Annotated in this window: 94 protein-coding genes and 5 pseudogenes; 52 read left to right on the top strand and 47 right to left on the bottom strand. The window is 68.1% G+C overall.

Going from position 1 to position 92,088, the window contains the following annotated elements:
• Positions 1-148: 148 nt before the first annotated feature.
• Entirely contained in the window at positions 149-1,147 is a 999-nt protein-coding gene (locus tag ACFYP5_RS36835; protein ID WP_389044051.1) for a glycoside hydrolase family 11 protein, read from the bottom strand.
• 580 nt (positions 1,148-1,727) lie between these two features.
• Between ACFYP5_RS36835 and ACFYP5_RS36830 the strand changes: the two are divergent.
• Together ACFYP5_RS36830 and ACFYP5_RS36825 are read left to right on the top strand one after the other, a co-directional pair.
• Positions 1,728-1,931 (top strand): annotated as a pseudogene (locus ACFYP5_RS36830) (class I SAM-dependent methyltransferase); the annotation flags it as partial.
• Between the two features lie 379 nt (positions 1,932-2,310).
• Positions 2,311-3,636 carry an MFS transporter gene (locus ACFYP5_RS36825; RefSeq protein WP_389044049.1) on the top strand — a complete coding sequence of 442 codons (1,326 nt, stop codon included), beginning with the start codon at positions 2,311-2,313 and terminating at the stop codon, positions 3,634-3,636.
• Positions 3,637-3,639: 3 nt separating this feature from the next.
• On the opposite strand, the gene ACFYP5_RS36820 is transcribed toward ACFYP5_RS36825, so the two are convergent.
• From ACFYP5_RS36820 to ACFYP5_RS36810, 3 genes and pseudogenes are all read right to left on the bottom strand, one after another.
• Positions 3,640-4,524, bottom strand: coding sequence for an LLM class F420-dependent oxidoreductase (locus ACFYP5_RS36820; RefSeq protein ID WP_389044046.1), 885 nt, complete (start codon positions 4,522-4,524; stop codon positions 3,640-3,642).
• 506 nt (positions 4,525-5,030) lie between these two features.
• Positions 5,031-6,672: pseudogene (locus tag ACFYP5_RS36815) on the bottom strand (FtsK/SpoIIIE domain-containing protein); the annotation flags it as partial.
• A 440-nt stretch (positions 6,673-7,112) separates the two neighbouring features.
• Positions 7,113-8,651, bottom strand: coding sequence for a glycoside hydrolase family 43 protein (locus tag ACFYP5_RS36810; protein ID WP_389044043.1), 1,539 nt, complete (start codon positions 8,649-8,651; stop codon positions 7,113-7,115).
• Between the two features lie 1,387 nt (positions 8,652-10,038).
• Between ACFYP5_RS36810 and ACFYP5_RS36805 the strand changes: the two genes are divergently transcribed.
• The 3 genes from ACFYP5_RS36805 (at position 10,039) to ACFYP5_RS36795 (ending at position 12,136) form a co-directional block, all read left to right on the top strand.
• Positions 10,039-10,617: a GNAT family N-acetyltransferase gene (locus tag ACFYP5_RS36805; protein WP_389044041.1), complete on the top strand. Its 579-nt coding sequence runs from the start codon at positions 10,039-10,041 to the stop codon at positions 10,615-10,617.
• 335 nt (positions 10,618-10,952) lie between these two features.
• Complete coding sequence (locus tag ACFYP5_RS36800) at positions 10,953-11,561, top strand: DJ-1/PfpI family protein (protein ID WP_389044039.1); 609 nt, start codon at positions 10,953-10,955, stop codon at positions 11,559-11,561.
• Between the two features lie 152 nt (positions 11,562-11,713).
• Positions 11,714-12,136 (top strand): hypothetical protein, encoded by a 423-nt coding sequence (locus tag ACFYP5_RS36795; protein WP_389044038.1) that lies wholly within the window; start codon positions 11,714-11,716, stop codon positions 12,134-12,136.
• A gap of 168 nt (positions 12,137-12,304) precedes the next feature.
• Here ACFYP5_RS36795 and ACFYP5_RS36790 read toward each other — a convergent pair whose 3' ends face one another.
• Positions 12,305-12,724: an arsenate reductase ArsC gene (locus ACFYP5_RS36790; RefSeq protein WP_389044035.1), complete on the bottom strand. Its 420-nt coding sequence runs from the start codon at positions 12,722-12,724 to the stop codon at positions 12,305-12,307.
• 431 nt (positions 12,725-13,155) lie between these two features.
• On the opposite strand from ACFYP5_RS36790, the gene ACFYP5_RS36785 reads away from it, so the two are divergent.
• Together ACFYP5_RS36785 and ACFYP5_RS36780 are read left to right on the top strand one after the other, a co-directional pair.
• Positions 13,156-13,470: an ArsR/SmtB family transcription factor gene (locus ACFYP5_RS36785; protein WP_389044034.1), complete on the top strand. Its 315-nt coding sequence runs from the start codon at positions 13,156-13,158 to the stop codon at positions 13,468-13,470.
• Between the two features lie 38 nt (positions 13,471-13,508).
• Positions 13,509-14,288: an aquaporin gene (locus tag ACFYP5_RS36780; protein ID WP_389044033.1), complete on the top strand. Its 780-nt coding sequence runs from the start codon at positions 13,509-13,511 to the stop codon at positions 14,286-14,288.
• 143 nt (positions 14,289-14,431) lie between these two features.
• Here ACFYP5_RS36780 and ACFYP5_RS36775 read toward each other — a convergent pair whose 3' ends face one another.
• Positions 14,432-14,797 (bottom strand): DUF4440 domain-containing protein, encoded by a 366-nt coding sequence (locus tag ACFYP5_RS36775; RefSeq protein WP_389044030.1) that lies wholly within the window; start codon positions 14,795-14,797, stop codon positions 14,432-14,434.
• Positions 14,798-14,953: 156 nt separating this feature from the next.
• Positions 14,954-15,813 (bottom strand): IS5 family transposase gene (locus ACFYP5_RS36770; protein ID WP_389044028.1). Its coding sequence is split into 2 segments (ribosomal slippage): positions 14,954-15,462 and positions 15,462-15,813, totalling 861 coding nucleotides; the frame shifts between segments, so codons are not numbered across the junction.
• A 54-nt stretch (positions 15,814-15,867) separates the two neighbouring features.
• On the opposite strand from ACFYP5_RS36770, the gene ACFYP5_RS36765 reads away from it, so the two are divergent.
• The gene (locus tag ACFYP5_RS36765) at positions 15,868-16,470 is read left to right on the top strand and encodes a GNAT family N-acetyltransferase (RefSeq protein WP_389044026.1); all 603 of its coding nucleotides are present in this window, start codon (positions 15,868-15,870) and stop codon (positions 16,468-16,470) included.
• A gap of 141 nt (positions 16,471-16,611) precedes the next feature.
• Here the strand turns inward: ACFYP5_RS36765 and ACFYP5_RS36760 are convergent, their stop codons facing one another.
• A complete protein-coding gene (locus ACFYP5_RS36760) occupies positions 16,612-16,959 on the bottom strand; it encodes a hypothetical protein (protein ID WP_389044025.1) in 348 nt (115 codons plus the stop codon).
• Between the two features lie 251 nt (positions 16,960-17,210).
• Between ACFYP5_RS36760 and ACFYP5_RS36755 the strand changes: the two are divergent.
• Positions 17,211-18,085, top strand: a pseudogene (locus ACFYP5_RS36755) (IS5 family transposase).
• 21 nt (positions 18,086-18,106) lie between these two features.
• Here the strand turns inward: ACFYP5_RS36755 and ACFYP5_RS36750 are convergent.
• Entirely contained in the window at positions 18,107-19,204 is a 1,098-nt protein-coding gene (locus ACFYP5_RS36750) for a VOC family protein (RefSeq protein WP_389044023.1), read from the bottom strand.
• Between the two features lie 22 nt (positions 19,205-19,226).
• Positions 19,227-19,684: pseudogene (locus ACFYP5_RS36745) on the bottom strand (aminoglycoside phosphotransferase family protein); the annotation flags it as partial.
• Between the two features lie 319 nt (positions 19,685-20,003).
• Between ACFYP5_RS36745 and ACFYP5_RS36740 the strand changes: the two are divergent.
• Positions 20,004-20,435 carry a DUF6083 domain-containing protein gene (locus ACFYP5_RS36740; RefSeq protein ID WP_389044020.1) on the top strand — a complete coding sequence of 144 codons (432 nt, stop codon included), beginning with the start codon at positions 20,004-20,006 and terminating at the stop codon, positions 20,433-20,435.
• A gap of 193 nt (positions 20,436-20,628) precedes the next feature.
• On the opposite strand, the gene ACFYP5_RS36735 is transcribed toward ACFYP5_RS36740, so the two are convergent.
• On the bottom strand, positions 20,629-21,762 hold the full coding sequence (locus tag ACFYP5_RS36735) for a PP2C family protein-serine/threonine phosphatase (protein WP_389044017.1): 1,134 nt from the start codon (positions 21,760-21,762) through the stop codon (positions 20,629-20,631).
• A 206-nt stretch (positions 21,763-21,968) separates the two neighbouring features.
• On the opposite strand from ACFYP5_RS36735, the gene ACFYP5_RS36730 reads away from it, so the two are divergent.
• Complete coding sequence (locus ACFYP5_RS36730) at positions 21,969-22,583, top strand: GNAT family N-acetyltransferase (protein WP_389044014.1); 615 nt, start codon at positions 21,969-21,971, stop codon at positions 22,581-22,583.
• Positions 22,584-22,797: 214 nt separating this feature from the next.
• On the opposite strand, the gene ACFYP5_RS36725 is transcribed toward ACFYP5_RS36730, so the two are convergent.
• The 5 genes from ACFYP5_RS36725 to ACFYP5_RS36705 form a co-directional block, all read right to left on the bottom strand.
• Entirely contained in the window at positions 22,798-24,003 is a 1,206-nt protein-coding gene (locus ACFYP5_RS36725) for a cytochrome P450 (RefSeq protein WP_389044012.1), read from the bottom strand.
• A gap of 31 nt (positions 24,004-24,034) precedes the next feature.
• Positions 24,035-25,408 carry an NAD(P)/FAD-dependent oxidoreductase gene (locus ACFYP5_RS36720; protein WP_389044010.1) on the bottom strand — a complete coding sequence of 458 codons (1,374 nt, stop codon included), beginning with the start codon at positions 25,406-25,408 and terminating at the stop codon, positions 24,035-24,037.
• Positions 25,398-25,607, bottom strand: coding sequence for a ferredoxin (locus ACFYP5_RS36715; RefSeq protein WP_389044007.1), 210 nt, complete (start codon positions 25,605-25,607; stop codon positions 25,398-25,400). Before ACFYP5_RS36715 ends, ACFYP5_RS36720 begins: the two co-directional genes overlap by 11 nt.
• A gap of 290 nt (positions 25,608-25,897) precedes the next feature.
• Positions 25,898-26,563, bottom strand: a complete 666-nt coding sequence (locus ACFYP5_RS36710; RefSeq protein ID WP_389044005.1) for an SDR family NAD(P)-dependent oxidoreductase — start codon at positions 26,561-26,563, stop codon at positions 25,898-25,900.
• 56 nt (positions 26,564-26,619) lie between these two features.
• Positions 26,620-26,994, bottom strand: a complete 375-nt coding sequence (locus ACFYP5_RS36705; protein ID WP_389044004.1) for a DUF2255 family protein — start codon at positions 26,992-26,994, stop codon at positions 26,620-26,622.
• Positions 26,995-27,928: 934 nt separating this feature from the next.
• On the opposite strand from ACFYP5_RS36705, the gene ACFYP5_RS36700 reads away from it, so the two are divergent.
• Entirely contained in the window at positions 27,929-28,498 is a 570-nt protein-coding gene (locus ACFYP5_RS36700) for a type 1 glutamine amidotransferase domain-containing protein (protein WP_389044001.1), read from the top strand.
• Positions 28,499-28,527: 29 nt separating this feature from the next.
• On the opposite strand, the gene ACFYP5_RS36695 is transcribed toward ACFYP5_RS36700, so the two are convergent.
• Positions 28,528-28,683 (bottom strand): DUF6131 family protein, encoded by a 156-nt coding sequence (locus ACFYP5_RS36695; RefSeq protein ID WP_389044060.1) that lies wholly within the window; start codon positions 28,681-28,683, stop codon positions 28,528-28,530.
• Between the two features lie 449 nt (positions 28,684-29,132).
• Here ACFYP5_RS36695 and ACFYP5_RS36690 point away from each other — a divergent pair, with 449 nt between their 5' ends.
• The 9 genes from ACFYP5_RS36690 (at position 29,133) to ACFYP5_RS36650 (ending at position 33,209) form a co-directional block, all read left to right on the top strand.
• Complete coding sequence (locus tag ACFYP5_RS36690; RefSeq protein WP_389043998.1) at positions 29,133-29,534, top strand: gas vesicle protein; 402 nt, start codon at positions 29,133-29,135, stop codon at positions 29,532-29,534.
• Positions 29,535-29,602: 68 nt separating this feature from the next.
• Entirely contained in the window at positions 29,603-30,058 is a 456-nt protein-coding gene (locus tag ACFYP5_RS36685) for a gas vesicle structural protein GvpA (protein ID WP_389043996.1), read from the top strand.
• 3 nt (positions 30,059-30,061) lie between these two features.
• Positions 30,062-30,775, top strand: coding sequence for a GvpL/GvpF family gas vesicle protein (locus ACFYP5_RS36680; RefSeq protein ID WP_389043995.1), 714 nt, complete (start codon positions 30,062-30,064; stop codon positions 30,773-30,775).
• Positions 30,776-30,784: 9 nt separating this feature from the next.
• Complete coding sequence (locus ACFYP5_RS36675; protein WP_389043992.1) at positions 30,785-31,036, top strand: gas vesicle protein GvpG; 252 nt, start codon at positions 30,785-30,787, stop codon at positions 31,034-31,036.
• Positions 31,037-31,141: 105 nt separating this feature from the next.
• On the top strand, positions 31,142-31,567 hold the full coding sequence (locus ACFYP5_RS36670) for a gas vesicle protein (RefSeq protein ID WP_389044058.1): 426 nt from the start codon (positions 31,142-31,144) through the stop codon (positions 31,565-31,567).
• Positions 31,564-32,379, top strand: a complete 816-nt coding sequence (locus ACFYP5_RS36665) for a GvpL/GvpF family gas vesicle protein (protein WP_389043990.1) — start codon at positions 31,564-31,566, stop codon at positions 32,377-32,379. Before ACFYP5_RS36670 ends, ACFYP5_RS36665 begins: the two co-directional genes overlap by 4 nt.
• Complete coding sequence (locus tag ACFYP5_RS36660; RefSeq protein ID WP_389043987.1) at positions 32,376-32,624, top strand: gas vesicle protein; 249 nt, start codon at positions 32,376-32,378, stop codon at positions 32,622-32,624. The genes ACFYP5_RS36665 and ACFYP5_RS36660 overlap by 4 nt, the downstream gene beginning before the upstream one ends.
• Positions 32,614-33,018 (top strand): gas vesicle protein K, encoded by a 405-nt coding sequence (locus ACFYP5_RS36655; RefSeq protein WP_389043984.1) that lies wholly within the window; start codon positions 32,614-32,616, stop codon positions 33,016-33,018. The genes ACFYP5_RS36660 and ACFYP5_RS36655 overlap by 11 nt, the downstream gene beginning before the upstream one ends.
• Before the next feature lie 17 nt (positions 33,019-33,035).
• A complete protein-coding gene (locus ACFYP5_RS36650; RefSeq protein WP_389043981.1) occupies positions 33,036-33,209 on the top strand; it encodes a CsbD family protein in 174 nt (57 codons plus the stop codon).
• Between the two features lie 413 nt (positions 33,210-33,622).
• Here the strand turns inward: ACFYP5_RS36650 and ACFYP5_RS36645 are convergent, their stop codons facing one another.
• Together ACFYP5_RS36645 and ACFYP5_RS36640 are read right to left on the bottom strand one after the other, a co-directional pair.
• Positions 33,623-34,720, bottom strand: coding sequence for an SRPBCC family protein (locus ACFYP5_RS36645; RefSeq protein WP_389043979.1), 1,098 nt, complete (start codon positions 34,718-34,720; stop codon positions 33,623-33,625).
• Positions 34,721-34,726: 6 nt separating this feature from the next.
• Positions 34,727-35,818: a histone protein gene (locus ACFYP5_RS36640; protein WP_389043976.1), complete on the bottom strand. Its 1,092-nt coding sequence runs from the start codon at positions 35,816-35,818 to the stop codon at positions 34,727-34,729.
• A 510-nt stretch (positions 35,819-36,328) separates the two neighbouring features.
• Between ACFYP5_RS36640 and ACFYP5_RS36635 the strand changes: the two genes are divergently transcribed.
• On the top strand, positions 36,329-37,324 hold the full coding sequence (locus tag ACFYP5_RS36635) for an iron-containing redox enzyme family protein (protein WP_389043973.1): 996 nt from the start codon (positions 36,329-36,331) through the stop codon (positions 37,322-37,324).
• Between the two features lie 45 nt (positions 37,325-37,369).
• Here ACFYP5_RS36635 and ACFYP5_RS36630 read toward each other — a convergent pair whose 3' ends face one another.
• The 3 genes from ACFYP5_RS36630 to ACFYP5_RS36620 form a co-directional block, all read right to left on the bottom strand.
• Positions 37,370-37,693, bottom strand: coding sequence for a hypothetical protein (locus ACFYP5_RS36630; protein WP_389043972.1), 324 nt, complete (start codon positions 37,691-37,693; stop codon positions 37,370-37,372).
• Between the two features lie 486 nt (positions 37,694-38,179).
• The gene (locus tag ACFYP5_RS36625; RefSeq protein ID WP_389044057.1) at positions 38,180-39,325 is read right to left on the bottom strand and encodes an RNA polymerase sigma factor; all 1,146 of its coding nucleotides are present in this window, start codon (positions 39,323-39,325) and stop codon (positions 38,180-38,182) included.
• Between the two features lie 8 nt (positions 39,326-39,333).
• Entirely contained in the window at positions 39,334-39,741 is a 408-nt protein-coding gene (locus ACFYP5_RS36620) for a YciI family protein (RefSeq protein ID WP_389043970.1), read from the bottom strand.
• A gap of 585 nt (positions 39,742-40,326) precedes the next feature.
• Between ACFYP5_RS36620 and ACFYP5_RS36615 the strand changes: the two genes are divergently transcribed.
• Complete coding sequence (locus ACFYP5_RS36615) at positions 40,327-40,971, top strand: DNA alkylation repair protein (RefSeq protein WP_389044054.1); 645 nt, start codon at positions 40,327-40,329, stop codon at positions 40,969-40,971.
• Between the two features lie 163 nt (positions 40,972-41,134).
• Here the strand turns inward: ACFYP5_RS36615 and ACFYP5_RS36610 are convergent, their stop codons facing one another.
• Entirely contained in the window at positions 41,135-41,965 is an 831-nt protein-coding gene (locus ACFYP5_RS36610; protein WP_389043968.1) for a helix-turn-helix transcriptional regulator, read from the bottom strand.
• Between the two features lie 101 nt (positions 41,966-42,066).
• Between ACFYP5_RS36610 and ACFYP5_RS36605 the strand changes: the two genes are divergently transcribed.
• Positions 42,067-42,774 carry an SDR family NAD(P)-dependent oxidoreductase gene (locus ACFYP5_RS36605; RefSeq protein WP_389043965.1) on the top strand — a complete coding sequence of 236 codons (708 nt, stop codon included), beginning with the start codon at positions 42,067-42,069 and terminating at the stop codon, positions 42,772-42,774.
• A 121-nt stretch (positions 42,775-42,895) separates the two neighbouring features.
• Here the strand turns inward: ACFYP5_RS36605 and ACFYP5_RS36600 are convergent, their stop codons facing one another.
• From ACFYP5_RS36600 to map, 5 genes and pseudogenes are all read right to left on the bottom strand, one after another.
• The gene (locus ACFYP5_RS36600) at positions 42,896-43,363 is read right to left on the bottom strand and encodes a DUF5990 family protein (protein WP_389043963.1); all 468 of its coding nucleotides are present in this window, start codon (positions 43,361-43,363) and stop codon (positions 42,896-42,898) included.
• 279 nt (positions 43,364-43,642) lie between these two features.
• Positions 43,643-44,410 (bottom strand): D-Ala-D-Ala carboxypeptidase family metallohydrolase, encoded by a 768-nt coding sequence (locus ACFYP5_RS36595; protein WP_389043960.1) that lies wholly within the window; start codon positions 44,408-44,410, stop codon positions 43,643-43,645.
• A gap of 154 nt (positions 44,411-44,564) precedes the next feature.
• Positions 44,565-45,713 carry a PP2C family protein-serine/threonine phosphatase gene (locus tag ACFYP5_RS36590; protein WP_389043957.1) on the bottom strand — a complete coding sequence of 383 codons (1,149 nt, stop codon included), beginning with the start codon at positions 45,711-45,713 and terminating at the stop codon, positions 44,565-44,567.
• Between the two features lie 383 nt (positions 45,714-46,096).
• A complete protein-coding gene (locus ACFYP5_RS36585; RefSeq protein ID WP_389043954.1) occupies positions 46,097-46,906 on the bottom strand; it encodes a DUF1206 domain-containing protein in 810 nt (269 codons plus the stop codon).
• 153 nt (positions 46,907-47,059) lie between these two features.
• Positions 47,060-47,826, bottom strand: a pseudogene (gene map / locus ACFYP5_RS36580) (type I methionyl aminopeptidase).
• A 267-nt stretch (positions 47,827-48,093) separates the two neighbouring features.
• On the opposite strand from map, the gene ACFYP5_RS36575 reads away from it, so the two are divergent.
• The gene (locus tag ACFYP5_RS36575) at positions 48,094-48,645 is read left to right on the top strand and encodes an HD domain-containing protein (RefSeq protein WP_389043953.1); all 552 of its coding nucleotides are present in this window, start codon (positions 48,094-48,096) and stop codon (positions 48,643-48,645) included.
• Between the two features lie 404 nt (positions 48,646-49,049).
• On the opposite strand, the gene ACFYP5_RS36570 is transcribed toward ACFYP5_RS36575, so the two are convergent.
• The 3 genes from ACFYP5_RS36570 to ACFYP5_RS36560 all read right to left on the bottom strand — a co-directional run bounded on the left by ACFYP5_RS36570 (position 49,050) and on the right by ACFYP5_RS36560 (position 50,426).
• Positions 49,050-49,436: a nuclear transport factor 2 family protein gene (locus ACFYP5_RS36570; RefSeq protein ID WP_389043951.1), complete on the bottom strand. Its 387-nt coding sequence runs from the start codon at positions 49,434-49,436 to the stop codon at positions 49,050-49,052.
• A 217-nt stretch (positions 49,437-49,653) separates the two neighbouring features.
• Positions 49,654-50,103 (bottom strand): ester cyclase, encoded by a 450-nt coding sequence (locus ACFYP5_RS36565; RefSeq protein ID WP_389043948.1) that lies wholly within the window; start codon positions 50,101-50,103, stop codon positions 49,654-49,656.
• 113 nt (positions 50,104-50,216) lie between these two features.
• Complete coding sequence (locus ACFYP5_RS36560) at positions 50,217-50,426, bottom strand: hypothetical protein (protein ID WP_389043947.1); 210 nt, start codon at positions 50,424-50,426, stop codon at positions 50,217-50,219.
• 244 nt (positions 50,427-50,670) lie between these two features.
• On the opposite strand from ACFYP5_RS36560, the gene ACFYP5_RS36555 reads away from it, so the two are divergent.
• From ACFYP5_RS36555 to ACFYP5_RS36545, 3 genes are all read left to right on the top strand, one after another.
• Complete coding sequence (locus tag ACFYP5_RS36555) at positions 50,671-51,216, top strand: YciI family protein (RefSeq protein ID WP_389043944.1); 546 nt, start codon at positions 50,671-50,673, stop codon at positions 51,214-51,216.
• A gap of 293 nt (positions 51,217-51,509) precedes the next feature.
• Entirely contained in the window at positions 51,510-53,543 is a 2,034-nt protein-coding gene (locus tag ACFYP5_RS36550; RefSeq protein WP_389043942.1) for a prolyl oligopeptidase family protein, read from the top strand.
• A 453-nt stretch (positions 53,544-53,996) separates the two neighbouring features.
• Entirely contained in the window at positions 53,997-54,977 is a 981-nt protein-coding gene (locus ACFYP5_RS36545; RefSeq protein ID WP_389043940.1) for an aldo/keto reductase, read from the top strand.
• A 71-nt stretch (positions 54,978-55,048) separates the two neighbouring features.
• On the opposite strand, the gene ACFYP5_RS36540 is transcribed toward ACFYP5_RS36545, so the two are convergent.
• The 3 genes from ACFYP5_RS36540 to ACFYP5_RS36530 all read right to left on the bottom strand — a co-directional run bounded on the left by ACFYP5_RS36540 (position 55,049) and on the right by ACFYP5_RS36530 (position 58,375).
• Entirely contained in the window at positions 55,049-56,086 is a 1,038-nt protein-coding gene (locus ACFYP5_RS36540; protein WP_389043937.1) for a YihY/virulence factor BrkB family protein, read from the bottom strand.
• Positions 56,087-56,483: 397 nt separating this feature from the next.
• Positions 56,484-57,482 (bottom strand): NAD(P)H-dependent flavin oxidoreductase, encoded by a 999-nt coding sequence (locus ACFYP5_RS36535; RefSeq protein ID WP_389043934.1) that lies wholly within the window; start codon positions 57,480-57,482, stop codon positions 56,484-56,486.
• A gap of 509 nt (positions 57,483-57,991) precedes the next feature.
• A complete protein-coding gene (locus ACFYP5_RS36530; protein ID WP_389043931.1) occupies positions 57,992-58,375 on the bottom strand; it encodes an ArsR/SmtB family transcription factor in 384 nt (127 codons plus the stop codon).
• A 96-nt stretch (positions 58,376-58,471) separates the two neighbouring features.
• Here ACFYP5_RS36530 and ACFYP5_RS36525 point away from each other — a divergent pair, with 96 nt between their 5' ends.
• Complete coding sequence (locus tag ACFYP5_RS36525; protein WP_389043928.1) at positions 58,472-58,942, top strand: ArsI/CadI family heavy metal resistance metalloenzyme; 471 nt, start codon at positions 58,472-58,474, stop codon at positions 58,940-58,942.
• Positions 58,943-59,615: 673 nt separating this feature from the next.
• Here the strand turns inward: ACFYP5_RS36525 and ACFYP5_RS36520 are convergent.
• Entirely contained in the window at positions 59,616-60,770 is a 1,155-nt protein-coding gene (locus ACFYP5_RS36520; protein WP_389043925.1) for a magnesium and cobalt transport protein CorA, read from the bottom strand.
• 442 nt (positions 60,771-61,212) lie between these two features.
• Positions 61,213-61,773, bottom strand: coding sequence for a hemerythrin domain-containing protein (locus tag ACFYP5_RS36515; RefSeq protein ID WP_389043922.1), 561 nt, complete (start codon positions 61,771-61,773; stop codon positions 61,213-61,215).
• A gap of 497 nt (positions 61,774-62,270) precedes the next feature.
• Here ACFYP5_RS36515 and ACFYP5_RS36510 point away from each other — a divergent pair, with 497 nt between their 5' ends.
• The gene (locus tag ACFYP5_RS36510; protein WP_389043920.1) at positions 62,271-63,056 is read left to right on the top strand and encodes a VOC family protein; all 786 of its coding nucleotides are present in this window, start codon (positions 62,271-62,273) and stop codon (positions 63,054-63,056) included.
• Positions 63,057-63,177: 121 nt separating this feature from the next.
• On the opposite strand, the gene ACFYP5_RS36505 is transcribed toward ACFYP5_RS36510, so the two are convergent.
• Positions 63,178-63,630, bottom strand: a complete 453-nt coding sequence (locus tag ACFYP5_RS36505; protein WP_389043919.1) for an SRPBCC family protein — start codon at positions 63,628-63,630, stop codon at positions 63,178-63,180.
• Between the two features lie 144 nt (positions 63,631-63,774).
• A complete protein-coding gene (locus tag ACFYP5_RS36500; protein WP_389043916.1) occupies positions 63,775-64,164 on the bottom strand; it encodes a hypothetical protein in 390 nt (129 codons plus the stop codon).
• A 685-nt stretch (positions 64,165-64,849) separates the two neighbouring features.
• Here ACFYP5_RS36500 and ACFYP5_RS36495 point away from each other — a divergent pair.
• The 5 genes from ACFYP5_RS36495 (at position 64,850) to ACFYP5_RS36475 (ending at position 69,502) form a co-directional block, all read left to right on the top strand.
• Complete coding sequence (locus tag ACFYP5_RS36495) at positions 64,850-65,077, top strand: DUF5133 domain-containing protein (protein ID WP_389043913.1); 228 nt, start codon at positions 64,850-64,852, stop codon at positions 65,075-65,077.
• A gap of 490 nt (positions 65,078-65,567) precedes the next feature.
• Entirely contained in the window at positions 65,568-66,656 is a 1,089-nt protein-coding gene (locus ACFYP5_RS36490) for a glutamate--cysteine ligase (protein ID WP_389043910.1), read from the top strand.
• Between the two features lie 157 nt (positions 66,657-66,813).
• Complete coding sequence (locus ACFYP5_RS36485) at positions 66,814-67,335, top strand: HAD domain-containing protein (protein ID WP_389043908.1); 522 nt, start codon at positions 66,814-66,816, stop codon at positions 67,333-67,335.
• 535 nt (positions 67,336-67,870) lie between these two features.
• On the top strand, positions 67,871-68,542 hold the full coding sequence (locus ACFYP5_RS36480; RefSeq protein WP_389043905.1) for a histone protein: 672 nt from the start codon (positions 67,871-67,873) through the stop codon (positions 68,540-68,542).
• A 6-nt stretch (positions 68,543-68,548) separates the two neighbouring features.
• Positions 68,549-69,502 carry an SRPBCC family protein gene (locus ACFYP5_RS36475; protein WP_389043903.1) on the top strand — a complete coding sequence of 318 codons (954 nt, stop codon included), beginning with the start codon at positions 68,549-68,551 and terminating at the stop codon, positions 69,500-69,502.
• A gap of 534 nt (positions 69,503-70,036) precedes the next feature.
• Here ACFYP5_RS36475 and ACFYP5_RS36470 read toward each other — a convergent pair.
• Complete coding sequence (locus ACFYP5_RS36470; protein ID WP_095878373.1) at positions 70,037-70,258, bottom strand: helix-turn-helix transcriptional regulator; 222 nt, start codon at positions 70,256-70,258, stop codon at positions 70,037-70,039.
• Positions 70,258-70,749 (bottom strand): DUF2975 domain-containing protein, encoded by a 492-nt coding sequence (locus ACFYP5_RS36465; RefSeq protein ID WP_389043899.1) that lies wholly within the window; start codon positions 70,747-70,749, stop codon positions 70,258-70,260. Before ACFYP5_RS36465 ends, ACFYP5_RS36470 begins: the two co-directional genes overlap by 1 nt.
• A 413-nt stretch (positions 70,750-71,162) precedes the next feature.
• On the opposite strand from ACFYP5_RS36465, the gene ACFYP5_RS36460 reads away from it, so the two are divergent.
• Positions 71,163-71,519 carry a DoxX family protein gene (locus ACFYP5_RS36460; RefSeq protein ID WP_389043896.1) on the top strand — a complete coding sequence of 119 codons (357 nt, stop codon included), beginning with the start codon at positions 71,163-71,165 and terminating at the stop codon, positions 71,517-71,519.
• A gap of 128 nt (positions 71,520-71,647) precedes the next feature.
• Here the strand turns inward: ACFYP5_RS36460 and ACFYP5_RS36455 are convergent, their stop codons facing one another.
• Complete coding sequence (locus ACFYP5_RS36455; protein ID WP_389043895.1) at positions 71,648-71,887, bottom strand: hypothetical protein; 240 nt, start codon at positions 71,885-71,887, stop codon at positions 71,648-71,650.
• 166 nt (positions 71,888-72,053) lie between these two features.
• On the opposite strand from ACFYP5_RS36455, the gene ACFYP5_RS36450 reads away from it, so the two are divergent.
• Positions 72,054-72,257, top strand: coding sequence for a CsbD family protein (locus tag ACFYP5_RS36450; protein ID WP_389043892.1), 204 nt, complete (start codon positions 72,054-72,056; stop codon positions 72,255-72,257).
• Between the two features lie 950 nt (positions 72,258-73,207).
• On the opposite strand, the gene ACFYP5_RS36445 is transcribed toward ACFYP5_RS36450, so the two are convergent.
• Positions 73,208-73,639, bottom strand: a complete 432-nt coding sequence (locus ACFYP5_RS36445; protein WP_389043891.1) for a nuclear transport factor 2 family protein — start codon at positions 73,637-73,639, stop codon at positions 73,208-73,210.
• A gap of 86 nt (positions 73,640-73,725) precedes the next feature.
• Here ACFYP5_RS36445 and ACFYP5_RS36440 point away from each other — a divergent pair, with 86 nt between their 5' ends.
• Together ACFYP5_RS36440 and ACFYP5_RS36435 are read left to right on the top strand one after the other, a co-directional pair.
• Positions 73,726-74,295: a PadR family transcriptional regulator gene (locus tag ACFYP5_RS36440; RefSeq protein WP_389043888.1), complete on the top strand. Its 570-nt coding sequence runs from the start codon at positions 73,726-73,728 to the stop codon at positions 74,293-74,295.
• Positions 74,282-75,100 (top strand): SGNH/GDSL hydrolase family protein, encoded by an 819-nt coding sequence (locus ACFYP5_RS36435; RefSeq protein WP_389043886.1) that lies wholly within the window; start codon positions 74,282-74,284, stop codon positions 75,098-75,100. The genes ACFYP5_RS36440 and ACFYP5_RS36435 overlap by 14 nt, the downstream gene beginning before the upstream one ends.
• A 135-nt stretch (positions 75,101-75,235) precedes the next feature.
• Here ACFYP5_RS36435 and ACFYP5_RS36430 read toward each other — a convergent pair whose 3' ends face one another.
• Entirely contained in the window at positions 75,236-75,586 is a 351-nt protein-coding gene (locus ACFYP5_RS36430) for a VOC family protein (protein ID WP_389043884.1), read from the bottom strand.
• A 236-nt stretch (positions 75,587-75,822) separates the two neighbouring features.
• On the opposite strand from ACFYP5_RS36430, the gene ACFYP5_RS36425 reads away from it, so the two are divergent.
• The 5 genes from ACFYP5_RS36425 (at position 75,823) to ACFYP5_RS36405 (ending at position 79,281) form a co-directional block, all read left to right on the top strand.
• Positions 75,823-76,311: a TetR/AcrR family transcriptional regulator gene (locus ACFYP5_RS36425; protein WP_389043882.1), complete on the top strand. Its 489-nt coding sequence runs from the start codon at positions 75,823-75,825 to the stop codon at positions 76,309-76,311.
• Position 76,312: 1 nt separating this feature from the next.
• Positions 76,313-76,678, top strand: coding sequence for a hypothetical protein (locus ACFYP5_RS36420; protein WP_389043879.1), 366 nt, complete (start codon positions 76,313-76,315; stop codon positions 76,676-76,678).
• Positions 76,679-77,000: 322 nt separating this feature from the next.
• The gene (locus tag ACFYP5_RS36415) at positions 77,001-77,279 is read left to right on the top strand and encodes a hypothetical protein (RefSeq protein ID WP_389043877.1); all 279 of its coding nucleotides are present in this window, start codon (positions 77,001-77,003) and stop codon (positions 77,277-77,279) included.
• 564 nt (positions 77,280-77,843) lie between these two features.
• Entirely contained in the window at positions 77,844-78,554 is a 711-nt protein-coding gene (locus ACFYP5_RS36410) for a DUF6215 domain-containing protein (protein ID WP_389043874.1), read from the top strand.
• Between the two features lie 241 nt (positions 78,555-78,795).
• Complete coding sequence (locus ACFYP5_RS36405) at positions 78,796-79,281, top strand: MarR family winged helix-turn-helix transcriptional regulator (protein WP_389043872.1); 486 nt, start codon at positions 78,796-78,798, stop codon at positions 79,279-79,281.
• Positions 79,282-79,668: 387 nt separating this feature from the next.
• Here ACFYP5_RS36405 and ACFYP5_RS36400 read toward each other — a convergent pair whose 3' ends face one another.
• Positions 79,669-80,319 carry an FMN-dependent NADH-azoreductase gene (locus tag ACFYP5_RS36400; protein WP_389043869.1) on the bottom strand — a complete coding sequence of 217 codons (651 nt, stop codon included), beginning with the start codon at positions 80,317-80,319 and terminating at the stop codon, positions 79,669-79,671.
• A 161-nt stretch (positions 80,320-80,480) separates the two neighbouring features.
• On the opposite strand from ACFYP5_RS36400, the gene ACFYP5_RS36395 reads away from it, so the two are divergent.
• Entirely contained in the window at positions 80,481-81,149 is a 669-nt protein-coding gene (locus tag ACFYP5_RS36395) for a nitroreductase (protein WP_389043867.1), read from the top strand.
• Positions 81,150-81,268: 119 nt separating this feature from the next.
• On the opposite strand, the gene ACFYP5_RS36390 is transcribed toward ACFYP5_RS36395, so the two are convergent.
• On the bottom strand, positions 81,269-81,685 hold the full coding sequence (locus tag ACFYP5_RS36390; RefSeq protein WP_389043864.1) for a GNAT family N-acetyltransferase: 417 nt from the start codon (positions 81,683-81,685) through the stop codon (positions 81,269-81,271).
• A 170-nt stretch (positions 81,686-81,855) separates the two neighbouring features.
• Here ACFYP5_RS36390 and ACFYP5_RS36385 point away from each other — a divergent pair, with 170 nt between their 5' ends.
• A complete protein-coding gene (locus tag ACFYP5_RS36385; protein ID WP_389043863.1) occupies positions 81,856-82,239 on the top strand; it encodes a hypothetical protein in 384 nt (127 codons plus the stop codon).
• Between the two features lie 395 nt (positions 82,240-82,634).
• Here the strand turns inward: ACFYP5_RS36385 and ACFYP5_RS36380 are convergent, their stop codons facing one another.
• Positions 82,635-83,759 (bottom strand): phosphatidylinositol-specific phospholipase C1-like protein, encoded by a 1,125-nt coding sequence (locus tag ACFYP5_RS36380; RefSeq protein WP_389043861.1) that lies wholly within the window; start codon positions 83,757-83,759, stop codon positions 82,635-82,637.
• 473 nt (positions 83,760-84,232) lie between these two features.
• Here ACFYP5_RS36380 and ACFYP5_RS36375 point away from each other — a divergent pair, with 473 nt between their 5' ends.
• Positions 84,233-85,057, top strand: coding sequence for an endonuclease/exonuclease/phosphatase family protein (locus ACFYP5_RS36375; protein ID WP_389043858.1), 825 nt, complete (start codon positions 84,233-84,235; stop codon positions 85,055-85,057).
• Between the two features lie 385 nt (positions 85,058-85,442).
• A complete protein-coding gene (locus ACFYP5_RS36370) occupies positions 85,443-86,405 on the top strand; it encodes a nitronate monooxygenase (RefSeq protein WP_389043855.1) in 963 nt (320 codons plus the stop codon).
• Between the two features lie 170 nt (positions 86,406-86,575).
• On the opposite strand, the gene ACFYP5_RS36365 is transcribed toward ACFYP5_RS36370, so the two are convergent.
• A complete protein-coding gene (locus ACFYP5_RS36365; protein WP_389043852.1) occupies positions 86,576-87,376 on the bottom strand; it encodes an IclR family transcriptional regulator in 801 nt (266 codons plus the stop codon).
• Positions 87,377-87,486: 110 nt separating this feature from the next.
• On the opposite strand from ACFYP5_RS36365, the gene ACFYP5_RS36360 reads away from it, so the two are divergent.
• The 4 genes from ACFYP5_RS36360 to ACFYP5_RS36345 all read left to right on the top strand — a co-directional run.
• Positions 87,487-88,452, top strand: coding sequence for a 5-dehydro-4-deoxyglucarate dehydratase (locus ACFYP5_RS36360; RefSeq protein WP_389043849.1), 966 nt, complete (start codon positions 87,487-87,489; stop codon positions 88,450-88,452).
• The gene (locus ACFYP5_RS36355) at positions 88,449-89,744 is read left to right on the top strand and encodes a glucarate dehydratase family protein (RefSeq protein ID WP_389043847.1); all 1,296 of its coding nucleotides are present in this window, start codon (positions 88,449-88,451) and stop codon (positions 89,742-89,744) included. The genes ACFYP5_RS36360 and ACFYP5_RS36355 overlap by 4 nt, the downstream gene beginning before the upstream one ends.
• 82 nt (positions 89,745-89,826) lie before the next feature.
• Positions 89,827-91,257, top strand: coding sequence for an MFS transporter (locus ACFYP5_RS36350; protein ID WP_389043844.1), 1,431 nt, complete (start codon positions 89,827-89,829; stop codon positions 91,255-91,257).
• 484 nt (positions 91,258-91,741) lie between these two features.
• Positions 91,742-92,088 (top strand): carboxymuconolactone decarboxylase family protein (locus tag ACFYP5_RS36345; RefSeq protein WP_389043842.1); only part of this gene is annotated, 347 nt, incomplete at its 3' end.

Here is a 92,088-nt window from a genome sequence, read left to right as displayed (position 1 = left end):
GTCCGGCGGGGGGCGGGGGCCCCCCCCTTCCGGTCGCCCCCCCCCCCCCCCCCCCCCGGCGCCCGCCCCCCCCCCGGGCGGGGGGGGGGGGGGGGGGGGGGCGGCCCCCCCCCCCGCCACAGGTGGGGTGTTCTCGGGTGCTGGTGGGTCAGCTTGTGCTGCAGGTAACCGTTGGCCAGGTCCACGTCCCGTTGGTCTGGATGGTTGCGCCCCAGTTGTTGCCGCTGCCGTTCGGTTTGGCGACGAGTGTTTGGCTGTCGGGGTAGTTGGCGCTGATGTTCCAGGTCGAGAGGACCTTTTCGGGGGAGGGGACCTTCATGGTCACGGTCCAGTTGCTGGAACCGGTGACTGCGACGTTCAGGTTGTAGCGGTCGCCGTACTTGTCGCCTGCGGAGAGCGTCGCGGTGCAGCCGCCGCCGGAACCCCCGCCGGAACTCCCGCCGGAACCGCCGCCGGAGGAACCGCCCTCACCGACCGTGATGTTGGAGTTGCCGCTGCTCTGATAGCCCTCGGTGGCGAGGATCATGTAGTTGAAGCTGCCCAGGCTCATGCCCTTGCCGGCCCACGCGTCGAAGTGGTTGCCGGTCGTGATGGTTCCACCGGTCTTCTTCGACTGTCGGACACTCCAGTACTGCTTGAATGTCTTGGTGCCCTCGATCGAGGGGGCGTTGGTGCGCGTCGTCTCGTAGATGTCATACGTTCCGCCATCGCTGGTGACGGTTCCCTTGAAGGTGCCCTCGGGTCTGTAGGTGCCCCAGTTTTCGACGACGTAGTACTCCACGAGGGGGTTGGTCGTCCATCCGTAGAGGGCCAGGTAGGCGTTTCCGGACGGGTTGAAGCTGCCCGAGTAGTTCACTGCTCTGCGCCCGCCGGTGCTCCAGCCCTTGCCGGCGACGAAGTTTCCGCTGTTGCTCCACGAGGTGCTGTAGTTGCCGCCGGATCCCAGGTTCATGTTGACCGACCCGCCACCGTCGGTCCAGAACGAGTAGTAGTACCCGTTGTTGGTGCCGGTCTCGTTCGAGGAGATGGCGCTGGCGGAGCTGGGCATGGCCAGCGCGGCCACGAAAAGCAGGAAGGTGCTGAGGCTGCCGACGAGCAGTCTGATGCGGCCGCGTGTGCGGCTCTTCGGATGAGCGGGAGCATTCATGTAAGTGATTCCTCCTGGCGAGGGTGGGCGGGAACGCCGGGCAGCGTGATGCGACCCGGTGCTGTGAAGGTGGCTGCGGTGAGCGGGCCACAGCGGGGGAGCCGGCGTGACAGCGACCGCGTGTTCGGCGTCGTGCCACGCGGCAAGGGCTGGGTCGGTGACTCGGATCGGAGCTGCTTCAAGCCTGTCGATGCGACAGCACGCCGGCCACGCCGACGGCGCTGCAGGCGCGGATGTGCTCGGTTTTCACCACCACTGCAACCTCTGCTTTCCGGTCCTCGGGCATACCCGGCGGGACCGTAAGGACGTTGTCTGCGTTACGGGAAAGTTGCCGATCGCTGGAGAGTATGGGCGGGTGTCGGTGGACAGTCAATAACTCTTGTTTCCGAAAGTTGACCGAAACATACGAACAATGAGCTGGAGAGACAAGTCGAAACATTTCGAATCCCGTTTATGGAAGATCTGTGGGGCGACAGAGGGTGTCCCGCTTCGGCCGGAGCGGCTTCACGGCTTCGCAAGATTGTTCGGGCGATTATCGAAACTTTCGGAATCCTGTAATCCGTGAGCGCTTGAGCCCGCGCCGGGCCTGCGAATGATCGACCTCGGCGCCGGAACCGGCAAGCTCACCGCCACGCTGGTCGCGCTGGGTGCCGACGTCATCGCGGTCGAGCCAGACCCGGCGATGCTGACCGAGCTGCGCCGCTCGCTACGCTCGGGCGGATCCGCGCATTCCTTGCAAGCAGACCGGAGACCGCCGACGGCGAGTTCGCACTCCCGATGCTGACCGCCGTGCTGCGCGTGCGGCGGCTGCGACAGCCGTCGACCCGCCTGACAGGGATTGCGGGCGGAGGGGCCGTTCCCGCACGCGGTGCCTGTGCTGCGCTGGTTCCGCGAGCGCGGCCCGGACGTCTGCCACGGGCCTCAAATCGACTTTCGCGCGAGGCCGTCGAGGGCTAGTGTTCGGGCGGCGAGTGACCCCCACGAGGAGCTGAGACATGCCCGGTCGTCCGAGCGCGCGTTGACGTCGTAGGCCGTGATCGGCCAGTCATCGCGTGCTGCACTGGATGCGCGGCACGGCGAGCCATCCCCCGTCCGGACCTTCGGCGCACCTGCCGTGTGCCGCATGGCGGGGCCCCGTCTTCGGCAGCCCAAGGGGTGTCTCTGTGCCGGCCGCTTCCTCACGTGTATCCGATTCCGGCCGATCCGATCTGCCGAGCCTGTGGCGGGATGCCGACTTCCGCAGGCTCTGGGCGGGCCAAGCGGTCTCCCAACTCGGCGAGCACGGGAGCCTGGTGGTCCTTCCGCTGATCGCCGTGCTGACGCTCCACGCCGAAGCCGACCAGCTGGGCGCGCTCCGCGCAGCGGGGCAGGCGCCGATCCTGCTGCTCTCGCTCTTCGTCGGCGCGTGGGTGGACAGGTGGCGGACCCGCACGGTCATGGTGCTGGCGGACCTCGGCCGGGCCCTGGCACTGGGTGCGGCGGCGGTGGCCGGCCTGCTCGGTGGGATCGGCCTGCCGGCACTGCTCCTGGCAGCCTTCGCCGTCGGGGCCCTGTCCGTGTTCTTCGATGTGGCCTACCAGGCTTCTCTCGTACGGCTGGTGAGACGCGATCAGCTGGTGCAGGGCAACAGCGCGCTCGAGGGCAGCCGGTCAGCGGCCCAGATCGGCGGCCCCGCCCTCGGCGGCGCGTTGGTGTCCCTGCTGTCGGCGCCGATCGCGGCTGCCTCCAGCGCGCTGTTCTTCGCGCTGTCCTTCCTGTCGATCCGGCGGATCCGTCGCCGCGAATCGCTCCCGGAGCGCTCGGAACGTCACCCTCGGGTCTGGCGACGGATCCATGAGGGCCTCCGATTTGTCGTCGGCCATACCTTGCTGCGGACCGTGGGCCTCGCCTCGGCCGCCTTCCAGTTCTCCTTCGCGGCCATGATGACCGTCTATCTGCTCTTCCTGCCGCGGGAATTGCACCTGTCGGGCACCGCCGTCGGGCTGGCGCTCGCAGCGACGGGGCCGGGCGCACTCCTGGGCTCGCTGCTCGCTGCCCGTCTCCCCGGCCGGTTCGGTTACGGCGTGGTGCTCGTGTCCGCGGCGGCACTCGGCGACGGCGCGCTGCTCTGCGTACCGGTACTCCACGGCCCCACCGCGGTCACGATTCCCGCGCTCGTGGCCATCAACTTCTTGTTCGGTGCCTTCGGTCAGTTGGTGAACGTCACGGTCATGGCGGTCCGGCAGGCCGTCACGCCGGACGGGATGCAAGGCCGCGTGGCCGCGACGATCACTTTTGTCGGCATGGGCCTGACCCCGTTCGGCTCGCTGCTCGGAGGACTACTCGCGGGGGAGTGGGGGTTGCGTACCAGCTTCCTGGTGACGGCCTGCGGCATGATGCTGTCCCCGGTGCTGATGGCTTTGTCCCCGCTCGCACGCCTGGGGCGGGCGCTGCCGGATACCGGCCGGGCCCGGCCCGCTGTCCTCAACTGCCCTGTCGATGACGGCTGAGCTTCAGAGGTCCAGCGCCGCCGCCAGCCGCCGCCACTCCTCCCGGGGCAGACCCGCGCGGCCCTCAACCGTGGACAGCACCTGTACGGCGACGTGGTCGGCGCCTGCGTCGAGGAAGGCGTCGATCCGCTCGCGTACCCGTTGCTCGTCGCCCCAGCCGAACAACGCGTCGACCAGGCGGTTGCTGCCACCGTTGGCCAGGTCGTCCTCCGCGAAGCCGAGCCGGAGCCAGCTGTTGGTGTAGTTGGGGAGCTCCAGGTAGAAAGCCAGCAAGCCGCGGGCGGTCGCCCGCGCGCGGTCCGGGTCGGCTTCGAGGATCACGGTGAACTCCGGGGCCAGCAAGGGCCCGTCACCGAGCGTCTCTCGTGCCTGCGCCGTGTGCTCGGGGGTGACCAGGTAGGGGTGGGCGCCCGCGGCACGGTCGCGGGAGAGCTCCAGCATTCTCGGGCCGAGCGCGGCCAGCACCCGGCGGCCGGCCGGGACCCCTGCGGCGTCCAGCGCGTCGAGGTAGCCGGTCATGGCCGCGTAGGGGCGCTTGTACTGATCGGCGAGCTTCGCGTGGCTGACGCCCAGGCCCAGCAGGAAGCGGCCGGGGTGGGCGGCCTCGAGGGCAGCCCACTGTTCGGCCGTGTCCTGCGGCTCGTGCTGCCAGATGCTGAGGATCCCCGTCGCAACGGTGATCGACCGGGTTGCTGCGATCAGCGGGACCGCGTGTTCCACGCCGCTGCTGCCGCCGAGCCAGAGGGCGCCGTAGCCGAGCTCCTCCAATTCCGCTGCGGTGTCGGCACGTTCGGCTGCACCGGAGGGCTCAGGATCGCGCAGCCCGGTGTTCCACAGGCCGTAACGGCCGATTGCCTGCGCCTGCGTGCTGTTGTCGCTGGAGCCCATGGGCCCATCTCCCGCCATGAGGTCGACCGAAGCGTGACGCCCGTCGACTGAAGTGAAGTTTGACGTCCGTCGTACCAAACCATGCGGGGTGATCTCCGTATTCCGCCGGGCGGCGGCGTGTTCCTTCCCGTGAGGTCATGGATTCGGTCTGCCATCGACCACGGCCCGAAGCCGTACGTGCTGAAGGTGCTTCCCACCGTCGGGGTGGCGGGCGAGCCGAAACGGGGCACGGCTCATCGCCGGTTACGCCATGACGACGGTGTCCTGGTGAGCTCATAGGTGATCTGCGGCAACGGAGGAATGCATCCTGCACTCCTATCGGTCGGCGTGGGGAGGCTGGTAGGCCAGCTGGACCTGCAGCGGCTTGATACGCCGGCCTGTGAGCATCGCGCGGCCGGGCGGCTGGCGAGACGGAATCACCGAACCGATCATCGCTCCCTCGGACTTGTCGCCCGAGAGTGTGAGCCCGTGCGCGCCTTGCTCCCGCAGGTACTGCAGGACCGGTTCGTACCGCTGCCGACCCGCGGCACGGCGGCCAAGAAGTGGAACTTGTCGTGGGTCAGACCACGACCCGGGGCGCCGACCGGGACATCCGCTGCCGTCCTCCGTTCGAACTGCGAGTCCATCGGGTCGGTGAGACGTAGCTCCACCTGGGTGCCGAAGTAGTCGCGCAGCGCTGGGCGGACGTCGGCGTAGCGGTTGGCTGCGAGCACCAGATGGATGCCGTAAGCGAGGCCGCGTGCCCCGAGGTCGGCAATGGCCTCCACCAGTTGCTCGTACTCGTACTCGTGCTTGAAGCTCGACCAGCCGTCGATGACCAGGAAGACGTCGCCCCACTGCTGGTCCGGCCACTCTCCGGCCGCGCGCCCCTGCATGTTCCCGCCACCGAAGTCCAGGCAGTAGCACTGGACTTCGGACGGCGTGTGGGTGAGGGCAGACGACGGTACGCAACAGCGTCGACTTGCCCGTCTGGGGCGCGCCGACGACCAGGCCGTGCCCGGCCGCACCCGAGAAATCGAGGTACATCAGATCGCGGCGCTGCTGGTCGGGGCAGTCTACGAGACCGGCCGGCACCCGGAGCCCGCCGAGTCCCCCGTACGCCGGAGGATGCAGCCCGCGCTCCGGCGTGGTCGCCAGTTCCGGCAGCAGGTCGCCGAGGGTGGCCGGCACATCGAGCGGGGGCAGCCAGACCTGGTGCACGGGTGGCCCTTGGCCCGTGATTCGTCTGACCAGCACGTCCAGCAGACTGTCAGCGAGAACGTTGTCGTCCGCGGTGGACGAAGCATCCTCCGGCGCATAGGGGGCCGAGACGTATGCGGCCCGGAAGCGGGTCATCTCGTCGGTGCCGTAAGTGAGATAGCCGGAGCCCGGGACCGGGGGCAGGTGGTAGGCATCAGGTACGCCGATGGCCCTCCGGGACTCGCTGGCGGAAAAGGTCCGCAGGCCGATCCGGTAGGAGAGGTATGTGTCCAGGCCGCGGAGCTTGCCCTCCTCCAGGCGCTGTGAGGCCAGCAGCAGGTGCACGCCGAGTGAGCGGCCGATACGGCCGATCTGAACCAGGATCTCGATGAAATCCGGCCTGGCGGTCAGGAGCTCGGAGAACTCGTCGAGCACGATGAGCAGCGAGGGAAGGGGGTCGATAGGGGCGCCCGCCGTACGCGCCTTCTCGTACTGGGAGACGTTGGGGTAGTTGCCCGCCATGCGCAGCAGTCCCTGGCGGCGGAGGAGCTCGCCGCCGATCGCGTCCCTCATGCGGTCCAGGAGGGTCAGGTCGTCCTCGAGGTTGGTGATGACCGCCGATACGTGCGGCCGGTCCGACATGCCGGCGAAGGTGGCACCGCCCTTGAAGTCGGCCAGGACGAGATTGAGCGTTTCCGACGAGTGCGTGACGGCGAGGCCGAGGACCAGCGTGCGCAGTAGTTCCGACTTGCCGGAGCCGGTGGCGCCGATGCACAGGCCGTGTGGCCCCATCCCGCCATGAGCGGCCGCCTTGAGGTTGAGCACAATGGGTCGGCCGTCCTCGCCGACCCCGATCGGCGCCCGCAGCCGCTCCTGCGACGGGCGCTGCCGCCAGGTGCGGGCCACGTCGAGCTGCTCGGCGTCGCCGATGGCGAGCAGATCCGTGAACGGAATGTCGGTGCGGGGAGGGGGGCGTCGCGTCCGGCTGCACGCCGAGCCAGCGTTCCCACATCCGCTGGGTCGTCTCGGCCAGAGCCCGCCGAGCCTCCACGGAACTGTTGACCTCCTCCAGGTGAGGCACCGCCGCGCGGAAGCGCCGACTGCGCGACAGGGCCCAGCCGACCCCGAGCCTCGCGGAGAGAGTCGCGTCGATCTGGGACTCTGACGGGTCGTCCAGGGCGAGTTCGACACGGGTCCCGAGCAGGCCGAGCAGACTCGTGCCGAAGTCGCTCCACCGCCGGGCGGAGACGAGGAGGTGAACTCCGTAGTTCAGACCGGTGTTGGCGAGCCGGTGGACCTCTTTGGATCCGCGCACCATGCCGGGTTCGCACCCTCGGCAATCGTCCGGCTGTCCCCACTGCGACCCGGTCCGCCATGGAGGGGACCGGGCCGCGGCGGGGGAGCGCCCGTCAGGCCGGCCGCAACTCGAACCAGTCGAAGGCCGCACTGCCGTGTGTGGCGTACATGCCGATGACACGGCCGGTGAAGCCCCCGGCGACCTCGGTGCTGAGGTAACGGCCGTCGAGTTCGGCGAGGATCTCGAAATCACCGTCGGCCGTCTCGTACCCCAGACGGAGGGTGTCGGGGCCGCCGACGCGGAGGCCGGGCGGGACAGCGGCCTCCGGGTCCGTGCCGCGGACCGTGACGGTGGGTGGCAGTACATCGGTGGTGGTGACGTCGATCCGCAGGGTCACCGGACCGGACGGCGCGGGCTGTTCGGCGATGGTGTGGCACAGCGGGCCGATCCTGGCGACCGCGCGGACCGTGCCGTCACCCGTCTCCAGCTGGTAGTGGTGTGCCTCGTCCAGCCGTACCGCGAGCCCGCCCCGACCGCCTTCGGCGACGTCGACCAGCGTGCGCGCGCTGCAGTCGGGGTCCCGCTGGCGCCTCCCTACGAAGAGCGCGCCGGGCTTGTCGAGGCTGTCCGCGCGGGCGTGCAGCACCAGGTGGCCCGGCCGCTCGTCGAGGCGGACGGCGGTCGGGTCGTGCCGTCTGAGCGACACCCAGCAGGGTGCGAGCGTGGTGGAGTCGAAGTCGTCCCGATGTGGTTCGTGCGGCCAGGGATGCGGCGGCAGCGCCGGAGCCGGGGCGCGCAGCTCCAGTGGTCCGGGCAGCGGCCACTCGTCCTCCCACCGCACCGGGACGAGGAACGTCTCCCTGCCCAGACCGTGATACATGGGTGTGTCACCGCGGGGCCTGGTGCCCAGCAGCACCATCCACCATGTGCCGTCGTGCGCCTGGACCAGATCGCCGTGGCCGGTGTTCTGCACCGGGTGGCCGGTACTGCGGTGGGACAGCACGGGATTGGCCGGGTGTGGTTCGAACGGCCCCGGCAGTGTGCGGGCCCGGGCGACCGACAGGGCGTGCCCGCGTTCCGTTCCGCCTTCCGACAGCAGCAGGTACCACCAGTCGCCGACGCGGTACAGGTGCGGGCCCTCGGGATACTGCAGCCCGCTTCCCGACCACATCGCCACCGGCTCGCCCAGCAGTTCGCCGGTCTTCGGCTCGATCCGCACCCCGCGGATGCCGTCCGACGAGAACACGCACCAGCAGTTTCCCTCGTCGTCCCAGGCGAGGTCGGGGTCGATGCCCGGTACGTCGACCGGCACCGGGTCCGACCATGGCCCCGCGGGGTCTTCCGCGGTCACCAGGACGTTGCCGGCCCCGGCCACCACGGTCGTGATCAGCCAGAACCGGCCGTCGTGGTACCGCAGGGTGGGCGCGTACACCCCTGTGGAGGACGGGGCCGTGTCGGGCAGCTCCAGCTGCGAGGACCGGTCCAGGACGTGCCCGATCAACCGCCAGTGCACCAGGTCACGGCTGTGCCACAGCGGTACGCCGGGTACGTACTCGAAGCTGGACGTCGCCACGTAGTAGTCGTCACCGGCCCGGCAGATGCTCGGGTCCGGACTGAAGCCGGCTATCACGGGATTGTCGAAGAACGCCATGTCCGTCCCTGATGTGTGTGGTCGGGCCGCGCGGAACTTCCCGCGCGGGATGATGAAGTCCGATGGACGGCTGTCAGGCCGTGAAGCTGAGGGCTGCGGGCGGGAGTTCGCAGGCGAGCACCAGGTGCCGCTGGTGGACGCCTGCTCGGTGGGTCGCCGGCTTTCGAGTGGCCGTGGTCCAGGTGCAAGGGTGACCGGTGCGCGGGGCGGGCCGCGAGGTACAGCTGGACGCTCTCCGTACCGGGGCCGCTGCCGGCGTCTGCCACGGCGGTCGAGATCGTGACGGTGCCGTCCGGGGAGGTGCACCGGCTGCTTCGTTCGGCCAGGCCGTTGCGTGCAGGACCTCGGCGCCCGTGTGGCAGGCGCCGACGCCCAACCGGTGGACGGTTGCGGCCTCTTGGCGCAGCATCTCGATCCGCTCGGCCGGCACCGGCCGGGACAGGAGGACCTTGAGGCGGTCCGTGAGGGGTCGGCCGGGGTCGCGAAACGAAAGTCGGTCCGCGGGGAGGTCGGCAGGCACGGAGGCGGAACTCACAGCGGGAAAACCCCCTACGCGTGCGGCGGTCGGCGACGGCTCGTGGCGACCGGGCGCGGCAGAGCCGAAGTGGACCGCACGACCGGGGTCGTTGAAGCGCTTCGAAACTGGCATACGGGCCAGCTGGATGTCAACGGTCCGTGATGGCTTCCTGAATAAGGCCTGACCAAGATCCGAATGTCGTGCCTGATTCTGTGCCTGATTCCTTGCCGATGCGGTGATCCATCGTCAGTCCTCACGCAAGATCGAAGCGCTTCGATGGCGAGGCCACCCGCGGGTCGACGCCTATTTCGGGACGTTGCTGCGGGGCTCGCGCGGGCGCCTACGCGTCCGACAGGTCGGTTGTCCAGGCGCCGCTTGCCGAGCGGGCCGACGACGGGAGCGTCGCGGTGCTCGAAGAACGGTGAGCCGCCGTTGTCCAGGGGCGATGGACGCCACTTGGTCGTCGGCGAGTACGAAGTCGAAGACGTGGATGTTCTCCGCCATGCGTTCAGAGCGCGCTGACTTGGGGATCACGACGACGCCGCGCCGGACCAGCCGGCGAAGCGCGACCTGAGTTCAAGGTGATGGTCTGCATCGGATTTTGCTCTGCGCGAGTGATAGGGGGTGGATCCGGGCCGAGACCGAGCAGGGGCTGTCCACCCTGCCGCGGCCGTAGCCCCTCTCGCGGGCCGCAACCAGCCTGCTCAGCGCAATCGAAAGGCCATACCGGGATCACCTCAGGTGCCGCCCTCTGGGGGCGCCCGGTCGTGCCGATGAGCGGACACGTCGTCCTGCCGGCTTGCCGAGAAAACCCGTTGCGAGTGTCCCGCATCGGATGTCTGATTGATCGGTCACCGATCAGGGGGGAACATGAGGACGCCGCTGCCCACTCCCTCGTTGCACACCGCTCGCCTTCGACTGCGTGCCTTCGAAGACGCGGATGCGAACAACCTCTTCGCACTGCACAGCAGCGCCCACGTGCTGCGCTACTGGGACGCGCCCCCGTGGAGCGAAAGCGTGCGCGCCGAGGGGTTCATCGCGGCTTGCCGGCAGATGGCACAGGAGGGCACCGGGGCGCGGCTGGCCGTAGATCGTGTCTCCGACGGGGCATTCATCGGCTGGTGCAGCCTGAACAGGTGGAATCCGGACTACCGCAGCGCGTCGCTCGGCTACTGCTTCGACGATGCGGCGTGGGGCCACGGCTACGCGACCGAGGCTGCGCGCGCTCTGCTGCGGTGGGCGTTCGACACGCTCGACCTAAATCGCGTCCAAGCTGAGACCGATACGCGCAACGTGGCTTCTGCCCGCGTCCTGGAGAAGCTGGGCTTCATGCGTGAAGGGACGTTGCGGGAAGACTGCGTCGTCAACGGCGAGGTCTCTGACTCGTGGGTCTACGGGCTGATCAGGCGGGAGTGGCAGCCGTCGTCCGAGCCGGTTCCCGCCCACTGAGTTCCGTCGCTCGGCACCAGGTATCGGCTAACCCCGCTGATCACGGTGCGCCATCCACACACAACGACGAACCAGACAAAGAACCACATACCGTCCTTTGAGGCTGAGGTACATGGCATCCGAGGACAGCAGCAGCGACGGCGGCGGTGCCGCCGTTCCCTGGCGATCCTCGGGACGTCAGGAGGTCGGCGGGACCATAGGTACGGTACTCAGGAGCGGAGCTCGAAACGCAGAGTGGCGGCAGGCATGCCACCGGCCGCTGATTGGCTCTCGCCCCGGAACTGCTCGCCAGGGAAACTGGAGGCCCGCTGCCGTTCTTGCGTGAAGGAGTTGTGATGCAGGTAGCCGTGGTCACTTTCGACGGGTTCAACGAGCTCGACAGCTTCATCGCTTCCGCACTGATCAACCGCTGCCGTAAGGACGGCCTGGAAGCGTTCATCACGACGCCGACACCGGTGGTCACGTCGATGAACGGCGTCGAGGTGACCGGGCAGCGCCCGATGGAGTTCGTGACCGAAGCCGACGTCGTGCTGATCGGTAGCGGTGTGAAGGCGCGAGACGTGGTCGCCGACGACCGGCTGATCTCGAGGCTGCCGCTCGACCCTTCGCGCCAGCTGATCGGTGCGCAGTGCTCCGGCGCGCTGGTGCTCGCCCGGCTCGGGTTGCTGGACGGCATGCCGGCTTGCACGGACATGAAGAGCCGGCCCTATGTCGAAGCCCGCGACGTCACCGTGCTGGACGTGCCGTTCCACGCGGAGGGGAACATCGCTACGGCGGGTGGTTGCCTGGCGTCCCAGTACCTCGCCACGTGGGTGATCACCCGAACGCTCGGGGAGGACGCCGCGCGCGACGTCATCGACTACGTGGCTCCGGTCGGCGAAAATCAGGAGACCGTCGAGCGCGCCGTGCGTGCCGTCCACGCGGGCGAGGTCGTACTGCGCTGACGCCCGCGACCAGGCTATCGCGGCCGCCTGTGGTTGGCTCAGCCGACCCCGGACTGAACGCAGGGGTCAGCCTGGCTCCGGAGCGGAGTGGCATGATCTCGGGTGGCATCTCGCGTGCGTGAGAAGCTTCTGGGGCACGGGGGGATCACGAAGTGGCGTACTTCATCGGGCTCTTCTGGACAATCGGATCCGCCTTCATGACGTGGCGAGCCGTCCAACTCTGGCGGAGCGCCGATCTGGTCGACCACTTCACGACTGTCTTCTCGTTCCTGCCGTTCGGCAAGGAGGTCAAGAGAGGCGAGGTCCGGTCCCTCGGTCTCACCGCTGTCTCGCTCTGGGGCGTCACGATACTGTTCGTCACGGGGAGCCTGGATGTCGAGATGACCGGCTCCTGGCTCGCCCTCATCCTCATCGCAGCAGCGACCGTGCTGGTATGTCTGATGTGCGAGATCAGTGTCGTGCTCTTCAACTTGCCGAAATTCGTCGTACCACCGCACATGCGCTCCGACTTGGGGGTACTGGCCGCCCGCAGGGCACGTCGGGCAAACAGCCGTCGGGGTCCCCGGCGCTCCTGACATCCCAGGGGAACAAGCCGCCCGAACTGCCTAAGCCCCGGGGCGGCGACGTCGGGGCCGTCGCCGGCTGGTCGCCGACCCGCCCTCCGGCCGGGGCTACGCCCCGCCGTGGCGCCTGTTGCCCCGGTCAGGTAGAGCTTCGACGATCCCTTCCCGCGGTTACCGTCCTCACGCCTCCAGTTTGGCGTCGATCTCGGCGATCAGGCCCTCGATGCGGGTCCTGATCTCGTCGCGGATCGGACGGACGGACTCGACGCCCTTGCCCGCCGGGTCCTCCAGCGCCCAGTCGAGATACTTCTTGCCGGGGAAGACCGGGCATGCGTCCCCGCAGCCCATCGTGATGACGTAGTCGGACGCCTGTACGGCCTCGGTGGTGAGGATCTTCGGCCTCTGGTCGGAGATGTCGATGCCGAGTTCTTCCATTGCCTCGACCGCGGACGGGTTGACCTGGTCACCCGGGATGGAACCGGCGGAGCGAACCTCGATCCGGTCGCCCGCGAAGTGGTTGAGGAATCCGGCGGCCATCTGCGAACGCCCGGCGTTGTGTACGCAGACGAAGAGCACGGAGGCGAGCGGGCTGGAGGGCATCGGTTCATCCTTCACTGTGTGGATCGAGTAGTTCGGTCGGCGGTGCGGGACGGAGGTTCAGGCGCTCGGCAGGGAGTCGAGCAAATCGGTGGCGTGGATGCTGATCCGTGGCGGACGCGGCGGACGTGGCGTACGACGGTGATGGGACGCCCTCGGGGGCGGCGACGGGCCGGTCGAGGTGGCAACGGCCGGGCATCACCGGGCATGCGTCGCCGCAGTCGATGGTGTTGGCGGCCGCCTGGACCACCTCGTCGGTGAGCGGCTTTGAGAAGCCATGGGCGATGCCCGCGCCCGCCTCGGTCGTGGCCTGCGCGACCGCCGGCTGCGGGCCGAGCGGAGGTGGGGGCCAATCATGACAATCCGCTCGCCGGGGGGTCCCAGGGTTCAGGCCGGGCTGGTATCAGCTCGGAGTGATGTGAGAGTATCAGCCCATGATGACGTCAGTCGACACTGATCTGATCCGGGTTCTGGCCGACCCGCTCAGGCTCCGGATCGTGACCCTGCTCGCCCAGGAGACGCTCTGCACCACGCATCTGGTCGAGGAGACGGGTGCCAGGCAGACCAACCTCTCGAACCATCTGAAGGTGCTGCGGGAGGCGGGAGTGGTCGAGACCGAGCCCTGCGGCCGGTTCACCTACTACCGGCTCAAGCCCGACGTCATCGCCTCCCTCGCCGGCCAGTTCGCCGACCTCGCGGAAACCGCGCGCGCCACTGCCGATCGCGACGTCAAGCGGTCCTGCCCCTGATCCCCGTCGCCCGCGGCGACAACACCGAGGAGTCCTTGTTGACCGTCACCCACGAATCCGCCGCGGGGTCCCCCACGGCGGACGAGCCGCAGCCTGCGCCGGGCGCCACCCCGCCCCGTACCCCACTGGTTGGCAAGGCGGCCGCCGAACTGTTCGGCACGGCGGCCCTGGTGGCGGTCGTGGTCGGCTCCGGCATCCAGGCCACCGAGCTGACCCACGACGTCGGCCTCCAACTGCTGGCCAACTCCCTGGCCACCGTCTTCGGGCTCGGCGTGCTTATCACGCTGCTCGGCCCGGTCTCCGGCGCTCACTTCAACCCCGTCGTCACGCTGGCCGAGTGGTGGACCGCCCGGCGCGGCGGTGCCGGAGTCACCCTTCGGGAGGCGGCCGTGTACGTTCCCGCGCAGATCGTCGGCGCGATCGCGGGCGCACTTCTGGCCGACGCGATGTTCGGCGAGCCACTGGTGAAGTGGTCCACGCACGACCGCTCGGCCGGGCACCTGCTGCTGGGCGAAGTCGTCGCCACCGCGGGACTGATCCTGCTGATCTTCGGCCTGGCCCGCACCGACCGCCTGCGCACCGCCCCCGCGGCCGTCGCCTCGTACATCGGCGCCGCCTACTGGTTCACGTCCTCGACATCCTTCGCCAACCCAGCGGTGACGATCGGCCGCGCTTTCACCGACACCTTCGCCGGCATCGCACCGGACTCTGTCGTGGGCTTCATCGGCGCGCAACTCGTCGGCGCAGTGGTGGGGCTGGCGCTGGTGGCGCTCATCTTCATGCCAGGCCGGAACGCCGCAGAGCAGCCCGCCGTATGACGCGGGTGACCCAGGTGGTACTGATCGGCGGCGGCCGGTCCGGGCTCCCCACCCACGGCGAGTGGGTTCGGCGGCGCATTCGGCGTCCGGCCGGCTGCCTGGCCCAGCCCCCAAGACGGGCTGACATGAGCGGCAGTGATCGCTCAGCTCGTCGGAGTGCCCTGGTGGAAGTACATGCGCCAACCCACGTCCGTCAGTCGCCACACGGAGCTCCGCCTTGCTCGGCGCCCGTTGTGGTCGGTCAAGTACGTCAGATGAACGATGCCGGGAGCGATTACGGCTCCCGACACCTCACTGATCTTGACCGGAGCTTCGGGGGCCACCGAACCGTCGCTCGTCACCGTGAGAATCGACGCCGCGTCCCAGCGCCGCCCCGACGCTCCGAACTCTAGAAACTCCGGGTCCAGGAGCTCGGAGACCAGGGACGGCGATGCACGCACGTCCGGATCGAGAAGCCGCATCTCCGCCTCGACGGCCGCTTGAACGGCACGTTCACTCTCGTCTGCCATGTACGGACCCTACGGACGTTCCCCACCACGGCACAGCCCTAAGGTGAGCAGCGACACCCGCAATGACGTCTCGTCGACGCCGTGGAACGGCGGCGCTGGGCCGCCGAGCGGAGAAAACCGGTGGCCGCGGCTTGAAGGCCCCCCTAGGGAGTGTCTTCAAAGGGGTCGGATCCAGAGAAGAAGTGAGGCGATGGTGACCGCCGCCTCGTAGGATTCACGGGTTTTGTCGTAGCGGGTGGCGATCGCGCGGTATTGCTTCAGCCGGTTGCAGCATCGCTCGACGACGTTGCGGTGTCTGTAGAGCTGCTTGTTGAACGCTGGTGGTCTGCCGCCGTGACGGCCTCGGTTGCGGCGGTTGGCCTTCTGGTCCGAGCGCTCCGGGATGGTGTGGGGTATGCCGCGCCTGCGGAGGTAGGCGCGGATCTTGCGGGAGCTGTAAGCCTTGTCGCCGAGCACGTGGTCGGGCCGGGTGCGTGGGCGGCCGGGACCGGCGTGCGGGATGCGGATGGCGTCCATGACCTGCTCGAAGCGGGTGCAGTCGTTGACATTGCCGCCGGTGACGACGAATCCGAGGGGCCGGCCTTTGCCGTCGCAGGCGAGATGGACCTTCGTGGTCAGTCCACCACGGGATCGTCCGAGGGCGTGATCATGTAATTCGTCCTCTCCGTCCGCCCCCCTTTGCGGGCGCCGGCGGCGTGCTGGTGAGCTCGCGTAATCGTGGAGTCGACCGACACCAGCCAGTCGATGTCCCCGCTCGCGTCCTTCTGTGTCTGCACTGCCCGGAGCATCCGCGTGAAGGTGCCGTCCAGGGCCCATCTGCGGAATCGTGTGTACAGCGTCTGCCGGGACCCATACCGCTCAGGCACGTCCCGCCAGGCTGAACCGGTCCGGAGCTTCCAGACGATCCCGTTCAGTACCAACCGGTCATCCTGCCGCGGCCGTCCCGTCACCGCTTTCGGCAGGAGACCGGACAGCACCTCCCACTCGGCATCCGAGAGCTCATGTCGACGCACCATGCCCGACATGATCCCTCATCAGCACCCTTTGAAGACACTCCCTAGCCTCCGCCTATGGCCGAAGACATCGAGAGCGCAGGCAACGACCATGACGCAGAGGCAGAGAGGGAGCTTTCCTGGCGCGCCAGGTCTCTCGGTCTCGCTGCAGTCGACATCGACGATGCCGAGCTCGTGCATGGTTGGCGATCCGACCCGGAAGCCGCCTATGAAATCGGCATCTGGCCTCGCTCCCTCACCGCGATGCGCGAGCGCATCGAGCGCGAAGATGGCGACGACGATCGCGACGACTTCCTCGTCCTGCTCCCTGACGGCACCCCTATCGGCCATATCGCACTGAGCGGCCAGAACATCGTCAACGGCACCGCACAGGTCGAGCTGATGCTGGCTCCTCAGCATCGCGGTCACGGCCATGGCACCGACGCCCTCGACGCTCTGGTCGACCTGGCGTTCGGTGAACTCCCGATGCACCGCCTTACGGCAGAGACCCACACCGACAACGCCCCCGCCGTCGCCGTCCTCGCCAAATCCGGCTTCGTACACGAAGGCATCAGCCGCGCCGCCTGTCTCCATCGCGGCCGCCGCCACGACCGTGCCGTGTTCTCCCTGCTCCGCCCCGAATGGGAAGCGCTGAACCGCCCTCGCGCCTGGGATGCCTGACCAGACGAAGAGCACTTGCCCAGCTCCCGGACCATTCCGGCATGACACTCCTCAGAGCATCAAGGAGAGAGGCTCCAACTGGCCCGTCTGGCCAGGCAGGCCCTCGACCGGTCCTGACGACCACTCGCGCGGGCGGGGCGCTCAGTCGTCGGCGACCTGCAGGACCAGCGCGAAATGTGCACCGTCCGTCCCCGCCAGCAGGCTGTCGAACAGCGGGGTGAGCCTGTTCACTGCGCCGCATTCGACGTCGTGATTGGTCCACCAACTGGCCTCCGATCCGAGCAGGGACACAACCCGTTCCGCCGCGCGCTCGGCGGACTCGAGGGGTAGGTGTCGGTGGCTCTCCCAGACCAGGTCGACGGCCGCGACCTGGGCCAGGAACGAGGTGGCCTCACCCGTCTCCACCGGTTCCAGAGAAGCGCAGATCTCTGGTACGGACGGCGGGACGTACCTGGGCAGGAAGCGCCGCCAGGTTTCCTCAGCCGCCATCGAGGCCAGCAGCACGCGGATTCGATCTGCCAGCTCTGGCAGATCGGGTGCCGGCTCAGTGAACCGCCCAGCTGCCACATACACCCGCATCGGCGTGGACAGCTCTGCCACACCAGCTTCCAACTCGGCCAAGACCCCCGTAGACGTCATGGTGAAATTCTGCCGTACGCCCCCACTCGGTCATCAGACCGCATCCGGGCCGGCTCGAGCGTGTTTCAGAAGTGGATCAAGTGGTGCGGTGATCGCTTCTCGTGGCTCGGGGAGATCTGACGGACACCCAATGGGCGGTTCTGGAGCCGTTGCTGCCGAAGGGCATCAAGCCCGGTCGGCCGCCGGTTCACACCAAGCGGCAACTGATCAACGGGATACGGTTCCGTACGCGGACCGGCGTTCCTTGGAGGGACCTGCCCGCACGATATGGGCCGTGGGAGACGGTGTACGGGCTGTTCCGCCGTTGGCAGGCGACGCCACCTGGCACAGCATCTTCGAGCAACTCCAGGCCCGGGTGGACGCGAAGGGTCTGATCACGTGGGATATTTCGGTGGACTCCACAGTCTGCCGGGCGCACCAGCACGCGGAAGGTGCCCGCTAAAAGGGGATTCGCAGGTCGAGCCGCCCGGAGGCGTCTTCGACGAGCCCGCCGACCATGGGCTCGGACGCTCCCGGGTTGGGCTGACGACGAAGATCCATCTGGCGGTCGAGCAGGCCCAGAAGGCGATGTCGATGGTGATCACAGCCGGTCAGCGCGGCGACTCCCCGCACTTCCAGGTCGTGCTGGGCACGCGTCCGCGTGCCCCGGCCCGGCTCGGGACGACCACGCCCCCGGCCGGACAAGGTTCGCGCGGATGAGGCGTACGGCTCCCGCTCGAACCGGGTCTACCTGCGCAGACGAGGTATCGGCTGCACGATCCCGGAGAAGCGTGACCAGATCGCCAACCGCCTCAGGCGTGGCTCCCACGGGGGCCGGCCACCGAAGTTCGACAAGGACGACTATAAGGAGTGCCACGCGGTGGAGTGCGGGATCAATTGTCTCAAAAGCCACCGCGCGGTGGCCACAAGGTACGACAAACGCGCCGTTCGCTACGAGGCCACCGTGCTGGCAGCAACCATCAACGAGCGGCTGTGACCGCTAGGTTCGAAGCACACCTCAGTCGTCTCGGCCCTGCCATGTGGTCACGCAGGCCTCGTTCCCCTCCACGTCGGCGAGCACCCAGAATGCGGGGGCACGGGTCGCGGATACGAGTCGGCCCCCTGCCGCCAGCGCGGCCTCGATCCGCCGGGGTGCCTCGTCATGGGGAACGCAGATGTCGAAGTGGATGCGATTGCGCTGTGGGCGAGCCCGATCCATCTGCTGGAACCAGATCGCCGGGCCCTGCCCAACAGGGTCGACAAGCGGATCCTCCGGTCCTTTTGCGCCCGCCTCGTCGGCATAACCCAGCACTGCCTTCCAGAACGGCCGAATCTCGGCGATGCCCAGCGCATCAATCGCGATCTCCAGGAGTTGGACTGACCGCGGTGCCCCCGTTCCGATCTCGGGCTCCGTCATCAGCAACCCGGTCTCGTTGACGGCGGCGGAGATCCGACGCGCGAGTTCGACGTCCCGGGTGGTAACCGTTGCATGCTCCAGCGACTGCAGAGTGAGCACGACCCGCTGGGGGCGGGCATCGACCCGAAGGTGCCGATCGGCGTTGCTGCCGCACACCGCGATGGCGTCCGCTGCCAAGCCGATCGCCTGAGCCAACGATCCGACCGGGACTGCCGTTCGCAAAGTGCCCAGCAAGAAGCGCCAGCCGTAGTCGTGGACAGCCTCCGACGCTTCCTGCCGACTCAATATTTGCTCCATGCCTGCATCCTCGCAGCCCACTGTCAGACCCGTCTGGCGGACATCTGAAACAGGCCCCAGGACGCAGGGGCCAACAAGCGTGCTCAAGGGCCGACTCTCATGAGGGACGCCGCGAATCCGTACGCCACCGCCCACATTCAGGTGTTGGAGGGTCGGGAAGGCATCCGGAAACGCCGGATCCCACACGGCCGGGGCTTCGGTGGTGTAGTTCATCGGCAGCTCGCCGCAGTTGCTCCTTGCGGATTTCGTCGCCGGCGAGGCGGGCGGGGGTGACGGCGGGGCCGGTGAGCTCGCCACCACGATCTGATACCGCGCCAAAAGCCCCTGGGGCAAGGCCGATGCCAGCGACAGTTCATACACAACAGGGCCGTAGACCTCGGGATCGTCCAGCCGGGCGGACACATCCGGTCAACTGGCCAAGCCATCAAAGAGACACGCTCTGGGTGCCATCCGTGAGCAACTCCGCCAGGTGGTCCAGGAATTCGGTGAGCCAGTCCAGTCGTGATCCGCTGCGAGCTGCACGGAATCCGTGTCGGCGGCCCCAGAACGCAGCCTGGACGGCATGGAACTGGGCCCAGCGTCGGGCGCGTTCGCGATCGATTTCCGCGGCCTCGGCGAAGACGTACAGCGTGCGGTGGACAGCCTTGCGAAGGTCGTCGGCCTTGAGGAGCGTCAGGGCACGCGACTTGAGCAGCATGCCGCTGTCGTAAGCAGGGTCTCCTGCGTATCCCTTGGGGGGTCGACGGCCAGCCATGGCTCACGGTCGGCGCGCAGGATGTTTCGGGCGTGGAGGTCGCCGTGGATGAGGGTGTCCGGCTGCACGCGGCCCAGCTCGCGGACGGTCGCTACAGCGGCGTCCACCACGTGACGCGACAGTGCGTGCGTCCGCCGTCTGTACACCTGCTCCCGAGCCACGGCCCAGGGCATCACCACTGCTTGCAGTACGGATTCGCCCTCACCGGTAGCCAGACCTGAACCCCACCACCCTTCTGCCGACGTACAGGCACCGACCGGAGGGAGCACCACCTGGAACGCCCCATGGACCGTTCCGGCGATCGCGGTTCGGCCTGGCCCAGCTGGACTGCTGTGCCGCTGTACGCCTCGTGTGGCGGCGCACGGCGCTCCGGCCAGACTCTCCACCGTCCGACACGGCCGGTTCGCGTCCTACCGCAGCGGACAGCACGTCCGGACCCTGAAGGGCATGGGGGACACCGAGAACACCGCGGAACGACCGGACCGACCCGACAGCGCACTGCAGGCCGTCCTCGAGGGCGCGACCGCCCCATCACCACCCGCACCACCGGTTTGCCCGCACTGCGCACTGCCCCAAGACCGCTTCCCCACCCTGCACGAGGGGCATTGGGTCCTCCTCGAACCCCGAATCGTCGTCCCCGCCCACACCGCGCCCCCGCGCCGGCGCTGGATGATCACTCCGAACGGGAACGCGATGAACCTGTGGGACGCCGAGCCCCTTCCCGGCGCCAGGTGCCGCATCGCGCACCGCATGGCCTGCCCGTACATCGAACCAGAGGACCCCTGGCCCTGGACCACCATGCTGCGGCGGGAGAACGAACGGCGGGCGCAGCGCCTGTTCAACCTGCCCGACGCCCGGTACCTCCCTGACGCGGGCTGACGTCCGCGTGATCATCCCGATACCTCGTCCGGCGTCGGGTTCCACCATCGGGTGGCTGGTCCCGCATGGGGCCCGGGCTACGGAAAGCCCGCCGGTCACTGCTTGGGGCGGGGCACGGTCCGCCGTTTCTCCACGTCTGCGTCGACGCCCTGGGCCGACTCCGTGGATTGGGGTCGGAACAGCCCCCGGACTGCTATGTGAGCTTGAGAGCGATCACGGCCCGGTCGTCGTCCGCCCCGACCGACCACCTTTCCGTGTCCGCCTTGACGAAGGACACGAGAGCCTCTGGATCCAAGGCCCTGCGGCCGTCGCAGAAGTGATCTGTCAGCCGGTCGATCACCGGATAGAACTCGCCACCCGCGTTCCGGGCCTCGCTCACCCCGTCCGTGTACAGAAGGATCACGTCCCCGGACCGCAGCGGATGCGTGGTGACCTCGGCGCTCACGGGGCCCAGTTCGCCCAGGCCCAGAGGCAGGCCAGGGGCGGTCTGAAGCCGTTGCGCTCCGTGCGGTGTGAGCATGAGCGGTGACGGATGCCCGCGGTCGACGACCCTCACCGAGCCTCCGTCAGGTGGGAACTCCAGAAGGAGGGCTGTGACGAACAGTTCCTCGTCGCCGTCCGGGCATCCGGAATTGCGCGCGATGCTGAGTTCCAGGCGCTCGGCGAGCCGGCTCAGGTCACTCCACTCGTGGGCGGATACCCGGAAGCTCCCCAGGACGGTGGCGACCGTCTGAACCGCATCCAGCCCCTTCCCGCGTACGTCCCCGAGGATGACCCGGACACCGAATGGGGTCTCGCACAGTTCGTAGAAGTCACCACCGACCAGCGTGCCGCCCACGCCCGCCTGGTAGAACCCCGCTGTCCGCACCGGACCGAGCTGTTCCGGGAACGGGCGCAGCAGCGTCATCTGCATCGCCTCGGCAACGGAGCGGGCATGGACCAGGCTGGCCTCGCCCCGGATCCGCTGTCGGGACAGTGCGACGCTGGCGATACCGATCAGCACAGTGGCGATGTAGAGGGCCAGGTGGTGCTGTTCCTCGAAGTGCCCGGGGCGCCGGGATGCCAGCCACATCTCCATACCCAGGCATACGACGGCAATCGCGGCGGTGTGCCGTGGGCTCCGGGTGGCCGCAGCCAGTGGTGGGGCTCCGACCAGCAGAAAGCTCAGCGGTTCGCGGTTCTGGACCAGTACCAGGTCCACCACTACGTCCGCGGCCATCAGCCACAGGGGGAGCCACCAGACCCACGTCCTGTCGCTGCCGGGCCGAGGACGCCACCGCGGCAGCCGCTTGATCCTTCCCGCACCCCCTTCACCGGCATGTGACATAGGGGAACCTTATGCACATATGATCTGTTTCTTCGCATTACGGGTGACGAAGTGTCAGAGCGTGCGGGCGGATCTGCGCGGGTCCTGCGCTGAAAACCGGAGGGAGGGTCAGGCCACCCGACAGGGATGGTCCCCGTCGGACGGCGGTCCGCCTGGTCGCGAGCCACCGGACGTGTGCCCGAGCAGGAGCTGCGTAGGATCCCCGGATGGCAATCACCAGTCACCTCCTGCAAGGGCCGCGAGTAGTCATACGCCACGTCCGCCGCCAGGACTACGACGAGCTCACAGCGCTGGCCCAGGACAGTGCTGAGATGCTTCGCCGCTGGCTCGGCGCCCGCGAGAAAACAGTGGAACCGTTCAAGAGCTACCTTGAGCGGTCCGGACAGCCCAGCCATGAGGGCTTGGTGATTTGTCTGCGCGGCAGCGGCGCGATCGTAGGCGGCGTCAACATCAACAACATCGCCAGGGGCACTCTCCAGAGCGGAACCCTGGGCTATACCTCCTACGCCTCTACGACCGGCCGTGGCTATATGACCGAAGGGCTGGGGCTCGTGGTCCAGTTCGCCTTCGGCCCCCTGGCATTGCACCGACTGGAGGCGAACATCCAGCCCGACAACACCTCGTCGCTGAACCTCGTCAGACGTCTGGGCTTCCAGCGCGAGGGCTACTCGACTGCCTTCCAGTACGTCAATGGCGAATGGAGGGATCACGAGCGATGGGCCATCACTGCCGAGATGGCACGAACAGCAGGACAGCTCACGAACTTCCCCCACAGCTCCGCAAGTGAGAAGGAGGGCAGCCCTCCTGCGCGCCGCCCCTGAGGCTCAACCGGGCCAATGCGGCCAGCCACCCACGACCGGCGCGAACCCACTGCTCACACCTGACGACGAATGCCCGAGACCACGAACCGCACTCTGGAGGAAGCCGTATCCGCTCTGCGCGGCCCCTCGATCGTCCCCAGGCCGAAGAGCGCCGGGTCTGACGAGCGGCGTACGGGGGCATACCGCCCCTCCCGCCTGCCGGCCACGTAGCCGATCACAGGTGGATGGGAAGGTGGCGGGGGCCGCGGAGCATCGCGTTCTGCCGGTACGGGGGCGGGTCCTGGGCCAGGCTCGCCGTGGTCAGGCGGGGGAGCAGCGCGCCCAGCGCGGCCTCGGCCTCGAGGCGGGCGAGGGGCGCGCCGTAGCACAGGTGGATGCCGCTGCCGAAGCCGAAGTGCTCGTTGTCCGGCCGGGTGGGATCGAACCGATCGGGCTCGTGGAACCGCCTCGGGTCGCGGTTGCCCGAGGCCAGCGCCAGCACGACGGACGTTCCTTGGGAAATCGTGGTGCCGGCGATGTCGATGTCGGCGTGCGGGACCCTCTCGCGCATGTGGACCGGGGGTTCGTAGCGAAGTAGTTCCTCCACCGCCCGCGGCAGCAGGCCGGGCTCGCGACGAAGGTGGTCCAGTTGCTCGGGTTGGCGCAGCAGCGTGAGGACTCCGTTGGTGATCAGATTGACCGTGGTCTCGTGCCCGGCGATGAACAACAGCACAGTGGTTTCCGCGAGTTCCTCGCGGCTGAGCCGCAGGGCCGGATCCGGCTCGTTCACGAATGCGGAGAGCATGTCGTCGGTGGGCCGGTCACGGCGCTGTTCAGCGAGGTTGACCAGGTACAGGCCCATTTCCTGCCGGGCCTGGCGGCCCGTCTGGTCCCGTTCCGTGGTGTCCTCCTCGGGCCCGATGTCGGCGGACGCGACGATGGCGTCGGTCCATGCCTGGAACAGCGACTCGTCCTCCCGCGGGACGCCGAGCAGTCGGCAGATGACTGTGATGGGCAGGGGGTAGGCGAAGTCGTCGACGATGTCGATCTGCTGGCGGTCCCGGAGTTCCTCGCTCAGTTCCCCGGTGATGCGGGTGATCTCGCCACGCATGGCGTCGACCCGGCCAGGGCTGTGCGGCGGGCCGAACGGGCGCATGGCCAGGGTCCGCAGCCTGTGGTGCTCGGGGTCGTCGAGCCGCAGGAACGGCGGCTTCACCGTCTCACCGGACGGGTACGGGGACGGAGCGGTGCGGACGCGTGGATCGGCACTGATCCGAGGGTCGTGCAGCAGAGCGGCGATCTCGTGGTAGGTGCCGATCAGATAGCTGCCGTCTGCCTGCCGCACCACGGGACCGGCCTCGCGGAGTTCCGCGTACAGCGGGTAGGGGTTGGGGCGGTTTGCGTAGTCGGTGATCCGTGCCAGCAAGGTCTCGGAGTCCATGGTGGCTCCTCGTGGTCGGGCGGGACGTGGGTCAGCGGGTGGGCTGTACCACCGTCAGCCGGCGATCGGGCAGGTGACCGGTGAGGGCCACGGTGGGGCCGTGGGACAGCCCGCTCGGGTCCGGTACATCGGACGGAATCGTGATGTCGGCCGCGATCGCACGGTCCGCCGAGCCGGGCGGGGGCGGGAACGGAGCGGCCGTCTCGATCAGGTGCTTGTAGTAGTCGAGCGACTTGGCCATGTCGACGGTGACGGCGGCGGTGACCCGTCCTTGGAAGCCGTAGACCACGGCCAGGCGGCGCGCCTCCAGAGAACCTTGGGCGATGACCACGTGGTCGGAGTAGGTGGGCACGCCCACCGACTTGATGTTGAGCCCGAACTGGGTCGACCAGAACGTCGGAACGGCGAGGTGCGGGCGCCGCAGAGGCCCCGGACTGACCATGTTGTGGGCCGCCACCTCGGCCTGTGCGACGGCGTTGCCCCAGTGTTCCAGGGAGAGCATCTGGTACCCGAACAGCGGGTGCGGGAACCGGGAGACGTCGCCGGCCACGAAGACGTCGTCGGTGACGATCCCGTACATGTTGAAGGCCCGGCAGCCGGCGTCGCATGCGACTCCGCGCGGACCCGCTGCCAGCCCGGACTCCGACAGCCACTCGACGTTGCGGACCGCGCCCAACGCCACGACGCACACGTCCGCGTCGACACGGCTCCCGTCGGACAAGTCCGCACCGGCGAACCGGCCGCTCCCGTCACCGCGCAGGGTGGTGACCGTCACCCCGCAGCGCAGGTCCACGCCGTGGTTGCGATGCATGACGGCCGCAAGTTTCGACAGGGTGCCGCCGAGTGCGCCCACCAGGGGTGCGGGGCCGCGTTCAGCGACCGTGACCTCGATACCTCGCTCCCGGCAGGCCGAGGCGATCTCCGAACCGGTGAAGCCGGCGCCGATCACCAGTACCCGACCTGGCCCGGCGGCCAACCGCTCGGCCAGGCCCCTGGCCTCGTCACTGGTGCGCAGGGTGAACACCCCGTCCAGGGAGGCCTCGTCCGGGTTGGGCCAGGGGCGCGCCCGGGTCCCGGTGGCGATGAGCAGCCGGTCGAACGGCAGCGACTCGCCGTCGGCCAGCATCACCCGCTTCTCCAGCGGGTCCAGGCCGGTGGCGGCTACTCCCAGCCGCCAGTCGGCGTCCGGGTCCCGGCGCATCGGCAGCGCCGTGGTGTCCGCCGGCGCCTTGCCCAGCAGTACCTGCTTGGACAGTGGTGGGCGGTCGTACGGCGGACGGGGCTCATCCCCCACCACGGTGAGTGTGCCGGTGAAGCCCTCCTCGCGCAGCGTCTCCGCGGCCCTCAACCCGGCCAGCGACGCGCCGACGATGACGATACGGCCGTCCCGCAGGTCACCGGGCACGGGCGCTCACCCCCTCGCCGGCGAGGATGGCCTGGACCGGGCACGCCGCAGCAGCCTGGCGCACGCGCTTCACCTGGTCGTCGGGGACGGTCGTGGCGTACAGCAACCCCTCTTCACCGTGCAGCTCGAACACTTCCGGCGCGAGGAACACGCACTGCGCATAGCCCTGGCAGCGCGTGAGGTCCACAACAACCTGCATCGCTGGTCACTCCCTGAGTCGTCCCGGCGTCCACTTCCCTTTCTACGCCGGTATCGCACCGGGCGCCCTCCACGCCTGTGTCGCTCCGCGGACCCGCCTCGCCACTCGTTCTGCGGTTCCCGCAGGGGTGGCAGGAGGTCCGCAGGACGGGGACTCAGCGTCGACGGAAACCCACCGACCCCCAACCGGTCAAAAAATCGCTCGGCCCGTTGGACCAGTGGCGTGGCGTCGGTGGCGTGGCCATGGCTGGGGTGTGACCTCCGGATCGCCTCGCGGCAAGGAGTTGGGAGTCAGGCGTCCAGGGGTTCGGCGAACGTGCGGTACGGGCCGCGGCCGGTGTGCAGCTGCCACAGGGTGTCGGCGAGCACGCCGGGGTCCTTGCGCGGGTCCCCGGGCGTGATGGCACCAGGGATGATCAGCTGGGCGACGTGGATGTTCTCTGCTTGCAGCGCGTCGTGCAGCAGTTGGCCGTAGGCGCTCTCGGCGGCGAATGCGACGGAGGTGCCGGCACGGTCGGGGTGCGGGCGTACCGCGGTGCCGCCGTTGACGAACAAGACGGTGCTGCGCCCCAGTTGACGCATTCCGGGCAGGACCTGCTGTACGGCCGTTGCGGGGCCGTGCACCGAGAACGCGAGCGGGGCGGCCAGGTCCCCGGAGCTGGTGTCCAGCACCGGTTTCATGAAGTCGCGGTGGGGGAGCGGGCTGTACTGCAGAACCTCGATCGGGCCGAGCAGGGTGGCGGCAGCGTCCAGAGCGGCCTGCAGGGAATCCGGGTCGTTGACGTCGGCGGCAAACCCCTGGGCGCGGACGCCCTCCTCGGCCAGGACCGCGGTGAGGTCGTCGAGGTGCTGGGGGGTGCGGGCGATCAGGGCGATGTCGTGGCCTTCGCGCCCGAAGCGGCGAGCGGTGGCAAGGCCCAGGCCAGGGCCTGCGCCGATGATGGCGACAGTGGTCATGGTGACTTCCTCACGAAGGGTTCGCTGCTGCGGTGAGCCGGAGACGGGGCGGGGTGTCAGGCGGGGGTGAGACGCAGGGTCGCGGCACGGGCGGTGTCCGCGATCATGGGCGGAACGTATGCGCTGTAACGGGCGTACTTGGTGCGGTAGGCGCCGTCCAGGCGTTCCGCCAGCGCCAGGTCGTCGACTTCCGTGAAGGTCACGTCCCGGTCGACGCCGCCGGCCGAGATGTGGCCGGTGTGGGTGGCCCGGGCGGTGCGGAACCAGGCGCCGCTGCGGCCACGGTAGGCGCGCACATACAGGTTGTCGCCGTCGCGCACGACCCAGATGGGCGTCGGTGGGCGCAAGCTGCCGTCCGCGCGACGCGGTTGGATGCTCAGTTCGTCGGCGCTCGCGATTCGGGACAGTTCGTCCGGTGTCCAGGTGATCATCCGTCGGGCTCCTCCCGGGTTGCGCGGTGGTGGGTCGCAGCGGGTCGGGCCGGGCACCGTGATGTGGGCGTCCATGCCCGGCCGGCATCATCGCCCCCGTACCGGTCCCTTGCGCCGGACGGGCCGCGATCAGCAGGTTCTTGCAGGTACTGGCGGAACCCCCAGCTGTCGTGCCCGGCGTTCAGCCTGATCTTGTGAACAGAACCAAGGACAACACAGAGGACGACACCAAGGTCGTCCGGGACCTCCTGGCCGGTTGCCGCGCGAGCTCACCCCGCCGTAGGCGGACCTGCCCACCTACGGCGGCAACCGACGCGCGTCCGGGCGTGCCGACGGCTGATGCGGCCCGGCCCTACCAGGGCAAGCCTGAGCGGGGGCCGACCTGCTGTGGTCAGGGCCTGAGGAGCGTCTTGATGGCGCGCCGTTCGTCCATTTCCAGCGAACTGCGAACGGTGGCGGATCCCAATCCGGCGGGCTCGCTGGTTGCAGGCAGGCAGGCAGGCAGGCAGGTGGGACGCGACTGCCCCGAGCAGCGACGCCTCCACCGCGACGGGTACCACCGTTCGGATTGCCGTGCCGATATGCATCGCGGACGAACCGGCGGACCGATTCTCCAGTGGAGACGCGGTACAGATATCGCTGCCTCGACAGCCCATTCCCAGCTCAGCGCGTGGTCGGCGACAAGCGCAGAGGCTTCCCGCCTCTCACGCCCACTGTGCGTTCGACCCTGGGGCGCCGGGCGTGCATTCTGACGAGGGGGTCGTGCGCACCTCGCAAGGAACGCCACCGTGTCCACGCCCGGCCCGCTTCGGCCGGACGGATCACCGGCTGAGGTGAAGGGTGTGATTGGCTGCACTGTCGCTGCAGGAGCGGGGATCCCATGACGGCACGTGGCTCCCGGCGGACCGACGTTCCGGCCCGAGAGGATCTGGAAATGTCTGACAACGACGTGAGCATGCGCAACGTGCTGGCTATCGTCACGAACTACGGTGTCGAGCAGGACGAACTCCTGGTGCCCCTCGAACACCTGCGGGGCTGGGGCGCCGATGTGGATGTTGCTGCAGTGTCGGCGGGCGACGTTCAGACCCTCGTCGGTGACGAAGCTCCCGGAGAAATCGTTCGTCCCGAACTCACTCTGAGGGAAGTCGACCCGGCCGATTACGACCTTCTGCTCGTGCCCGGTGGCACATTGAACGCCGACAGGTTGCGTCGGGAGGCCTCGGCGACGGACATCGTCCGCTCCTTCACGTCGACCGGACGCCCTGTAGCAGCCATCTGCCACGGTCCCTGGGCCCTGGTCGAAGCGGGTGTGCTCGAAGGTAAAAAACTTACCTCCTACCCGTCACTCAGGACCGACATCCGCAATGCCGGCGGTGAATGGGCCGACGAGCCAGTCATCAAGGATGACTCCGGCGGCTGGCCCCTCATCACCTCGCGCAACCCAGGTGACCTGGGGCCGTTCCTCCGTGAGATCGACGCAGCGCTCGACGTGAACGCTCACTGACCATTACTGGTCCTGCCGCTGCGCGGCTTCTACCAATAGTGCTTGCGACCGGCGACCGCGTGCCCCATCGATCCGAGGATCCAGAAGACAACCCCGATCACGGCGAGAATGATGCCGATTGTCCACAGGATGGAGATTCCGGTCAGGAACCCGATGACAAGCAAAATGACTCCGAGAACGATCACAGCGTGCTCCGATCTCGCATATGTGGTCATTTCCCACTGTGATCCCTGTATGCCGCATGGGCAACTGGTCAGGGACAGGGAGGACAAGCCCAGCTTCAAGTGACCCGTTGTCCGACGGTGACCGCTCTGAGATGGTCTCCCGGATTCGTCTGCCCCACGAGCCCACTCTTCAGACCGCTCCGAAGGAAGAGCGAGCGAGGCCATGTGGGGCACGAGCCGGCGCGGTCGCCTTCGTTTCCTGGTCGGCTCAGCCTGGGGCGAGCGACCTCGCGATGCGTCCTTGACGCATCACTGCACAGCGCGGCCACCAATCGTTGCGTGCAGTGATGGCGGTCCCCAGGCCGTTCGAGACAGCCCGAGATACGGTTGGCTGAGGCTGTATATCATGAAATGGCGCTTGTGAATGAGGCGCGGTAGCGAGTCGTCGTCTCCGATTCCGGAGAGGGAACATGGCCGCAGGCGAAGAGGACGGGACGGAGCGCGTCCGGCGCTCGTCCAGCAAGACGCCCGCCAAGAAGAGCGCCCGGAAAACCAGTACCGAACGGGCGAGCAGCCGGACGAGCGAAGGCGAGACGAAGCGCACGCCCCGGCGGCTCTCGGCACCGCGGGCCATGCGGTACGCGGCTGAGCAACTCCAGGAGCTTCTCGGCCGCGCCCCCGAGTCGGTATCCGCCTTGAAGCCGACGGAAGAAGGCTGGCAGGCCAACGTGGAAGTCCTGGAGCTGGAACGTATTCCCGAGACCACCAGCGTGATGGCGAGCTATCGAGTAACGCTCGACAAGGAGGGCGAACTGGTCGCATACGAGCGCACCCGCCGCTACACCCGAGGGCAGATCGACCCACGTGGCTGAAGCCGGGAAGGCCACGCAACACCGCATGAACGGAAACGGCCGCGCCAGGAGCCGTGAAAGGAGGCACCATGACTGTGGTGCCGCAAGGTGGAGGAACCATTTCCAGGGGCGGTGGGGGAGGGTCAGGGAATCTTTACGACATCCTCGAATTGATTCTGGACCGCGGACTGGTCATCGACGTCTTCGTGCGTGTGTCGCTGGTGGGCATCGAGATTCTCAAGATCGATGCCCGCATCGTCGTAGCGAGCGTCGACACCTACCTGCGCTTCGCGGAGGCCTGTAACCGCCTCGACCTGGAGTCAGGCCGAAAGGCGCCCTCCCAGCTGACCGACCTGGTGGGTGAAGTGACCGAGGGCGGGGCGCACGGCAAGACCAAGGGAGCCCTGGGCGGGGCCGCAGAAGTGCTGTCCGACGCACTCAAGGGAGGACATGACGACGAGGAGTCCGAGGAGAGGCGCAAGGAGCCCGAGGAGAGGCGGGAGCGGCCGAGGCGTCGGCCTGCCGCCCGACGCCGTGAGGAGTGAGCCATGGCCGTATACGTCTACTCCATCGTCGCGGCCACCCATCCGCAGCGCCTGGACGACCTCGACGGGGTGGGGAACCCGCCCACGAACCTTCGCACCGTGGGGACGGACAAGCTGGCGGCGGTCGTCAGTGACGCCCCCGAGGACCTACGGCCCAAACGCAGGGACCTCGGCGCACATCAGGCCGTGCAGGAGCGGCTGATGGCCGATGGCACGGTTCTACCGTTGCAGTTCGGCTTCACCACTCAGGACGACGACGCCGTACGAGCGGTGCTGGAGGACCGCAAGGACGAGTTCACCGAGCGGCTGGGGGCGCTGGAGAACTGCGTGGAATATCACCTGAAGGCTGCCCAGAGCGAGGATGCCCTACTACGAGAGATCCTTTTGGAGTCCGACGAGGCACGCGGGCTCAACGAGGAGATCAGAAGCGGCAACAGCAGCCCGGACCTGTCGTTCGCCCTCGGCGAGCTGGTCTCCCGGGAAGTGCAGGAGCGGCAGGACCGGCTCGCCGCTGGAGTCCTCGATGCCCTGCGGGGGTTCGCACGGGAGGAACGTCCGTCGCAGGCGACGGGAAACGACTTCCTGAGCGTGTCCTTCCTGGTGCAGCGGGACAAGGAGCAGAGTTTCCTCAGCGAGGAGCGGGGTCTCGCCAAGGAGCTGGGGGAGGACTTCGACCTCAGGCTCGTCGGTCCGTTGCCTGCATACAGTTTCGTCTAGGGAGTCCCCATGGGACTGTTCACTCAACTCGCCACCCTCCCACTGGCGCCGGTGCGCGGCGTGGCCTGGGTCATGGAGCGTGTCGTCGAGACCGCGGAGAACGAGTACTACGACCCCGCCCCCATCGAGCGAGAACTCGCCGAGCTCGAGCGGGCGCTGCTGGCGGGAGACATCGACGAGGAAACCTTCGACCGGCGTGAGGACGAGCTGCTGGACCGGCTGGACGAGATCAGGGCCCATGTCCAGGGCACCGATACCTGATCGCGGCAATGCCGCGGAGCCGGAGCGCTGCTACGCGCTCCCGTCGCAATGCCGGGACACCCAGGATAGAGGTGCAGCGCCGTGAACGAACCCGTCGCCAGGAGGATGGGCGACTTCCCGTCCAGGGCCACCCCTTACGGCAGTCAGGGGTCCTCGGCGAACCTCGCCGACATCCTGGAGCGGGTCCTGGACAAGGGCATCGTCATCGCGGGCGACATCCAGATCAACCTGCTGGACATCGAACTGCTCACCATCAAGCTGCGCCTGCTGATCGCATCGGTGGACAAGGCGAAGGAGATGGGCATCGACTGGTGGGAGCACGATCCTTCGCTGTCCTCACGCGCCGACGACGGCCACCGCTCACTCGCCGAGGAGAACAAGAGGCTGCGTGCGGAGATCGAGGCGATGCGCGAGGGCGGTGAGTTGCCACCGGCCGACGGCGAGGAGAGCGGCTCTGCGGCCCCGCGCCGCGCTTCACGTACCAAACGTGCAGCGCCCAGAGCCCGCGGCGAGAGGCGGGACGCACCATGACCGAAGCCATCACCTACGCGTACGCCGTCGCGCGGGATGCTGACGGATCGTTGGAGGAGGAGCTGTCGGGGCTATCCGGAGTGGCGAATGCCCCGGTGCATCTGGTGCGCGTGGAACAAGGTGACGATGTGGTGGTCGCCGTGAGCGCGGTGCCTGAGCAGGACTTCCAGGAGGCCGAGCTGCGCGCGCATCTCGAGGACCTGGACTGGCTGGAGACCGTCGCCCGCGCACATAACCAGGTGATCGACGCGTTGGCCGCTCGTACCACCGTCCTGCCACTGCGTCTGGCGACCGTTTACCTCGACGACGAGCGAGTGCGTCTCATGCTCCAGGCCCGCCGCGAGGCATTCGCCGGCCGACTGACCGCCCTGGCGGCGCAGGTGGAGTGGGGCGTGAAGATCTATGTCGAGGCGCCCGAGGCAGCCGCGAGTCCGGCGGACCCACCCATGGAAGCGGGCCTGAGCCCGGGACGGGCCTACCTCAGCCACCGCAGAGCACAACGACATGCCCGCGAAGACGTCTATCGGGGAGCCTCACAGGCAGCCGAGCGGATCGAATCCGCAGCCCGTGTCCATGCAGTCGACCGGGTCCAGCACCGGCCGCAGCAGGGCGAACTCGCCCGCGAGCCCGGAGAGAACGTCATCAACGACGCGTACCTCGTGCCCCTCCGGCATGGTGAATCCTTCCGCGCCGACGTCCTGCAGGCAGCGGAGGGATTTCCAGGGGTGCGCGTCGAAGTCACCGGGCCCTGGGCCCCCTACTCCTTCGCCACGCCGGCCGACGTCGAGCCGATGAAGAGGGTCGTCCCGTGACGGCGCCGGGCAGGTCGCAGGCCATATCGGCGGAACCGCTGGCGGAACGCCAGATCGCGCTGATCGACCTGCTGGACCGACTACTCAGCGGAGGTGTGGTCCTCACCGGTGACATCGTGCTGTCCATCGCCGATATCGACCTCGTACGCATATCGCTGCGCGCGCTGATCGTCTCCGTCAGCGAAGAGAATCCATCCCCGTGGCATGCCGTTTCAGCACCCGCAGGAGACAACGATGACAGGTGAGGACCACGCGCCCGGCAACCGCTTCGACGAAGTCGCCGACGCCGCCACCCGCGCCTTCCGCCTGCTGCCTGCGCCGCCGCAGGATGTCATGACCTGTGGGCGTGCGGACCGCAGGCCGGCGCAACGGATCACCACCGACCCCGACACGGTGGAACGAGATCTGATGAAACTCGTCCTCACGATCGTCGAGCTGCTGCGACAGCTCATGGAACGTCAAGCCCTGCAGCGGGTGGACGCCGGAGGCCTCACCGAGGAGCAGGAGGAGCGCCTGGGAGAAACGCTGATGATTCTGCACGATCGTATGATTGAACTCTGTGCTCGATACGAGCTTTCCATGAAAGACCTCAATCTTGATCTCGGGCCTCTCGGGACTTTGCTGCCACCCACCGAATGACCGTGAAGGAGCACGACATGGACATCGGGAAGAAGACCAGGAGCATCGGAAAAATCATCGAGGGAAAGACCAAGGAAGTGACCGGGAAGGTCGTGGGCAACAAGAGTATGGAGAAAAAGGGAAAGGCTGAACAGGTCAAGGGGAAAGTGAGGCACGCAATGGAGAAGGGCAAGCACACCTTCAAGCACTGAGGCCTCGAGCGCTGACAGTTGTGGTCCCGCCGCACTCCGAGCGACGGCGGGCAAGGCGGTGACGTCCGGCCCATCCAGTTGCTCAGCGGGGTGGGTGCAGATCGCGGGGACCGACGAAGGATCAGCTATTTGACAAGGCTGACGAGCGCAATATCGACGGCCGTTCCCTGATGAACAAGACGCAGCTTCGGAATGCTCTGGGCAGTGGACGCACCATTGCGTGTTCAGGCGACGCCCGGCAGCTGTTCGTGGACGGTGTCATTGCCGTCCACGCTCGCTTGAAAGGACGGCTGCGGAGCGGTGGCCGGCCCACTTGCGTTCGCGCCGTCCGACAGTCCACAAGACATTGCCGTGCCAAGGGCACTCCACAGAGCCGTCTGTGAGCCTGTGAGGCCTGCCGGGCCTCACTCGGCTCACTCCTCTTCTTCTTCTTCGTCTCCTTGCTCGTCGTCGTCCTCTTCCCAATCGCCCTCGTCCTCCTCGTCCTCTTCGTCCTCTTCGTCCTCGCCTTCCTCGTCTTCAGCCTCTTCGCTGTCGTAGCCCTCGTCTTCTTCGTCCTCCTCCTCGCCCGCTTCGTCTTCGCCTTCCTCGTCCTCGCCCTCCTCGTCTTCGCCTTCCTCGTCCTCGCCCTCCTCGTCTTCCTCGTCCTCGCCTTCCTCGTCTTCGGCCTCTTCGCTGTCGTAGCCCTCGTCTTCTTCGTCCTCAAGGGCGTCTTCGTGACTCCGTACGACCTCGCCGTCACGGATTTCGCCGCGCCAACCGTCCGGTTCTTCATCGGTGAGGGTTACGTAGCGCTGGAAGTGCTTGAGGTCCAGCCGGAGTCGCCGCCCCTGAGCGCGCCACAGATTGCCGGTCTTTTCGAAGAGCCCGGAGGCGTAGTACTCGACGACCAGAACAATGCGGGTCAAACCGGGCGCCAGTTCATGGAAACTGACCGCCCCCCGGGTCGATCCCTTGGCGCCGTCGGATGTCCAGACGATGCGTTCGTCGGGCACCTGCTCCTGGACGGTGGCTTTCCAACCGCGAGTCGACGGACCGACTTTGACCTTCCAGTCGCTGGTCGTCTCGTCGGTCGGCGAGACGCTCCGTACGCCCTTGGTGAAGCTGCTGAACTTCTCGTACTGCGTCCAGTGGTCGTAGGCCGTACGCAACGGCACCCCGACATCAATGACCTCGATGATGTTGGTGACCTTCTTGTCGCCCGATTTGCGTCCATGCCCGCCGCCGAGCGCTTCTTTGGCCTTCCCCAGGACGCTGTCCTTGGCGTGCTTCGCCGTCCCGGAGAGCGCAGCCTTGAGGGGGGAGTCGGAGTCACCTCCGAGGAGGGCGGATCCGACCTTGGAGAGTGATCCGCCGTTCTCTGCGACGTCGGTGAGCTGGTCCGTCACATCGATCAGCTTGTCGCCGGCCCGCTCGGCCAGATCCCCCACCCACGCTGTGAGATAGTCCGTGAGTTCTCCACGCAGCCGGTCGAGTCCCGAGTCCGCGTTGTCCTGTTCCGTCTTTGCCATGACCGGTTACCTCCGGCGCTCGTCGCGCGATGATGTCTTCTTGGCGCTCTTCCGGGCGGTCTTCTTCGCTGCGGGAGCGGCCTTCTTCCGTGCGGCGGTCTTCTTCGCAGGCGCCTTCTTGGCGGCACTCTTCTTCGCAGATTTGGCGGCGGTCTTTTTCCCCGGCCTCTTGGCGGTCGTCTTCTGCGTCGCGGTCTTTTTGGTTGCCGTCTTCTTGGCGGGCGCTGACTTCTTCGCGGCAGTCTTCTTAGCAGGGGCCGTCTTCTTGGCGGCGGTCTTCTTCGCGGCGGCCTTCTTGGTGGGTGCTGCCTTCTTCGTAGCTGCCTTACTCGGGGTGGCCTTCTTCGCGGCGGTCTTCTTCGCGGTGGCCTTCTTGGCAGAGGGCTTCTCCGCACCCTTCTTCGCAGGGGCTGCCCGCTTCGTCGCATCACGCCGGCCGGCGGCCGACTTGCCGGGCTTACGCTTCCGCGGCGCCGGTTTCGCAGCAGCTCGCGCAGTGCGCCGGCGTGGCCGTTCTTCGGGTTCCTCCTCCGGCTCCTCTTCTTCGGGCTCCTCTCCCTTTGGTTCCTCCTCCTCTTCTTCCGGTTCCTCCTCCTCTTCCGGTTCCTCCTCCTCGCCTTCTTCCTCTTCGGGCTCCTCTTCCTCCTCGTACTCGCCCTCCTCGCCTTCTTCCTCTTCGGGCTCCTCCTCCTCGTATTCGGCTTCCGGCTCCTCGCCTTCGTCGCGGGCGTACTCCTCCTCTCCCGCTTCCTCTTCTCCCTCCTCCTCTTCCGGTTCTCCCTCGCCGCTTTCGAGCTGGAGGGTGCGTTCCCGGAGTGAATCGGCGAGCGTCGTCAGCCGACGGTTGGCAGCGGCGGTGACTGCCTCTCGTCCTGCATTCATGACCTCCCCGCGCAGCTGCTCACCCAGGTCCGCAACCTGCGGGATCTCTCCGAGCTTGCGGATCCCTTGAGTCACGAGCTGTCGCGGTTCGAGCCCGAATTGACGCCCGGCAATATAGGAAGCCGCCGTAATTGCGAACCGGCCCTTCTTGGTGCGGCCCAGCACATAGCCTCCGGCCAGAGCTGCGGCGAGCAAGATCTTGTTTGCGTCATTCATGGGTGCGTCACCTTTTCATGGGCAGGCAGCCGATCGGCGTCTGCGCAGGGGGCCGCTACACAGCGGCATTGCTCCGCCATGTCCAGAGTTGACGGGTGCCCTGGCCCGCGCATCCCGAGCCGCCCACGAGGGCCTGGTGGCGACGCTGCAAAACAGGCTGATCCCGCCGTGTGAGGGGCGTCCGGGCGGCCCGCGGACCGTGCCGTGGCCGGAGGGCAGCGCCAGCAGGGATTCGTGTCTCTACAGCCCGCCATATGGGTCACCGCCGCCGAGCCTCTGGCCGCAGACGCTTCGATGCGGAAATCCAGGTGATGCGCGATCCTGATTTTGTGGAACTCGTCGGCCACAGCGGCGTACACCCGGCGGTCTGCAGGAATCGCGGCTACACCCTCCCGGCCGCCCGCAGCCGGAGTGGGCCGGCGGCATGCGCTTGTAGCCGGCCTCGTCGGGCACTCCTTCTCCCTCGCGGTGTCCCGCGAACGAGCCGGCGGGTCGAGGAAGGGAAGCATCATGCAGCTGCCGGAAGCCCGAGGAGAGGTGTCTGCCGCTTTGATCGAGGCGCTCGGCCGGGAACCGGGCCGGCGGGTCCTGCCCGACACGTCCCTGGTAGGGAGCGCCGATCCGTACGGCGACGATCTGCAGCTGGCCCTATATCTCTGTTACGAGTTGCACTACCGCGGCTTCGACGGGGTGGACGGCGCGTGGGAGTGGGATCCGGAACTGCTCAGGGTGCGTGCTGCGCTGGAGCGGGGCTTTCTGGCGGCCCTACGCGCTGACGTGCCGGTTGCCGAGAATGTCGGCAGCGCCCTGGACGAAGCCGTTCTGGAGCCGATGGACGCCGAGGGTGTATCGCACTTCCTGCGGGACGAGGGCGAACTGTGGCACCTGCGCGAGTACGCCGCCCAACGCTCGCTGTACCACCTGAAGGAGGCGGATCCGCACGTGTGGGTGATTCCGCGTCTGACGGGTCGGGCCAAGGCGGGAATGGTAGCTGTGGAGTACGACGAATTCGGTGCGGGTCGGGCGGAACGGATCCACTCGAAGCTCTTCGCCGACCTGATGGTGGATCTGCACCTGGACACCTCGTACGGGCGCTACCTCGACGCCGGATCGAGGCAGATGCTCGCAACCGTCAACCTCATGTCGCTCTTCGGCCTCCACCGCTCACACCGCGGTGCTCTGGTCGGTCACTTCGCCTCTGTGGAGATCACCTCCTCCCCGGGGTCGAGGCGCCTCGCGGAGGCATTGAAGCGAGCCGGTGCCGGGCCTTCGGCGGTCCACTTCTATACGGAGCATGTCGAGGCCGACGCTGTACATGAGCAACTCATGCGGCATGAGGTCGTCGCCGGTCTGCTGCAGTTGGAGCCGGATCTGGCACCGGATGTCGCGTTCGGCATCGCGGCCACCGGATGGTTGGAAGACCGGTTCGGAGAGCAGTTGCTCGGCGCCTGGAGCGACGGTGGGTCCTCACTCCGCGTGCCGCTGCTCGACACCGGCGGAGAGTGAGGGCTGTGCCGTGATCCTTGGCGGGCGCACGACGACGGCTAAGGGCTACGTGTTCCTGAGACCGGGCGGTGGTGGCGGCAAGGAGGGCACGACGATCGCGGGTGGCGGATTCGAAGGAGTGGGCACCTGAATGAGGAAGGGGAAGAATTCGATCTGGCCGCCCCTGTTCACCACCCGCTTCGAAACCCGGTAGCACACGATCGCGTTCGGATCACTCATGGCCGTGTAGCACTGAAGCGTCGACGGCGCGACCTGGGAATTCTGCGGTGCGGCGACAGAGACACTTGCTGATGTGCCGAATATGCCGGCCTCCAAGCACAGGGAAGCTGCCGCTGCGACAGTGATGGTCCGCAAGGTTGTCTTCTTCATGTTCATCAGCCCAAGGGCTAGGAGTGAACTGGACTGTCCCATCAGTGCGCTGGGGCCTTCGCCCACATTTTCTCATGCTTCGGCTGTGTCATCATTTCCCAACGCGCACCCGCGTACCCGTCTCCGGTAAATGGTCGCTGGAAGCAACTCCGAGCCGACCCCGTTGGTTGAATTCGGAGCAGATTTCAGTGCCTTCAGTCTTCGGAGGAATCGGAAAATCACAAAATGCGCCACGTCGAAGGGCGTAGACATTTCTCGCCTCACCGCTCCTTGTATCACTGGTGCTATCACCGGATGTCACAGCGGGAAGTTTTCCGCGCAGTCCTCGAGGCATCTTCTGGAACGTCCCTCCGCCGTGCGATGTACCGCATCTGATGCAGAGCGCTGATCCACCAGGGATTACGGGACAGCTCTTGCTCACTTTGTGGCGACCGCTCCGGCCACGCGGCCGCATGAAGCGCTGCGGGCACATCCGAGCGCGACCTGTCAGCGACATCCGCGGGCGTTGAGCCGGGCGGCCTGGCGTGTCAGGTGGTCGCGCTCGGCGAGATTAGGTGCCTTTTGGGCCGCCTCGGCGTACAGCCGTGCCGCCGTCGCCAGGTCACCGTCGCGCTCGTGGAGGTACGCAGCCACCGCGGCGTGGCGGGGCAGTGAGGGGGCCAGCGCCGCGAGTGCCGCCAGGCCGGCCCGTGGTCCGTCGGCCTCGCCGACGGCCACTGCGCGGTTGAGCCGGACGACGGGGTTGTCGGTCAGGCGTGTCAGCTCGTCGTACCACTCGACGATCTGCACCCAGTCGGTCTCCTCGGCGGTGGGCGCGTCGGCGTGGAGGGCTGCGACGGCGGCCTGGGCCTGGAACTCGCCCAGCCGGTCGCGGGCGAGGGCCGCCTGGAGGATCGCGATGCCCTCGGCGAGCGAGTCGGTGTCCCACCGGCCGCGGTCCTGCTCGGCGAGCGGTACCAGGCTGCCGTCAGGCGCGGTCCGGGCGGCGCGCCGGGCGTGGTGGAGCAGCATGAGGGCGAGCAGCCCCGCCGCCTCGGGGTGGTCGACCCGGGCCGCGAGCTGCCGGGTGAGCCGGATGGCCTCGGCGGCGAGGTCGACGTCGCCGGAGTAGCCCTCGTTGAAGACCAGGTAGAGGACGCGCAGCACGGTGGCGACGTCGCCGGGCCGGTCGAACCGCACACCGGAGACCGTGCGCTTGGCCCGGCTGATGCGCTGCGCCATCGTCGCCTCGGGTACGAGGTAGGCCTGGGCGATCTGGCGGGTGGTCAGCCCGCCGACGGCGCGCAGCGTGAGCGCGACCGCGGACGACGGCGTCAGCGACGGGTGGGCGCACAGGAAGTAGAGCTGGAGCGTGTCGTCCACCGCGGGCGCGGGTCCGGGGCCCGGCTCCTCGTCGATGAGGTCCTCACGACGACGGCGGGCGGTATCCGCCCGCATCGCGTCGAGGAACCGGCGCCAGGCCACGGTGACCAGCCAGCCCTTCGGGTCCCGCGGCGGATCGGCGGGCCAGACGCGGACCGCCTCGATCAGCGCGTCCTGCACGGCATCCTCGGCCGCCGCGAAGTCGGCTCCGCGGCGGACGAGGATGGCGAGCACGTTCGGCGTGAGGCTGCGGAGCAGGGCCTCGTTCATCGATGAGGTCACTCCGTGATGGTGGGCGGCGCGGACAGGAACGGGCGCACCTCGAGCCACTCGTGGATCGGCTTCCCGCCCGCCCCAGGGGCGGCGGACAGTTCCCCGGCCAGTTCGACGGCGCGCTCGTAGCCGTCGACGTCGATCACCATCCAGCCGGCGATGAGGTCCTTGGTCTCGGCGAACGGGCCGTCGGTGACCGGCGGGCGCCCCTCACCGTCGTACCGGACCCACGTCCCCTCGGGGGCGAGCGCCTGTCCGTCGACGAACTCCCCGGTCTTCTCGAGCCGCGCCGCGAAGTCGTGCATGTACTGCATGTGCGCCGAGATCTCCTCCGGCGTCCACTGGTCCATCGGCGCGTCGTTGACCGGAGCCGGGGCGCCGCGGTAGTGCTTGAGCAGCAAGTACTTGGCCATCGTGTTTCTCCTCGGTGCTGGTGCGACCCATTGTGGTCGCGCTCACCCCGGGGACGGAGCCAGTCACAGGTTCTCGACATCGCCGTCCGAATCGCCGTCCGATTTTTTTCTGGGTCTCGTAGGCGGCCTGATGAGTCCACTCGCGGTGTCCGGGTCCACGGCGCGGCGCCGGCGTGAGACGGAGTGAGGCCTTCCAAGATCAGCAGTGACCGAGCAACCCAATCGAGGGAAGGCCTCGGGTGCGTCACTGTGCACGACTTCGCGCCGCCACGGGGTGGGCTCAACAGCCGGGCAGTGGAGCGGGCGGTCAGCCTGGTGAGGCTCGACGACATCATGGTGTCGGCCATCGCACGGCGGCTCGGGTGCTCACCGGGAAACTGCTGGAACGCGGTCGAGAGGCGCGCCGAGACCTCGATCGGCATCAAGGAGCTCGCATCGGGGGTGAAGCCCATCGGGGTGGACGACTCGTGTGGGTTGCTGTCACCGAACCGGCGTGTACGACAAGAGGCCGATTTCCGTCGTACGCTGCATCGCGCACGCGATGGACAGGAGGCCGAGGTGGCCGAGACGACGCTGGCCGAGGTGATGGCCGAGCTGGCCGGGCTCGAGGACCCGAAGACACGCGAGGTGAACGAGAAGCACGGTGACGATCATGGTGTGAACCTCGGCAAGCTGCGCGCGCTCGCGAAGCGGCTGAAGACGCAGCAGGAACTCGCGAGCCGGCTCTGGCAGACGGATGACACCGCGGCAAGACTGCTGGCGATCCTGATCTGCCGCCCGAAGGCATTCGAGCGTGACGAGTTGGATGTCATGCTGCGCGAGGCGCGCACACCCAAGGTGCACGACTGGTTCGTGAACTATGTGGTGAAGAAGAACCGGCACTCCGAGGAGCTGCGGCTGGCCTGGTCCGCCGATCCGGATCCAGGGGTCGCGAGTGCCGGCTGGGCCCTGACCACCGAACGCGTGGCGAAGAAACCGGAGGGCCTCGACCTCGCAGGACTGCTCGAAGTCATCGAGGCGGAGATGAAAGACGCCCCGGATCGTCTGCAGTGGGCGATGAACCACTGCCTGGCTCAGATCGGGATCGAGCACGCCGAGTACCGCACCCGCGCAATCGAGATCGGTGAGCGTCTGGCGGTGCTCAAGGACTACCCGACCTCCCCGGGCTGCACGTCTCCGTTCGCGCCCATCTGGATCACCGAGATGGTGCGCCGACAGCACGACAAGTAGGAAGGTGTGCGCACACGTGGCGCCCGCCGTCCGGCCCGCAACTCTGACGGACCCGCAAGGCAGGCACGGGTTCTGATCCCCAGGATGACTCACCTTGCCTCCATCCTCGGGCCGGTGACCTGAGGACGGTGGCCGCGAGGAAGCAGCCGTTGCGGCAGAGAGGCTATCCGACCAGTGTCTGGGTGCCGAGGACGGCGAGGAGCTCCAGGCGTTCGCTGTCCTGGGTGCCGGGCTCAGCCGTGTAGATCATGATGCGCAGGTCGCTGCCCGCCACGCTGAGCACATCGCAGTCCAGCGTCAGGGAACCCACCTGCGGGTGATCGATGGTCTTGCTCGCAGCCTCGTGCTGACCCAAGGCGCCCGCATCCCACAGTTCGGCGAACCGTTCGCTGTTCGTGCGCAACTCTCTGACCAGGCGCCGCAGTTGCTGATCATCCGGGTACCGGCCGGCAGTGGTGCGCAGGTCGGACACCACCGCGGTCTCCATCGCGCGCCGGGACTGCGCTGTGTAGCGGACGCGATCACCCGAGCCGAGGAAGGCGCGCCATGCACCGTTGCGCTCCCGGCCGTGCCGCTCGCCCATCAGCGCCGTGTACAGGGGGTTGGCCAGCAGCTGCGTCCACGCCGCGTCGAAGACCGCGACGGGCGTCCCGGTCAGCCGGTCCAGCATCCGGTGCACGCTCGGTGTGATGAAGGCGGGCACCGTGCCCTGCCCCGGGGGTACGAGCCCGGCGACATGGAACAGGTGCTCGCGCTCGGCCGTGGAGAGGCGCAGGGCACGCCCCAAGGCCTCGACGACCTGCTCCGAGGGGTTGGTCGCCCGGCCCTGTTCCAGGCGGGTCACATAGTCGACCGAGATTCCGGCCAGTAGGGCCAGCTCTTCCCGGCGCAGTCCGGCCGCGCGCCGATGACCGCCCGCGGGCAGCCCGGCCGCCTCCGGGGAGACCCGGTCACGCCAGCGCCGCACCGTGCGCCCGAAATCCGTGCTCGCCATGTCACCACTGTGCACCGCCGCGCGCGGAACTTCCTGGTACCGGCAGTCCCAGGAAGACGGGACGCCTGGCTGCTCCCGACCATCAGCCGCAGCCTGTAGGCATGACAACGACATTGATCACCGGAGCGAACAAGGGTCTCGGCTTCGAGACCGCCCGCCGTCTCATCGCCGCGGGTCACACCGTCTACATCGGAAGCCGGGACGCCGAACGCGGGCGCCGTGCCGCCGAGCAGCTGGGCGCACGACTGGTCCAGCTGGATACCACCAGCGACGCGTCCGTAGCGGCGGCGGCGAGGTCCGTCGAGGCCGATGGAGGGCTGGACGTACTGATCAACAATGCGGGCATCGAGGAGAGGGGCGCCGGCAACGTCGTGATCGGTGCCGCGGGCGTGACCGCCGACATGATGCGGAACACGTTCGAGACGAACGTCTTCGGCACCGTGCGGGTCCTGCACGCGTTCCTGCCGCTGCTCGAGCGTTCCGAGGCCCCGGTCGTGGTGAACGTCAGCAGTGGCCTGGCCTCGCTGACCCGGCTCACCGCGACGGGTACCCCCTCGTACGCGTACCCTGGCGTGGCCTATCCGGCATCGAAGACAGCGGTCAATGCGATCACGGTGCAGTACGCGAAGGCGTTCCCGGCCATGCGGATCAACGCGGTGGAGCCCGGCTTCACCAAGACCGACCTGAACGGGAACACCGGAGTCCAGAGCGTCGAGCAGGGCGCCGAGATCATTGTGCGTATGGCACAGGTCGGCCCCGACGATCCCACAGGAGGCTTCTTCGACGCCGAAGGCACCCTGCCCTGGTAGGGCCCGCACCAGCCGCCATCACCCCACCCCGCCGCGCCCGCCCCGACATGCCCGGCGGGGGTGGGCGAGGCCTCCTCTCCATCGAGATCACAGCCTGCGCGTCACGGACAGCCGGCCGGTGCTACGCGGCGGGCTCGGCGGTCCAGAGGATGTGCGGAGGCATCACCCGTGCGCACAGCGGGTTGCCGCACGGGTCGGTCAGCCCGAGGCGTCCGACCAGCAGGCCGTCGTGTGCGGCGGCGGCGAGTACGTCGGCGGGGACAGCGTCGAGCATGAGCTTGGCGCGGCGGAACATCGCGAAGGTGCCCGACTCGTCGACCGTGCCCCACGACAGGTAGATGAACCGGTGGCCCAGACGGTCCTGCACATAGGGGCCTTTCACCTCGGTTCCGGTCGGCGAGGAGATCGCGGTGCACTCCAGGGTCCACGTCGCGGACGCGGCGTCGGCGGGCTGCGGGTCGAGGAGTTCGGCCGGACGGTCGCGGCGTTGCACGGCGACGTGGATGTTGCCGTACGCGGAGACTTTGGCGTCGGCGGGGGCCGGGCAGGTGCGACCGGGCAGGTCGACGGCGTCGATGCGGATGTGCATGCCGGACATCATCCTCCATCTCTCGTGCCCGGCGCGTTGCAGCTTCGACGGCCAGGTCTCCGATGCTCGTGCCGGCTCGGATTCCGTCAGGATCGAGCCACAGGCGGGACCGTCCCAGCGCCCTCGGTACGGGTCCGCGTCGCCATCGGCGCAGCCCGCACCTTCGCCTGGCTGACCGACCTCGGCGACACCTGGACCCTCGCCACCGTCCCCGCGCAACCGCGAAGGGGCATCCCCCGCCCGGGACACCCCTCCATCGACAAGATCTTCAGGACACCTCTAGACGGTGCCGTTCTCCCACCACCAGGCCCGGCCGAGGTCCGCCCGGCTGTCGACGTGCTGGTGGTCCGCGGTGTAGGTCTCCAGGCCGGAGAAGCCGGAGGTCTCCGCCTTCTGATAGACGGTCTTGTTCGGCACTCCGGGGACGGCAAGATCGGCGGCGGTGCCGTACAGGTGCATGCTGTCACTGGCGCCGCCGACATCGGCGTTGTGCGCGATGCTGCGGAAGCCGGAATTGACCGTGATGGGGACGTTGCCGAGCTTCTTGCGCAGCGCCTCCAGCTTGTACATCGCGCGGCGGACGTTCTCCTTGACGTCGGTCGCACTCAGCTTGCCGCCGGAGAAGGTGCCGCTGATCCGGTCGGTGAACTCGCTGAAGTCGAAGTGCACGGTCGAACCGTCCGACTGCTCCAAGGCATTGAGCTGCGACTGGGTCGCGGGCCCGGCGCTGCCGTCGGCGGTCAGCCCGTAGGCCGCCTGGAACCGGCGGACCGCCGCGGCGGTGCCGGCACCGAAGTTGCCGTCGATCGCCACGCGGGTCTGGCCGGCACTGTCCGCGGCCCACCCGGCGACTCTGATCTGCAGTTCGGTCACGTCGGCGCCGGTGGCTCCCTGGTTCAGGGTGCGCGACCAGGAGTACGCCTGCGCGGTCCCCGACAGCAGAACGGGGCCGAGTACTGCACCGATACCGGCGGCCAGCGTCCCGCGCAGCGCCATACGCCGGTCGAACGAGTGCGGAAAGCGGGATAGGGAGCGGGAAGGAGCCATCTTCGTCCTTTCACGGACCTGTCGCGGTGCAGTGGATGACGCGAACTGCGCCAGTGTCACGGACATGCGGGTGCGGCGGAAGAGCGCCGTTGCCGACATCGCTCCCGCCGGCGTCCGTTGGTACCGGTTCCTCCGGAGCCGCGACAAAAAGCCGTCAGGGTCGGTGACTTCCAGGGCGGTATTTCCCATGACGGACGGGGCTGCGGTGGATCGCGATGATGGCGGCGTCGTCGCCCAGGCGCCCCCCGACGTAGGCGAGGAGGTCGCGTCGCAGGTGGTGCAGGAGCGCCTCCGGGGGGCTCTCGGTCCACTGGGCGGCGCGTTCGGCGAGCGGGTAGAAATCGCCGCCTCGGTCGCGCGCTTCGATGACGCCGTCGGTGAAAAGGAGGAGGGTGTCTCCGGCCTCGAAGGCGAACACGTCGACGGTGTAGCCCGCCGGCCCCATGTCGCCGATCCCCAGTGGGGGCGCTGGGTGCCGACTCGGGACGGCTTCCGCGTGCCCTGGGCTGAGCAGCAGGGGCGCAGGGTGGCCGCAACTGGTCATCCGGCTGACGGGGCCCTCCTCGGGGATCTCCAGCAGCAGCGCTGTGACGAAGCGTTCCCCGGCGTCGACCCCGTCCTCCGGCTCGAAGTCGGCGTGGTAGCGGGTGACGCTCTGATCGAGGGCTGCGGCCAGTGCGGGCAGGCCGGTGTGCCTGTGGGCAGCCTCACGGAAGGCGCCGAGCAGGAGGGCGGCTTCTTCGATGGCGGCCAGGCCCTTGCCTCTCACGTCGCCGATCATCATGCGGGTTCCGCCCTCGATGCGGGTGGCCGCGTACAGGCAGCCTCCGATCTGGGCCTCGTCCTCGGCGGCCAGGTACAAGGAGGCGATCCGCAGGGGGCCGATACGGTCCGGGAGCGGCCGCAGCAGCACCTTCTGGGTGGTTTCGGCCACCGAGCGCACCCGGGCGAGCTGTCGGATGTGCCGCTCGCGTATCAGGCAGAAGAACACGGTCAGGGCGGAGAGGATCGCGAGGGCGGCGATTTGCACCAAGGCGTTCCGGGAGGTCAGGACGCCGGAGCTCAGGGCGATGAATGCCTGGGCCGCCACGGCCAGGAACCCGACCACTCCGGTCAGTACGGGGCCCTCGAACGAAGAAGTGATCGCGGGCGCGATGACCAGCAGCGGCCCCAGATAGATGTCTTCCGGCAGCAGGATGTCCACGGTCGCGATCACGACGATGAGCGCGACGGGAATCGCCAGGAGCGCATGGCCCGGCCGCCATGACTCCCGCAGACCTGTGACACCTTCCCTTAGGCCCACGTCTTCCACAGTGCACCGCCCCGGGGCCGCTGACGAGTCGGCCAGGAGCGATCGATCAAGGGCGAGCCCGGAGGTTGCGCGTCGCGCACCGCACTCAGTACCGGCGCTCCGGCGGAAGGCACCGACGGGATCGGTCCTGCACGGCCTCTGTGAGGAAGTGACCGACCGCGCCATCGCGGAGATCATCGGCTACGACGTGAACGTGCCGGAGCGTCGTCGGCCGGCGCCTGGGTTGCCGGGGGGCGGCGCCGTCGTGACCGCAGCCGTGGCGGGTGAGCTCGCCGCCATCGTTGGCGGTGCGCCCCCTTCGGATTGCCAGGTGGACGGAAGGAATTCGTGTCGCCGCAGCCACCCCGCGTACCGCACGGATCCACCGCCGTCCGTCAGACCTTGCGCCAGCGGGCATTGGCCCAGGAGAAGGCCCCGAACGCCGAGAGGCCGACTGCGATCAGTACCAGCAGCCAGGGCCCTGCAGGGGTCTCGGTGAAGGAGCGCAGGGTGTCGTCCATGCCCTTGGCCTTTCCGGGCTCGTGCTGGACAGCTGCCGCGACAGCGAAGACGCCCGCGACCGCGAAGACGACGCCCCGGGCGGCGCCGCCGAACATCCCGAGGAAGTCGATCACCTTGCGGGCCTTCTCCGACATCTCGAACATCTTGAGGTGCTCATGGAACTTCTGCATGATCGCCCTCACCGCGATCCATACTCCGGCCGCGGCCACGGCGATACCGGCGACGGCGACGATCCACTGCCCGCCGGGCCAGTCCAGCGCTTTCGCTGTGACGTCCTGGGAGTTCTTGTCGGAGCTGCCGCTACCGCTGCCTTTGTCTCCGGCAGCGTAGGACAGCACGGAGTACGAGACGAATCCGTAGAAGACGAAACGGCCGGCGGCCATCGCCCTCTTACTCGCCTTCTTGCCGTCCGGGCCCGCCTGCCCGAAAGCGGCTTCGGACAGCCGCCACAGTGCCATGCCCGCCAGGGCCGCGCCGAGCAGCCAGAGCAGAAGGGTGCCGAAGGGCTTCTCGGCGATCTCGGCGATCGCACCCCCGCGGTCCGCCTGCTTGCCACCGTCGTCGGAAAATGCGATCCGAAGCGAGAGGATGCCTATCAGTACGTAGATGACCCCGCGGGCGACGAAGCCCGCACGGGCTGCAGCCGAAACTGCCGTGCTGTTCGCCGCGCGTCGGGCGTGCATGCGTCCGCGTGCCTTCACCGGTCCAGTTGCCATGCTCACCGTGTGCCCCCATGGGGGTATGCGATTCCTCGAACCGGTTTCGATGGGGGTCGCCATCGGAGTTCGAGAGGCGTGGGGCACCATCCGCGGCCGCGTCGTCGCGCTCGGAGAACGTCAGGGCAGGGTCAGGATGCGGGGGCCCCGGCGGTGATGGCGACGGTGTGCTCGATGTGGGCGGCCCTGCTGCCGTCGGTGGTGCGCAGGGTCCAGCCGTCGATATCGGTGCGGTAGGTGTTCTGCCCGCCCGCCATGAGCATGGGTTCGATGGCGAGGACGAGGCCGTGGCGGAGGGGGAAGCCACGGCCGGGGCGGCCGCGGTTGGGGACATGAGGGTCTTCGTGCATGCGGCGGCCGATACCGTGGCCGCCGAAGTCGGCAGGCATGCCGCAGCCCGCCTTACGGGCGACGGTGTCGATGGCGTGGGAGATGTCGCCGATGCGACTGCCCGCCTGGGCGGCGGCAATCCCGGCGTCGAGCGCTTGCTGGGTGGCGTCGATCAGATCGAGGTCGTCGGGGCGTGGCGTTCCGACGGTGAAGGTGATGGCCGCGTCGCCCGTCCAGCCGTCGAGCTCGGCACCGCAGTCGATGCTCACCAGGTCGCCGTCGCGCAGCCGGTGACCGGTGGGGATGCCGTGCGACACAGCGTCGTTGACGGACGCGCAGATCACGGCCGGGAAGGCGACCGGGGCGAAGGACGGCCGGTATCCGAGGAATGGGGAGCGGGCTCCGGCCTCGGCCAGAACTGACCGGGCCGCTTCGTCCAGTTCTTGCAGGGACACCCCCACGCCAGCTGCTTCTCGGACGGCGGCCAGGGCACGGCCCACCACACGTCCGGCTTCCCGCATCGCGTCCAATGCGGCATCGGTCTTGATCTCCACCATGTGCTTCTCTCCCTGCAGTACATCGACCCAATACTTATACCGGTATTAATATCACGGTCATGGTGTGGACTGCTCGGACACCGCGCTTCGGCGTCTGTGGCACGACCAGGGCTTCGGCCAGGTCTTCAAGGGCCTGGCGCTGGGAGGCGGGGGCACCGGGGAGCGGCCAGGTGCAGCGCTCCCACGTCGGGCTTTCTTGGCCGTCCGGCCCCGTGGAGTACGGCGCGCGTACACCCGCCGTACGGACGACTTCGGCAGCGTGCGGGCATGAACGGAGAGCGACTGTCGTCGGTGGACGAGCTCATGGCACTGCTGGCCGACTGTGAGGGTGCCTGGGACACCCCGGACCGCTCCGGCGACCCGGTGGACATCCTCGACCATGGCCTGCAGGTTGCGGCGGTCCTTGCCGAGCGCCACCCCGACGACGAGGAGCTGCAGGTCGCCGGTCTCGTTCACGACATCGGCCACCACCTGCTGCCCGGCGACGAGGCCGGCCACGGCGAGCACGCCGCGGCAGCCGTCGTCGGGCTCCTCGGCGCCCGGGTCGCCCGCCTGGTCGCCCTCCACATCCCCGCCAAGCGCTACTTGGCCGCCACAGACGCGCATCTGGTGCTGTCCCCGGAGAGTGCCCGCACCCTCGGCTGTCAGGGCGGCGTCATGACGTCGGAGGAAGCCACTGCCTTCGAGGTGGACCCCGACTCCACGGCGGCTGTCGCGCTTCGCCGCGCCGACGATGCGGGCAAAGTCGTGGGCCTGCGCGTGCCAGGTCTGGACTGCTGGCGTCCAGTGGTGGAGCGCGTGGCCACGGAAGCGGCGTGAGACGAGGCTGCGTAGGACTCGTTCCCGAGGTCACTCGAAATCGGGCCCGGCCGTCAGCGTCTCTGCCGACTCTGACCTGCAAGTACCGCTAGAACTTGGCAGGTTCGAAGAGGTGGCGGGAATTCGGTGGGAAAAAAGAGCACTGCAGGGCACGTGGCGGCGAAGCTTCGATGACCTCTGTAGGACGAGCTTTCGCGTCGGTCGTGGATGGGTGGCGTATCGCCCCCGTAGCCGCAGGCAGTTGTTCGGGCGTGGGGGAGGGATGAGGACTCCGTCCGCGAGGCGTTCGCTGAGGCCCGCGTGGCCACGCTCCGGATGTGCTCCTCAAATCCGGAGGGACAACCTCGTGAATCCCCGCTCCGCCCTGGTCCTGATGTGCCACGGGAGCCGATCGCAAGTGGGCGTCAGATGAGGGGCATCGACTCGACCCATCCGGCGCGCCAGGCGGGCGCAGCGAACGGATCCGCGAAGTACTGGGTCTCGTGGGCGACCTTGTCGTCGCGGAATTCCATGATGCTGATAGTGGATGCGGGTTTCCCGTCGTAGTCGATCACATATTCGGTGATCCAAAGATCCCCACTGCCGAGAATCCGACGAATGGTAAAGGTGAGCTTGGCCGGGTGGTTCGAGCGCAGCGCTTGTAGATTGCGGCGGCCGTGGATGCGCTCACCCGACTGGGGATAGTCAGTGATGACGTCGTCGTGATAGATCTCGTGCTCGGCATCTTGGTCCCCGGCAGCAGACGCTGCCCAGTGCCGGTCCAGCGCCGCTCGGGTCTCCTGGTCTCCCATTGCGTTCCCTCCGATCACAGAAGTGTCGGACGAGATCCATTCCGGTCTCCCGGCCTTCTGGGAATCAGCGTAACCCCGGCAGCGGTGGCCGCCCCGTGCACTGTCGTGCCGTCCAGGGCGTCTGTCGAATGTGCGGTCGCAGCCAAAGTTCCCCTTTCGGTACACGCCCTGCTCGCCCAATACAACGCAAGGGGCATCGAATGTCCGAAGCCTCTTTCTATTCCTCGCCTGGCCCAGGCGGTCCACCACCTGCTGAGGTGCTCGTCAGCTGCTGGTACAGCTCCCAGGTGGCACGTTCCACCCAGTTGTGCTGCAGCTTGCCGTCCTCGCGCACCGCCCAGACGGCAGTTCCGCTGAAGGAGATCGGCTTCCGGTCCGGCTCCGTGCCCAGAAGCCCGTTGTTCCTTCCGTGCACGATCCACCGAGAGGCCACCCGGCTCCCGTTCTCGTTCTGAAAGGATTCGACGACTTCGAGCCTCAGGTCGTGGACCTGGTCCAGGAAGGCGGCGACCCACGCCTTGAATTTCTCCCGGCCTTCGATGGATCCGCCGGGGTTGGTGATGACGAAGTCCTCGACGACGAAGTCGTCTATCTTGTCGGGGTTGTGGCCGTTCCAGACCTCCTCCCAGAATGCTTCGACGATCTCCACGGAATTCCTGCGTGCCATGGGACCCACTCTCCAGACCTCTGAACATCATGCGCTGCTTCCAACGCACGCCCGGGTTCCCATCCGGCGCAGGCGGGACAGCCCTCACTCCTTCCGGAGGTACAGGGCTTGCGTCACGCCGCTTCGTACCGGTGGGCCGGGCCGCCGTGCCATTCGATCCACTGCGGGTCGTCGAGGCAATGCTCGGCGTCGTAGACGCCGGCACGCCGAAGCAGCTCGATCAGGGCGTGGTCGTCATGGACGAGGCCTACCATCTCATCGTTGATGGTGACCATCCGACCACCGGTCGGTGCAGAGTGGTGCACGACTATCGGGGCGCTCATCCGTCCAGGGTGCACCAGGCTCCCGATCGAGGCATCCCGAGCTGAGGGTTGCCGTCGCGCGTCTGGCCGACGGGCGGACGGAACGATCTGCGGGAACGTCGCTCGTCCTGACCGGATGCGGGCCTGGTTCGGCCGGCCACTGTGGGACATTGAGCGGTGAGCCTGGCCGGCAGCGACCGCGCCGAGCAGCGATCGAAGGGAAACTCGCTCGACCCGGATACTTCCTAGAAGAGACCCTGTGGGCATGGAGTTCTTCTGTTACCACCGCGACCGGCCCGGCTCCGTAGAACTGCGCGACGAGCTGTTGGAAGACCATTGGTCCTACATGGACCGGTACGCGAAGGAGATGATCGCCCGCGGCCCGACCCTCGCCGGCGACACACCGACCGGAAGCATGCACATCGTCGACCTGCCCGATCCCGCCGCCGCCCGCGCGTTCGCCTTCGATGAGCCCGGCTACCAGGCGGGCGTGTACCGGGATGTGCTGGTGCGGCGGTGGCGCAACATGCTGAGGCGCACCATGTGGGACTTCCCCGGCGGCCGGACCGGTGGCAACCGGTACCTGGTGCTCGGCCTCGGCGCGGGGCCTGCCGCCGACCTCACGGTGCCGCCCGACAGTGACGAGCTGATCGCCTACGGACCGCTGCTGTCCGACGACGGCGCCACGTGGCTGGGTACCGCGGCGTTGGTCCGGGCGCCGAACCCGGACGCGGCGCGCGCTGCCCTGACCACGGACCGGTACGCCGACATCGAGGTGCACAACTGGCAGTTCGGCGGGCGGCCGTCATGACACGAGGGCGTCCAGGCCGATGTCGGGCCGAGCCCTTCGGATCGCTCAGCACCCTCGTGTCTCACCCGAACCCACCGACGCATCGGCCTCACGCACACCGGCGCCCTCGTACTTCGCGGGCTCCTGCGGGGGCGCACCGTTGAGCATCGTCAAGGAGTACATCGAGAACCAGAAGCGCCCGGTCTAGCGCTTCGCACCAGTCCTCGCAGGGAACTCCGCCGCTTCGCGGCTTCGGGCCCAAGATCGCATTCCTGCCCGGCCTGAAGGCCGGGATTCCCTGCGAAGATCAGGGGATGGATGATGACGACCCGTACCTGTGGCTGGAAGACGTTGAGGGTGAGGCCGCGCTCGAGTGGGTGGCCGAGCGGAACTCCGAGACGGAGGCCGAGCTGACTGTCGGCGCCCGGTTCGCTTCCTTGAAGGAGCGTCTGCGGGAGGTGTTGGACGCTTCGGACCGCATCCCGTACACCGTCCGTCGCGGAGTGTTCCTTTACAACTTCTGGCGCGACGCCGAGCACGTGCGGGGGGTGTGGCGGCGTACGACGCTGGAGCAGTACCGCAAGGACGCCCCGGAGTGGGAGGTCCTTCTCGATGTCGACGCGCTTGCTGCCGCGGAGGGCGAGAAGTGGGTGTGGGCCGGCGCGCGGGTGCGCCATCCCGCTTACGACCGGGCGCTGGTGTGTTTGTCGCGCGACGGTGGTGATGCGGTGGTGGTCCGCGAGTTCGACCTCGCCACTCAGGCTTTTGTCGAGGGTGGGTTCCAGGTCGGGGAGGCGAAGACGCGGATCGGGTGGATCGATGTCGACACCGTCTTCATCGGCACGGACTTCGGGCCGGGCTCGCTGACCGACGCCGGCTATCCGCGTACGGTTCGCAGGTGGCGACGCGGCACGCCGTTGGATGAAGCGGCCCTGGTCTTCGAGGGTGAGACGGGAGATGTGTCCACCTCGGGCTGGCGCGACACCACACCTGGTTTCGAGCGGGACTTCGTCTCCCGATCGCTGGACTTCTTCCGCAGCGAGGTGTACCTCCTGACACCCGACGCCAGGCTCGTCAGGATCGACGTCCCCGAAGACGCCAGTACCCATGTCCATCGGCAGCACCTGATCATCACCTTGAAGTCCGACTGGCTCGGGCAGAAGGCGGGCTCTCTGCTGGCGTTCGACTTCGACGCCTTCCTGGCTGGCGACCGCACCGCAGAGGTGCTGTTCAGCCCGGATGACCGATCGGCTCTGACCGGGCACTCATGGACCCGCCACCATCTGATCCTGGAGACGATGCGCGACGTCAGCACCCGCATCGAGGTCCTCACACCGACCCCCGTCGGGGGGTGGGCACACAAGCCGCTCGCGGATGTCCCCGCGCTGTCCGCCGTCACTGTCGTGGACACGGACCCGGACATCTCCGACGAGTACTTTCTGGAGGTGTCGGGGTTCTTGCAGCCCTCCGCCCTCCACCGCGGGCAGATCGGCGCCGACACCGAGATCCTTAAGCAGGCTCCGGCCCGCTTCGACACGGCTGGTCTGGCGGCGGAGCAGTTCTTCGCGACGTCCCAGGACGGCACGCGGGTGCCGTACTTCGTGATCGGCCCCGACCGTTCCCCCACCGGCCCAGGACCCGCCCTGCTCTACGGATACGGCGGTTTCGAGGTGTCCCTCACCCCCTTCTACGACGCGGTGGCGGGCCGGGCGTGGCTGGAGCGCGGCGGCACCTACGTGATCGCGAACATCCGAGGGGGCGGCGAGTACGGACCGGACTGGCACCAGGCCGCGCTCGGCGCGGACCGGCCGCGAGCCTTCGAGGACTTCGCGGCCGTCGCCGCGGACCTCATCGCGCGGGACATCACCACCCCGGGCATGCTGGGCGCCGCGGGGGGCAGCAACGGCGGCCTGCTCATGGGCGCGATGATCACCCGCTACCCGCAGCTGTTCGGCGCGATCGTCGCTCAGGTTCCTCTGCTGGACATGCTCCGCTTCCACAAGCTCCTCGCCGGCGCGTCCTGGATCGCGGAGTACGGCAACCCGGACAACAAAGCCGATCGCCCCCACCTCCGTGCGCTTTCCCCCTACCACCAGCTCACCGCGGACCAGGTATACCCGCCGGTGCTTCTGACGACCTCCACCCGTGACGACCGCGTGCACCCTGGCCATGCCCGCAAGGCGGCCGCACGGCTGCGCGAACTCGGCCACCCGGTCCTGCTTCACGAGAACACCGGCGGTGGTCACGCAGGTGCCAGCGACAATGAACAGTCCGCCCACAACAACGCCCTGATGCATACCTTCCTGTGGCGGCATCTCACCCGACCGGTTCCGCCGGCCTCCGGCTGACGGGACGCGAGTCATCCGGACCCAGGGGGAGCGTGCTGCGTCCAAGCCGAGCCCCGCGTTGCGTTTCCGTCGGCTGCCGCCGACGTAGCGTCCCGCAGCCGGCGGCAACCCGCGGGGAGGCAGGCACTGACGTGGCGTTCGACAGGCGTCCGATCTCAACTGCTGGGACCGCGACGGCTCCCCGGGGCCGGTGGCCGCCGGCCGTCGTCGATCAACTCGGTGGATGGGGAGCTCTGGATCGCTCGGCGGCCTCAGGGCTGTCCCGTAATCCCTGGTGGATCAGCGCGCGGCGTCGGATGCGGTGCATCGCAAGGCGGAGGGGCGTCCTCATACTGGATGTATTCGGGCGTTCCGACAACGCAGTGAGGTGCCGTAGCTGTCGTCGTGCGCCCGCCAGGGATTACGGGACAGCCCTTGCCCTCGTGTGCGCTCCAACTCGTAGCGTGCGTAGGCATGGAGAGCAGAGCGCTGGGAGACAGCGAGATCGAGGTCAGTGCGCTGGGATTCGGGTGCTGGGCCATCGGCGGTGAGTGGCAGGACGCGGACGGGAATCCCCTCGGGTGGGGCACCGTCGACGACCAGGAATCCATCGCGGCGATCCGGCGGGCGATGGAACTGGGGGTCACCTTTTTCGACACCGCGGACGTGTACGGCACCGGCCGCAGCGAGCGGGTACTGGGGCGGGCGCTCGCGGGCCGGCGGGACGAGGCGGTCATCGCCACCAAGTGGGGCAACGTCTTCGACGAGGAGACGCGCACACTGATCGGTGAGGACAGGACCGCCGCGTACGCGCGCCGCGCACTGACCGCGTCACTGCGGCGGCTGGGCACCGATTGGATCGACGTATACCAGCTGCATCTGGGCGACGTACCGCTGGACGAGGCGATCGAACTGCGTGAGGTCTGCGAGGACTTCGTACGGGAAGGGATCATCCGCGCGTACGCCTGGAGCACCGACGATTCCGGGCGAGCTGCGCTCTTCGCCAACGGGGAGCACTGCGTGGGCGTCCAGCACGCGTGCAATGTGCTGGTGGACGCGCCTGAGATGCTGGCGTTGTGCGAGCAGCACGGACTCGCGTCCATCGTGCGCAGCCCGCTCGCCATGGGACTGCTCACCGGCAAGCAGGGCTCTTCGGGCCGCGGCTCAGCGGGGGACATCCGTTCGGTGCCGCCCGCGTGGCTGCGCTGGTTCGACGAGGGTGGCGTGCCCGCAGCGCAATGGAGGGCGCGCGTCAACGCTGTACGGGACGTGCTCACCGCCGACGACCGCACGCTTGCACAGGGCGCCCTCGCGTGGCTGTGGGCACGCAGCCCGCGGACGGTGCCGATCCCCGGCTTCCGCAGCGTCGCCCAGGCCGAGGAGAACGCCAGGGCCCTCCAGCGCGGCCCGCTGTCCGAGGCCCAGCTGTCGGAGGTCGCTGAGCTGCTGCGGTGAGAGGGCTGCGAAGCGCCGTTGCGCGCGACAGGAATCAGGTGCAGTCACACCATGAGACCGAGCGGCCGGCATCAGAGCTTGCGGGTGTCGCGGGGCTCGGCGTAGGGCTCGTCGCCCGGAGGGAGGCCGCTGTCGATGGCACGCCCACGTTCGAGTTCGGCGTTGAACTCCAGTCCCAGCAGGATCGCGATGTTGGTGAGCCACAGCCAGATCAGGGCGACGATGGGGGTGGCGAAGGCACCGTAGGTCTTGTTGTAGCTGCTGAAGTTGGCGATGTAGAGGGCGAACAGCGCGGAGGCGATGAGCCAGATGACCACGGCCAGGACACCGCCGGGCACCACCCACCGGAATTGCCGCCTGACGTTGGGGGCGGCCCAGTAGAGCAGCATGATGATCAGAACGACCAAGATGAACATGACGGGCCACTTGGCGATGTTCCACGCGGTCACCGCGGTGTCCCCCAGCCCCAGGAACGAGCCCATCTTCCTGGCCAGTGGGCCGGTGAAGACGACGCCGACCGCGGTGAGGGCCAGGAGGATCACCACGGCCACGGTGATGCCGAAGCGGACCGGCAACGTCTTCCAGACCGGTCGGCCCTCGCCGATGTCATAGACGATGTTGGATGCCCGCATGAAGGCAGCGACATAGCCGGAGGCCGACCACAGCGCCAGGACGATGCCGATGATCAGCGCGAGCAGGGCCTTCCCCTGACCGCCTTTGAGCTGCTTCAGCACAGTGGTGAGGATGTCGCGCACGGACCCGGGCGCGATGTCGGAGAGGTTCTTGATCAGGGAGTCGATGGTGGCAGGGCCCAGCAGACCCAGAATGGACACCAGAGCCAGCAGGGCCGGGAAGATCGCCAGGACTCCGTAGTAGGTCAAGGCAGCCGCCCAGTCCGTGAGGTTGTCCTCCTTGAACTCCCGCAACGTGCGCTTCATGGCGCCCTTGAACGAACCGCCTTCCGCGGCGTCTTCCCGGGATGGACCGCTGGCATCGCCGCCGTCACCACCGTCGCCCTTGTGGGGTGGCCGGCCGGTGCCGCCGGCGTGGTCGACGCCGTTGACGCCAGGGTGTGTGTGGTCCGGCCCGTCAGAGGGTGGCGTTGCCATATGGACTCCTTCGCCCAGCGCCGGTGCTCGCGATGGCCGACGCGCTCAGGTGCACTCTGCTTCGCATGCATGCAACCCCGCTGCCTCCAGCAGGTGCGCAGCATGCAGCCCGCTGAAGCGGCCGAGAGGCCGCATCTCCATCACACTCACTGAGCTGGGTGCCGGCGACTGGATGGCGCCCATCCGGACCAGCCGGCCCCACCTACGTGGAATGGATCACCGACGAGCAGCGAGGCGGATGCGAGTCCGCCGAACGCAGGTGGGCCGGGGCCGCAGTATGGACCGGCGACCGTTGAGCGACCCACCGGTGTCCGGCATCGGCGGCTGACATCACAGCGGCGGACCTCGGTGGCCGCTCGAACGTCGCCCGACGTGTTCGGCCAGGCTGCCATGCCGATCAGGTTGTAGGTCGGCCGAGCAGCGAGCGGGGTCGCGAGTCCAGGATCGCTGCGGCCTCGTCGCTGATCGCGCGGACCACGTCAGCGGCCGGGCGTACGCCATCGACGAAGGTCGCCGACTGGCCGTAGATGATCTCGCTCGTGTCGGGGTCGGGCGGGGCCCCGAAAGGGTTGGCGCCTTCCGCAGGCCTGAATTCCTCCGCGCGGTCCCGCAGAGTTGATTCGCGCTCCGACCACTCGTCGGTGAACCGGTTGCGGCGGACGCGCTCGCCGATGCCGACCGGCCAAGGCAGCCCTGACACGATGTCGTAGGCCCGGGTCCACACGGTGTCGCCGCCGTCGCTCTCGACGATCAGGCGCTTGTGGACGTCGTGCACCTCGACCGCCTCGGGTGTGGCGAGGAATGCAGTGCCCAGCCAGGCACCGTCCGCACCGGCGGTGAGGACGGCCGCGAGCGTTCGTCCGTCGCCGATACCGCCTGCGGCCAGCACCGGGACATCGGGGTACCTCCGCACGATCCCGCTCAGGAACGGCAGCAGGCCCATCGTCCCGGTGTGACCGCCGGCCTCGTTGCCCTGCGCCACGAGAACATCGGCCCCCGCGGCAACCGCCGCCTCGGCGTCTTCGTAGGTCTGGACCTGGCACATCACCCGGGCTCCCGAAGCCTTGGCCCGGGCAAGCCACGGCTGAGGATCAGCGAACGACAATGCGACGACCTCCGGCCGCTCCGCCAGGGTCGCGTCGAACAGCGGCTCGGTGAAAGGGAGGAACGGCGTGATGAACCCGACTGCGAACGGCCGGTCCGTCGTGCCACGGATGGTCGTGATCTCCTCACGGATCCAGTCGGGCCCCTTCCAGGGATGCGTACCCCCGAAGCAGCCGAGCCCACCGGCGGCGGAGACCGCGGCAGCGAGTGTCCCGCCGCTGTGCAGGGCCATGGGCGCCGACATCACCGGATGGGCCAGACCGAACATATCGGTGAATCTCGTCTGCAACATGGACGAACGCTAGCGGATTGACGAAACGCCGATGGGTGGCATGCCAAGGGGGCTGTTGGATGCCTGGTCGCGTCGACTTCGCCCTGCCGCCAGTGCCCTGCCGCCAGTGCCCTGCCGCCAGTGCCCGGCGGGCCGGTCGCGGGCGGAGAAGCGCACCAGGGTTCCGTGAACATCGCGTTGGACAGGATCGCGCCGCCGACGGCGCCGGCGATCTGGGCCGGCAGACAAGAGCCGACCTCGCGGGCAGTCGACCCGTTTCGTCCGCTGGGCGGCCGGTCCACCGTGCGGCGAGGGTGACGACAGGATTGAAGTGGGTGCCGGTGAGCAGACCGAGCAGCGCGATGAGCACGGTCAGGCGGAACGCAGTTGCCCGCGAGTTGGCGAACAGTTGCCGGCCACGTCGCGGGACAGCCCGGTTGACTGAGTGCGGAGCCCACCACGACGGTCACCACGGCGGGCCTGCCGATGAACTCGGCTGTGACGCGGCGGCAGAGGGGCAATGGAAGTCGTCAGCAGGCGCCGACCTCGGTCGGCTGGGTGGAGGTCTGCAGGAGCGAGGACAGCCGGGCCAGCGCGACCGGCAGCACCCAGTAGTAGACCCAGGTCCCTCGCCGCTCGGAGCCCACCAGGCCCGCTTCCCGCAGCATCTTCAGATGATGCGAGATCGTCGGCTGTGACACGTCGAACGGCCCGGTCAGGTCACACACGCAGGCCTCGCCACCCTCGTGAGAGGCGATCAGCGACAGGAGCCGCAGCCGCACCGGGTCCGAGAGCGCCTTGAACGTGCGCGCCAGGTCGACGGCGTCCGCCTCGCCCAGCGGTTCGCGAAGCATCGGCGAGCGACACACCGCCTGATCGTCCTGCCCGAAAACCCGAATTTCTGATTTCGACATGCGTCTATATTGACGCTCGTCGATTCTGATGGCAACCTCGGGCTCGTCGATCTGTATCGATGGATGTCGATACAGAGTCAAATGAGGGAGACAGTCATGTCCCGCGTTCAGCTCGCCCTCCGCGTCGCCGACCTCGAAGGCTCGATCGCCTTCTACTCCAAGCTCTTCGGCACCGGGCCCGCCAAGCTCCGCCCCGGCTACGCCAACTTCGCCATCACCGAGCCCCCGCTCAAGCTCGTCCTCATCGAAGGCGAGGACGGCCAGGAGACCCGCCTTGACCACCTCGGTGTCGAGGTCGAGTCCGCCGACCAGGTCACCGCGGCCACCGGCCGACTCCAGGAAGCGGGCCTGGCCACCTTCGAGGAGAGCGACACCTCCTGCTGCTACGCCCTCCAGGACAAGGTCTGGGTCTCAGGCCCCGGCAAGGAGCCCTGGGAGGTCTACGTGGTCAAGGCCGACGCCGAAACTCTCGGTAAGAGTGCCGACAGCGCACCGACCGCCTGCTGCACCTCCGACGAGCAGGCCGAGCCCGTGGCCACTGATGCAGGATGCGCCTGCGGCAGTTAGTGCAGCCACCAGATCGCATCGTCGACGGGTGGGCTCCCACGTCGAGTCCGGACGCGCTTCGGTGGTGGCGTCGGGCCCGGCAGGACGTGTGTCGGTCGCGACCACTGAAACGTGCCGACCGGTCACTCCGACATCCGCAACTGACATCAACCGCGGCCCGCACCGGCGGTGCTGGGCGGGCTCGAGCGGGCTTGCAACCCCGGACCGGAGCTGCCACAGCGGGTGCCACGCCCGAAACTCCGAGAGCGGATGCCATTGCGCCACGGAGTACCGGCCCGGCGCCGCCTCGGGGCCGTGGAGGGGCGTTCAATGATCAACGCTGACAACTGCCCACAACTCGGCAGCAGTTCACAGCGTTGATCGACTACGTGACCGCAGTTCAGGAACCCGGCGTGTCACTTCTTCGGCGGCGTGGCTGAGCTCTACCGGAACCGTCACAGGTTTCTCTAACCCATCGAGGCCGGCGCGGGCACACGCCGCCTCTGCGGGCTGTGAGCTTCCAGGGAACTCCGGCCTCTGGGGCGGGTACCGCCTGCGGCAGCGCTGCCCGCCACCGGGAATGAGGATCAGTCAATTCGACGGCGTTGCACACCTGTCCTTGCATACGGCAGCTGAGCGCAGGGCCGGATCCCACCCCGTGCCCCTGTGCTGATCCGGCGGGATGACCAAAGGGCTAGAGCCAGTCGCGGTGTTTGAAAACCACATACAGACCGACGCAGACCACGGCCATCAAGGCGATGGCGAAGGGGTATCCGAGGACCCAGTGCAGCTCGGGCATGTGGTCGAAGTTCATGCCGTAGACGGTACCGATGAGGGTGGGCGCGAAGAGAATGGCCGCCCAGGCGGAGACCTTCTTGATCTCGTCGTTCTGGGCGTGGCCGGCCTCGGCCAGCTGCTTCATCTCTTCGTTCTGGGCCTGATTGACCAGAGTGGCGTTGACGGTGAGGATGTCGCCGAGCATCTCCCGGAAGCTGTCCACGCGCTCGACCACGGTGGTGTCGTGGTCGGCGACGTCACGGAGGTAGCGCTGAAGCTCCTCGTCCGTGCCGTACTTCTCGAAACCGGCCTCGAGCCCGCGCATGATGGTCAGGAGCGGCCGGGTGGCGCGCTGGAACTCGACGACTTCGCGGGAGAGCTCGTAGATGCGGCGGGACACCTTCGGGTCGCCGCCGAACACCTCGGTCTCGATCTCGTCGATGTCGTGCTGGAGGCCGGCCACCACGGGCGCGTAACCGTCGACCACCGCGTCCAGGATCGCGTACAGCACCGCCTCCGGGCCCAGCGCCAGCAGCTCGGGGTCGCCCTCCAGTCGCTTGCGGACGATGGCCAGGTCGGGTGCCTGGCTGTGCCGTACGGTGAGGACGAATCCGGGGCCGACGAACAGATGGAGTTCCCCGAAGTCCACCTCCTCGGCCTCGTCCATGTACCGGGCCGAGCGCAGCACGACGAAGAGTGTGTCCCCGTAGCGTTCCAGTTTCGGCCGCTGGTGGGCCACGATGGCGTCCTCGACGGCCAGCTCGTGCAACCCGAACTGTTCCGCCGCCTCCCACAGCTGTGCGGGAGAAGGGCGGTACAGCCCGATCCACGCCATGGTGCCCGGGTCCCCCGGAAGACGCTCGTAGATCTCCTCCAGCGTCGAGGGCGTCGCGATCCGCCGCCCATCACGGTAGATCGCCGCGTCCACCACGCTGCGGGCCAGAGACGCAGGAGGCTCTTCTTGCTCCGCCCGTGGATCCATCGAATGCTCGGGGGCCGGGTCCGGTCCTTGTCCGCCCGGGCTGAGCGGCCACTTACCTGCTCGGGCCGCACGCGATCGCCAATCGGACATGACAGAAACCTCCAGAAGGAAACCCACCTGAGTCCGGTCCATGTGGTGGCTCCGAATCAGGTGGTACCTGGCCGGGCGAGGTCTCTTGCAAACCGCCCCTTGGCACAAAACAGCCTATTTGCTCTCGTACGGCGGCGCGATGGATTCACCCGGGCACGGCACCCCTTCACGGGGACGGGTGACGCGTACCCGTGCCGTGGAGGCGTCACCAGGCCAGAGGCCGTGATCAGCGAGGCGAGACCTGCTGCAGCACCGGCGGCGGCTCTTCCGGACAGGTGCGTCAGACGTGGCACGGCGTACGCCAGGCCGTCAGGTGAAGCACGAGGCACGCCCGGCCGCGCTGCCCAGCCCCGCCCTGTCGTGGCGGGCCCACGCCCATCGCGGTCGCGGTCATCTTCCGAGCCGCGAGCAGAACCGGTTCATCACGGTCCGCCGAGGGTGTTCAGCTCTTGCCGCGTCCGGTCAGCAGGTCGCGTGCGCGGTCCACCAGGCCGACGCCGGGGCCCAGCAGTTTGTTGCCGGGCGGAGTGTCCGGGGCAGAGGGGTGCGGGCGGGTGGGAGCCGTCTTCTTCGCCGTGCGGACCTTGTCGCCCAGTTCGTTCAAAGCGTCGGGGGTGCAAGCGGCGGCGAGTAGCGGGAACAGCCGTTCCTCTTCATCGCGGATGTGCTCGCTCACCTCGAGCTTCAGCTTCGCCACCAGGTGGTCGAACTGCGCGTCGTCCGCGGCCAGGCCCTCCAGGTCCTTGAGATGCTGTTCCGCCTCCGCGTGCTCGGAGAGTTCCTTGTCCGCGATCCAGTCCCCGCCCTCGACGTGCTTGCGCACCGCCGGGTACAGGTGCATCTCCTCGGCGACGGAATGGCGTACCAGTTCAATGGTCAGTTCATCGACCAGCTTCCGGCGCCGTTCGTCACCGACCGGCTGCGCCTCGATCTTCTCGAACAGTTCGTCGACCTCGCGGTGGTCGGTGGTGAGTTCCGCGATCACATTTCCGCCGTGTCCCATGAGAGGGAGTCCCTCCGCTCGTGTGGCGTGAGCTGAAGACAGCTCACCGTTCCACACGCGTACCCCCGGAGCTCTTCCACACGCACACCAGCGCAGTACGCCGGGGGACCGGCGGTAGGGCCGGGTCCGCGGGCAGGGAGGCTGCTGCACGCCTGCGACGCAGTACCAGGCCGGCACCTGCCCTTCCTCGGGCGGTGGTCCGCCCGTTGAACGCGGATATGAGAACCGCGTCGACCAGGTTCATGAGTGGGGCGGGTGTGGCTTGCTCGGCAGTGAGGCCGGTGACCGCGTGGACGGTCTCGGTGCTGATCCTGCCGGACCTGCGGTCCACTCGGCGCCGCTCGAGCCGGACGGTCTGGCGGGCCGGGCCCCGGGAAGGGTGGGCGCCACACCTGTCGAGTCGCCGCAGACACGGTACTGAGCCCCCGCTGGCTCGACCTCCCCGGCGTTACTGTGGGACATGCCGGTTGTACGTGACGGCGGAGGAGATGGCAGGCATGTCAACTTCAAGCCACGCGATGTTCGGCGCTCCGTGCTGGGTCAGCCTCATGACCCGTGATCTCGAAGCGGCACAGCAGTTCTACGGTTGTGTCCTCGACTGGACGTTCCGCCGCGCTCGGCTCGGGGACGCCTTCTCCGTCGGTCTTCACGAGGGGATTCCGGTCGCCGGTATCGGCGCGCTCGCCCGGGATCTCGCTGTGGCCGTGGCGTGGACGCCGTACTTCGCCGTTGACGACGCCGACGTCACCACAGGACGGATCTGCGAACGCTGCGCCACGCTGGCCGTCGGCCCCCTCTCCTTCGGTACCGGCCGGGCGGCACTGGCCGCAGACCGTGACGGCGCGGTCTTCGGGATCTGGGAAGGCGAGGTCATCCCGGACTGGGGGGTGGGTCGCAAAGGGGCCCCCGCCTGGCTCGAACTGCGTACGAGAGATGCCTTCGATGCCGCCATCTTCTATGGCGAAGTCCTCGACTGGGGCTGTGGGCGACCGGGCTGCTGCCAAGTCGCCTACGAAAACGATCATGTCGTACTCCGTCACGGCGAAGACACGGTGGCGCGGCTCAGCGGCGGAGCCGTGGAGGCTGCTCCCGACCCGCAGGTCCGACCGCGCTGGCACGTCCATTTCCGGGTGTCCGACATCGAGGCTGCCGTTCGGACGGCCACCCATCTCGGAGGAAGCAGCGTTTCTCCCGTTGAGCAATCCGGGACCGACCGCTGGATCACGTTGCGTGACCCGGAGGGTGGACTGTTCACCGTCACCTCGCCCCGGTTCGGGGACTGAGCATTCCGGAGGTGTGACCAGCGGGCCTCCGCCGACACGCGGCCACGGCCCCGAACGCGGCCCGAGAGCGCACGACGCGCGGGCTCTTCGGGACAGCCCCTAGCGGTCGGTCGACTGCATGTCACGGATCTTCGGCGTCGGGGGGCATTTCCTCGACGACCTTGGCGAGTCGCGCGAGCATGGTGCGGTGCCGGATCTGCAGGAGGGCGTCGAGGGCGGCGTTGTGGAACTGCCCTCCCGGCCCGCGCAAGGGGTGTTCGTCGACGATCACGAGAGTGTCGTCGCCCCAGGGCTTGATGTCGAAGGCGATCCGTGCGGTGCCGAGCGGACCGTTGTCTGCCTCGAGTTCGAGCGCACCGGGCCGATCGATGCGACGGACGGTGGTGTGGCCCTGGAACTCCTTGGGGCCCAGACGCACCGTGTAGTCGATCGAAGATCCGACCTCGGGCCATCGGCCTTCCCCCGGGCCGGTTTCGTGCGTGCCGACGACCCAGTCGCCGTAACGGGTTTCGTCCTCGAGGAGGGACCACACCACGCCCGGCTTACGGAGGATGAGCTGGTGCCGTACGGCCATGATCGCCTCCCAGGCATTCGGCTCCGCTGTCGAGGTTCTTCGGTTGCGCGGCCGCCGGCGCACAGCGCCGAAAACCGAGGACGCTCCTCCGCGATTCGCCGCATCTGGCGCCGCGCGCTGATCCACCAGGGCTTGGGACAGCCCTCAGCCCTGCCTGGGCCGTTTGTCGGGAGGATCCTGAGGGTCCACCCCGGTGGTTGCCGAGGCGTCCTTTGTGCCGCTGGGGCGCTGCGAACGGCCTCTGCGACCCGTGTCCTCCATGCCTTCCTCGGATCCCTTGGCGCGCTCTTCGCCTCTGCGGGCGGTGCTTTTCGTGGTGGCCCCGGCGACGTCCTGGGTTTCCTCCTTGGAGACCTTCCTGCCGGGTCCCGGGCCAGGTGCGTGCTCCTCGGGGTGGAAGGAGCGATGCGCGCTTGGATTGTCCTGCTGGCGAGTCTCGTCCACGTCCGACGCCCAGCCGTGTTGCTGGGTTCCTTCGTGTCGGCTCGGACCTTCGCCGTGTGGCGGTGGGGGTGGCTTCGAATGTTTGGGCATGAGTAGGCCTGCCTGCCTGTGGGGGCTGGAGTTCGGTCCGCGAACACGAAAACGCTTCGCATCTCCCTTGCGAAAAATTCTCCCATTCATTACGAAGGTGGGCATATCGGGTCGATGTCGCGTAGCTCTGAATGTGCGCAACGAGAGCCGATCTCAATATTCGAATGACTGTGCGACTAGATTGGAAGGCTTTTGTCCGGCAGGTCTGCCATCGGAAGCGCACACACTCGGCGGAGCCCTTCCCGGCCCTCCTCGCCGTAACGAGGGGGTCTGGCGGCCGAGCTGCGCGGCGAGGGGAAGTCAGGTCCGGCGAGAGTTCGCCGATCGGCGGCTTGAACGAGGGCCTCGGGGAGGGCGAAGCCGACGCATTGCATCGCAGACTGGTGATGCGGCAGCCTTTCGGCGGCGGTCGGTGCGTTGTCCCGCCCGCCACCGCGGATCGGGCGGCACCTGAAGTGCAGTGCCGTCGTCCGCGAATGCAACGAGGAGGGAAGAAGCGAGTGGCACAACCGTAAGCACAAATGATGCATGTGAGCCGTCGTCACTTCACAGCACGAAAGAGCCCGCCGCCCACTCCGGACTGTCGGCGCGGTCGAGCAAGTCGGACGTGTGGCGGCCGCAGCCGGGGGTAGTCGGCGGGTCAGGCCAAAGGGCCGTCCAGAGTCGTCGAGCAGAAGGATCGTCCATGTTGATGGCGCACCCGGCCGTACTGCGGAGCCTGATCGAGCAGTACGAGAGCCTGATGGTGCTGGAGGCCGAGAGCGGCGCCCGTGACGCCCGGCAGCGGATAGGCGATGTGGCGTACACGCTGTGTGTAGCCACGGGCACGGGGGACATCGACAGTGCACTGGTGGCCGCCCGCTATCAGTTGCCAGGGGCTCGTCCTCAGGACGACTCCCTGCTTGCGGTCTGACCCGTGGCCGGCAGGCGCAGTCACAGGCATCCTGAGATGGCCGGAGTGGTCCGTCATGACGGCGTAAACCGGTCAGTGGAGGGTGTCTCCACCCGCACTACGAGCCAGCACCGAGGGGCACGCCGAGGAGCGCGACGACGCCATCTCAAGCCGAAGGCGATGAGCGGAACACGAAGTAGATGAGCCCAGAGTTCGAAGACGTCACAGCGGGTGCGGATGTGCTGGACCTCGGTGCGGGGAGCGCCGCATCGGCCGTGCGCGCCGCTCAGCTCGGTGGACCGGTGACGGCCGTGGGTATGGCGCGTTGTGCCGTGGCGACCAGGCGACTCAACGCGCTGTTGCACCGTCAGCGCATCACTGTTCGCCACAGGGAGCTGGCTTCTGCCATGCAGGACCCGCCGCCACGACATCGATCCAACCATGAGTCAAACAAGAGTCCCCAGCTCTATGTGGGGGGTCGGTCGGTCAGCCGAGGAGAGAGGGCACGGCTTTGCGGAGCGTGGGTGTTGAGGAGGAACTTCTCCTGGTCGACGCGGAGAGCGGTGAACCGCAGGCACTGTCGACAGCGGTTCTGGCCATGGCGGACCGACATGCCGAAGGAGAGTGTGCCTTCGAGCCCGAGCTGCACCGCCAGCAACTCGAATTTGCCACCCGGCCTCAGACCGACATGGACGAGTTGGCGGAAGAGATAATCCGCCGGCGGGTGGAGGCGGCCGGTCACGCGGCCAAGGTGGGGGCCACCGTGGTTGCGCTGGCCACGTCCCCGCTCCCGGTCAGCCCGACTGTTGGAACAGGGGAGCGGTACCAATGGTTGGAGCAGCATTTCGGACTGACCGCGCAGGAACAGCTGACATGTGGATGCCATGTCCACGTGTCGGTCGAGTCGGACGAGGAGGGCGTCGCCGTGCTGGACCGCGTGCGGCCCTGGTTGTCCGTGCTGTTGGCCCTGAGCGCGAACTCGCCTTTCTGGCAGGGCCAGGACAGTGGCTACAACAGCTATCGAAGCAGGGTCTGGGGCCGCTGGCCGTCGGCGGGCCCGGTAGACGTGTTCGGCTCCGCGGAGAGGTATCACGAGCAGATACAGGCGCTGCTCGACACCGAAGTGCTGCGGGACGAGGGAATGATCTACTTTGATGCGCGCCTCTCCCACCGCTACCCCACCATCGAAGTCAGAGTTGCGGACGTGTGCCTCGATCCGCTGGTCACGGTACTGCTGGCCACCCTGATCCGTGGTCTGGTCGAGACAGCGGCAGGTGAATGGCGAGCCGGTAAGCCGCCTGCCGAATTCCGCACAACTCTCCTGCGCATGGCTGCCTGGCGAGCCAGCCGTTCCGGGTTGGATGGCCGGCTGCTCCACCCTCTCACCATGCACCCCGAACCCGCTGAAACCGTGGCTCGTGCACTGCTGGCACACGTGCGTGGAGCTCTGGAGGAGAGCGGCGACCTGAACGCGGCCGAGAACGGCCTGGGCTCTTTGCTCACCGCGGGAAACGGAGCGTGTGTCCAGAGAGAACTGCTACAGCGGACCGGGAGCCTCCGAGACACCGTCACGGAGTGCGTACGCCGTACCCGAGGATGACGGAGAGCCTCGCGCAGCACCATTGGTTCGGGCCTCAGTTGTGAATCTGGGGCCCTGGATGTTCACGAGAAGGAGCAGCAAGTGGGGCGGCGGTCGGATGCCGGGCCATGGTCATCGAGGCGGTCCTCTGCGTGGTCTGTCGCTATCGTGCTCTCCCGTGACTGGCTCTGTGCAGGCTTCGCTGCTGTTTCTCGATGTTGATGGACCACTCATCCCGTTCGGCGCGGTGCGCCACCAGCATCCGACCTTTGCGACGGGTCCTGAACCGCTTGGCGCCGACGAGAACCCGCTCCTGACCAGGATCGATCCGGAGCACGGACCCCGGCTGGCGGCGCTTCCGTGCGAGGTGGTCTGGGCGACGACATGGATGGCTGACGCGAACGAGTGCATCGCCCCCCGCATCGGCCTGCCGCAATTGGAAGTTGTGGTCTGGCCGGAGCCGTCCGACATCGATGACCAGGACGAGCGGAACGGACTGCACTGGAAGACCCGTGCACTTGTCGAATGGGCTGCAGGACGCACGTTCGCCTGGGTCGACGACGAGATCACCGACACCGATCGGGCCTGGGTTGCTGTCCACCACCAAGGACACGCCCTGCTCCACCGTGTCGATCCCTGCCATGGTCTGGCTGATAGCGACTATGCGGCCCTCGACTCGTGGCTGCGACATTGGGTCTGATACTCGTCCTGAGAACGTGAGGTGCCGGTGAGAAGGGTCCAGCGGCAGTGCATGGGGCGGCCCGCTGCCCGGTGAGCCTGAGCCCTGCAGGCATCTACGACCCGTACTCCCACAACGGTCTGGTGTGCGCGGGTGCCGGTGTGGGCGGTGAAGGGGAGGCGGTCGAGGACGAGCGCGCCACTGCAGCGGCCGGCGCTGACTTCGGCGAGCGGCATCCGCGGTTGCCACGGCGGCCCCCCCCCGCATCAGGAAGCAGAGCTTGCCAAGATGCGACTGCCAGGATACGGGCGAGACTGGTGAGTACAGGACCGGCATTGAGTGATGGCTCTCGTGCTGAGACGATCGCCCGTCGTGGCCGGAAACGCCGGGCTGCAGAGAGCCGGCCCCGCCCGAAGTGAGCAGGACCAGGTTCCCCCTTCGTTGCGCTCCCGAAGTCGGCAGTGGTCGTGGTTGGGGCAGAGACCACCGACAGCCACAGAGTTGCAGTTTGCGCGGCACAGGCGGGTCCCGCGGGAACGTTGAAGGTGACGTGCGCATGGACGATCAGACCAAGATGGCTCTCGCCGCGGCCCTCCTCGGCGGATACGCGCTGGGCCGCACGAAGAAGGGCAAGCTCGCGCTGAGCGTGGGGACTTATCTGGCGAGCAAACGGTTCGGCCTTGAGCCGCGCCAACTCGCCGGCGAGGCAATGCGAAGGCTGGGGGAGATCCCGCAGGTGGCCGAACTGCAGGACCAGCTGAAAGGGGAGTTCGTCGAGGCCGGCCGTAAGGCAGTGACAGCTGCTGCGACCCGCGGGATGGGGACGCTCGCGGACACGCTCCGTGACCGCACGGCCAACCTGGGCGAGAAGGAAGAGGAACCGGAGGAGGAGTACGAAGACGAGGGCACGGAAGAGGAGGAACCGGAGGAGGAAGAGGAGGAGGAAGAGCCCGAACGTCCGCAGCGCCGGGGAAGCTCCCGGAAGTCGGCTCGGCCCGAGAGGGGCACCGCGGCAAGGCGAGAAAGGGCCCGCTCTGCCCGGAGCTCGTCCCGGGCGGCGGCGAAGGAGTCATCCCGGAAGAAGAAGTCCTCCGCGACGAAGCCGGCGGCGAAGAAGGCCGCCCCGGCGAAGAAGTCTGCCCCCAGGAAGCATGCTGCCACAAAGCGGGCGGCCTCCTCAGGGCGGCCGGCGAAGAGGACATCCAAGCGCGCCGATCGCCGGAGGTGACCCGTCATGGCTGGGAAGGAGACGAAGCAGCAGGAGGTGCAGGGGTCGGGGGCGGACGCGCTGCGTGATGCGCTGTCGGATTTCGTCCAAGCACAGGTGGAACGGCTCGCGGAGAAGGCCGGCGACAAGCTCACCGACGTCACGGGGCAGCTCATCGACGTGGCCGACAACGGCGGCTCACTGCTCAAGGTCGGCTCGCGCGTCCTCGGGGGCGAATCCCCCGTGAAGGCGTTCTTGTCCGAGAAGGCGAAAGGCCTCAAGGACAGTGTCGTGGACAAGGTCAAGGGGGCGTTCGGCGGCGGCAAGGGCAGGTCCAGCGGCAACAAGAGCATGAACATCATCGAGGTCCTCGATGTCGGAGTGCCCCTTCGCACGGCCTACGACTACTGGACCCAGTACGAGAAGTTCAGCAGCTTCACCAAGGGCGTTCGCAGCGTATCGATGAGCGACGAGACGTCCAGCGACTGGAAGGTGAAGGTCGGACCCTCTTCCCGCAGCTTCAATGCCACTGTCCAGGAGCAGATTCCGGACGACCGAATCGTCTGGACCTCGGAAGGCGCCAAGGGGACGACCGAGGGTGCCGTAAGTTTCCACGAACTGGCACCGACGCTGACGCGGATCGTCCTGGTGCTTGAGTACTACCCCTCCGGGTTCTTCGAAAAGACCGGAAATATTTGGCGGGCCCAGGGCCGCCGGGTGCGGCTGGACTTCAAGCACTTCCAGCGGTACGTCACTCTCACAGACGAAGAGCCGGACGGCTGGCGGGGCGAGATCCGAGACGGCGAAGTCGTCATGTCACATGAAGAAGCACTGGAAGAGGAAGAAGCGGTGCAGGACGAGGACTCGGAGAACGACGACGAGTACGAAGACGCGGAAGAGGGCGATGCTGAGGACGAAGAAGAGGACATGGAGGAAGACGAATGGGAGGACGAGGCCGCCGATGAAGACCGGGAAGAATGATCCCGGCATGCGGCGTGCAGCATGCGACCAGGTGGCCCACACGTGACGGTCCGTCTCCTGTCCTTGTGGTGTCGGCAGGAGGCGAGAGCTTCGGCGTAGTTGCGCAACGTCCGTTTCGTGATCAGGCGAGTCCGAGGAAGGCGAGCGGTCGGCCGGCGTCGGGGGCGTTGTGCCGGAGGCCGGCGAAACCCGGCGGCCAGAGCATGCCGTACGCCGCGCGGATCGTGAAGGTCGGGGCACCTCGACCGGTCGCTCCAGCAGGCCCGGGGTCTCCTTGGACACGACCCTGGCAAGCGATGCCCGCTTGACGACGAACCCCCACCCTTCCGCTCCGGAAGGACGGGGGTTCGCGGTGGGGACGTCACGTTCGCAGGTCGGTTGTCGACCAGGATGGTGCGGTGCGGGTCAACCGGAATCCACCCAACGGGGGGTCGGGACGGTGCTGCGGGTGATCGGCGCCCCAATTCCATGCGGTCCACGTGCCCTCTCACGGGCCGGTGGTGCCAGCCGGCTTCACGCCCACCCTGAGGCACGTCATCCGCTCGCGGCGTCTTCGGCCTCCCAGCGCAGCAGGTCACCCGGCTGACACTTGAGCACCTCGCAGAGTGCGGCGAGCGTCGCGAAGCGCACCGCCTTGGCGCGGCCGTTCTTGAGTACCGCCAGGTTGGCAGGCGTGATCCCTACGCGGTCCGCGAGCTCGCCCACGGACATTTTCCGCCTGGCCAGCATCACGTCGATGTCGACGGTGATCGGCATCAGATCACCTCGTCCAACTCGGCCTGCATCTTGGCCGCTTCGACGTCGCGCGCGACGGCCTGGGCGAGCAGCATCCGCAGCACGAGAACCATGAGCGCGACCCCCAGGATGGCCACGCCAATCCCGCCCATGATGACGGTGACGCCCGGGTCCTCCCGCTGGCCCGGCGCATTGAGGGCCGTGACCGCGAACCATACGAGCGAAGCCGCCACGATCGCGCCGATCATGACGTCCACGTACCGGAAGGCAGCGTGGGAGAACACGGTTCCGCGTCGCACCATCGTCACCAGCCGCCATACGCAGACAAAGGCGACCTGGACCGACACCATGCCCACGATCGTGACCACGCGCAGCGCGGTCAGCGGGAGTGACCCGTCCTCCGGGTCGCTTCCGCTGACCAAAGCCCACACCATCCCTGCCTGTACGAACAAGGTGCCGGCGAACACCACCACGAGCACGGTGCGCAGCGCAGCCACTGTCAGCTTTCCCATGACCCATCCTTCCATCGAGTTGCGATGGGAATCTATCGAATGTCGATAGATGAAGCAAGAGCTGGATGGAGGGGTGGGTGGCGGTTTCGCATCGGGGTGGGACGTCGCCGCCCCTCCCATGGCATGGCGTTCGGTACTGGGGCGGACGCGGGCCGAGGGTCCGGCCGCCCCAGCGCCTGGCAAGGCGCGGTCGCCGGGGGCAAGGTCCACTCGTCCCGCGGCAACTGGGCCCACCTGCGCGGACACGACATCAAGGCGGTCATTCCGGAACTGAGGGACCGGGCGTTCGAGACCACTGGCACGCCCGGCTGCCAACCGATGTCACAAATCGAGTCGCCGGCTCGTCGTCCATGAGAACGGCATCCCACGACGGAGTGCCCAGCAGTACTTTTCCCGACAGAAACGGAGAAAACGTGTTCGCCGCCTACGTCACGGTCACCATCCTCGGTGCGGTCTTCAACGGTGCCGCCGCCGTCACCTACCTGATAGGCCACGAATATCCCAAGACCCAGGCGGACATGAAGGGCGTGCCCCGGAAGTGGGTTCCGGTGCTGGGTGTTCTGCTGGCGGCGGGCACCGTGGGGCTGTTGGCCGGGCTCGCCGTGCCCCTCCTGGGGACCCTCGCCGCCGCAGGCCTCGTGCTGTACTTCATCGGCGCAATCATCGCCCACTTGCGGGTGGGCTCCCGCAACATCGTAGGCGGGATCGTGTTCCTCGCCACCGCCGTGGCCGCCCTGGCTCTGGGCCTGGCCTACCACGGCGCCTGGTAGCCCGCGGGCCCAGAAATTCCGCACCCGTCATCACGGCGGCCGTCGCCGTCCTCCCCGCTCCGCTGTCCCGCCGGATCACACCCTCGAACCGCTGTCGGTGCCGTGCGGGGTGCCTGTGCGTGCAGCCCCTACAGGTAGCACGGGGCGGTCGTGTGGACGGCGAAGCCGTGCGGGCTCGACGGCTCGCGGCGCAGCACCACGAACGCCTCGCGCGGACATCGGTGGGCCCGCGGGCCCACCAGCAGATCGGCTTCCAGCTGGACACGGCCCGCTGGCTCCTCCTGGGACGGCCAGGCGGCCTCGACCGTGAGGTGGACCCGGGTGCGCCGGGCGAGCCGGGGCTGGACGGCCTGCTCGTAGGCGGTCACCACCTGCTGGGTGGCTCATTGGGTGGTCTCCCGGTCGAGACAGGAAGTGGAAGGGGTGAGCTCGGAGTCACGCGCTCTCATCCGGACTTCACATAATCCCGTTTCGGTCCGACCGGTCGGTAGATTGCGTTTGCGGACCCACTTAACGTTGAGGTGGAAGTTGTCCATGGAGTTTGAGAAGCGGGATGTGAGTGTCGTGGCCAAGGATGAGAAGGCCAAGGCCAAGGTGGAACAGGCAAAGGGCAAGGTGGAGGAGACCGCCGGCCGCACGGTAGGCAACGAAGGTTTGACGGCCAAGGGGCGCGCCGAGAAGGCCAAGGGCGACGTTCGTCAGGCGAAGGAGAAGGCGAAGGACGTCTTCAAGCGCTGAAATAGGACCGGCAGGTCCGGAAGGGCTGTCCCGTAATCCCTGGCGGGCGCACGACGACAGTTACGGCACCTCGCTGCGTTGTCGGAACGCCCGAATACCCCCAGTATGAGGACGCCCCTCCGCCTTGCGATGCACCGCATCTGATGCCGCGCGCTTGATCCACCAGGGATTACGGGACAGCCCTTACCTGGGCCGTGCATAAGGCCATTCCGCCAGTATTCGGCCCACGCCGCCCCCCTGTCCGCCGCTGTTTCGCCCGGTGGAGCCGGCCTCGGGGTGTCGGCCCGGCTCGACTGCGTCATTCTCGACGCGCCCGGCGCCGGAGAGCCGGAATGGTTCCGACGCGCTCGAGGGGTCGGCGTCCGGCCGCAAGGTGGGCTTTTCGCCGCCGGTGACCGCGTCCGGACGGCGCCCCGGTCCGTGTTTTCTTGACGATCTCTCCGACCACCTGAATTGGCGGATCCACAGGTGGGCGGCCAGGAAATGATGTGCTTCACGCCGACCTGCGCGCCCTGGGCCAACCCCCGTCGAAGCCCACTTCGGATCTTTGCGGCAGGTCATCCTGACCAACTCACATCACCCCGACCACACGGTCCGGACCCGGGGCCTGCACGCCTACCTGCGTCGGCGTAGCAAGCACGCCCGCGACCGCGACGTCCTCGCACTCAACGGTGCGAGGCGCCCGCATCCGCAGCGAGCCACCAGGCTCAGGCCGCCTATTGGACCGCCGCCGAACGGCTTGAGTGAGGCGGGAGGTTGTTGCGGCCACCTCACCTCTCGGACGTCGTGCTCACCCGGGGCCGTTCACCCCCAGGCGGAGCAGCCCGAGAGGCAAGGTGCGGGATCAGGCATCGGTATCGACACCTGCCCATGGGCCTGTGCTCGCGACTCTCGCCGCCGCGGCACCGGGACCCTTGGTGGCGGGTCCGATGATTCCCGCATGCGCCCCCTCAGCGGCCGTCGGGCACGGGGACGAGGCCGTCGGCGACCAGGCCGGCGAGTACCGCCTCGCCCAGGGCGTGCACCGCGGACTGCGGGCGGACCATGACGGTGAACTCCTTGATCCGGCCCGTCTCGTCGAACTGGAGCAGGTCGATGCCGTGGATCTCCTTGCCGTGCACGGTGGCACGGAAGAGGAGGATCGCCGAGGGGGTCTCTTCGCCATCGGTGCTGGTCTCGGCCGCGCCCTCGAAGTGTCCGACGTAGCGGAAGTCCTCGAAGGTGCGCAGCAGGACGCCGAAGAGTCCCAGCACCATGGGCTTGCCCTCGAAGGGGGTGAACTTCACCGGGCTGTAGAGGCGGATGTCCTCGGTGAACAGGTCTTCCAGCGCTGCGAGATCGTGCTTCTCCACGGCGGTGCGGAAGCGTTCAGCAGTCTCCATGACCCCTCCTGTTACTCAAGAATGTGACTAGTCACTTTCTTGAGTATGATGCAGTGGCGGACAGGGAAAGGGAAGGGGCACCTTCGATGGCCTTGCGACATGCCGTGCTGGCGGCGCTGCTGGACGGCGAATACAGCGGATACGAACTGGCCAAGGCGTTCGACGTCGGTGTCGCGAACTTCTGGCACGCGCTGCCCCAGCAGTTGTACGCCGAGCTGACCAAGCTGGAGAAGGAGGGGCTGGTTGCCGGTCGGCAGGTGGTCCAGGAGACCCGGCCCAACAAACGGCTGTTCCGGGTGACCGACGCCGGGCTCGCCGAGCTGGACAGGTTTGCCGCATCCGTATCGAAGCCCTCGTTCATCCGCGACGACCTGCTCGTCAAGGTCCAGGCCGCCGACCACATCGGTACCGCGCCGGTGATCGCGCAACTCGAAGAGCGAGCGACCGCAGCCGAGGCCAGGATCGAGCTCTTCGGCAAGCTGCTGCGGCAGATGCGTGGCGAAGCGGACGAGGACGAGTTCCTGCGTCGAGGCGAGCGGATCGGGCCGTACCTGACCTGCCTGCGCGGCCTGGCCTTTGAGCAGGGCAACCGGGACTGGTGCCTGCGGATCTCAGCCGTTCTGCGGGAGAGGCGGACGAGTCTTGAACAGCGGTGAATACCTGCGCTACGTGGCCCTGGGCGACAGCCAGACCGAAGGGCTCGGCGACGGCGACGACATCGTCGGTCTGCGGGGCTGGGCCGACCGGCTCGCCGAGCGCCTCGCGGCCGTCAACCCGTCTCTCGAGTACGCCAATCTAGCCGTACGAGGACGTGTCGCCGGCCAGGTCCGCACCGAACAGCTGGGGCCCGCCCTGGCCCTGCGACCCGATCTGGCGACTGTCGTCGCCGGGGTCAACGACCTGCTCCGACCCCGGTTCGACGCCGCGGAGGTGGCCGGGCATCTGGAAGAAGTCTTCACCGCGCTCACGGCTACCGGGGCCCACGTGGTGACCCTCACCTTCCCCGACGTCGGGAAGATCGCGCCACTTGCCCGGCCGGTCAGGTCCCGCGTGTTCGACCTCAACGCGCGCATCCGCGCTGCGGCGGCCCGGCACGGGGTCACGGTCGCCGAAACCGCCGGGCACGCCGTCACCACCGACCCACGGCTGTGGAGCGCTGACCGACTCCACGCGAGCCCCCTGGGTCACGAGCGGATCGCCGCGGCCGTGGCCCACGCCATTCACCTGCCCGGAAGTGACGACGCCTGGACGCTCCCACTGCCTCCACAGCCGGTCCCCGCCGGCTGGCGATCTGCAGCAGCTGAGGTGCGCTGGGCGGCCGCATTCCTCGGCCCCTGGCTCGTACGCCGTCTGCGAGGCCAGTCCTCCGGCGACGGCCGCACCGCAAAACGCCCCCGGCTGCTGCCCTTGAGCACCACGCCCGACTCCCCGGCAGACACCGGTCCACCGGATTCGCCGTAGCGAGGAGGCCTGTGCCGGGCGGGCATCTCCCGTAGGCGACCCTGCCGTCCGCGTCGCGGGCGACGGTCGGGGCGGGGGCCCGACAGTGACCTCGGCGGTCAGTTCAGCGAGCGCGGGGTGCGCGGCGTGTGCGTTCTACAACTCGGTAGCTCGCTCGTGGCGGGGCTCGTACATGCCCACCTCGCCGCCGCCCGGCAGGCGGAACCTGGTCAGCCGCCCCCAGCGCGCATCAGTGACCGCCTGCGTGAACTCCACGCCCTTCGCGGCCAGGTTCTTCACCGTTGCGTTGATGTCGTCGCACATCAGGTAGAGCTCCTGCGACTCCGGACCGTCCGTGGGATGCACGGCGATCTCGGTCGGCGGAAGCTTGAAGATCAGCCAGCCGCCTCCCGCATCGACGTGCGGATACTCCAGCACATCCCGGAAGAAGGCCCGGTCCGCTTCTGCGTCACGGCTGTAAATGATGACGTGTCCACCGGTGATCATGCGGTCAGGGTAAGCCTGGGCAAGCCGCTGACGCGGACACCGCGCTGCTGCGTCTGTTCCGCCGCCGCCGCCGCGCGACGGCAGCTGCAGGAAGGTGTCCGCGCCCGCGTTGACCGGATCGACATCGCCAGGGGCGTCCCCTGAGAGGCGTCTATGTCTCCCCGCGTCTCCAGCGCCTCCCGTAAAAGAACACTCGTTCTTGACCAAGCGTTCTTTAATCGCATACGGTTATGCCCATGGGACGACCACGCACCTTTGACACCGATCAGGCCGTCAGTACCGCGGCCACCCTCTTTGCCGCATACGGCTACGAGGGCACCTCGGTGGACGACCTGGTCACAGCCACCGGCATCCACCGAGGCAGTCTCTACAAAGTCTTCGGCTCCAAGCGGAGCCTGCATCTGACCGCCCTCCGTAACCACCTCGACCACGAGATCCGCCCCGCCACCGCCGCCATCGCCACCCTGACCGACCCTGCGCAGGCACTGAACACAGCGATCGCCTCGTACGACAACGGCCCGGCGGCCGGGCTTCTCCTCCTCGCAGCTGCTGAACGAGCCACCCACGATGCCGAGGTTGCCGCGCTGGTCGCGGAAGGCATCACCGCCCTGGAGGACGCCCTGCGCCCTTCTCACGGTGACGCCGCCCCTCAAGTCGCCTCCACCGTCCTCGGTGCCCGCCTGCGCCTGCGTGCCCAACTCACCGCCTCCCCCGAGGAGTACTGACATGGCCCTGATCTCCATCGACCGTGAACGCGGCCTGCTGACCGCTGAAATCCAGGGTCTCGACAAGCTCTGGAGTCTGAAGAGCCGCCTGGAAATCCCCCTCGCTCACGTGCGTGGCGCCACCCACGACCCCGGCATCGCCCGTGAACGGAAGGGCATCCGGGTCGGTGGCACCTACCTCCCCGGTGTGATCACCGCCGGCCGCTTCCTCAGCAACGGTGAACGCCTCTTCTGGGACGTGAAGAACCCGGACAAGGCGGTCGTCATCGAACTCGCCGACGCCGAAACCTACGACCGCCTTGTCATCGAGGTCGACAATCCGCGCGCCACCGTGGCGCTCATCGAACAGTCCATCGCCCGGGGCTGAAGCATCGCTTGCGGTCTGCTGCTCGGCTTCCCGGCCCGGCCGCCTGGTCCGCGAGGTCGCACTGGCCATCACGTCGGGTCAGCCGAGCTTGCCGGTTGTGACCAGCTCTTCCGTGGCAGGCCGGTGCGCCGTGGCCGGCTTGATGGGGATCGCGAATTCCCGCCGTTCGCGGCCGCGTCGTCCTGGGGGCGGGAACCCTTCGCGCCGTCGGGGTGCCGACGGACAAGCTGAAGGAGGCCGCGACCGTCGTGGCGAGGGTGGTCCGAGCCGATATGTCTCACGTCCCACTGCGTGATCCGCCGTATCGGCCTACCGTCGGGACATGAGCGAGATCTTCGTGATGTACGAGCTCGATCAGCCGAGTGCAGCGCCATCCGCCACCGGTGCATCACTGGTCGAGGGGCGGCCCGTCCGCTGCGTGCACGCAGCGCCCGCCGCCCCAGGGTCCACCACGACTCCAGGACCGCGCACCCTCTGCGGTAAGGACACCTTCGCCATGGAGTCATCTCCCGGCCGGCCCACGGATCCCGATACCTCGTGGTACACGGCGGAGTACGCCCAGCTGGTCTGTGCGCAATGCGACGCTGTGATGGAGGGATGATCGGTCCTCCCATCGGCGGTGCTGCGGCCGGCTCCAGCCGTAGAGCGTCAGGCCAGGGCCCCGATACATGTGTGACCGGCCGTGATGACGCCCCGAGGCGCACATAGCCCGGCATGCGTCCACCGGCCTTGGCCGGTGGACCTGCGCCATGCCCGGAGCGCGATTCCTGAGGCCCACGCGACGACCGCGTATATGTCGACGGCCGTCGTCGGCGGTGCATCCGGCGAGGAATTGATCACGTACGGCCTGGATCGACTTACACATCCGGCCCTGATCGGCCCGGGTGAGCGCTGAAGCGATCCGGGGGTGGGGCCGCCCGGTCCGTAAGTGAAGGGCCAGGCATGCGCGTGTGATGGCGAGGCCTTCTGCCGCAACATCCGTGCGTGGTCGTCATGTTGCCTGCCCTCGTGAAGCAGCGCCCCTGAGACCTTCAACGGTTGGCCGCATGCCGAGGTGGACCCGGCTGAGGTCGGCGCTGCGGTGACGGGCGATCTCCTTGTCCGCTTGATGATCACGGGTTAAGGTCCCGGGGCACGTATCGGGGGGATCAGGCAGGTGGGGGATATGGCCGACGATATTGACGCGCCCATGAAGGGCGCGGGCGCGTGGGGGCAGGCCGTTGCGGCCGTGGCGCTGGTGGCGGCGCTCGGTGTGGGTCTGTGGACGCTGGGGGAGACGTCGTCCTCGAACGGTGAGTTGCCGCCTGCCAAGTGCTCGGGCGGCGAGCCCGAGAAGACGCCGGGGAAGGCCGGGAAGGTGTCTCGGCTCGTCTCCGGGGCGCAACTGTGCGAGGCGCTGAACCGTCCCGACCTCGCTGAACTGCTGGGCACGCCGGGGGAGGCCGCGAAGACCGCCGGCGGCAGCGGTGGCTCCGTAAAGTTTGCCGGCGGCAAGGAGGTCTACACTCCCTCGGCTCGGGTCGAGTTCGGGACCTATACCGTGACGCTGTCGGCCACGTACGACCGTTTTCCGGTGGCCGGGTCCGCCTCCCTTCTGGGGAGCAGCGCGCGGCAGCGGACGGTTCTGGGCCGCCCGGCGGTCGTCTACTCGGACCGCACCATCAGCATCCGTTTCCGTCTCGACGGGAGCGACACCGACAGCGGGCCCGGCGTCCCCACCCGAGCTCTCACCGTGGCCCGGGACGCAAAGGACAGCGGCGGCTCCTTCGAGGTGGTCCTGTGGCGTGAGGACGGCGGGGTGCCGGACGACGCGGTGCTGCTCCGCGTCGCCGAGAAGGTGCTGCCGACCGTCCCGGGGTGGACTGCCGACCGGTGACGGCCTCCGGCGCCCGTCATCGAGCACGGACGGTGGTGGAGCGGGCCGGGGTTGCCATATCGGGCCGCGGTGGAGCCCCATCTGACGGTGGTCCAGGCCGTACTCACCCTTGGCGGCCTGGAAGCACACCTCCGCGGCCTGCGGTCTTGGTCAGGTCCTGCGATGCGATCCGCAGGAGACGGGGCGCATTTAGTTTCATATGAGAACGTATCGAACGAATAGATGGCTGTAATCTGGCTTCATGACCGCCGATATTCCTCGCAGAACCACCGCCTCGCGTGTGACCGACCGCCCCGGGGATGCCTCGCCTTTCGCTCTCGGCCTGCTTCTGCGTCGGGCGCACTGGCACGCGGCCGCGGTGATGGAGGAGGCGCTTCGGCCGCTCGGTATCGAGCTGCGGCATTTTGCCGTGCTGATCGTGCTCGTCGACCGCGGACCCACGGTGCAGCGGGACCTGGTGGCGGCGACGGGGTCGGACAAGGCGGGAATCATGCGGGTCGTGGACGACCTTGAGCGTAGGGGGCTGGCCGTACGCAAGACCGTTCCGGGGGACCGGCGGGTGCGGGCGGTGGAGATCACGCCTCAGGGCATCGAGCTTTTCGATGCAGCTCATGTGGCGGCGGTACCGCTGGCTGAGAGTCTGGCTGCCGAACTGCGACCCGGCGAGCTCGAGCGGCTGACGGATCTGCTGACCCGGTTTGCCCATCCCGCAGGCGGAGAGGCATAGGCGTGTCCGGCGCACGGGTCGCCTGCCGGTGGGCGCGCTTCGTCTCATGCGTCTTTCGCGGTGAACCCGGCCTTGAGCGGTAGCCATCGCTGCCGCGTGCCGCCCTGGCCGAGGGGCGGTCTGGGCTCCGTCACCGACGGGGACCGAACTGGCGGCGCGACTACTGCGTGGCATACCTGGGCGACGGTGTGCTCTTCCCCCTCGTACGCACCGCCGTCGTCTCGACGTGGGGCCGGCAGGTCCCAGGCCCCGGCTGCCCCGAGCGCCGGCCGGGCCGAAGGCCTCCAGGGGCAGCGCGCCCACATCACCGGCGGAGAGGGTGCACGCGACGAGGACGCCGTGTGATGTCCTGGGTCGAGGCGTCACACGGCGTCCATGGCCCGTCGGTTACACCGCGAGGCGCTCCGAGAGCTCCTTGGCCTTGGTGGCCGCGTCCTCGAAGGCGCGCTCGCGCGAGGCCTCGTAGAGGGGTATCAGTCCGGACATGGCCGGGTTGCGGGGGGCCATGGTGAGTTCGGGGACGATGAAGTCGAGGTCCAGGCCGAGGGTGCCCTTGAGGACGGCCTCCAGGTAGTTCTGTACGAACTCATAGTCCTCGCGCGGGGTGCCCGGCGCGTAGGAGCCGCCCCGGCTGGCGACGACGGTGACAGGCGTGCCCTGGGCGGAGGGGGTCTCGCCCGCTGTGCGGCCGAGCAGGATCACGTTGTCCAGCCACGCCTTGAGAGTCGACGGGATCGAGTAGTTGTACATGGGGGCGCCGATCAGGACGGCGTCCGCCTGCTCCAGCTCTTCGATGAGCTTCACGCGTGCGGCGAACGCGGCGGACTGCTCCGGGGTGTGCTCGGACGGGTCGGTGAAACCGGCGGTGTGGGCGTCGGCGGTGATGTGCGGCACCGGGTTGGCGGCGACATCGCGGTAGAACACCGTGCCTTCCGGATGCTGTTCCTCCCAGGTCTTACGGAAGGCGTCCGCGACCGAACGGGACGAGGACGCCTCGCCGGGGAACGCGGACGAGTCGATGTGTAGCAGCGTGGCCATGGACCTTCTCCAAAAGAGCAGTGCCCGAGGCGGGGAGCCAGGGGCTGAGGATTCGTACTCGACGACAGTCAAACACAAGATGGTATTGAATGATACTGTCGCGAGTAATACGATAGTGAGTGCAACGAAGAGGGTCACGTCGAGCAGGGAGATGCGCGTTCATGGACGTCTATGAGGCGGTCACAAGCCGACGGGCAGTGCGCGGATTCACCGACCGGCCCATCCCGAAGGAGGTGCTGGAGCGTGTGCTGTCCGCCGCGTCCTGGGCGCCCTCCGCATCGAACCTGCAGCCGTGGCGCGCCTACGTGCTGACCGGCGCGCCGCTGGCCGAACTCAAGAAGCGTGCCGGTGAGCGCATAGCCGCAGGCGACCCCTGGGACGAGCCGGAGTACGAGCAGTACCCGCCCGCACTGAAGTCCCCGTACCGCGAACGCCGATCCGCCTTCGGCGAGCAGCGCTACGGCGCACTCGGCATTCCGCGCGAGGACGTGGAGGCGCGCCAGAGGGCCGCTTCCGCGAACTGGGACTGTTTCGGCGCGCCCGCCGCCCTGTTCTGCTACATCGACCGCGACCTGGGCCCAGCCCAATGGTCCGACGTCGGCATGTATCTGCAGACCGTCATGCTGCTGCTCCGCGCCGAGGGCCTGCACAGTTGCACGCAGATGGCATGGGCGAAGTACCGGAAGACCGTCGCGGAGGTCCTGTCACCCCCGGACGGGCTCATCCTCTTCTGCGGCATGTCGATCGGGTTCGAGGACGTCACCGTGGGTTACACCCGTACGGGACGGGCACCGTTCGACGAGACGGTCACTTTCGTCGACGGTCACTGACACCGCCTGCCCTCGGCCGAATAGGTTCGGCGGGGATCCGGCGGGGAGGCGCGCCAGGTGCGGGACCCGGGCCGCGCGTCCCAACTGCCTGATGCGGCAAGCGGGTCCGTCCTGTGGATCTACGTCTGATCGAACGTCCAGACGAGCACCACTTGCCCCTCCTCGGGTACGCCCTCGGCGTGTCGGTACGTCGCCAGTGCCGCCGCATTGTCCTCGTCCGTGATCACCCACATGCCGTAGCAGCCACGTTCGCGTGCCAAGTCCGCAAGTGCCGACACCAGAGTCCGGCCTACGCCCTGCCCGCGGAACGATTCGTCCACGCCCAGCTCGTACAGGAACATCTCGGTCCCCTTGTCCGGATGCATCATCTCGACACCGGTGACCATGCCTGCCGGGACGTTGTCCACGTAGGCGATCAGCAGGTGGTGACGCTCGTCCGCCAGGAAACTCTCAGTCGCTTCCTGCCGGGGGAAATCATCGAACAGGTGCCCGGCCGCCTTGACGGCCTCGACCTGAGTGATGCGACGGATCTCCACGCGGAAATACTGGCAGGTTCCGCCCTTGAGAGCTCCGGTCCTTCTCTCCCTGAGATTCAGGAACCGTCGCACCGGCAGAGCGAGCCTTGCCTGATATGGAACCAGGTCCTGCCGTCGCGAACGGACTCGGAAGCAGCGGAGCCAACCACCTTTGCGGGCAGACTGCGCACATGCAGCTCCCCGCCGAAGCCGTCGCCGCCACCGTGCTGATCGAGGTCGTACGGATCTCCTCCCTCCCGACCGGACGGGGCGTCCCATACCCCGGCAGGGTGGTCGCCCACTGGACCGGGAGCGAGGCCGCCGAGGCCCTGACCTTGATCGAGATGCTGCCCGGCAGCGAACAGCACCGCTGCGGCTTCTCGCCGGGCTGGAGCATCCGGGCGTACGAGGACTCTCTTGACCTGGCGCTGTTCGAGGCGGCGTTCTGTTTCAGGTGCCACGAGGTCCGCCTGCACGGAACGGCTGTGCCACCCGTGCCGGACACGCAGTTCTTCGACCCGGACACCCCGTCGGCCCAGGCCCTCCTGGCTCTCTTCCGCGCGGCAGCCCCGTAGCCGGCCGACTGGCTGGGCGGGATCGCGCACCCGCGAGTCGTTTGCTCGGCCTTCTTCGAGCCGGTGTCGGCGTATCCGCCGGCTGCCATGTGGTGTCGCGGCCGGCGAAGCGCCGGCCGGTAGCACCCGTCACCAAGGCTGCCCGGCGGCTGCACCAGCACGACGTCAACGTCGAGATCGGTCAGCCGCCGGGCCGTGCCATGACGGGTCACGCAGTACACGAAGAACGGCTCACCCCGGGTACCGCCCGCCGATTTTCGAACACGACTTCCGGCATTCGGGATCGGGCTCCGCAGTAGCTCGGGGCAGCTCAGGCGCTGGAACTCTGCCAACGCCCCTCGCGGCCTGTCGTACCCGACGACAACCCACCCCGGGCAGCCCCAAGGCGCGGGCCGTCAGTCTTCGACGGTGTGACAGGCCCTCGGTGCATCGACGGGGTTGCACCTGGCGGGCCCGCCGCCAGGGAGCTGAGCCACGTAGTCGCTGCCGTACCGGGCAGCGAGCCCGGGCACCGGGAAGTCGGTGCTGATGATCTGGGCGCCGCTGGCCAGCGCGGCCTCGAGCTGCTTCGTGTCACCAGTCCTGGCCGCGCCGAACGGGACGTCGCTGCGTGTACGGACGAAGTAACCCTTGCGCACCCAGTCCTGGATCTTCGCGGTGTTCGCGCTGGTCGGGTCGTTCTCCTCGAGGAATGCGGCGTCAGCGCGGCCAGGAGCGGAGTCGGTGAACAGCACACGGCCTTCGAGATTCGGCCGACCGCTGAGGTAAGGCGCCTGCAGCTTGGCGTCCTTGTTGTCCATCAGGAACACGAACTTGCCGCGCGCCCGAGCCAGGCTCGGCCAACCGTGGCGCAGTACGGACTCCTCGAGCGTCAGGCCCCGGTGGCGAATCGTGTCCGGTGTGATGAGCTCGTCGGCGTCGAACACCGATCGGATCTCGGTGTCGAGCCGGTCGAACTGCTTCGCATCCCAAGGAGGGCTTTTCGGGCCTCCGAGCTGCTCCAGCTTCGGGTCCGTCGCCTTGAGCTCGAGCAGGATCGGGATCGGCACATGGTTCGGATTCGCGTCCGACCAGGTCTTCACCTGTCGCAGGCACTTCACCAGCGTCGAGCACGTCGTGTTGTAGTCGTGGTCGGCCCAGTGCATGACCTTGAGACCGGGTCCCGCGAGTTCGGGGTCGTCGAGCGGAGGGAGCCCGGCCTGCCGGCGGATCAGCGGGTCGGTGTAGAGCCCACCCCGGTCGCTGTCGGGCATCACGTCGAGTTCGAGCTGGCGCACCGGCTGCTGGTCGAGCTGCACCGGCAGCGACGCGTGCGAGTACCACAGATTGTCGGGGTCGGACTCGCCCTGGATCTTCTTCTCCGCGAAGGACAGTTCGCGGTGGTAGCTGTTGTGCGTGCCCAGCATTTGGATCTGGTTCATCCGGACCGGGGCGTGGTCGCTGGCGTCCGCGCCCGAAGTGAGCGTGCCGAGGCCGAGGACAACTGCCGTGCTGATGAGTGCAAGTTGACGTATACGCATGGACCGCACCCTCGCCGGTGCTCGTGGTCATCAAACGAAGGCCGACCGACCTGACAGGGAATGCCTCCCCAACAACGCCTCGGTTCCGTAGGCATGTTGTGACCGGCGGCCGTCGTGCACGTACGGGCCCGTCGACAGGAACGAGATCCGGCCTCGTGGGATGGCCCGCGCAACCGTGACCGCTCGGTGCGGACCGGCCCGCACGGGCGAGATTCCCGGCACAGCAGAGTCGGGAGTGTCCTGCGGAAGCTGCCCGCAGTCATCGGCCGGTGGCCGAACCCGGTGACGCCAGGGCGGGGCGGGCGAGCCCGACCGGACGGCGTCGGCGTCCGTCAGGCCACGGCTGAGCCCGGTGCGCGTCTGATACCCGACATCGGCAGGGGACCGGCTCTTCACCCTCCGGCCACGAGTCCGCCAAGGGGCCGGACCATGATCGTGGTCGTCTTTGATCCCCGTCGCAGGAGGACCACACCATGTTGCGCCGTACCCTGTCCGCACTCGCCGTCGTCTCCGTGCTCGCCACGACGGGGATCACCCAGGCCTCTGCCGCCGAAGGCACCGGTGCCCGTGTGCTGGATGTGATGACGTTCAACATCCACCACGCCCAGGGCACCGATGATGCACTCGACCTTCAGCGGATCGCCGACGTCGTCAAGGAGAGCGGGGCCGACGTGATCGGGCTGCAGGAGGTCGACAACCACTACTCCGGGCGCAGCAATTGGGCCGACCAGCCCGCCGAACTGGCCGCCATGCTCGGATACCACGTGGCGTTCGGCGCCAACATCGACAACAACCCGCCGACTGCCGATGGACACCGGATCCAGTACGGCACCGCGATCCTCTCCCGGTACCCCATCACCGAGTGGGACAACACCTGGCTTTTCAAGTCACCCGGTCAGGAGCAGCGCGGGCTGCTGCACGCCACGCTCGATGTCCGCGGGAAGGCCGTGCACTTCTATTGCACCCACCTTGCCGCCAGCTCGCAGACCGACCGCCTCCACCAGGCGCCGCAGCTTGTCGACCTGATAGGTGACACCGATCCGTCGATCCTCGTGGGCGACTTCAATGCGGTCCCGTCAGCGCCCGAGTCCCTTCCACTGCAGACGAGTTACACCGACGCGTGGACCAAGGCCGGTCACGGGGACGGGATGACGTTTCCTGCCGAGGGCCCGACCGAGCGGATCGACGACATCTACACCACCGACCAGGTCAAGCCGGTGGTCACCCGCGTACTGCACGCCGACCCCACGGCGTCCGACCACCTCCCGGTGATCAGCCGGGTGGTCGTCGCGCACTGACGGGGCTTCCAGTCGGGTTCGAGGCGACTCCGTGCTTCACGGGACTGCGGGGTCGCTTCGAGAGGCATGGCACATCGGCCGGAGGGGGCCGGTCATGGCGCACATCGCAGCATCGGGCTGCGTGTGGCTGACTGGCTCGGGGCATGCGGGTTCAACGCCGCCGTGGTGGCGACCGCCATCGACTGGCTCAGGGCTGACTGCGGGAGTTGAGCTACCGCAGGGAGTCCGCCGATGCCGGAGTGCCGATGTCCGGCGGGGACTTCGGCCCTGGGCCGATGTCGGGCGGGGGTTTCGGTCCTGCGTCGCCAAGGCAGTTCGGGGTGAGCTGGGCGACAGGGTTTCCTGGCTGGTGCCCACAGAGAGCCGGAAGGCGATGATGTCAGCCATGGCATTGTCGACGGCGTTCACGAAGTTGTTCGGTGTGCAGCATCCGATTGCGTCTGCGCCCATGGGCGGGTCGGCCGGCGGCGCGCTGGCTGCGGCGGTCTCCCGCGGCGGGGGGCTGGGGTTGCTGGGCGGCGGGTACGGGGACCGGGATTGGCTGGCCCGCGAACTACCGATCGTTTCTGCAGGCGGGAGACCGTGGGGAGTCGGGTTCCTGAGCTGGGCTGCCGGGGTCGGCGCTGTGGAGCAGGCACTGGAGTACGGCCCGGGGGCTGTGATGCTCTCCTTCGGAGATCCGAGCCCGTTCGTCGAGCGAATCCGAGCAGCCGGTGCGGCGGTGATCGTTCAGGTCACCGATCTGGAGGAGGCCCGGCGGGCGGTGGATCTGGGGGCCGATGTCATCGTGGCCCAGGGCAGCGAGGGCGGGGGGCACGGGGCGCGGCGCGGGAGGGCCACGTTGCCCTTCGTACCGGTCGTGGTGGACTTGGCGGCACCCGTGCCGGTGCTGGCGGCCGGTGGGATCGCCGACGGTCGTGGCGTGGCCGCCGCCATGGCGCTGGGGGGCGCCGGGGCGCTCATCGGCACCCGATTCCAGGCCACGGCCGAGGCGCTGGTCGATCCCTCGACCGCCGAGGCGATCGTCCGCGGCTGCGGGGAGGACACGGAGCGCAGCGGCGTCCTCGACATCGCCCGCGGGGCCCGTTGGCAGACGACGAAGTACACGGCTCGCTCCCTCGGTCACCCCTACCTCGACCGCTGGCGGGGTCGGGAGACGGAACTCGCCGCGGATTCCCAGGCGCGCCATGACTACCAGGTCGATGTGGCACGAGGTGATGTGCCACCACTGCCGGTGTGGGCGGGCGAGGGTGTCGACCTCATCGACGACCTGCCACCCGCAGCCGATCTCGTTGCCGCACTGGCGGCCCAGGCCGATGACGCCCTGGCCCGGGCAGGAAGGTACTGACAGGAGCACACTGAAGCACGCTTTCCGGGGCACTTCCGCAATCGGTCGCTCGTGGGGAACCTTGGTGGCTGCTCAGCGGTCAGGCGGACCGACTCATTGCTCGCGGTGGAGGACACCCGTCGCTGGGGCGACGGCAACATCACCGCCAGGGCGCTGATGCCCGGGCGAGGTCAGCGCCAGTGCGGGGCGCCCGCTCCGCCTGGAGTCGTCGCCTCGATCTTTGTGCGGATTTCGCGCATGACCCGGATGATCTGGGACTCATGGGCGGGGGTCAGGCGGGCCACGGGTACCGAGCAACTGATGGCGTCCTGGGCGGGGGCATCGTAACGGAGGGCGAAGCCGAAGCCGATGATGCCGAGGACGCCCTCCTCGCGGTCGATGGAGTAGCCGCGGACGCGGGTTGCCGCGAGGTCGGCCGCCAGGGCGTCGCGGTCCGTGTGGGTGTTGGGGGTGGCCGGGGTATACGGGCCTTCGGGGAGCAGGGAGTCCGGGCGTTCGGCCAGGAGCGCCTTGCCCAGCGCGCCGGCGTGGGCCGGGAGGCGACGTCCGACCCGGCTGATCGTGCGCAGGTACTCGTGTGATTCGCGGGTTGCCAGGTACGCCACATCTCCGCCGTCCAGGCGGCCCAGGTGGATCGTCTCGCCGAGAGCCTCCGACGCCTCGTCGAGGTACGGGCGCACGGTCCGGACGCGGGGGTCGGAGTCCAGGTAGCTCGTGCCTGTGAGCAGGGCGTGGATCCCGATGCCGTAGAGCGAGCCTGTCATGTCCGTGCGGACCCAGCCACGGCTGATCAGGGTCTGGAGCAGGGCGTACATCGAGCTGCGGGGGACCTGGAGTTCGATCGCGAGTTCCTGGAGTCGCGCGGGGCGATCGCCGCGCTCCGCCAGTACTTCCAGCAGCTCGACCGTGCGCGCGGCGGACTTCACCTCGCGCACTCCGCGCTCCTCGTCCGTGTTCATGGGGTCCGGCATGTGCTGATCGTAAGCGAGGGCAGCCGAACCATTGACGGCCCATGTTTGCGTATCTAACCTTCATCTTCATACGTAGATAGCGTCTACATACGGAGATGGGGTCGGCAGGAATGAGCACGGACACGGAAACGGAGGCCGTCGTCGGGCGGCTGCGGAGCGGGATGTCGAACGGCGTGCTGTCGTTCCCGCTCACCAGCTTCCACGACGACGGCTCGCTCGACCTCGATGGATTCCGTGCGTACGTGGCTGCGCAGATCGACGCCGGTCCCGGCGCCGTCTTTCCCGCCTGCGGCACGGGGGAGTTCTTCTCCCTGGACGAGGACGAGTACCGGGACGTCGTCACCGCCGCGGTGGAGGTAGTGGCGAGGAGGGTGCCCGTCGTGGCCGGCGTCGGGTACGGATGGGCCCAGGCCGCCAGGTTCGCGCGGATCGCCGAGGAGGCCGGCGCCGATGCCCTGCTCGTGCTGCCGCACTACCTCGTCGTCGCGCCGCAGGACGGGCTCGTCGCGCAGCTGGAGCACCTGGCGGCGCGGACCCGGCTGCCGCTCATCGCATACCAGCGCGATCAAGTCGCCTTCAGCACACCATCGTTGAGAAGGATCGCTCGGATTCCCGGGGTCGTCGGACTCAAGGACGGGCACAGTGACCTCGACCGCCTGCAGCGCCTCACGCTCGCCGCGCCCGACGGCTTCCTGTTCTTCAACGGGGCGGCCACTGCGGAGATCCAGGCCCGCGCCTACACCACGGTCGGAGTGCCCGCTTATTCGTCGGCCGTCCACGCCTTCGCACCCGAGATCGCCGACGCCTTCTTCGAGGCTCGCAGGCGGGGCGACGACGGTGCCATGGATCGGCTGCTGCGGGAGTTCTACATCCCGCTCGTCGAAATCCGGGACCGGCAGCCCGGATACGCCGTCTCGCTCGTGAAGGCCGCTGCCCGGCTGCGCGGCCGTCCCGTCGGGCCCGTTCGCGCCCCGCTCACCGATCCCTCGGCCGCCGACCTCGCCGACCTGGAGCGTCTGCTTGCCGTCGGCCTCGACCTCGCATCCGCACTCACTCCCGTAGGAGCCGCCCTGTGACTCGCGATCTGACCATCACCGAGGTTCGGCTGACCCCGATCCTCGTCGCCGACCCGCCACTGCTCAACACCCAGGGCGTGCACCAGCCGTACACGCCGCGACTGATCGTGGAGGTCGTCACGGCAGATGGCGTGACGGGAGTGGGGGAGACATACGGCGACAGCAAGTATCTGGAGCTCGCCCGGCCCTTCGCCGACAAGCTCATCGGGCGTCAGGTATCCGATCTCAATGCACTGTTCGTCGTGGCGGACGAGGTTGCCGTCGATCAGGGACGGGTCGAGAACCAGGTCGACGTGGGTGGACTGCGGGGAGTGCAGACCGCCGACAAGCTGCGCTTGTCCGTGGTGTCCGGCTTCGAGGTCGCCTGCCTTGACGCGCTGGGCAAGACGCTCGGTCTGCCCGTGCACGCGCTGCTCGGCGGCAAGCTGCGGGACGCGGTGGAGTACAGCGCCTATCTCTTCTACAAGTGGGCCGACCATCCGGCGGGTGTCGCCTGCGAGACGGATGACTGGGGGGCCGCCGTCGATCCGGCCGGCATCGTCGAGCAGGCACGGAAGTTCACCGAGCGGTACGGATTCACTTCGTTCAAGCTCAAGGGCGGTGTCTTCGCACCGGAGGAGGAGATCGCCGCCGTACGGGCACTTGCCGAGGCCTTTCCCGGGCATCCGCTGCGGCTCGACCCCAATGGGGCCTGGTCCGTGGAGACTTCACTGAAGGTCGCTCAGGAACTGGGGGATGTACTCGAATATCTGGAGGACCCGGCACTCGGTACGCCGGCCATGGCCGAGGTCGCCGCGAAGACGGACGTGCCGCTCGCCACCAACATGTGCGTGACCACGTTCGCCGAGATCCAGGAGGCCTTCACCCAGGGGGCCGTACAGGTCGTGCTGTCCGACCACCACTACTGGGGCGGACTGCGCAACACCCGAGAACTTGCCGCCATGTGCCGCACGTTCGGGGTCGGGGTGTCGATGCACTCCAACACCCACCTGGGAATCAGCCTCGCCGCAATGACCCATGTCGCGTCGACCGTGCCGAACCTCCACCACGCCTGCGACTCCCATTACCCCTGGCAGTCCGAGGACGTGCTCACCGAACGCCTCACCTTCGAAGACGGTTCGGTCAAGGTGTCCGACGCGCCCGGCCTCGGCATCGAACTCGACCACGACAAGCTGGCGTTCCTGCATCAGCGGTGGCTCGACGACGACGGCCGCCTGCGGGACCGCGACGACGCGGCCGCGATGCGGATCGCCGACCCGGAGTGGGTCACGCCGACCGTTCCTCGCTGGTAACTGCACCCGCGAGACCGGAAGTTCGTGCGACCCGGTCCCGCTCACCCCTCTCTCCCCGCCCTGCCCACGATCGGAGCCGCTCGTGTCCGCAGTACCACCAGCACAAGTCCCCGCTGTCGAGCACCCGCCCGCCGTCCAGTCCGCCATCCATAAGATCTTCCGGCGCGTCGTCCCTCTCTTCTTCGTGATGTTCGTCGCGAACTACATGGACCGCGTGAATCTCGGCTTCGCCCAGGACCAACTACGCGCGGACGTCGGACTGTCCGCCGCAGCGTTCGGGCTCGGCGCCGGGATCTTCTTCATCGCGTACGCCATTTTCGAAGTGCCCTCCAACATGATGATGGAGCGCTTCGGGGCGAAGATCTGGCTCACCCGGATCATGATCACCTGGGGGCTCGTGGCCACCGCGATGGCCTTCGTGTCGAGCGCGGAAATGTTCTACGCGCTACGGTTCCTGCTCGGCGTCGCGGAAGCCGGGTTCTTCCCGGCCGTCATCTACTACTTCTCGCGCTGGCTGCCGGACTCCCATCGAGGGCGGGCCACATCCATCTTCCTGATGGGCTCGGGCACGGCGACCGTCATCGTCGGGCCGATCTCCGGCGCACTGCTCGAAATGCACGGCCTGTGGGGGCACTCCGGCTGGCAGTGGATGTTCTTCATCGAGGGAGTCTTCTCGGTGGTGCTGGGATTCGTCGTCTACCGGTTCCTCGACTCCGGAATCGATCAGGCCACTTGGCTGACGGACGAGGAGAAGCGCGGGCTCGTCGCCGTCATCGACGCCGAGCAGGAGGAGCGCGCCGGGGAGCGCGCGACCACCCAGGTGTCCCGCTGGAAGCTGCTCGCCGACCCGCAGATGCTGCTGTTCCTGTGGATCTACTTCGCGATCAACGTCGCCCTGTACGCGGTGACGTTCTGGCTGCCGTCGATCGTGGACGACATCGGCGGGCTGAGCGAGTTCCAGGTCGGGTTGCTGACGGCAGTGCCGTGGCTGTGCGCGATCGCCGCCGTGTGGGTGAGCGGGCGGATATCGGACCGCATCGGCAAGCGGCGCCCGATCCTGGTGACGCTACTGGTCATCGGTGGCTGCGGCACCCTCCTCGCCGTATTCGTGTCGCCGTGGGTCGGGCTCGGCGCCCTGTGCATCGCCGCCATCGGCTTCAAGCCGGCCTCGCCGATCTTCTGGACGATCCCCCAGAGCTACCTCGACGCACGGGCAGCGGCGCCCGGCATCGCGCTCATCAACTCCATCGGCAACCTCGGCGGCTTCGTCGCGCCGACCGCCTTCGGACTGATCGAGGACGCGACGGGTTCGACCAAGGGCGGGCTGGCGGGCCTGACGGTCGTCGGTTTCCTGGCAGCGTTGAGTGTTCTGCTGGTGCGAGGTGGCGGGCGCAACGACCGGATCCGTACGAAGCCCGTGACAGCCCCCGTGGCCACGGCGCCGAAGGCCACGCCGGGCACGGCGCGGACCGTGGACTCCGGACCTGTGGGAACGGCTCCGGCAGGGGCCTGACATGACGGGCGGCACCGGCGGGAACGCCGGCCGCCCGTCTCAGACCGTGGTGCACACGGGCGTGGCTTCGCACCCGCCGGGGAGCGAACGGTGATCACGTCCACCGGAGAGGACCGTACCGCCCGGCCCGGATCGATCCACAGGAAGGACTGCGCACTCCGCAGGACCCGCCCTGGACGCCTGTCCCACGGGCACCGTCGGCCTCGACATCACCTTCACCGGGCTCTACTCAGCTCCGGTGCGCGGGACCGAGTCCTGGGCACGCGGGGTGGGTCGGGCTCGGTGGGTCTGACGAACCTGACGACGGCGTCGGACCGCCTCGGGCTCAGGACCTGCGCCTCGGCGGTCCGACCACTACGTCGTCCCGGGTGGTCGCCGCCGGGGTGGGGGAGGGGAGACGCAGGTCCCATTCGCCGATGTCACAACTTGCCGGTTCCGTTCCGTCCAAGAGGTGTAGCGAGCAACGACGACACAGGAGCGCATCATGGAAGCTCGGTTGAACCTCTTCGCCAGTCCGGTCGCAGCCAAGTTCGGGAAGCACATCGTCGCTGCGGGCAAGGCGCTGGCGGACTCGACGCTGCCGGCCGCGACACAGGAACTGGTGAAGCTCCGCGCCAGCCAGATCAATGGCTGCGGCTTCTGCACCGACATGCACACCAAGGACGCCGCGCACGCAGGGGAGACCTCGACGCGGCTCAACCTTGTCGCGGCCTGGCGCGAGGCCACGGTGTTCACGGACGCCGAGCGCGCCGCCCTGGAGCTGGCGGAGCAGGGCACCCGCATCGCCGACGCGGCCGGCGGCGTCACGGACGAGGCCTGGGCGAATGCCGC

The sequence above is a fragment of the Streptomyces sp. NPDC005262 genome (assembly GCF_042872425.1).
In the GTDB taxonomy this organism is placed as follows: Bacteria; Actinomycetota; Actinomycetes; order Streptomycetales; family Streptomycetaceae; genus Streptomyces.
The sequence above is the reverse complement of the archived record's forward strand: the minus strand, read 5'-3'. Positions and strand labels throughout refer to the sequence as shown.

Coding starts and splice junctions, on each gene's coding strand:
- ACFYP5_RS36835 (WP_389044051.1), bottom strand. CDS start 1,147: ATGAATGCTCCCGCTCATCCGAAGAGCCGCACACGCGGCCGCATCAGA.
- ACFYP5_RS36820 (WP_389044046.1), bottom strand. CDS start 4,524: ATGGGCTCCAGCGACAACAGCACGCAGGCGCAGGCAATCGGCCGTTAC.
- ACFYP5_RS36810 (WP_389044043.1), bottom strand. CDS start 8,651: ATGGCGTTCTTCGACAATCCCGTGATAGCCGGCTTCAGTCCGGACCCG.
- ACFYP5_RS36805 (WP_389044041.1), top strand. CDS start 10,039: ATGAGGACGCCGCTGCCCACTCCCTCGTTGCACACCGCTCGCCTTCGA.
- ACFYP5_RS36800 (WP_389044039.1), top strand. CDS start 10,953: ATGCAGGTAGCCGTGGTCACTTTCGACGGGTTCAACGAGCTCGACAGC.
- ACFYP5_RS36790 (WP_389044035.1), bottom strand. CDS start 12,724: ATGCCCTCCAGCCCGCTCGCCTCCGTGCTCTTCGTCTGCGTACACAAC.
- ACFYP5_RS36785 (WP_389044034.1), top strand. CDS start 13,156: ATGATGACGTCAGTCGACACTGATCTGATCCGGGTTCTGGCCGACCCG.
- ACFYP5_RS36775 (WP_389044030.1), bottom strand. CDS start 14,797: ATGGCAGACGAGAGTGAACGTGCCGTTCAAGCGGCCGTCGAGGCGGAG.
- ACFYP5_RS36765 (WP_389044026.1), top strand. CDS start 15,868: ATGGCCGAAGACATCGAGAGCGCAGGCAACGACCATGACGCAGAGGCA.
- ACFYP5_RS36760 (WP_389044025.1), bottom strand. CDS start 16,959: ATGGCGGCTGAGGAAACCTGGCGGCGCTTCCTGCCCAGGTACGTCCCG.
- ACFYP5_RS36740 (WP_389044020.1), top strand. CDS start 20,004: ATGGGGGACACCGAGAACACCGCGGAACGACCGGACCGACCCGACAGC.
- ACFYP5_RS36735 (WP_389044017.1), bottom strand. CDS start 21,762: ATGTCACATGCCGGTGAAGGGGGTGCGGGAAGGATCAAGCGGCTGCCG.
- ACFYP5_RS36730 (WP_389044014.1), top strand. CDS start 21,969: ATGGCAATCACCAGTCACCTCCTGCAAGGGCCGCGAGTAGTCATACGC.
- ACFYP5_RS36725 (WP_389044012.1), bottom strand. CDS start 24,003: ATGGACTCCGAGACCTTGCTGGCACGGATCACCGACTACGCAAACCGC.
- ACFYP5_RS36715 (WP_389044007.1), bottom strand. CDS start 25,607: ATGCAGGTTGTTGTGGACCTCACGCGCTGCCAGGGCTATGCGCAGTGC.
- ACFYP5_RS36710 (WP_389044005.1), bottom strand. CDS start 26,563: ATGACCACTGTCGCCATCATCGGCGCAGGCCCTGGCCTGGGCCTTGCC.
- ACFYP5_RS36705 (WP_389044004.1), bottom strand. CDS start 26,994: ATGATCACCTGGACACCGGACGAACTGTCCCGAATCGCGAGCGCCGAC.
- ACFYP5_RS36700 (WP_389044001.1), top strand. CDS start 27,929: ATGTCTGACAACGACGTGAGCATGCGCAACGTGCTGGCTATCGTCACG.
- ACFYP5_RS36690 (WP_389043998.1), top strand. CDS start 29,133: ATGGCCGCAGGCGAAGAGGACGGGACGGAGCGCGTCCGGCGCTCGTCC.
- ACFYP5_RS36685 (WP_389043996.1), top strand. CDS start 29,603: ATGACTGTGGTGCCGCAAGGTGGAGGAACCATTTCCAGGGGCGGTGGG.
- ACFYP5_RS36680 (WP_389043995.1), top strand. CDS start 30,062: ATGGCCGTATACGTCTACTCCATCGTCGCGGCCACCCATCCGCAGCGC.
- ACFYP5_RS36675 (WP_389043992.1), top strand. CDS start 30,785: ATGGGACTGTTCACTCAACTCGCCACCCTCCCACTGGCGCCGGTGCGC.
- ACFYP5_RS36670 (WP_389044058.1), top strand. CDS start 31,142: ATGGGCGACTTCCCGTCCAGGGCCACCCCTTACGGCAGTCAGGGGTCC.
- ACFYP5_RS36665 (WP_389043990.1), top strand. CDS start 31,564: ATGACCGAAGCCATCACCTACGCGTACGCCGTCGCGCGGGATGCTGAC.
- ACFYP5_RS36655 (WP_389043984.1), top strand. CDS start 32,614: ATGACAGGTGAGGACCACGCGCCCGGCAACCGCTTCGACGAAGTCGCC.
- ACFYP5_RS36650 (WP_389043981.1), top strand. CDS start 33,036: ATGGACATCGGGAAGAAGACCAGGAGCATCGGAAAAATCATCGAGGGA.
- ACFYP5_RS36645 (WP_389043979.1), bottom strand. CDS start 34,720: ATGGCAAAGACGGAACAGGACAACGCGGACTCGGGACTCGACCGGCTG.
- ACFYP5_RS36640 (WP_389043976.1), bottom strand. CDS start 35,818: ATGAATGACGCAAACAAGATCTTGCTCGCCGCAGCTCTGGCCGGAGGC.
- ACFYP5_RS36635 (WP_389043973.1), top strand. CDS start 36,329: ATGCAGCTGCCGGAAGCCCGAGGAGAGGTGTCTGCCGCTTTGATCGAG.
- ACFYP5_RS36630 (WP_389043972.1), bottom strand. CDS start 37,693: ATGAAGAAGACAACCTTGCGGACCATCACTGTCGCAGCGGCAGCTTCC.
- ACFYP5_RS36625 (WP_389044057.1), bottom strand. CDS start 39,325: ATGAACGAGGCCCTGCTCCGCAGCCTCACGCCGAACGTGCTCGCCATC.
- ACFYP5_RS36620 (WP_389043970.1), bottom strand. CDS start 39,741: ATGGCCAAGTACTTGCTGCTCAAGCACTACCGCGGCGCCCCGGCTCCG.
- ACFYP5_RS36615 (WP_389044054.1), top strand. CDS start 40,327: ATGGCCGAGCTGGCCGGGCTCGAGGACCCGAAGACACGCGAGGTGAAC.
- ACFYP5_RS36610 (WP_389043968.1), bottom strand. CDS start 41,965: ATGGCGAGCACGGATTTCGGGCGCACGGTGCGGCGCTGGCGTGACCGG.
- ACFYP5_RS36605 (WP_389043965.1), top strand. CDS start 42,067: ATGACAACGACATTGATCACCGGAGCGAACAAGGGTCTCGGCTTCGAG.
- ACFYP5_RS36600 (WP_389043963.1), bottom strand. CDS start 43,363: ATGCACATCCGCATCGACGCCGTCGACCTGCCCGGTCGCACCTGCCCG.
- ACFYP5_RS36595 (WP_389043960.1), bottom strand. CDS start 44,410: ATGGCTCCTTCCCGCTCCCTATCCCGCTTTCCGCACTCGTTCGACCGG.
- ACFYP5_RS36585 (WP_389043954.1), bottom strand. CDS start 46,906: ATGCACGCCCGACGCGCGGCGAACAGCACGGCAGTTTCGGCTGCAGCC.
- ACFYP5_RS36575 (WP_389043953.1), top strand. CDS start 48,094: ATGAACGGAGAGCGACTGTCGTCGGTGGACGAGCTCATGGCACTGCTG.
- ACFYP5_RS36570 (WP_389043951.1), bottom strand. CDS start 49,436: ATGGGAGACCAGGAGACCCGAGCGGCGCTGGACCGGCACTGGGCAGCG.
- ACFYP5_RS36565 (WP_389043948.1), bottom strand. CDS start 50,103: ATGGCACGCAGGAATTCCGTGGAGATCGTCGAAGCATTCTGGGAGGAG.
- ACFYP5_RS36560 (WP_389043947.1), bottom strand. CDS start 50,426: ATGAGCGCCCCGATAGTCGTGCACCACTCTGCACCGACCGGTGGTCGG.
- ACFYP5_RS36555 (WP_389043944.1), top strand. CDS start 50,671: ATGGAGTTCTTCTGTTACCACCGCGACCGGCCCGGCTCCGTAGAACTG.
- ACFYP5_RS36550 (WP_389043942.1), top strand. CDS start 51,510: ATGGATGATGACGACCCGTACCTGTGGCTGGAAGACGTTGAGGGTGAG.
- ACFYP5_RS36545 (WP_389043940.1), top strand. CDS start 53,997: ATGGAGAGCAGAGCGCTGGGAGACAGCGAGATCGAGGTCAGTGCGCTG.
- ACFYP5_RS36540 (WP_389043937.1), bottom strand. CDS start 56,086: ATGGCAACGCCACCCTCTGACGGGCCGGACCACACACACCCTGGCGTC.
- ACFYP5_RS36535 (WP_389043934.1), bottom strand. CDS start 57,482: ATGTTGCAGACGAGATTCACCGATATGTTCGGTCTGGCCCATCCGGTG.
- ACFYP5_RS36530 (WP_389043931.1), bottom strand. CDS start 58,375: ATGTCGAAATCAGAAATTCGGGTTTTCGGGCAGGACGATCAGGCGGTG.
- ACFYP5_RS36525 (WP_389043928.1), top strand. CDS start 58,472: ATGTCCCGCGTTCAGCTCGCCCTCCGCGTCGCCGACCTCGAAGGCTCG.
- ACFYP5_RS36520 (WP_389043925.1), bottom strand. CDS start 60,770: ATGTCCGATTGGCGATCGCGTGCGGCCCGAGCAGGTAAGTGGCCGCTC.
- ACFYP5_RS36515 (WP_389043922.1), bottom strand. CDS start 61,773: ATGGGACACGGCGGAAATGTGATCGCGGAACTCACCACCGACCACCGC.
- ACFYP5_RS36510 (WP_389043920.1), top strand. CDS start 62,271: ATGTCAACTTCAAGCCACGCGATGTTCGGCGCTCCGTGCTGGGTCAGC.
- ACFYP5_RS36505 (WP_389043919.1), bottom strand. CDS start 63,630: ATGGCCGTACGGCACCAGCTCATCCTCCGTAAGCCGGGCGTGGTGTGG.
- ACFYP5_RS36500 (WP_389043916.1), bottom strand. CDS start 64,164: ATGCCCAAACATTCGAAGCCACCCCCACCGCCACACGGCGAAGGTCCG.
- ACFYP5_RS36495 (WP_389043913.1), top strand. CDS start 64,850: ATGTTGATGGCGCACCCGGCCGTACTGCGGAGCCTGATCGAGCAGTAC.
- ACFYP5_RS36480 (WP_389043905.1), top strand. CDS start 67,871: ATGGACGATCAGACCAAGATGGCTCTCGCCGCGGCCCTCCTCGGCGGA.
- ACFYP5_RS36475 (WP_389043903.1), top strand. CDS start 68,549: ATGGCTGGGAAGGAGACGAAGCAGCAGGAGGTGCAGGGGTCGGGGGCG.
- ACFYP5_RS36470 (WP_095878373.1), bottom strand. CDS start 70,258: ATGCCGATCACCGTCGACATCGACGTGATGCTGGCCAGGCGGAAAATG.
- ACFYP5_RS36465 (WP_389043899.1), bottom strand. CDS start 70,749: ATGGGAAAGCTGACAGTGGCTGCGCTGCGCACCGTGCTCGTGGTGGTG.
- ACFYP5_RS36450 (WP_389043892.1), top strand. CDS start 72,054: ATGGAGTTTGAGAAGCGGGATGTGAGTGTCGTGGCCAAGGATGAGAAG.
- ACFYP5_RS36445 (WP_389043891.1), bottom strand. CDS start 73,639: ATGGAGACTGCTGAACGCTTCCGCACCGCCGTGGAGAAGCACGATCTC.
- ACFYP5_RS36440 (WP_389043888.1), top strand. CDS start 73,726: ATGGCCTTGCGACATGCCGTGCTGGCGGCGCTGCTGGACGGCGAATAC.
- ACFYP5_RS36430 (WP_389043884.1), bottom strand. CDS start 75,586: ATGATCACCGGTGGACACGTCATCATTTACAGCCGTGACGCAGAAGCG.
- ACFYP5_RS36425 (WP_389043882.1), top strand. CDS start 75,823: ATGGGACGACCACGCACCTTTGACACCGATCAGGCCGTCAGTACCGCG.
- ACFYP5_RS36420 (WP_389043879.1), top strand. CDS start 76,313: ATGGCCCTGATCTCCATCGACCGTGAACGCGGCCTGCTGACCGCTGAA.
- ACFYP5_RS36415 (WP_389043877.1), top strand. CDS start 77,001: ATGAGCGAGATCTTCGTGATGTACGAGCTCGATCAGCCGAGTGCAGCG.
- ACFYP5_RS36410 (WP_389043874.1), top strand. CDS start 77,844: ATGGCCGACGATATTGACGCGCCCATGAAGGGCGCGGGCGCGTGGGGG.
- ACFYP5_RS36405 (WP_389043872.1), top strand. CDS start 78,796: ATGACCGCCGATATTCCTCGCAGAACCACCGCCTCGCGTGTGACCGAC.
- ACFYP5_RS36400 (WP_389043869.1), bottom strand. CDS start 80,319: ATGGCCACGCTGCTACACATCGACTCGTCCGCGTTCCCCGGCGAGGCG.
- ACFYP5_RS36395 (WP_389043867.1), top strand. CDS start 80,481: ATGGACGTCTATGAGGCGGTCACAAGCCGACGGGCAGTGCGCGGATTC.
- ACFYP5_RS36385 (WP_389043863.1), top strand. CDS start 81,856: ATGCAGCTCCCCGCCGAAGCCGTCGCCGCCACCGTGCTGATCGAGGTC.
- ACFYP5_RS36380 (WP_389043861.1), bottom strand. CDS start 83,759: ATGCGTATACGTCAACTTGCACTCATCAGCACGGCAGTTGTCCTCGGC.
- ACFYP5_RS36375 (WP_389043858.1), top strand. CDS start 84,233: ATGTTGCGCCGTACCCTGTCCGCACTCGCCGTCGTCTCCGTGCTCGCC.
- ACFYP5_RS36370 (WP_389043855.1), top strand. CDS start 85,443: ATGGCATTGTCGACGGCGTTCACGAAGTTGTTCGGTGTGCAGCATCCG.
- ACFYP5_RS36365 (WP_389043852.1), bottom strand. CDS start 87,376: ATGCCGGACCCCATGAACACGGACGAGGAGCGCGGAGTGCGCGAGGTG.
- ACFYP5_RS36360 (WP_389043849.1), top strand. CDS start 87,487: ATGAGCACGGACACGGAAACGGAGGCCGTCGTCGGGCGGCTGCGGAGC.